100 protein-coding genes, 9 tRNA genes, 2 rRNA genes and 3 riboswitches (1 of these 114 only partly in view) are annotated in these 102500 nt (G+C 35.9%); of the genes, 27 read left to right on the top strand and 84 right to left on the bottom strand.

Annotated elements, in window-relative coordinates:
* Positions 1–158 precede the first annotated feature (158 nt).
* Positions 159–275: a cortex morphogenetic protein CmpA gene (gene cmpA, locus NST14_RS01435; protein ID WP_001143642.1), complete on the top strand. Its 117-nt coding sequence runs from the start codon at positions 159–161 to the stop codon at positions 273–275.
* Positions 276–332: 57 nt separating this feature from the next.
* Here the strand turns inward: cmpA and NST14_RS01430 are convergent, their stop codons facing one another.
* From NST14_RS01430 to acpS, 6 genes are all read right to left on the bottom strand, one after another.
* On the bottom strand, positions 333–2501 hold the full coding sequence (locus NST14_RS01430; protein ID WP_000426229.1) for a Tex family protein: 2169 nt from the start codon (positions 2499–2501) through the stop codon (positions 333–335).
* A gap of 67 nt (positions 2502–2568) precedes the next feature.
* Positions 2569–2919, bottom strand: coding sequence for a type II toxin-antitoxin system endoribonuclease NdoA (ndoA, locus tag NST14_RS01425; protein ID WP_000635963.1), 351 nt, complete (start codon positions 2917–2919; stop codon positions 2569–2571).
* Positions 2920–2923: 4 nt separating this feature from the next.
* Positions 2924–3211 (bottom strand): antitoxin EndoAI, encoded by a 288-nt coding sequence (locus NST14_RS01420; RefSeq protein WP_000004570.1) that lies wholly within the window; start codon positions 3209–3211, stop codon positions 2924–2926.
* A 309-nt stretch (positions 3212–3520) separates the two neighbouring features.
* On the bottom strand, positions 3521–4690 hold the full coding sequence (gene alr, locus NST14_RS01415) for an alanine racemase (protein ID WP_000390599.1): 1170 nt from the start codon (positions 4688–4690) through the stop codon (positions 3521–3523).
* A gap of 118 nt (positions 4691–4808) precedes the next feature.
* The gene (locus NST14_RS01410) at positions 4809–5759 is read right to left on the bottom strand and encodes a LolA family protein (RefSeq protein WP_025991724.1); all 951 of its coding nucleotides are present in this window, start codon (positions 5757–5759) and stop codon (positions 4809–4811) included.
* Between the two features lie 156 nt (positions 5760–5915).
* On the bottom strand, positions 5916–6275 hold the full coding sequence (acpS, locus tag NST14_RS01405; protein ID WP_000635038.1) for a holo-ACP synthase: 360 nt from the start codon (positions 6273–6275) through the stop codon (positions 5916–5918).
* A gap of 92 nt (positions 6276–6367) precedes the next feature.
* Here acpS and NST14_RS01400 point away from each other — a divergent pair, with 92 nt between their 5' ends.
* Positions 6368–6940 carry a rhomboid family intramembrane serine protease gene (locus tag NST14_RS01400; RefSeq protein WP_000906924.1) on the top strand — a complete coding sequence of 191 codons (573 nt, stop codon included), beginning with the start codon at positions 6368–6370 and terminating at the stop codon, positions 6938–6940.
* Here NST14_RS01400 and uvsE read toward each other — a convergent pair.
* From uvsE to NST14_RS01330, 14 genes are all read right to left on the bottom strand, one after another.
* On the bottom strand, positions 6933–7895 hold the full coding sequence (gene uvsE / locus NST14_RS01395; RefSeq protein ID WP_000961149.1) for a UV DNA damage repair endonuclease UvsE: 963 nt from the start codon (positions 7893–7895) through the stop codon (positions 6933–6935). The genes NST14_RS01400 and uvsE overlap by 8 nt on opposite strands.
* A 95-nt stretch (positions 7896–7990) precedes the next feature.
* Positions 7991–9568 (bottom strand): DEAD/DEAH box helicase, encoded by a 1578-nt coding sequence (locus NST14_RS01390; RefSeq protein WP_000206582.1) that lies wholly within the window; start codon positions 9566–9568, stop codon positions 7991–7993.
* A 305-nt stretch (positions 9569–9873) separates the two neighbouring features.
* Entirely contained in the window at positions 9874–11250 is a 1377-nt protein-coding gene (murF, locus tag NST14_RS01385) for a UDP-N-acetylmuramoyl-tripeptide--D-alanyl-D-alanine ligase (protein WP_000610683.1), read from the bottom strand.
* Positions 11251–11311: 61 nt separating this feature from the next.
* On the bottom strand, positions 11312–12397 hold the full coding sequence (locus NST14_RS01380) for a D-alanine--D-alanine ligase (RefSeq protein WP_000161445.1): 1086 nt from the start codon (positions 12395–12397) through the stop codon (positions 11312–11314).
* 382 nt (positions 12398–12779) lie between these two features.
* Entirely contained in the window at positions 12780–14051 is a 1272-nt protein-coding gene (locus NST14_RS01375; protein WP_000799737.1) for an MDR family MFS transporter, read from the bottom strand.
* A gap of 108 nt (positions 14052–14159) precedes the next feature.
* The gene (locus tag NST14_RS01370) at positions 14160–15575 is read right to left on the bottom strand and encodes an amino acid permease (RefSeq protein WP_000809368.1); all 1416 of its coding nucleotides are present in this window, start codon (positions 15573–15575) and stop codon (positions 14160–14162) included.
* Positions 15576–15805: 230 nt separating this feature from the next.
* The gene (locus NST14_RS01365) at positions 15806–16978 is read right to left on the bottom strand and encodes a homogentisate 1,2-dioxygenase (RefSeq protein WP_000499916.1); all 1173 of its coding nucleotides are present in this window, start codon (positions 16976–16978) and stop codon (positions 15806–15808) included.
* Entirely contained in the window at positions 16944–17900 is a 957-nt protein-coding gene (locus NST14_RS01360; RefSeq protein WP_000674031.1) for a fumarylacetoacetate hydrolase family protein, read from the bottom strand. Before NST14_RS01360 ends, NST14_RS01365 begins: the two co-directional genes overlap by 35 nt.
* 66 nt (positions 17901–17966) lie before the next feature.
* Entirely contained in the window at positions 17967–19085 is a 1119-nt protein-coding gene (gene hppD / locus NST14_RS01355; protein WP_000810913.1) for a 4-hydroxyphenylpyruvate dioxygenase, read from the bottom strand.
* A 309-nt stretch (positions 19086–19394) separates the two neighbouring features.
* Complete coding sequence (locus tag NST14_RS01350; RefSeq protein ID WP_001993573.1) at positions 19395–19514, bottom strand: DUF3948 family protein; 120 nt, start codon at positions 19512–19514, stop codon at positions 19395–19397.
* A gap of 33 nt (positions 19515–19547) precedes the next feature.
* Positions 19548–19655 (bottom strand): DUF3948 family protein, encoded by a 108-nt coding sequence (locus NST14_RS01345; RefSeq protein ID WP_000664237.1) that lies wholly within the window; start codon positions 19653–19655, stop codon positions 19548–19550.
* A gap of 39 nt (positions 19656–19694) precedes the next feature.
* Entirely contained in the window at positions 19695–19802 is a 108-nt protein-coding gene (locus tag NST14_RS01340) for a DUF3948 family protein (protein WP_048520051.1), read from the bottom strand.
* Between the two features lie 42 nt (positions 19803–19844).
* Positions 19845–19952: a DUF3948 family protein gene (locus tag NST14_RS01335; RefSeq protein WP_000664237.1), complete on the bottom strand. Its 108-nt coding sequence runs from the start codon at positions 19950–19952 to the stop codon at positions 19845–19847.
* 39 nt (positions 19953–19991) lie between these two features.
* Positions 19992–20099 (bottom strand): DUF3948 family protein, encoded by a 108-nt coding sequence (locus NST14_RS01330; protein ID WP_000664237.1) that lies wholly within the window; start codon positions 20097–20099, stop codon positions 19992–19994.
* A 450-nt stretch (positions 20100–20549) separates the two neighbouring features.
* Between NST14_RS01330 and NST14_RS01325 the strand changes: the two genes are divergently transcribed.
* Positions 20550–21422, top strand: a complete 873-nt coding sequence (locus NST14_RS01325) for a Cof-type HAD-IIB family hydrolase (RefSeq protein ID WP_000766404.1) — start codon at positions 20550–20552, stop codon at positions 21420–21422.
* Positions 21423–21459: 37 nt separating this feature from the next.
* On the opposite strand, the gene NST14_RS01320 is transcribed toward NST14_RS01325, so the two are convergent.
* The 6 genes from NST14_RS01320 to NST14_RS01295 form a co-directional block, all read right to left on the bottom strand.
* Positions 21460–22425 carry an ABC transporter ATP-binding protein gene (locus tag NST14_RS01320; protein ID WP_062822149.1) on the bottom strand — a complete coding sequence of 322 codons (966 nt, stop codon included), beginning with the start codon at positions 22423–22425 and terminating at the stop codon, positions 21460–21462.
* Positions 22422–23402, bottom strand: coding sequence for an ABC transporter ATP-binding protein (locus tag NST14_RS01315; protein WP_000030784.1), 981 nt, complete (start codon positions 23400–23402; stop codon positions 22422–22424). Before NST14_RS01315 ends, NST14_RS01320 begins: the two co-directional genes overlap by 4 nt.
* Positions 23403–23412: 10 nt before the next feature.
* The gene (gene opp4C / locus NST14_RS01310; protein WP_000447986.1) at positions 23413–24336 is read right to left on the bottom strand and encodes an oligopeptide ABC transporter permease; all 924 of its coding nucleotides are present in this window, start codon (positions 24334–24336) and stop codon (positions 23413–23415) included.
* 13 nt (positions 24337–24349) lie between these two features.
* Positions 24350–25306, bottom strand: coding sequence for an ABC transporter permease (locus tag NST14_RS01305; protein ID WP_061185329.1), 957 nt, complete (start codon positions 25304–25306; stop codon positions 24350–24352).
* 103 nt (positions 25307–25409) lie between these two features.
* Positions 25410–27137, bottom strand: coding sequence for an ABC transporter substrate-binding protein (locus NST14_RS01300; protein WP_061185328.1), 1728 nt, complete (start codon positions 27135–27137; stop codon positions 25410–25412).
* Positions 27138–27379: 242 nt separating this feature from the next.
* Entirely contained in the window at positions 27380–29080 is a 1701-nt protein-coding gene (locus NST14_RS01295) for an ABC transporter substrate-binding protein (RefSeq protein ID WP_229143438.1), read from the bottom strand.
* Between the two features lie 237 nt (positions 29081–29317).
* On the opposite strand from NST14_RS01295, the gene NST14_RS01290 reads away from it, so the two are divergent.
* Positions 29318–29515, top strand: a complete 198-nt coding sequence (locus NST14_RS01290; RefSeq protein ID WP_000369249.1) for a hypothetical protein — start codon at positions 29318–29320, stop codon at positions 29513–29515.
* An 11-nt stretch (positions 29516–29526) separates the two neighbouring features.
* Here the strand turns inward: NST14_RS01290 and NST14_RS01285 are convergent, their stop codons facing one another.
* The 7 genes from NST14_RS01285 to NST14_RS01255 form a co-directional block, all read right to left on the bottom strand.
* Positions 29527–30672 (bottom strand): ABC transporter permease, encoded by a 1146-nt coding sequence (locus tag NST14_RS01285; RefSeq protein WP_061185326.1) that lies wholly within the window; start codon positions 30670–30672, stop codon positions 29527–29529.
* Between the two features lie 12 nt (positions 30673–30684).
* Positions 30685–31881, bottom strand: coding sequence for an ABC transporter permease (locus NST14_RS01280; protein WP_229143436.1), 1197 nt, complete (start codon positions 31879–31881; stop codon positions 30685–30687).
* Between the two features lie 15 nt (positions 31882–31896).
* Positions 31897–32829, bottom strand: coding sequence for an ABC transporter ATP-binding protein (locus tag NST14_RS01275; RefSeq protein WP_000960160.1), 933 nt, complete (start codon positions 32827–32829; stop codon positions 31897–31899).
* 138 nt (positions 32830–32967) lie between these two features.
* A complete protein-coding gene (locus NST14_RS01270) occupies positions 32968–33624 on the bottom strand; it encodes a response regulator (protein ID WP_000619343.1) in 657 nt (218 codons plus the stop codon).
* Positions 33621–34814 (bottom strand): sensor histidine kinase, encoded by a 1194-nt coding sequence (locus tag NST14_RS01265; protein WP_061130865.1) that lies wholly within the window; start codon positions 34812–34814, stop codon positions 33621–33623. Before NST14_RS01265 ends, NST14_RS01270 begins: the two co-directional genes overlap by 4 nt.
* A 152-nt stretch (positions 34815–34966) precedes the next feature.
* Positions 34967–36847, bottom strand: coding sequence for a ribosomal protection-like ABC-F family protein (gene abc-f / locus NST14_RS01260; RefSeq protein ID WP_229143434.1), 1881 nt, complete (start codon positions 36845–36847; stop codon positions 34967–34969).
* Positions 36848–36971: 124 nt separating this feature from the next.
* The gene (locus NST14_RS01255; protein ID WP_000830642.1) at positions 36972–37106 is read right to left on the bottom strand and encodes an RAxF-45 family protein; all 135 of its coding nucleotides are present in this window, start codon (positions 37104–37106) and stop codon (positions 36972–36974) included.
* Positions 37107–37525: 419 nt separating this feature from the next.
* On the opposite strand from NST14_RS01255, the gene NST14_RS01250 reads away from it, so the two are divergent.
* Together NST14_RS01250 and NST14_RS01245 are read left to right on the top strand one after the other, a co-directional pair.
* Positions 37526–37654 (top strand): hypothetical protein, encoded by a 129-nt coding sequence (locus NST14_RS01250; RefSeq protein WP_025991723.1) that lies wholly within the window; start codon positions 37526–37528, stop codon positions 37652–37654.
* 134 nt (positions 37655–37788) lie between these two features.
* The gene (locus NST14_RS01245) at positions 37789–38583 is read left to right on the top strand and encodes a DUF4931 domain-containing protein (RefSeq protein ID WP_229143432.1); all 795 of its coding nucleotides are present in this window, start codon (positions 37789–37791) and stop codon (positions 38581–38583) included.
* 11 nt (positions 38584–38594) lie between these two features.
* Here the strand turns inward: NST14_RS01245 and NST14_RS01240 are convergent, their stop codons facing one another.
* Positions 38595–39128, bottom strand: a complete 534-nt coding sequence (locus NST14_RS01240; RefSeq protein WP_000713259.1) for a transglycosylase SLT domain-containing protein — start codon at positions 39126–39128, stop codon at positions 38595–38597.
* Between the two features lie 251 nt (positions 39129–39379).
* Between NST14_RS01240 and NST14_RS01235 the strand changes: the two genes are divergently transcribed.
* On the top strand, positions 39380–41029 hold the full coding sequence (locus NST14_RS01235) for a DUF2334 domain-containing protein (RefSeq protein ID WP_000759019.1): 1650 nt from the start codon (positions 39380–39382) through the stop codon (positions 41027–41029).
* A gap of 140 nt (positions 41030–41169) precedes the next feature.
* On the opposite strand, the gene NST14_RS01230 is transcribed toward NST14_RS01235, so the two are convergent.
* From NST14_RS01230 to NST14_RS01210, 5 genes are all read right to left on the bottom strand, one after another.
* Positions 41170–41934, bottom strand: a complete 765-nt coding sequence (locus tag NST14_RS01230; protein WP_033672009.1) for a TatD family hydrolase — start codon at positions 41932–41934, stop codon at positions 41170–41172.
* 744 nt (positions 41935–42678) lie between these two features.
* Positions 42679–43035 (bottom strand): YxeA family protein, encoded by a 357-nt coding sequence (locus tag NST14_RS01225; protein WP_000728419.1) that lies wholly within the window; start codon positions 43033–43035, stop codon positions 42679–42681.
* Positions 43036–43174: 139 nt separating this feature from the next.
* Positions 43175–44011, bottom strand: coding sequence for a YitT family protein (locus tag NST14_RS01220; RefSeq protein WP_000248051.1), 837 nt, complete (start codon positions 44009–44011; stop codon positions 43175–43177).
* 118 nt (positions 44012–44129) lie between these two features.
* Positions 44130–44459 carry a PH domain-containing protein gene (locus NST14_RS01215; protein ID WP_001004212.1) on the bottom strand — a complete coding sequence of 110 codons (330 nt, stop codon included), beginning with the start codon at positions 44457–44459 and terminating at the stop codon, positions 44130–44132.
* 148 nt (positions 44460–44607) lie between these two features.
* Complete coding sequence (locus tag NST14_RS01210) at positions 44608–45585, bottom strand: LacI family DNA-binding transcriptional regulator (RefSeq protein WP_001273908.1); 978 nt, start codon at positions 45583–45585, stop codon at positions 44608–44610.
* Between the two features lie 305 nt (positions 45586–45890).
* On the opposite strand from NST14_RS01210, the gene NST14_RS01205 reads away from it, so the two are divergent.
* On the top strand, positions 45891–45986 hold the full coding sequence (locus tag NST14_RS01205) for a DUF3948 family protein (protein WP_001060001.1): 96 nt from the start codon (positions 45891–45893) through the stop codon (positions 45984–45986).
* Between the two features lie 73 nt (positions 45987–46059).
* On the opposite strand, the gene NST14_RS01200 is transcribed toward NST14_RS01205, so the two are convergent.
* Entirely contained in the window at positions 46060–46665 is a 606-nt protein-coding gene (locus tag NST14_RS01200) for a lysophospholipid acyltransferase family protein (RefSeq protein ID WP_000277774.1), read from the bottom strand.
* Positions 46666–47002: 337 nt separating this feature from the next.
* Here NST14_RS01200 and NST14_RS01195 point away from each other — a divergent pair, with 337 nt between their 5' ends.
* Entirely contained in the window at positions 47003–47098 is a 96-nt protein-coding gene (locus NST14_RS01195; RefSeq protein WP_001060007.1) for a DUF3948 family protein, read from the top strand.
* Positions 47099–47158: 60 nt separating this feature from the next.
* On the opposite strand, the gene NST14_RS01190 is transcribed toward NST14_RS01195, so the two are convergent.
* Entirely contained in the window at positions 47159–47299 is a 141-nt protein-coding gene (locus NST14_RS01190) for a YrzO family protein (protein WP_000894066.1), read from the bottom strand.
* A gap of 21 nt (positions 47300–47320) precedes the next feature.
* A complete protein-coding gene (locus NST14_RS01185; protein ID WP_229143430.1) occupies positions 47321–48289 on the bottom strand; it encodes a DMT family transporter in 969 nt (322 codons plus the stop codon).
* Between the two features lie 127 nt (positions 48290–48416).
* Between NST14_RS01185 and NST14_RS01180 the strand changes: the two genes are divergently transcribed.
* Entirely contained in the window at positions 48417–49283 is an 867-nt protein-coding gene (locus tag NST14_RS01180; RefSeq protein WP_229143429.1) for a LysR family transcriptional regulator, read from the top strand.
* A gap of 255 nt (positions 49284–49538) precedes the next feature.
* Positions 49539–49640, top strand: a complete 102-nt coding sequence (locus tag NST14_RS01175) for a DUF3948 family protein (protein ID WP_001060016.1) — start codon at positions 49539–49541, stop codon at positions 49638–49640.
* Between the two features lie 65 nt (positions 49641–49705).
* Here the strand turns inward: NST14_RS01175 and NST14_RS01170 are convergent, their stop codons facing one another.
* On the bottom strand, positions 49706–50653 hold the full coding sequence (locus tag NST14_RS01170) for a helix-turn-helix transcriptional regulator (RefSeq protein ID WP_000712209.1): 948 nt from the start codon (positions 50651–50653) through the stop codon (positions 49706–49708).
* A gap of 133 nt (positions 50654–50786) precedes the next feature.
* On the opposite strand from NST14_RS01170, the gene modA reads away from it, so the two are divergent.
* The 3 genes from modA (at position 50787) to NST14_RS01155 (ending at position 53426) form a co-directional block, all read left to right on the top strand.
* A complete protein-coding gene (gene modA / locus NST14_RS01165; protein WP_001032220.1) occupies positions 50787–51593 on the top strand; it encodes a molybdate ABC transporter substrate-binding protein in 807 nt (268 codons plus the stop codon).
* A gap of 5 nt (positions 51594–51598) precedes the next feature.
* A complete protein-coding gene (gene modB, locus NST14_RS01160; protein ID WP_001996525.1) occupies positions 51599–52273 on the top strand; it encodes a molybdate ABC transporter permease subunit in 675 nt (224 codons plus the stop codon).
* Positions 52274–52574: 301 nt separating this feature from the next.
* Positions 52575–53426: a GRP family sugar transporter gene (locus tag NST14_RS01155; RefSeq protein WP_000353544.1), complete on the top strand. Its 852-nt coding sequence runs from the start codon at positions 52575–52577 to the stop codon at positions 53424–53426.
* A 91-nt stretch (positions 53427–53517) separates the two neighbouring features.
* Here NST14_RS01155 and pnuC read toward each other — a convergent pair whose 3' ends face one another.
* Entirely contained in the window at positions 53518–54144 is a 627-nt protein-coding gene (gene pnuC / locus NST14_RS01150; protein WP_229143427.1) for a nicotinamide riboside transporter PnuC, read from the bottom strand.
* A gap of 187 nt (positions 54145–54331) precedes the next feature.
* Here pnuC and proC point away from each other — a divergent pair, with 187 nt between their 5' ends.
* The 4 genes from proC to NST14_RS01130 all read left to right on the top strand — a co-directional run bounded on the left by proC (position 54332) and on the right by NST14_RS01130 (position 60029).
* The gene (gene proC / locus NST14_RS01145) at positions 54332–55135 is read left to right on the top strand and encodes a pyrroline-5-carboxylate reductase (protein WP_109631554.1); all 804 of its coding nucleotides are present in this window, start codon (positions 54332–54334) and stop codon (positions 55133–55135) included.
* A 1-nt stretch (position 55136) separates the two neighbouring features.
* Positions 55137–55970, top strand: coding sequence for an aldo/keto reductase (locus tag NST14_RS01140; protein WP_001054821.1), 834 nt, complete (start codon positions 55137–55139; stop codon positions 55968–55970).
* Between the two features lie 151 nt (positions 55971–56121).
* A riboswitch (SAM riboswitch) is annotated at positions 56122–56228 on the top strand.
* A 132-nt stretch (positions 56229–56360) separates the two neighbouring features.
* Positions 56361–58001 (top strand): peptide ABC transporter substrate-binding protein, encoded by a 1641-nt coding sequence (locus NST14_RS01135; protein ID WP_000726476.1) that lies wholly within the window; start codon positions 56361–56363, stop codon positions 57999–58001.
* Between the two features lie 387 nt (positions 58002–58388).
* Positions 58389–60029, top strand: a complete 1641-nt coding sequence (locus NST14_RS01130) for a peptide ABC transporter substrate-binding protein (RefSeq protein ID WP_229143426.1) — start codon at positions 58389–58391, stop codon at positions 60027–60029.
* Between the two features lie 44 nt (positions 60030–60073).
* Here NST14_RS01130 and NST14_RS01125 read toward each other — a convergent pair whose 3' ends face one another.
* From NST14_RS01125 to NST14_RS01115, 3 genes are read right to left on the bottom strand one after another with little or no spacing between them, the layout of a single operon-like run.
* Positions 60074–60385, bottom strand: a complete 312-nt coding sequence (locus NST14_RS01125) for a hypothetical protein (protein ID WP_050541400.1) — start codon at positions 60383–60385, stop codon at positions 60074–60076.
* A gap of 35 nt (positions 60386–60420) precedes the next feature.
* On the bottom strand, positions 60421–60612 hold the full coding sequence (locus tag NST14_RS01120) for a hypothetical protein (protein WP_000922550.1): 192 nt from the start codon (positions 60610–60612) through the stop codon (positions 60421–60423).
* Positions 60613–60628: 16 nt separating this feature from the next.
* On the bottom strand, positions 60629–61528 hold the full coding sequence (locus NST14_RS01115; protein WP_000544209.1) for a helix-turn-helix transcriptional regulator: 900 nt from the start codon (positions 61526–61528) through the stop codon (positions 60629–60631).
* Between the two features lie 173 nt (positions 61529–61701).
* On the opposite strand from NST14_RS01115, the gene NST14_RS01110 reads away from it, so the two are divergent.
* Positions 61702–62169: a YusW family protein gene (locus tag NST14_RS01110; protein WP_001259643.1), complete on the top strand. Its 468-nt coding sequence runs from the start codon at positions 61702–61704 to the stop codon at positions 62167–62169.
* Positions 62170–62198: 29 nt separating this feature from the next.
* Here NST14_RS01110 and NST14_RS01105 read toward each other — a convergent pair whose 3' ends face one another.
* From NST14_RS01105 to NST14_RS01085, 5 genes are read right to left on the bottom strand one after another with little or no spacing between them, the layout of a single operon-like run.
* Positions 62199–63788 (bottom strand): peptide ABC transporter substrate-binding protein, encoded by a 1590-nt coding sequence (locus NST14_RS01105; RefSeq protein WP_000714093.1) that lies wholly within the window; start codon positions 63786–63788, stop codon positions 62199–62201.
* A 13-nt stretch (positions 63789–63801) separates the two neighbouring features.
* A complete protein-coding gene (locus NST14_RS01100; RefSeq protein ID WP_000205670.1) occupies positions 63802–64575 on the bottom strand; it encodes an ABC transporter ATP-binding protein in 774 nt (257 codons plus the stop codon).
* Entirely contained in the window at positions 64572–65582 is a 1011-nt protein-coding gene (locus NST14_RS01095) for an ABC transporter ATP-binding protein (RefSeq protein WP_229143425.1), read from the bottom strand. The genes NST14_RS01100 and NST14_RS01095 overlap by 4 nt, the downstream gene beginning before the upstream one ends.
* On the bottom strand, positions 65539–66543 hold the full coding sequence (locus NST14_RS01090) for an ABC transporter permease (protein ID WP_000501549.1): 1005 nt from the start codon (positions 66541–66543) through the stop codon (positions 65539–65541). Before NST14_RS01090 ends, NST14_RS01095 begins: the two co-directional genes overlap by 44 nt.
* A gap of 17 nt (positions 66544–66560) precedes the next feature.
* Entirely contained in the window at positions 66561–67478 is a 918-nt protein-coding gene (locus NST14_RS01085; RefSeq protein WP_000289330.1) for an ABC transporter permease, read from the bottom strand.
* Positions 67479–67612: 134 nt separating this feature from the next.
* A riboswitch (SAM riboswitch) is annotated at positions 67613–67718 on the bottom strand.
* 172 nt (positions 67719–67890) lie between these two features.
* On the opposite strand from NST14_RS01085, the gene NST14_RS01080 reads away from it, so the two are divergent.
* Positions 67891–68106: a DUF3951 domain-containing protein gene (locus NST14_RS01080; RefSeq protein ID WP_000371390.1), complete on the top strand. Its 216-nt coding sequence runs from the start codon at positions 67891–67893 to the stop codon at positions 68104–68106.
* A 16-nt stretch (positions 68107–68122) separates the two neighbouring features.
* On the opposite strand, the gene NST14_RS01075 is transcribed toward NST14_RS01080, so the two are convergent.
* Entirely contained in the window at positions 68123–68626 is a 504-nt protein-coding gene (locus tag NST14_RS01075; RefSeq protein ID WP_000756528.1) for a hypothetical protein, read from the bottom strand.
* Positions 68627–68900: 274 nt separating this feature from the next.
* On the opposite strand from NST14_RS01075, the gene NST14_RS01070 reads away from it, so the two are divergent.
* Positions 68901–69347 (top strand): hypothetical protein, encoded by a 447-nt coding sequence (locus tag NST14_RS01070; protein ID WP_229143423.1) that lies wholly within the window; start codon positions 68901–68903, stop codon positions 69345–69347.
* Between the two features lie 33 nt (positions 69348–69380).
* Here NST14_RS01070 and NST14_RS01065 read toward each other — a convergent pair whose 3' ends face one another.
* The 5 genes from NST14_RS01065 to NST14_RS01045 form a co-directional block, all read right to left on the bottom strand.
* A complete protein-coding gene (locus NST14_RS01065) occupies positions 69381–70592 on the bottom strand; it encodes a multidrug effflux MFS transporter (RefSeq protein WP_116777230.1) in 1212 nt (403 codons plus the stop codon).
* 165 nt (positions 70593–70757) lie between these two features.
* Entirely contained in the window at positions 70758–72479 is a 1722-nt protein-coding gene (locus NST14_RS01060; RefSeq protein WP_000670260.1) for a DUF3981 domain-containing protein, read from the bottom strand.
* Between the two features lie 78 nt (positions 72480–72557).
* Complete coding sequence (locus NST14_RS01055; RefSeq protein ID WP_000222369.1) at positions 72558–73091, bottom strand: MFS transporter; 534 nt, start codon at positions 73089–73091, stop codon at positions 72558–72560.
* Positions 73088–74524: an FAD-binding oxidoreductase gene (locus NST14_RS01050; RefSeq protein ID WP_000715451.1), complete on the bottom strand. Its 1437-nt coding sequence runs from the start codon at positions 74522–74524 to the stop codon at positions 73088–73090. The genes NST14_RS01055 and NST14_RS01050 overlap by 4 nt, the downstream gene beginning before the upstream one ends.
* A 111-nt stretch (positions 74525–74635) precedes the next feature.
* Positions 74636–75400: a DUF6612 family protein gene (locus tag NST14_RS01045; protein ID WP_000720045.1), complete on the bottom strand. Its 765-nt coding sequence runs from the start codon at positions 75398–75400 to the stop codon at positions 74636–74638.
* Positions 75401–75546: 146 nt separating this feature from the next.
* On the opposite strand from NST14_RS01045, the gene NST14_RS01040 reads away from it, so the two are divergent.
* From NST14_RS01040 to NST14_RS01025, 4 genes are all read left to right on the top strand, one after another.
* The gene (locus tag NST14_RS01040; protein WP_000643888.1) at positions 75547–76455 is read left to right on the top strand and encodes an NAD(P)-dependent alcohol dehydrogenase; all 909 of its coding nucleotides are present in this window, start codon (positions 75547–75549) and stop codon (positions 76453–76455) included.
* Between the two features lie 81 nt (positions 76456–76536).
* A riboswitch (SAM riboswitch) is annotated at positions 76537–76651 on the top strand.
* Between the two features lie 86 nt (positions 76652–76737).
* Positions 76738–77550 (top strand): MetQ/NlpA family ABC transporter substrate-binding protein, encoded by an 813-nt coding sequence (locus NST14_RS01035; protein ID WP_000757003.1) that lies wholly within the window; start codon positions 76738–76740, stop codon positions 77548–77550.
* Positions 77551–77562: 12 nt separating this feature from the next.
* Entirely contained in the window at positions 77563–78603 is a 1041-nt protein-coding gene (locus tag NST14_RS01030) for a methionine ABC transporter ATP-binding protein (protein ID WP_000571351.1), read from the top strand.
* The gene (locus tag NST14_RS01025) at positions 78578–79246 is read left to right on the top strand and encodes a methionine ABC transporter permease (RefSeq protein ID WP_000428874.1); all 669 of its coding nucleotides are present in this window, start codon (positions 78578–78580) and stop codon (positions 79244–79246) included. Before NST14_RS01030 ends, NST14_RS01025 begins: the two co-directional genes overlap by 26 nt.
* A 37-nt stretch (positions 79247–79283) precedes the next feature.
* Here the strand turns inward: NST14_RS01025 and NST14_RS01020 are convergent, their stop codons facing one another.
* A complete protein-coding gene (locus NST14_RS01020; protein ID WP_002170348.1) occupies positions 79284–80060 on the bottom strand; it encodes an SDR family oxidoreductase in 777 nt (258 codons plus the stop codon).
* A 432-nt stretch (positions 80061–80492) separates the two neighbouring features.
* Here NST14_RS01020 and NST14_RS01015 point away from each other — a divergent pair, with 432 nt between their 5' ends.
* Together NST14_RS01015 and NST14_RS01010 are read left to right on the top strand one after the other, a co-directional pair.
* On the top strand, positions 80493–81794 hold the full coding sequence (locus NST14_RS01015) for a DUF5068 domain-containing protein (RefSeq protein WP_000038600.1): 1302 nt from the start codon (positions 80493–80495) through the stop codon (positions 81792–81794).
* 146 nt (positions 81795–81940) lie between these two features.
* Entirely contained in the window at positions 81941–82447 is a 507-nt protein-coding gene (locus tag NST14_RS01010; protein ID WP_000236351.1) for a DoxX family membrane protein, read from the top strand.
* A gap of 71 nt (positions 82448–82518) precedes the next feature.
* Here NST14_RS01010 and NST14_RS01005 read toward each other — a convergent pair whose 3' ends face one another.
* The 25 genes from NST14_RS01005 to NST14_RS00885 form a co-directional block, all read right to left on the bottom strand.
* Positions 82519–83085, bottom strand: coding sequence for a DUF4256 domain-containing protein (locus NST14_RS01005; protein WP_000126341.1), 567 nt, complete (start codon positions 83083–83085; stop codon positions 82519–82521).
* Positions 83086–83225: 140 nt separating this feature from the next.
* Positions 83226–85184 carry a S9 family peptidase gene (locus NST14_RS01000; protein WP_229143421.1) on the bottom strand — a complete coding sequence of 653 codons (1959 nt, stop codon included), beginning with the start codon at positions 85182–85184 and terminating at the stop codon, positions 83226–83228.
* Positions 85185–85497: 313 nt separating this feature from the next.
* The gene (gene gndA, locus NST14_RS00995; RefSeq protein ID WP_000413557.1) at positions 85498–86907 is read right to left on the bottom strand and encodes an NADP-dependent phosphogluconate dehydrogenase; all 1410 of its coding nucleotides are present in this window, start codon (positions 86905–86907) and stop codon (positions 85498–85500) included.
* A gap of 264 nt (positions 86908–87171) precedes the next feature.
* Positions 87172–88518: a gluconate permease GntP gene (gene gntP / locus NST14_RS00990; RefSeq protein WP_001131721.1), complete on the bottom strand. Its 1347-nt coding sequence runs from the start codon at positions 88516–88518 to the stop codon at positions 87172–87174.
* Between the two features lie 116 nt (positions 88519–88634).
* Complete coding sequence (gene gntK, locus NST14_RS00985) at positions 88635–90170, bottom strand: gluconokinase (RefSeq protein WP_000100545.1); 1536 nt, start codon at positions 90168–90170, stop codon at positions 88635–88637.
* Complete coding sequence (gntR, locus tag NST14_RS00980) at positions 90163–90894, bottom strand: gluconate operon transcriptional repressor GntR (protein ID WP_000167471.1); 732 nt, start codon at positions 90892–90894, stop codon at positions 90163–90165. The genes gntK and gntR overlap by 8 nt, the downstream gene beginning before the upstream one ends.
* Positions 90895–91301: 407 nt before the next feature.
* The gene (locus tag NST14_RS00975; protein WP_000029403.1) at positions 91302–92111 is read right to left on the bottom strand and encodes an alpha/beta fold hydrolase; all 810 of its coding nucleotides are present in this window, start codon (positions 92109–92111) and stop codon (positions 91302–91304) included.
* A 363-nt stretch (positions 92112–92474) separates the two neighbouring features.
* Complete coding sequence (gene glmS / locus NST14_RS00970; protein WP_000334168.1) at positions 92475–94277, bottom strand: glutamine--fructose-6-phosphate transaminase (isomerizing); 1803 nt, start codon at positions 94275–94277, stop codon at positions 92475–92477.
* A 12-nt stretch (positions 94278–94289) separates the two neighbouring features.
* Positions 94290–94475, bottom strand: a complete 186-nt coding sequence (locus tag NST14_RS00965; RefSeq protein WP_001208183.1) for a hypothetical protein — start codon at positions 94473–94475, stop codon at positions 94290–94292.
* Between the two features lie 286 nt (positions 94476–94761).
* Positions 94762–96108, bottom strand: coding sequence for a phosphoglucosamine mutase (glmM, locus tag NST14_RS00960; RefSeq protein ID WP_000521474.1), 1347 nt, complete (start codon positions 96106–96108; stop codon positions 94762–94764).
* Positions 96101–97588 (bottom strand): CdaR family protein, encoded by a 1488-nt coding sequence (locus NST14_RS00955; RefSeq protein ID WP_000359577.1) that lies wholly within the window; start codon positions 97586–97588, stop codon positions 96101–96103. The genes glmM and NST14_RS00955 overlap by 8 nt, the downstream gene beginning before the upstream one ends.
* Complete coding sequence (gene cdaA, locus NST14_RS00950) at positions 97581–98402, bottom strand: diadenylate cyclase CdaA (RefSeq protein ID WP_001115701.1); 822 nt, start codon at positions 98400–98402, stop codon at positions 97581–97583. Before cdaA ends, NST14_RS00955 begins: the two co-directional genes overlap by 8 nt.
* Before the next feature lie 248 nt (positions 98403–98650).
* Positions 98651–99544 carry an arginase gene (rocF, locus tag NST14_RS00945; protein ID WP_000711569.1) on the bottom strand — a complete coding sequence of 298 codons (894 nt, stop codon included), beginning with the start codon at positions 99542–99544 and terminating at the stop codon, positions 98651–98653.
* Between the two features lie 209 nt (positions 99545–99753).
* Entirely contained in the window at positions 99754–100899 is a 1146-nt protein-coding gene (locus tag NST14_RS00940) for a glycerate kinase (RefSeq protein ID WP_229143419.1), read from the bottom strand.
* A gap of 115 nt (positions 100900–101014) precedes the next feature.
* Positions 101015–101087: transfer RNA gene (locus NST14_RS00935), tRNA-Ala, on the bottom strand.
* Between the two features lie 10 nt (positions 101088–101097).
* Positions 101098–101169 (bottom strand) — tRNA-Gly (locus tag NST14_RS00930).
* A 5-nt stretch (positions 101170–101174) separates the two neighbouring features.
* Positions 101175–101250 (bottom strand) — tRNA-Lys (locus NST14_RS00925).
* 5 nt (positions 101251–101255) lie between these two features.
* Positions 101256–101330, bottom strand: a tRNA-Gln gene (locus tag NST14_RS00920).
* Positions 101331–101395: 65 nt separating this feature from the next.
* Positions 101396–101479, bottom strand: a tRNA-Tyr gene (locus NST14_RS00915).
* Positions 101480–101496: 17 nt separating this feature from the next.
* Positions 101497–101572, bottom strand: a tRNA-Val gene (locus NST14_RS00910).
* A gap of 5 nt (positions 101573–101577) precedes the next feature.
* Positions 101578–101652: transfer RNA gene (locus NST14_RS00905), tRNA-Glu, on the bottom strand.
* 24 nt (positions 101653–101676) lie between these two features.
* Positions 101677–101749: transfer RNA gene (locus tag NST14_RS00900), tRNA-Thr, on the bottom strand.
* Positions 101750–101753: 4 nt separating this feature from the next.
* Positions 101754–101828, bottom strand: a tRNA-Asn gene (locus tag NST14_RS00895).
* A 9-nt stretch (positions 101829–101837) separates the two neighbouring features.
* Positions 101838–101953: ribosomal RNA gene (rrf, locus tag NST14_RS00890) — 5S ribosomal RNA — on the bottom strand.
* Between the two features lie 87 nt (positions 101954–102040).
* A 23S ribosomal RNA gene (locus tag NST14_RS00885) occupies positions 102041–102500 on the bottom strand; it runs 2463 nt beyond the window's last position.

Raw genomic sequence — 102500 nt, 5'->3', positions numbered from 1 at the left:
TTCTCCTCTCTTATACATATATTAAATAGTACATATACCCATCCTCATTCAAGAAGCGTGGTTTCTAAAAACATAGCAAAAATAGAAATCCACTCACCAACCTCTCATCAATAGTACTTTACATTTATGAGAGTAGGATTAAACAAGGAGGGATTCCTATGCCTACATGGCTCAAAAAACAAATGCAACGCGCATATTTTGAAAAAAACCGGTATCAAATTAAATTACTAAATGAATGCTGGTTTTATTATAGCAAAATACATCAAAGTTCCTAATCCATTACACGTTTTATCCTATAAAAAAAGAGCAGTTTCATCTGCTCTCTTCTCTTACTATTCAATCGGCAACATAGATAATGCAACGCGACCTTTTTTCGTATCAATATCATCTACCCATACTTTGACGATTTGTCCGACAGATACAACATCTAACGGATGCTTCACGTATTGTTTGCTTAGTTTAGAAATATGTACTAAACCATCTTGTTTCACACCTACATCAACAAAAGCACCGAAATCAACAACGTTACGAACTGTTCCTTCCAGTTCCATACCACGTTTTAAATCTTCTAACTTCAAAATCCCTTTTTTCAGAAGCGGTTTAGGCAACTCATCCCTCATGTCTCGCTCTGGACTAATGAGTGCATCTATAATATCAACTAATGTTGGTTCTCCAACTCCCGTTTCTTGCGACAACTTAGAAATCTCTACTTCTTCTAAACTCTTTTGTAATTGCGGTTGCCCTACGTCATCTTTCGATAATCCTAGACTCTTCAATAACAATTCAACATTTTTATATTGTTCTGGATGAATACCTGTACGGTCTAACGGATTTGCCCCTTCTAATATACGTAAGAAACCTATACATTGTTCATATGTCTTCGCACCTAGACGTGGTATTTTCTTTAAGTCTGTTCGTTTTGTAAATTTCCCTTCTTCTTCACGCTTTGCTACAATATTTTTCGCAACAGTTTTTGATAAGCCTGAAACATATTGCAGCAACGCAACTGAAGCTGTATTTACATTCACACCGACCTGGTTAACTGCTGTCTCTACTACAAACGTTAATGATTCATTTAATCTTTTTTGAGACACATCATGTTGATATTGTCCAACCCCAACTGATTTAGGATCAATCTTTACAAGTTCAGCAAGTGGATCTTGCAGACGTCTACCGATAGAAACCGCACTTCTTTCTTCAACCTGTAAATCTGGGAATTCCTCGCGGGCTAAATCAGAAGCCGAATACACACTCGCACCAGCTTCGTTCACAATAATATAGAAGACTTCTCGTTTCACATTTTGTAATACATCAACTATAAATTCTTCCGATTCTCTAGAAGCTGTACCATTCCCAATCGCAATCATTTCAACTTGATATTTATCTATAATAGAAAGAACTTTCGCTTTTGCATCTTCATATTTACGCACTGGTGGATGCGGATAAATAACATCAATATATAGAACTTTCCCCGTATCGTCTACGATAGCTAATTTACAACCCGTTCTATATGCAGGGTCTACAGCTAACACAACCTTTCCTTTCATTGGAGGTTGTAATAACAAATTACGTAAGTTCTCAGAGAAAATATGTATTGCTTGTTCCTCAGCTGTTTCTGTTAATTCTTTTCGAATCTCCCTTTCAATAGAGGATTGAATTAATCGTTTATAACCATCCTCAATTGCTAACTTTACATACTGTGCACTTTTTGAATCGTTATCACGAATTACTTTCTTATATAAGAAAGTTACTATCTCATCTACTGGCGGAACAACAGAAACTCTCAATATATCTTCTTTCTCACCGCGATTCATCGCTAATACACGATGCGGCACGACTTTCTGCAACGGTTCTTCATAATCGTAATACATTTCATATATATTTTTTTCATCTTTCTCTTCATCTTTTACAGCCGAAGACATAACACCTTTTCTAAAAGTAACATTCCGAATCCAACTACGATATGCTGCTTCATCTGAAACGATTTCTGCAATAATGTCTTGAGCACCTTGTAATGCCTCTTCTGCAGATTGCACTTCTTTCTCGGCATTTATAAACTCCATTGCCTTCTGATTCGGATCTTCTTTTGTATATAACAATAACCATTCAGCTAATGGCTCTAGTCCTTTTTCTTTTGCAATCGTTGCTTTCGTTCTTCTCTTCTCTTTATATGGACGATATAAATCTTCTACTTCTTGCAACTTTGTAGCTTTCACAATTTGCTGACGTAATTCTCCTGTCAGTTTCCCCTTCTCATCAATAAGGCGAAGAACCTCTTCTTTTCTATCTTCAAGCTGCATTATATATTGCCATCTCTCTAAAATTGTACGAATTTGCACTTCATCTAAAGAGCCTGTCCATTCTTTTCGGTAACGAGCAATAAATGGAACTGTGTTACCTTCTTCTGTTAATTGAATAACATGACGAACTTGCTTTTCGGTAAAGCCTAATTCCTTCACTAACATTTTCATTAACGCTTGTCGATTATCTACCATTTCCATATACAACCGCAACCTCCTCTATAATAAAAAAAGTTGCCCTTCAAAGAGAGCAACTTAAACTGCCGATTTAAAAATCTATTAGTCCTAAACTAATTTGTAGCGCTTCATCTACACGAATCATCATCACTTCATCTAAGTGAGTGATTTTGTCCGTTAAGCGCTGCTTATCGATTGTTCGAATCTGCTCAAGTAAAATAACAGAATCTCTCTCAAAACCGTACTTTTTCGCATCAATTTCCACATGAGTGGGTAATTTCGCTTTTTGAATCTGTGCAGTAATAGCCGCTACAATCACCGTTGGACTAAAACGATTTCCGATGTCATTTTGAATGACAAGAACCGGACGAACGCCTCCTTGCTCAGAACCAACAACTGGGGAAAGGTCTGCAAAATACACGTCGCCGCGTTTTACAATCAAAATATTACCCCCCGCTAACTAAGCGTTCTACTGTATGAGCTGCTTCATACTCTGCTAAGAAAGCTTCAGATGCAATACCAAGATTAATTTTTCCCATTTCAATGTACCCACGTCGCATTGATTCATGTTGGTAGCGTTTCTTCGTCTTATGTTGACGCAATAACAGTTGTGTTGCCTGGCAAATTAGTTCATGGCGATTCTTATTCTCTTGTTTTCCAATTCCGTCCAATTCCGTTACCATTTGCTTTGGCAACCGAACCACGATTTCAGTAGTTACACTTGATTCGGACACAAAAATACACCTCCACCGTCAACTACACACCCAAATATATATATGACACCTATTGTAATAATACCATTGTATGGAGCCTGTTGCAAAGACTTCCTTATTCCCTGCTTATGTTTTCCAATTCACAAACAAAACATTCATATTCTTTTATTTTTTATCTCATTACAACAAGAAACGAAAAAGTTTCCGCGCTAAATTCACGTTACATTATGTTAAAAGTAAAGATAAGTAAAAAGCTTCTCGTCAAAAATGAACTTATTCTTAACCAATGAACAGTCCTCTCACATGACAAGAAGCACATCATACCACCTTCTATATATCGTTCAAATAATTGATTACTTCCACAACTTTACCATTCCGTATAAATATTCTCGGCACACGGAAACTGATCGTTGTAATAATTTCATAATTAATAGTCCCTGAATATTCCGCAACCTCTGTAGCGCTAATATATTCATCTCCTTGCCTTCCAATGAGTGTAACTTTCGTACCAAGAGGCACTTTACAAGGAAGGTGAATCATGAATTGATCCATCGTTACTCGCCCTACAATCGGTACCCTTTTACCATTTACAAGCACTTCAAATCCTTGCAATCTTCTAAGCCAGCCATCTGCATAGCCAATTGCAACGGTCGCAATCCATTCTTCCGTCTTCGTTCGATAAGTGACGTTATAACTAATTCCATCCCCTTTAATCACCTCTTTAATATGAGCAACTTTCGTATGCAATGATAGCGCTGGTTCTAATTTAAACGGTAAAAAAGGGCGTATTTCTACAGATGGAGATAACCCATACATCGCAATACCAATTCGTACTGCATTAAATGTAATCCCTTGAAAACGTAGCGTTGCAGCACTATTAGCTGTATGAACAAACTTAGGATCCACTCCGAATTCTTTCAACCAACTTAACTGCTCCAAAAATGTGTTATATTGCTTATCAAAGTAAGAAGTCTCCACCTCATCTGCCGTTGCAAAATGCGTATAAACTCCTTCCAATTCTAAGAATGGTGCACCTTCTAAGCTTTTTAAAAATCCTTTTAATTCTTTACGTTCACGTATTCCAATTCTCCCCATACCACTATCGAAATTAATATGGTATTTCATCGTAGACGAACCATCCCAAAGTTTGATTGCTTCATCTACCCATTCCTTTTGAAAAACAGTTAATGCTACATCATTTTCAGCAGCTACATTTATATCACGAGGAGGAGAAGGACCTAACACTAAAATCGGCGCAGTAATACCAGCTCTTCGAAGCACTAAAGCTTCATCTAAGAACGCAACTGCTAACCTTGTCGCCCCCGCTTCTAATGCTGTTTTAGCCACCGGTACATAATCGTGCCCATATGCATTCCCTTTAACAACGGCAAAAATTTCTACATCACTCGGGATAAATTCTTTAATATGTGTAACGTTGTTATAAATGGCATCTAAATCCACTTCCACCCAAGTGTCACGGTAAAATGGCGCTTCTTCCATAAACACACTTCCTTATACACGATATGCGAAGCTTATTCTTTTATATGCTTCTTTTATGAAATCCACCCTTCAAACTAAGAAAAGACGTGGTGCACATATATCACCACGTCTAAGAAGTTTACTTCACTTGCTTCTCTGTAACTGAACGAGCAACCATTAACAGCTCCTTCGGCTCTAAACCTTTAGACACGAGCATATATTCTACTCCGTTATGCGACCACGTTAAAGAGTCTTTCGTCAATGCTCCAATTGTAAAGCCAAGATCAACCAATTCCCCGCTCACACTTATCGCTGACGAAGCCTCTGCAACTTTTGCCTTTTCTTGTATTAAAGTAAAGGATTTCTTACTTCCAGTGTATGTGAGTATCGCACGCTTGCCACTGTCTGTCTTCAACTCTTTTTCATCTTTCAAAGTCATACCTTGCGGCGTATCACGCGGATACAAAATAGCAAATGGTTTGTCTTCTTTCGCTGTCGTTTGAACATCTACTTGCGCTCTAGACATATTTTGTTTCGTATCAAATGCACCTTTATCAAATTTCGCATCAAATTTCACTTTAGAGAAATCTACTTTCACAAGAACATTTTGATCATTATCCATTAACTTCACCGAAACTGGTGTTAAATCACTTTTCTTCAATGTAATCTCTTGTCTCGGCAACATGTTTTGATGCTGATAGTTTGTTTTTGTTTTAAAGATATAATACTTATCTGTTTTTTCAAAAGTAAGGTTTTTCTTATCCTGCAAAATATCCCTCACAAGGGATTCGTATAAATAAGCCTGGCTACTATTTTGCGGCCAATCACTTTGGAAACGGAAACTCTTATTAAGAGCTGGCGTTAATACAAATACTCCTTCTTCATTCCTTAAAATAATTTGGCTTTGATCTTTTTTCGCATTCTGCAAATTCACACGATAAAAAGAAGGTTCCTTATGCCATATTTCTACCTTATACTCCTGAGGCTCATTCCCTGTTTTAATAGATAGTTTCGCTTCAGCTTGATAGCTTTTCAACCCTTTTACTTTCGCTTCTAAATCTCTCACAACATCATCTTGTTTCTTTTCCATACAACCGGCCAACACAAAAACGGTTAATAAACCGACAAGAACTAAAAACAGACGCCTTTTCATCACTTCAGCCCCTTTGCCCCTATAAATGAATGGAAGATGTACCTTCCTTATCGCTACCACAAATATATGAGACAAAGATATAAAATATGCAGACTAGCGTGACGAGCTTTCTAAAACAACTTGAGCAACAGCAAATTCCTTACTATGACTAATTGATAAATGAACAATATGCTCTGTACTTGTAATAAGAATCGGCTTCCCTCTATCATCATTTCTTACTTCAACATCTAAAAAACTCACTTCTTTCCCAATACCAGTTCCTACCGCTTTTGAATACGCCTCTTTCGCTGCAAATCTTCCAGCTACAAACTCTGTAAGGCGGCTTCCCTTCAGCCCCTTAGCAACATTACGTTCACTTTCAGTTAAAATACGTTCCATAAATTTAAGCTTTCCATCTATCATTTTTTCAATTCGATTCAATTCAATAATATCGATTCCAATCCCTACAATCATTTCAAAATCCCCTTCTTCTATTTAGCTTTCTTTTTTCATATTGTAAGAATAACAGAGAATCTTTCTGATGCAAAAGGAGTGATACTCACAATATGCTAATACCATCCGCCCGCATTTCCTTACAACCAATCGTCATCGCTTTACTTCTCGTACAATTAATCATGATTATATTAGGCGATTTTTTCCTCTTTCCTATGGCAGCTTCTAATGAATATATCGCTAAAGGAGAATGGTGGCGTCTCATAACTTCCCTACTCGTACATGTAGACTTACCACATTTTCTTTCTAATAGTATTTGTTTATTCGTCCTTGGCTCTTCTATTGAAAAACAACTAGGCCACTTTTCTTTCATCATTATTTTTTTCCTTTCTGGCATTCTCGGAAATATTTTCTCTTATCTTATTATGCCCCATGAATATATTCATACCGGGGCATCTGGTGGTATCTTCGGATTGCTAGGTGCACAGTTATTTCTAATGTATAGCCGCTATCGTTCTTCCAATCCAAGAGACATCGCTATTTTTTCAATCATGATATGTATATTACTACTATTCACTTTCTTCAATCCCTCTGCCAACCCTATCAGCCATTTAACAGGATTGATCATTGGTGGTATTTGCACCCCTTTATTAATAAAAAAACTCGATGGTGCAGAGCTCATTTAATATAAAAGCTCGCACCATCGATAATTTCCACATCTGTTTGTTCACTTAAATCCCTCATGAGTTGAAATAAAGACTCATCCTTCATCTTCGCTTCAATCATACAATCAATTTGCGGAACACTTCCCTTTATCTTTTTTAAAAAAGATAAAAAAGTATCTACATCAATAAAGTCCGCATGTGCTCTCGGGTCTTTTCCCTCTCTAGGACTAGAAATGTGCATTTTCACTGGTAACAAAGACGATTCCCACGTATGTACGACACGCGCCCAATCTTCATGCCAATCTTCTCGATCATGATTCATCATATGGTGATGTAAATCAAATACAACGGGAATGTCCAATTTTTCTCCTAAATATAATGTGTCCTCGAGCGTAAAAGTTGTATCATCATTTTCTAACATAATCATTTCCTGAATACCTCTTGGGACATTAGACCAATTCTCTATAAAACGCTCTAATGCAAGCTCTTTATCTTTATATCCGCCACCAACATGCATTACACATCGTTGCTTATGTTCAATCCCCATACCTTTTAATAATTTTCTATGCATCTGTAACGTCTTTACAGATTGTTTAAAAATATTCTCCTCGGGTGAATTAAGTACAACAAAATGATCTGGATGAAAATCAATACGCATATTCATTCGAATAGCGTAATCACCTAGCACTTTTAAATTTTCTTTTAAAGGGCGAATATAATTCCAATCTAACAACTCCTCATGATTCGCTAAAGGAATCAGCTTGGAACTAAGTCGAAAGAACGATATGTCATGTCCTTTATTATGTTTTAATAATCGTAAACAGTTTTCCAAATTCGAATTAGCAATTCTTTCAAGTTTACGAATCGCCGCTTCCCGATCATCTATTTTTTGAAACTGCGCGTACGTCATCGTTTGAGATGGAGATGCATTTTTCAAATGTACACTCATCGCGACATAGCCAAGCCTTACAAGCATGCGGCACCTCATTTCTACATAAGTTATTATGTAGTATGTACAATTACAAAAATAAAAAAAGAGAATGCCGGCAAAGGGCATTCTCTTTTTCATTATTAAGCTTGTGGCTTACGGCTATGATGTTTTCTTTCGCCGCGTCCGTTTGAAGATCCTGGGCGTCCTTGACCTTCGCCACGACGACCACGGTTGCCGCCATCACGATTGCGATCACGGTTACCGTCACGATTACGACCATCGCGATTGCGGTCACGGTTACGACCATCGCCACCGCGTCCATCACGACTACGATTACGGTTACCATCACGGTATCCGCCTCCGTTACCGCCGCGTTTTTTAGAACCGCCACCTCTTGCAACAACTGGTGGTTCTGATGTTAAAGCGATTGGAGTTGTATCTGGCTCTTTTGTCATCATTTTTAAAGCAGCAGCTACTACTGTTACAGAGTCGTTCTCTTCTAACATTTCTTCCGCAATACGCTTGTAGTATGCTAAGTTTTCATTTTCAATTGTGTTTTGAAGTTTTTCAGCGATTAAACGTTGTTGACCTTCTAGTGCCTCGTCAAGTGTTGGTGCATCCATGCGGTCCATTTTACGTTTTGTTGTACGCTCGATATTTTTTAATTGTCCAGATTCACGTGGTGTTACAAATAGCATTGCAATACCTTTTTTACCTGCACGACCAGTACGGCCAATACGGTGAACGTATGATTCTGGATCTTGTGGAATATCGAAGTTGTATACGTGTGTTACACCCGAAATATCAAGACCACGTGCAGCAACGTCTGTTGCAACAAGAACTTCAATAGAACCTTCTTTGAACTTACGTAATACAGACATACGTTTCGCCTGAGTTAAATCACCATGGATACCTTCCGCAGCATAACCACGTAAATTTAATGCTTCTGATAATTCATCAACACGACGCTTTGTACGACCGAATACAATCGCAAGCTCTGGAGATTGAATGTCTAATAAGCGTGTCAATACATCAAACTTTTTCTTTTCTTGCACTTCTAAATAGAACTGCTGAATGTTTGGCATTGTTACTTCTTTTGCTTTTACTTTAATGTGTTGAGGCTCAGTCATGAAACGCTCAGCAATACGACGGATTGGATCCGGCATTGTCGCTGAGAATAGTAATGTTTGGTGTGTTTCTGGCACATCTGTTAAAATTGCTTCAATATCTTCAATGAAGCCCATGTTTAACATTTCATCCGCTTCGTCAAGAACAACTGTCTCTACGTTTTGTAAGCGAAGTGTTTTACGGTTAATATGATCTAAAATACGACCCGGCGTACCAACAATAATGTGTGGGTGTTTTTTTAGAGCACGAATTTGGCGGTTAATATCTTGACCACCGTAAATTGGTAAGATACGAACGCGTTTATGTTTACCAATTTTGTATAGCTCTTCTCCAACTTGAATTGCTAATTCACGCGTTGGCGCGATAACAATACCTTGAACCGATTCTTTATGTGTATCCACTTTATCTAATAGTGGTAATCCGAATGCTGCTGTTTTCCCTGTACCTGTTTGTGCTTGCCCAATAATATCCTTACCTTGCAATGCATGTGGAATTGTTTCAGCTTGAATTGGCGTAGCCTCTTCAAAGCCCATACTTTCAACAGATTGCAGTAAAGAATCACTTAATCCTAATTCTCGAAATGTTGTCAATGTTACTTCTCCTTTTCTATCCTATACTTATCATTTAAAAAAAGGCGTTTTCCGAATTTGCGGAAAAGCCCTTTTCCTGAATGCTCACGTATATAAACGGGCGTATATTCTTCACGAAAATACTTCTAAACGTTATTACACTTTATCAATTATAAGTTTTGTATGTGTAAAAAGCAAACCCAACTGTTACCTTATTTTCATATTAAGAGTTTTTTTCTTCACTTTTATTTTTTTATATTTACTGTAAGCGCTTATTATAAGTTTCTTCTTTTTTCGTTGCTATCATCCCTATTTATATACACCAATTATTTCAACATCGTAATTACTTCTTCCAATTTCATACCGCGAGATGCTTTGACTAATACAACATCTTTTGCATCGACTACTGCTTGCAACTCTTTTACTAACTCTTCTTTATTATCATAAGCCTTTACACGTTCGTTAGGGAAATTAATTTTCGCTCCTTCAGCAATTTGAGCTCCTAATTTACCATATGTGAACACATAGGAGATTTTTGCTGGATCGATTAATTTACCTACCTCATAATGAAACTGTACTTCTTGATCTCCAAGCTCTAACATATCGCCGAGAACAACAATTTTTTTAGAGAATCCATCTAAACCATTCATTAGGTGGAATGCTGCTTCCATAGCTGTTGGACTTGCATTATAAGCATCGTTGATAATTGTTAATCCACTATTTGTTTTTACAATTTCCATACGCATGCCTGTCATTTGAAGTGTTACTAAACCTTCTTTCATCTCTTCCCACGTTACACCAAAATGTTTCGCAATTGCCATAGAAGCAAGCGTATTATACACATTGTGTTTCCCTAATACCGGTAGATAGAATGAAATGTTTTCTTCTCTATTCATTTTAAAGTGTGTCCCAGTTGCTTGTAACGTTACAGTCGTTGGATAGTAATCATTTGCTCTAGCATCACCAAACGTAACTGTTTCAGCTATTAAATTCATCTCAGGAACACGATTCGTTAATAATGGCTCATCTCCGTTATATACGAACACTCCACCTTCTTGTAATCCTGTCACAATTTCTAATTTCGCTTCAGCAATTGCCTCGCGAGAGCCTAAGTCCATTAAATGCGCTTCACCAATGTTCGTAATGATAGCTGCATTTGGACGAGCTAACTTAGATAAGAATTCAATTTCCCCACGGCTTGACATTCCCATTTCTAATACAGCTACTTCTGTATTTTCTTCTAAGTTTAAAATAGTAAGAGGTAGCCCGATATGATTATTGAAGTTTCCTTCTGTTTTTTGAACTTTGAATTTAGTCGCAAGAAGACTTGTTACAATATCTTTTGTAGATGTTTTACCGTTACTACCTGTCACACCAATCACTTTAACATCCAATTGGTCGCGATAGTTTTTTGCTAACATTTGTAATGCTGATAGCGTGTCTTCTACAAAAATAACCGGAAGATTCTCAGGTGGATTTGCTACATCTTTCATCCATAATGTCGCCACAGCTCCATTTTCAACAGCTTTATCTACAAAAGCATGTCCATCGAAACGTTCACCTTGAATCGGAACATATAAGTTTCCTTTTTCGATTTTTCTCGTATCAATAGACACTCCTTGTATAGTAATTCCCTCATACTGCTCTGCTAATCCCGTACCATTTGTCATTTGTTCTACTTGTTTTAACGTTCGATTTATCATAAAAACACTCCTTACATAGAGGAAGCACTATTCCTTCGAATAGTGCCTCCTCCTTTTTTTGTTAGATTGTATATTTAATTTTTTGTTTTTCTTCGTGACGCTCCATTGCTAAACGAATTAGCTCTTCAATTAATTCCGGATACGGTAATCCAGTATGTTGCCATAGTAGAGGGAACATACTAAACGGCGTAAATCCTGGCATCGTATTCACTTCGTTAATGTATACTTCTCCATCTTTCGTTAAGAAGAAATCAGCTCGCGTTAAGCCAGCACCATCTAACGATTGGAATGCAACAATCGCATCTCGCTTAATAACATTAGACTCTTCTTCTGTCATTTCAGCTGGAATAATTAACGCTGTATCACCATCGATGTATTTCGACTTATAATCATAGAAGTCTTTTTTAGGTACGATTTCACCTACAACTGAACATTTCGGTTCATCATTACCTAGTACACCAACTTCTACTTCACGTCCAACGATATTTTCTTCCACAATAATTTTACGGTCAAATTGGAATGCCTCTTCAAATGCATTCTCAAGTTCTTCACGATTTTTACACTTATTAATCCCAACACTTGAACCAAGGTTTGCTGGTTTTACGAAGCAAGGATAACCCAATACTTCTTCTACTTTTTCATATGCTGTTTCACGATCTTTTTCCCATCCGCTACGAATGAATGATGCATATTTCGCTTGTTTTAATCCAGCTTCTGCGAAAATGTTTTTCATAACAACTTTATCCATACCAGCAGCAGATGCTAGAACACCATTTCCTACATAAGGAATATTCATTAATTCTAATAATCCTTGTACCGTTCCATCTTCACCATTTGGTCCATGTAGTAATGGGAAAATAACGTCGATAGCATTTTCCTCAGCATTTGCAGATGGAATGATTTCTGTGCTTAATGATAGCGGAGAAATCGCATTTTCTGCACCGCTCATTTTTAGAACTTCAACATCTGTTACTTCACCTTCAATACGCTCACCGCGTACCCATTGACCTTGTTCTGTAATATAAATTGGATGAATCTCGAATTTATCTTGATTTAATGCTTTAATAGCAGCAAGAGCCGTTTGTAGCGAAACTTGATGCTCAGCTGATTTTCCACCATATAATAAACCTAATTTAATTTTTGTCACTGAAATCACCCTAACCAATTGTTTTCATTTTTCTATTTTAGCACTTTTTATAAAAATAGGTAGTTCCTATTTGAAATAAAATGCAACTTCCACAAATAATTAAATGACACCACTTATTGGTTTTCTATACTTTTTCCACTTAACTTTCTTGATAAATATATAAAGTGAAACTTTAATCAGTGGGGGGCTTCATCCCCTACTGATTATTAGTTGAACCAATCGGACTTTTATGGGCAGCCCGACCCCCACCTAAATTCCTTGCTTTCGCTGAATTTTGAGGTGGGGGTCTTACTGCCCATTAAAGTGGGATAAAATTGCAATCCAACCTAGTTATGTACCTAAAATATGTAGAAATCCCCTTTTTGTGTATGTCATCTAATTATTAAGAAGATTGTTTGGTTAGTGTGCTTTTTTGCCTTTGTTCAACGAGACGGTCTAAAGAAATATATACAATACCTGCAACTACACAACCGACAGCTAAAATTGTAAATAAAAAGTGGCCAAGTAATCGGTCTAGTAAAAAACCTCCAAGAAGTGGGCCGAATGCACTTCCTGTAATCCACTGCAAACTTGCAGCTCCCATATAAGTCCCCCTCAAATGCTCAGGAGCCAAATTCGCTACAAACGTCATCTGTACAGGCGACATAATCATCTCACCTAACGTATATATGGCATATACAAACAGTAACGTTATTAAAATAATCGTAGCATTTGTATCAAGTCCTCCAAACCACTTCGGTAACCACCCTATAAAAAATAACCCAATCCCAAACAAACATGCACCATATAACATCGTCTTTCCAACAGGTTTATCTGTGACCCATTTTGAAATTTGAAATTGGAACAACACAACTAATAGTCCATTTAAAGCCATTAAATATGGATATGGATTGTTAGTTCCAAAAATACCTTTCATTTCATTGTCAAAGTGCAGTGGCAACATGCCTTCTGTTTGAGAAAATCCCATCGAAATAATGATACCTGCTAATAAATAAATCATGAGTGCCTTATCTCGCAATACAATTTTCCACACTGCTCCTGATTCTTTTTCTGTATCACCTTCTTTATTCGTACTCTTTGGCATTGTCTCTTGAATAAGGACGAATACAAGCAATGCATAAAATAACATCGTAGATGCGGCAATAATAAACACAAGGTTCTTCGATAACATAACTACTGAAGCCCCCATTATCGGACCAATTGCAGCACCTATATTGTGCCCCATTCGCAATAAACCATATGCTTCTGTTCTTTTTTCTGGCGCCGTTACATCCGCAACCATCGCTGATGCAGCTGGATGAAATAACGAATTACTTAATCCTAAAAAAACAGATAAAATCGCATATGGAATAAATCCTTCTATAAATAAAAAACCGAGCATGAATACTGCATTGCTCGCCATCGAAAATATCATAATCGGTTTTCTTCCATATATATCAGCAATTCTTCCCCCTATAATTGATCCAAAGCTGGCAGCAATTGGAGACAGTGCCATAATCACTCCGACCTGTAATAATGAATCTACCTTATCTTTTAAATATAATGCAAAAAAAGGCATCAACATCATCATTGCAATTCCATTTAACGTCTCACCAATAAACCGAATCCATACGTTACGGTCCATCTCCCTTAACTCACGCCACGTATTTTTCATTATTTCACCCCTTTTGTTCAACAATAATTATCTTATAACAAGTTCAGAAGAATGTAAATTTTCAAAATTAAAAATCCATTCTAACAGAATTAGAATGGATTTTTCTACTTATAAATTGGCTGCGTCGTCTTCTTCTTTACTATTATTTAAAGCACTATGTTTTCGGCTATATAAGAAGTAAACCGCAATACCGATAATCATCCATACACCAAAACTAATCCAAGCCGTCCCGGATAATTGAAGCATTAAGTATAAACAAAAAATTACCGTTAACGCTGGTAAAAATGGTACAAGCGGCGCCTTAAATGCTCTTGGTAAATCAGGATGCGTTCTTCTCATTACAATAACAGCTACAGCTACAAGTGCAAAGGCTGACAATGTCCCCATATTTACAAGATGCGCTAACACATTTAAATCTATTAATCCTGAAATAAGTGCTGCAATAATTCCCGTTGTCCACGTATTTAAAAACGGTGTTTTAAATTTCGGGTGAACTTTAGCAAGACGTTTCGGCAACAATCCATCTCTACTCATTGCATATGAAACTCGTACTTGCCCATACATCATAACTAACATTACTGTTGTGATTCCTGTAATTGCGCCTACTGAAATTACTCCCGCTAAACTATCTTGTCCAATAAATTGAAGTGCAAAAGCGACTGGATCTGATATATTCAACTGCCCGTATGGAACAATTCCTGTCAAAATAAGCGAAACGATAATATAAAGAGCCGTACAAATTAATAAAGATGCAATAATACCAATTGGTAAATCACGTTGTGGACGTTTCACTTCTTCTGCTGCCGTTGAAACTGCATCAAACCCTATAAATGCAAAGAACACTGTAGCAGCTCCAGCCATTACACCATCTAAGCCAAATGGCATAAAAGGCGTCCAGTTTTCAGGTTTCACATAATTAAAACCAGCAAAGATAAAAATAAGAACAACCGCTAGTTTAATAAATACCATAATATTATTTACACGTGCACTTTCACGAACACCTCTAGATAAAAGAACTGTCATCACTAAAATAATTAGAACTGCTGGCAAATCAATTATTCCACCCTTTCCTGTACCAGGGGCTGAGGAAAGAATGGTAGGAATATGAATTCCAAATCCCTTTAATAAAGATTGGAAGTACGCGGACCAACCATTTGCCACAGCAGAGGTTGCAAGTAAATACTCAAGCATTAAGTCCCATCCAATTAAAAATGCGAATACTTCTCCCATCGTCGCATATGTGTACGTGTACACACTGCCTGAGACAGGAACTGAAGAAGCAAATTCAGCATAACAAAATGCAGCAAAGGCACATGCTAACGCGGCTATCGCAAATGATAATATAATAGCTGGTCCAGAATGTTTCGCTGCTACCACGCCCGTTAGAACAAAAATACCCGTTCCAACAATTGCCCCGATTCCAAGCATCGTTAAATCTAGTGCGCCCAATGTTCTTGCTAACGTCTTTTGTTTACTCTCTTGCATTAACTTTGCAATAGGCTTCTTTTGAAAAATTTGCTTCATAGCATGCTCCTCCAAGTTTTAAATTTTCTGAAAATTTTTAATTCGCTTTTTCATTTTACTCATAGTACTTTTTCCAGTCAATACTTTTGTCGAAATAAGTAGAAACTCTTATGAATATGCACGATTTTTATCATTCTTTCTATATATCTTTCTATAACTTTTTTTGGTATTATTATACATGTCGATTCCACGAAAAAGGCATGCTCTGTTATTGAGCATGCCTTTTTTACTTATTTCACAGTATATGATCCCTCTTCAATCCAGCTATACATATATTTTTCATCTTCTGTTTCATGTGCTTGTTTTACAATACGAAGCGGACGGAATGTATCTATCATAACAGCTAATTCAAGCGTTTCTTTTTTCCCTATACTCGCCTCTGTTTTCCCAGGATGTGGCCCGTGAGGAATGCCGCTCGGATGAAGTGTAATAGACCCTTCCTCCACACCTTTTCGGCTCATAAAGTTACCTTCTACATAGTACAGTACTTCATCACTATTCACGTTACTATGATAATACGGTGCCGGAATAGATTCTGGATGATAGTCATATAAACGTGGTACGAAAGAACAAATAACAAAATTGTGACCCTCGAACGTTTGATGTACTGGAGGTGGCTGATGAATACGACCTGTGATTGGCTCAAAGTCCTCAACATTAAAGACCCACGGATATAAATAACCATCCCAACCAACAACGTCTAACGGATGATGTCCTAAAACATGTTTATGCATATATCCCCTCGACTTTGTCATTACGACAAATTCACCTTTTTCATCATACGTCTCTAATTTTTCAGGACCACGAATATCTCTCTCACAAAACGGGCTATGCTCTAACAATTGTCCATATTCATTACGATAGCGACGCGGTGTTGTAATTTGACTATTTGCCTCTACAACAAGAAACTTAGTCTCTCCTTCATCTGGAATAACACGATAGATCGTTCCAATTGGAATTGTTACATAATCGCCCTTTCGATAATGAATCGTTCCAAACATCGTTTCAATTTTTCCTGTTCCGTAATGGACAAACAACATTTCATCGCCATCACCATTACGGTAGAAATAGTCCATTTTTTCTGTTGGGCTCACTACTCCGATTAATAAATCCTCATTCCCAAGTATAAAGTTTCTTCCGCTTACTGCATCACCACTTTTTTTATTTTCTTTCGTGCGAAAGTGACGATGAGAAAGAGCAACATCTTCTTCATACTGCAACTGACAAGAATGAGATAATGCCGCATGCCCTACTTCCGTTGGCATATAATGATGATACAAAATAGATTGCGTACCAGAAAAACCTTTTGTTCCCATTACCTGTTCACGATAAAGTGATCCATCTTTTTTACGGAATTGTACATGTCGTTTATGAGGTAGCTCCCCCATGTGACGATAAAACATGCTCATCACCTGCTTCCTTTTCTTTTTTGACCGTATTACGTAATGTACCTAAACCAGTAATCGTAAGCTCTACCACATCACCATCTTGCAGCCACTCTTCTGTACCCAGTTCTAAAATACAACCTGTTCCTACTGTTCCAGAACCAATCACATCGCCTGGATATAACGTAACATCTTCCGAAGCACGTTCAATCATTTCAGCAAATGTATAGTAAATATCTCGAAAGTTCCCTTTTGATAATAGCTTTCCATTTACATGAGCAGTCATCTCTAACTCATAACGGTCACCATTACGATAAATATCTAGTTCCTCTTTCGTAACAAGGTACGCTCCTAATGAAGTTGCAAAATCTTTTCCTTTCGCTGGACCAAGTCCTACCTTCATTTCTGTTGCTTGTAAGTCCCTTGCACTCCAATCATTCATAATACAATAACCAAAAATGTATTCCTCTGCTTGCTCACGAGAAATATTTCTTCCTTCTTTCCCAATTACGCAAGCAATCTCTAACTCATAATCAAGTTTTTTAGATTTCTTCGGACTAATTACAACATCATCTGGACCAATTACAGCACGATGGTTCGTAAAATAAAAAACCGGGATATCGTACCATTCAGGTACAACATCTAACCCTCTTCGGCTACGTGCCGTTTTTACGTGCTGTTCAAATGCATAAAAATCCCTAATACTACTCGGATTAGGAATCGCTGCTGCTAATTGCACTTCCTCTAAAGAATATATGCCCTTTTCCGGATTATTAATATTACGCAACACTTCTACATACTCATCCGCTTTCTCTAAAAAGGCGAACATAGAAGAAGGTAATTTTCCACCACTAGCAAGATTCATATCGATTACTTTGTCACCTTCAAGCCATCCAGCTCGCATTTCTTTTGAAGGAAGACGAAATGTAACGAATTTCATCCTAATTCCTCCTTATGAAAATGAAATTTCCACCAGCAAAAGAATGATTGCTGGTGGATATAAATTTTATAAATTCCCGCGACGCTCTTGTTCTCTTTCAATTGATTCGAATAACGCTTTAAAGTTTCCTTCTCCAAATCCACGAGAACCTTTACGCTGAATGATTTCAATAAATAAAGTTGGACGATCTACAATTGGTTTCGTAAAGATTTGTAGTAAGTATCCTTCATCATCGCGATCTACTAAAATCTTTAATTCTTTCAACTTATCAATTTCCTCATCAATTTTTCCAACTCGTGCAGTTAATTCATCATAATAAGTATCTGGTGTATCTAAAAACTCCACACCATTTGCACGTAGCGCTTCTACTGTTTTAACAATGTCATTTGTTAGTAAAGCAAGATGCTGTACACCTGCTCCATTATAGAACTCTAGATATTCTTGAATTTGTGATTTTCTCTTTCCATCCGCTGGCTCGTTAATAGGGAACTTAATACGACTTCCATTTGTCATAACCTTCGACATTAATGCTGAATACTCTGTACTAATATCATCATCATCAAAATGGATCATTTGTTTAAAGCCCATAACGTTCTCGTAATAACTAACCCACTCTTCCATCTTTTCAACATTACCAACTACATGGTCTACAGCAATTAAACCTGACTCTTCAAATGGAATATCAAACTCAGCCTTTTGGAATCCTGGCATAAATGTCCCTTTATAATTTTTACGCTCTACAAGCGTATGAATTGTATCACCATACGTACCAATAACTGCTTTTTTCAATGTACCGTTCTCATCTGTTAACTCTACAGGCGGAGCAATTGCGACGGCACCACGTTTCACCGCTTCTGAGTATGCTTTATCAACATCGTCAACAAGTAATGCCACATCTTTCACGCCATCACCATGAGTCTTTACAAACTCTGCAATACGATTGTCACTACTTAAAGCCCCAGACACAACGAAACGCATATTTTTTTGCACAAGAACATAAGATACTTTTTCACGATTACCAGTTTCTAATCCAGAGTAAGCCACAATTTTGAATCCGAATGCTCTCGCAAGATAGTAACTTGATTGCTTTGCATTTCCTACGTAAAATTCCAAATGATCTACATCACGTACTGGAAAAAAGTCCTCCATTTGTGCAGCTAGCGTATCCATAGATTTTTGTTTCATAAAATCCTCATCCCCCTGTAAATAGATTAAATGGTTCATACTTAAAACCAACCGAAAACGCTTCCAACATCAATTGATAGAAATTAGTTAGCAAGCTAACAAATTCTGACCTTTAAAATTTTCTATCTTTTCTGTCAAATTCCTCTTTTTTTCTTACATATAAAATTCGACTTTTTTCTCTTTAAAATAAAGGGGGCTATTCATACTTGAAGGGATATATAGAAGAAAAATAAAAAAGACTCCAACATATTAATTACTTACTAATATGCTAGAGTCTTTATTTTTTTTGAATGATTGTATTTATATGTCTCATACTAATACTTTTGCAAGGAATAGAATAAATGATGTTAATACTACCGCTCCACCTAATGATCCTAATAAATCTGTTTTTGTTACTTGTAACACTTGCTCACCGTTCATATTCCTCATTCTCCTTTCATTTTGTATAATGTAAAACTTCTATTATACTAATACACTTGATAGAAATACGATTAATGCTGTTAATACTACCGCTCCACTTGCTGATCCTACGAAGTCACCTTTTGTTACTTGTAATACTTGCTCTTTCATTTTGCATTCTCCTCTCTTTTTCTTTTTACAAAACCTCTATTATACTAATACGCTTGATAAGAATACGATTAATGCTGTTAATACTACTGCTCCACTTGCTGATCCTACGAAGTCACCTTTTGTTACTTGTAATACTTGCTCTCTCATTTTGCATTCTCCCTTCTTTTTTCCTTTGTTACAAAACTTCTATTATACTAATACGCTTGATAGGAATACGATTAACGCTGTTAATACTACTGCTCCACTTGCTGATCCTACGAAGTCACCTTTTGTTACTTGTAATACTTGCTCTTTCATTTTGCATTCTCCTCTCTTTTTCTTTTTACAAAACTTCTATTATACTAATACGCTTGATAAGAATACGATTAATGCTGTTAATACTACTGCTCCACTTGCTGATCCTACGAAGTCACCTTTTGTTACTTGTAATACTTGCTCTTTCATATTATGTATCCTCCTTTTTAATAAGTTATCTATATGTAATTTCTAAGAAATGTTTATTTCATAGTTTTTATGTTGACGTTACATTAAATTTAATAACGTAACGTTTGTAACATTAATGTAACATAACTATTGTTACGTTGCAATATAATTACGTAAATTTTATTACACTTTTTTTACGTTTTTTTATAAACACCTTCAAAAACCTTGATTTAATGCATTTTCTACTAAATCCATATTTGTAACATTCATGTAATATTACAGTCATATAACGAAACATCCCTATACCTACCTCTACTTTTGTTACAAAGTAAGATAAATCTTTCATTAATAAAGTGGAATCTATCAAATTCTTACTGATAGTTCATGAGAGATAAAATACAATCTTTCCAAGATAAGTTTATATGTTTCCTTTATATAACTATGTATAATAAGAACAAAGAGGTGGTCATTTTGAAATTAATCGCATTAGATATGGATGGTACACTACTATCATCTAATCTTGAAATCTCCAAAGAGAACTTACAAGCTATCCAAACTGCAAAAGAGGCTGGTCATATTGTCATGATTTGTTCTGGCCGTGCAAAAGAGGATGCTTTGAAATTATTGGAAGAGTATAAACTATCTCTTCCAGTTGGAGCAAGCAATGGGGCAATTGTTTATGTGGATGGAGAAGTAATTAACTCGCGTTGTATACAAAACGACAAAGTGTACAAACTTGCAAAATTACTAGAATCTGAAGGCTTTCCTTATAAGCTATATACAAATAAAGGAGTTTATTCTCCATATACATGGCAAGATCAAGTTATGCAAGCGTTCGAAGAAAATAAGCATGCACTAGATGTTACGCTTGAGGAACTTGAAAGAATTACAGAAAAACAAAAGAAATCAAACTTAATTACTGATTTCCAAAAAATAGAAGATGTTGTAAATAATCCAGAATTAGAAATATCTAAATTCTTTATTTTGACATTTAACGCAGGGCATCGCGCACAGCTATTAAGTATGTTACAAGAAGATACTGATATTATGGTTACAGCATCTGCTCCTACTAATTTAGAAATTATGGACAAGAATGGACATAAAGGAAATGGACTGAAACAAATGGCAGCCCATTTTAATATACCAATTGAAGATACAGTTGCTATCGGTGACAATTTTAACGATGTACCCATGTTAGAAGCAGCTGGTTTATCAGTTGCAATGGGAAACGCTGAAGAAGATGTAAAAAAACTATGTGATGTTGTAACATTAACAAACAATGAACATGGTGTTGCTCATGCAATCGAACAATTTGTATTGAAACAAACTTCATCTAGTAAATAAAAAAAGGACTCTTTCTATTTGAAAGAGTCTTTTTCTTTTATACATGATGACAAGCAACAAAATGCTCCTCACCAACATTACGAAATTCAGGTACCGTTTGTTTACAAATATCTGTTGCAAACGGGCAACGTGTATGAAAACGACACCCCGAAGGTGGATTCGCTGGACTTGGAATGTCACCCTCTAGTATGATTCTCTCTCGCTTCACTGTTGGATCTGGTATTGGAACAGCGGATAACAATGCTTTCGTATACGGATGAAGTGGATTCGTAAATAACTCATCACGCGGCGCTGTTTCCACAATCGTTCCTAAATACATAATTCCAATCTTCGTACATAAGTGCTCTACTACGCTTAAATCATGTGAAATGAACAAATAAGATAATCCCTTTTTCTCCTGTAGCTCACTAAATAAATTAATGATCTGTGCTTGAATAGATACATCTAATGCTGCCACAGGTTCGTCAGCTACAATAAATTCTGGGTTTAATACCATAGCTCTTGCAATAACGATACGTTGGCGTTGTCCACCCGAAAATTCATGAGGGTACCGATCAATATGATATGGGGCTAAGCCACATAACTCTAATACTTCTTTCACTTTTTCACGAACATTTTCTTTCGTCGCTAATCCGTGAGCTAACATCGGTTCACCAAGCGCTTCCCCAATTCTCATTCTCGGATTTAATGAGCTAAATGGATCTTGGAAGACAAGTTGCATATTAGGACGATGTTTTCTCAATTCTTCCTTAGATAAAGAGTGAACATCTTGCCCTTTAAACTTCACTTCCCCTTCCGTTTTTTGGACGAGACGTAAAATTGTTTTTCCTATCGTTGTTTTTCCGCTTCCCGATTCACCAACGAGGCCGAATACTTCACCTTTATTAATAGTAAAACTTACTCCATCAACTGCTTTTACATGTCCAACCGTTCTACTAAATATGCCGCCTTTAATTGGAAAATATGTTTTTAAGTTTTTTACTTCTAATAATGGTTCACTCATTGTTTCGCACGCTCCTCATATAACCAGCAAGCAACTTTATGATTCTCATCATGTACATTCAAACTTGGCGCTTCTTCTTTACATATTTCCATACAATGCTCACAACGGCCGCTAAAGTAGCAAAACTCATCCAAACCAACTAAATTAGGAACTTGCCCTGGAATAGAATATAGTTTATCTATTCGTTTTCCCATCACTGGTTTTGATTTTAACAAACCTTTCGTATACGGGTGTTTCGGATTTTGGAATATTTCTAGTACCGGTGCTTCTTCAATAACTTTCCCGCCATACATAACGACAACATAATCAGCCATTTCCGCTACGACACCTAAGTCATGTGTAATTAATAAAATGGATGTTTTAAATTCCTTTTTTATTTGCCTTAATAAATCTAATATTTGAGCTTGAATCGTAACATCAAGAGCCGTTGTCGGTTCATCAGCAATTAATAACTTCGGATTACAACTAAGTGCAACAGCAATCATAATACGTTGTAACATACCACCGCTCAGTTCGTGTGGATAAGAATGGACGATTTCATCCGCGCGGGCTATACCGACTTTACGAATTAACTCAATTGCCTTCTTATATGCTTCATTTTTACTAAGTAATTCATGCTCCCTTAACGTCTCTACAATTTGTTCCCCTACAGTAAAGACTGGATTTAGCGATGTCATCGGTTCTTGGAAAATCATCGCAATATCATTCCCTCGTAAACTACGAAGCTCTTTCTCTTTCATTCCTAAAAGACTTTTTCCTTCATATAAAATATCTCCACCTACTACACTACCTGATTCAGCAATAAGTCCCATAATAGATAAAGCCGTTACACTTTTCCCGCAACCAGATTCACCTACAACACAAACAGTTTCACCTTCTCGAACAGAAAAACTAACATGATTCACAGCTTTTACTGTTCCTTCTTCTGTCTGAAAGTGTGTTTGTAAATCTTTTAGCTCTACTACTGCTTTACTCATATTCCCTCACCTACCGTCTCATCTTTGGATCTAACGCATCACGAAGTGCATCACCAAGTAAATTAATGGATACAACTGTTATAAAGATTGCAAAACCAGGCGGAATCCATAACCATGGGCGCTTTTGAAAATCAATTAATGAGTTCGCTGCACTAATCATATTCCCCCATGATGGTGTAGGTGGGACAACGCCGAGACCTAAGTAGCTTAGTGCGGACTCTCCTAAAATAGAACCTGCAACGCCTAATGTGGATACAACAATTAATATTGGTAAAACATTAGGAATTAAGTGATAGATAATTTTCCGGTAATCTTTTATCCCTAACACATCAGCAGCTTGCATAAACGCTTGCTCTCTAAGTGATAAAATTTGACCTCTTACAAGACGCGCAAGCCCCGGCCAACCTACTAAACTTAAAATAATCATAATGACATATAGACGATAATCAGATGGTACTTTCCACTCTGATAAAATCGCTCCCATTATAATAAGTAACGGTAATCCTGGCATCGACATTAAAATATCGGCAAGACGCATAATAATATTATCAACGATGCCGCGATAAAATCCTGCAATAGCCCCTAATACAGCTCCTAATATCACTGATAAAACCATAGAAGCCAGGCCAATCGTTAATGAGATTCGTCCTGCTTGCATAAGCCTCGTTAAAATATCTCTTCCCAATTGATCTGTACCGAGCCAATGAGAAAAACTAGGTGGTTTGTTAATTAACGTAACTTGTATTTTTCCTGATGCATACGGCGAAAAAAATGGTCCTATAAAACAAAATAAAAACATAAAAATTAATGCATACAATCCTACTAGTGCCATCTTATTTTTCTTTATTTTTTTAAGAGCTTGTCGCCACGGTGATGATTCATTTTTTCTTCTCTTTTTCTCCTTTTTTTCTGTAATCACTGTAATAGTTTCCATCCCATTCCCCTCCTTACTTCAACCGAATACGTGGATCAACAACTGCATATACAATGTCCGCTAAAAAGTTTGAAACAATTGTTAAACAAGAAAGAAACATCGTAAATGCCATTAATACTGTATAATCACGGAAATTAAGTGCCTCTAATTGAATGTTACCAATACCTGGCCAGTTAAAGATTTGTTCAATAATAATCGCTCCTGAAAATAAACCTGGTAATTCAAATGCTAATAAAGTAATCGCCGGTAAAATCGCATTTTTTAATGCATGCTTATAAATAACGGTCTTCTCTTTTAAACCTTTTGCTCGTGCGGTTCGTATGTAATCTTGCCTTACAACTTCTAACATACTAGTTCTAAAATAACGAGTTAATGAACCTACACCTAGAAGAGTCAAGATAAATACTGGTAAGATCATATGCTTTGCTACCTCTATTACATAAGCAAACCCTGTTGAATTACTACCAACATCAATCATCCCACCTATCGGTAATAACTTAAAATCAACTGCAAACACTTTAATTAAAAACAAACCGATAAAAAAAGAAGGAAACGACATTGCTGCAAAAACACCAATTGTTACAAGTTTATCGAATAAAGAATGTTGTTTCGTCGCCGAGAATACGCCAATAATAAGTGCAATTAGCCAAATGAAAAATAATGCAATAACTGCCACACTAAACGAATTCCAAATAAACTTATTTAATAGTGACGTTACAGGTTCTTGGTATTGAAGCGAAAAACCAAAGTCTCCTTGCAACGCATTACCTAACCAATGAAAATAGCGTTCGACAATTGGTTTATTCAATCCATACAATTCCCTAAGCTCAGCCGCCCTTTCCGGTGTAATCTTTGGATTTGAATCAATATAATCACCCGGAAGAAGCGCGAACAGGAAGAAGATAATAATTGATGTTCCAAACAGTGTAGGAATCATTTGTAGCAACCTGCGAACAATATATGTTTTCACCCTTTTTCTCTCCAATCTAATGCTTAAAATAGAAGAACATTTTTTCAAATCGGCACATTTCTAACCGAATGAAAAAATGTCTTCTACTTTCACATTCTTCTCGTTATTTTTCAAATGATAATACTGGTAAATTTGCGCTAATACTATTGTATTTCTCAGGATCAATTCCTTTTATATTCCCGTTATAACCAGTAATTGTTCTACGATAGTTTAATAAAATTACTGGTGGATCATCACTTAATTCTTTATAAAGTTCTTTATAGATTGGTTTACGTTTTTCAATATCTACAGTTTCAATACCTTTTTGAATTAACTCATCTACTTTTGCATTTTTATAACCAAGACTCTTCTCATTAGCACCTGATAAATATTCACCAACTGTTTCACTTGGATCACTTGTAATTGGTGTAGCAACAGAGGCTAAATCATAATCACCTTTATTAACTTTTGAAAGCATCGTATTAAAGTCCATAAATTCAGGATTAAACTCTACACCTATCTCTTTATAATTCTCTTTCGCAATCGGAATTAATAAATCACTATCTTTAGCCGAACTTGGGCCAAAATAAGAAAGCTTTAATTTTTGACCATCTTTTTCACGAATTCCATCCGAGCCAACTTTCCATCCTGCCTCATCTAATAACTTTTTCGCTTTTTCTTTGTCATACTCATATTTATTAACACCTTCTTCCGTATAAGCCCAAGAAGTCGGATGGATTGGTACATTGGCTACTGTACCGTATCCTTTTAACGCTGTATCAACATATTTTTTACGATCTAATCCGTAAATAAGTGCCTGGCGGACCTTCTTATCCTTTAAGTACGGCTTATTATTATTCATATAAATATAACTAAATGACGGTGCTGTTTCAATTTGGATATTTGCAAATTCTAAAGCCTTTGCCTGTTCAAGAACTTCGTCACCAGTACCTAAGCCAGTATGGTCTACTTCACCTGTTTGGAATAGTTGAAGTTTCGTATCGCCAGAAGTAATTTTATAAATGAAGTTTTGAATTTTTGGTTTACCCGCATAGTAATTTTCATTTGCTACAAAACGAACTTCTTGACCTGGGATATACTTTTCAAATTTATATGGACCCGCAGCTAGCGGTTTTCCATACAACTCTTTTAAATAATCCAAACTTGTATTTTGTTTGTAATCTTTTCCGTAATAAGCCTTTGATAGCACAGTACCACCTAAAACAAATATAGCTTGTGAATTAACTTTTTCAGTCGTAACCTTAATTGTTTGTGGATCAACAACTTGAATGCCTTCAATTGAAGTTGCTGTTCCTTCTTTATATGCCTTACCACCTTTAACCGCATATTGAGAGATGTCTACTTCACCCTCATACGCCTTATCATGTAAAAGCGTCAATGTGAACGCTACATCATCCGCTGTTAATGGTGATCCATCGCTAAATTTTAAATCTTTACGTAAATGGAATGTATATGTTAACTGATCAGAAGAAATGTCCCACTTCTCAGCTAATTCTGGAATTGGTTTCCCTTGTTTATCGGTTGATACAAGAGATGCAAAAATAACTGAAGTGACATTTCCATCCCAACCATTTTGTTGGAAATATGGTAAAAATACGCCGCCTGGTTTATTAATCCCAACTACTAACGTATCCTTTCGATTTTTCGCTTTATCTGGCACTTTCGTTTTATCTTTCGCAGCAATCTTTTCAATTTTTATATTTTTCAAATCTTGCTGTTTAACCGGTTCCGTAGAAGCAGTATCTTCCTGTCCCCCACAAGCAGATAACACAAGCGAACTACTCAGTAATACCGAAAATACACCAGCCCATTTTTTTGTCTTTTTCTTCATTGTCCCCACCCTAACTTTTTAATAGTGATACCCTTTGAACTTATTACCTTATGTATGCCTCCCACAGCAACATTTATAGCCAATCGGAAAAGTCGGTTTTAATCGTAAAAAAATAGATGTTTTTGAGGGGTAACAATCCTATTCCGACCTTTCCGGTAGACTTTATGGTTATTAGCTTATATCTTCCGTTATATTTTGTCAATTCTTTCTAAATAAATATTTTTAAAATTTTTCAAAAATTATTATTCTATCTTTAATTTAGGTAAACTTAACAAAATACCGTTATAGTTATCTTCTTGCAATCCTTGAATGCGCGCATGATGTGCAGACACAACTTTACTATTATTTAAGAAGATTACAGGTGGATCTTCACTTAACTCCTGGTACAACTTTTTATAAATTTCTTTTCGTTTTTCAATATCTAATGTTTCTAGTGCCTGCTTCGCTAATTCATCTACTTTCGGATTATGGTATCCATCATAGTTTCGTTTACTTGTCGAAACAAACTCCTCAATTGTTCCACTCGGATCATCAATCATTGGCGTAGATACCATTGCTAAATCATAATCACCTTTTATCACTTTTGAAATCATCGTATTAAAGTCCATATATTCTGGGTTAAACTCTACACCAAGCTTTTTATAATCCTCTTTCATCACCGGGATCATTACATCATTTATTTTACTTGCAGAAGAAGCAAAATAACTTACCTTCAATTTTTGGCCATCTTTTTCGCGAATTCCATCTGAACCAGCTTTCCATCCAGCCTCATCCAATAATTTCTTTGCTTTCTCTAAGTTATACTCATATTTATTAATCCCTTCTTCTGTATACGCCCAAGAAACTGGCGTAATCGGTACATTAACGAGTGAAGCATACCCTTGGAAATACGTATCAATAACTTTTTGACGCTCTAATCCGTAAATAAATGCTTGGCGGACACGCTTATCTTTAAAGTATGGTTTCTTATAATTCATTTTAATGTAACCATAAGAGCTTCCTGTATATACATTAATATTGGCAAAACCTAAATCCTTTAACTGTTCAATCGTCTCCGTGTTTGTCGTAAAACTATCATAATCTACTTCCCCGGCTTGAAATTGTTGTAGCTTTGTATCACCTTTTGAAATTTTATAAATAAAGTGCTCAATCTTCGGTTTTCCTTCAAAATAATTTTCATTAGCTACAAATCGAACCTCTTGACCAGGAATATATTTATCTAACTTATAAGCTCCTGCTCCCATCGGTTTTCCATACAACTCTTTTAAATACTCTAGGTGCCCTTGTTTATACTCTTTCCCGTAATAAGCTTTAGATATAACTTCTCCACCGATTAATGATAGTGTTTGAGCATTTACCTTTTCAGTCGTAATCGTAATTGTTTTCGGATCAATGACTTGAATTCCCTCAATAAAGGTTGCCTTTCCTTCTTTATACGCTTGCCCACCCTTTATTACTGTTTGACTTATATCAGTGGCACCACTATAAGTTGGATCGTGTAATAGCGTTAATGTAAATGCTACATCCTCTGCAGTTAATGGTGTACCATCACTAAACTTTAAATCATCTTTCAAATGGAACGTATATGTAAGTTGATCCTCTGAAACATCCCACTTCTTCGCTAAAATTGGAATTGGTTTCCCTTCCTTATCCAGTCCAACAAGAGGTGCAAAGATAGCTTGCGTTATATTACCATCCCATCCATTCTCCATAAAGTGCGGAAGGAATATCCCTCCAGGACTCGGCATTCCAACTACAAAAGTATCTTTTCTTTCTTTTGCTTTTACGGGACTTTTTAATTTGTCGCTTGCCTTAATAAATTCATCTCTTACTTTTGGTACGTTCCCGGCTTCGTTTGTACTCACTTCCTCTTGACCACATCCGGCTAGTAATACTGATACACTAAGAAATGTAGCAATTGCTCCTTTAAAAACATTTTTCATTGCACTCTCACCTTTACCTTCCTAATTTTTAACGATGTAGGAACATAGGACTCCTTTCTGCAACTATATTTATTATTCCTATAAAAATAGTATGAATTAATTTCAAGATTATTCCTTTCCTTTAAACATGTCAACCGTTCTCTTTTATTTCGTATTAAAAAATTAAAAATTCACTTCTATTCGTTCCGTATGAAACATAGAATACTAATAACCAATTACCAAAAAGGGGGCGAAAACATGGACAACCTATTCCAATACGTCCTTCACTACGTATTATTAACAATTATGATAGTTGGGGCGCTATTACTATTCCCGTTCTTCCCAAAGTTCGTCCTCTTTTTAGCTTTTTTTATTATGCTCGGGATCGCTATTATCATTTCAACAAAGGAAGATACCACACAAAAAGAAAACAGAGTTCAGCGTGTAAAGCTGTAACTCTGTTTTTTTCAGTCGTAACGTATTCTTGTTAAACTAATTATGAAAAAGACTCCTGCAAATAAAATGAGTATACCAATATATCCTCCTATATCAGCCAATGTACCTCCCCTTACAATTAACTCCGTAAAGCCACGCATCGCCCAAGTTTGCGGAACAAAATTTGCTGCTGTCTGCATCCATGCTGGTTCAATTTCAATTGGCCAATACAGGCCACCAATCATGCATGTTGAAATCACAACGATATTACCTAATGCAGACTGTTGTTCTGTTGTTTTCACGATACTTGCTAATAATAAGGCTAGACCAATGACAGCTAATAATAATACGGAAACGAGTATAATAACCCCTAACAAATTTCCCCACTGCACATTAAATAAGGAATTCGTTAATATCATTAGAACACCAAATTGAATCCATCCTATTAAGAAGAATGAAAGGATATATCCCGTTAGTATTTGAACTTTTGAAACTGGTGCTTCTAATAAACGAGACCAAACACCAAGTTGTCTAGCTTTCAAAATAGTCCCCGTCGCACTTAACATAACAATCATAACGAATAGAATTGAAAATCCCGCTGCTCGCCCTGTAACGTTATTTAACTTTTGATCATCATGTGAAATTGATTCTTTTTGAATCGAAGCAGGTTCTACTTTTGTATAGATTTCTTTATACATAGGTTCCCACGAAGCGTTACTTTTCTTCTCAAAATCTCTCGCTGCACTAACTTCTATCTCCATTTTTTTTAATGCACTTGCCAATACTTGCTCTACAGAAGTTCCACCAGTAAAATCAGCACTAGCTTGAAACTGAATATTTTCTACCCTTCCATCTAACATATTCTTTTGAAAGTCTTTCGGAATAAGAACTATGCCGGATGATTTTTTGTTTTCAATCTTCTGTTTGCCTTCCTTATACGTTACCTTCTCTATAGAAATTAAGTCACTTTTCTGTATGTCCTCGTAATACTTGCTAGATAATACAGAACCATCTTCATCTACTAAGCTAACATTTACTTTCTTATTCCCACTTCCACCTAAAAGTCCGCCGAAAATGAGTGTAAAAATAATAGGCATTCCAAACATAAGTATATAACTTTGTGGTTTTATTAAAATTTGTTTTAACTCTAGCCAACAAAGTGCCCAAACCTTCTTCATCATTTCTCCCTCCTATCTCGTACGTAAACGTAATGTCCCTATCATAACGGAGACAATTCCTGCACCACATAAACTAAAAATAACAGGGAGTAACACATCCCAAGATGTTCCCGACATAATATTTAAAAAGCTTGTAAGTGCCCATTTATTCGGAGCAACATTCGCAATGGTTTGAAGTGTATCAGGGAATACGTAAATTGGTAACATCGATCCTCCTAATATAGCGAGTATTTGAATACCGATTCCTCCCATTACATCTGCCGTTTTTTCCTCACGAATAAAAGCGGCAATTAACATAGATAAACCCGAAACACAAATTGCATAAGACATTCCCACCGCTACTATTTGAGATAAGTCTCCGCCCCATTCCACATGAAACATAAAGTGTGTAGCAACTATAAATATCCCAAATTGTATACAAGCAAATAATAATGTACCTAAAAACTTCCCGAATAAAATTGAAAATGAACTCGTCGGTGTACTGAACAAACGCGCCAACGTCTCAGTTCGTTGCTCTGTTACAACTGACTTTGCACCTACTGTTATGTTATATAGTAAAAACATGACTAACATCGCTGCGGCATAATATTGAATCGCTGCAACTGTTTTTTTACCTATCGTTCCTTTTTCAATGTTATCTGCACCCGAAGTTGCTACTGTTTGTAAATCTCCACTTACTTCTTTTGCAACTTGTTCCACATTACTATGCTGAGAATTTGCTAATTCCGTCACAACACTTTTAGTAGATACCGCAACTGTTTGAACACGCTCTGAAAAAGAGCGGACCATTGATTCAGCGATTTTCGCTTGTATATCTTTTGATGGGTCTATAAACACCTTTGGTTCTTTTAATTTTCCATCTTGTACTTGTTCGCTCCATTTATTCGGGATGACGATTCCCACATCGATTTTCTTTTCCTTTAACATATCTTCAAGCTCTTCCTGAGAATTAACTATCTTTACTTTCACATCATCTTTTAATTCTTTAGATTGCAATACGTCTTTTGGAAAGACATCTGCAAACCCATCATTTCCTACTTGATAATAGCCAATCACTGTTTTGGGTAGTCCACCATTATCAAATATATTACTTAACGCTGAACCTAAAATCGCTGTTAATAAAAGCGGCATAATTAACATCATCATAAATCCGCGCCGATCAATTAAACGTATTTTTAAATCTTTCCATGCAATAATAAAACTTTTCATCTCGCACTAACCTCCTTAATCACGAAGTGAACGTCCTGTTAATTGTAAAAAGAGTGCCTCTAAATTCGGTTCTTGCACTTCAAGCTTTAAAATTTGAGCGTTGTTCTCCACAACTACTGACACAACTGTACCAATGGACTCACCACCATTTAGCCCAATATCAATCGTACTATTATCTTCATCAAAAATAATTCGTTCAACAACAGAGAGTGCTTTCAACTTTTGTAGCAGTTCCGTACTATAACGATTTAATTGCAATCTCACTATAAACCCATCCGCCAGGCGATTACATAGTTCCCTTTTCGTTCCTAATGCAATTACCTTTCCATGATCAACAATTGCAATTCTTTCACATAAATACTCTACTTCTTCCATGTAATGACTCGTATAAATAACTGTCATCCCTTTTTCATTTAACTTTTTAACAGTCTCTAAAATATGGTTTCTCGATTGCGGATCAATCCCAACTGTCGGTTCATCCATAATTAACAACTCTGGCTCATGCATAAGTGCTGCACCAATATTAATACGCCTTTTCATTCCACCTGAAAATGTTTCAATTTTATCTTTTCCACGGTCCTGTAAACCGACGTAAGCTAATACTTCCTCCGCTCGTTCTTTTGCAATTTTCCCATTTAAACCGTACATTTTTCCCCAAAAAACCAAATTTTCCTTCGCTGAAAGTGTTGGATAGAGCGCAATGTCTTGTGGAACAATACCAATTTTCTTTTTCGCCTCTAATGGATATTCTTTTACTGATTTCCCACCAACTTTTATATCACCACTGTCGTATGAAATTAACCCGCAAATCATTGATATCGTCGTTGATTTTCCCGCACCATTTGGACCAAGTAATCCAAATGTTTCCCCTTTCTTCACCTCAAAAGAAACATTCTTTATAATTTCCTTCTTACCAAATGATTTCGTAATATGATCTATGACTAACATACTGATTCAGCCCCTTTGCATTCATCTACACTTTCATTGTAGAAAAATTTCTTCTTCTCTCCATCATCCTTGAGATAGAAATACAAAATAAAAAAGCAGCAAATTCTGCTGCTTTTTCACACTTATATATGCCAAAAGTCATGTGTACATCGTGATGCCATACCTTACTGCGTATATGGCTGCTTGCGTTCGATCTCTCAGTTCTAACTTACTAATTAAATTAGAAACATGATTCTTAACAGTTCCCTCTGTAATAAATAACTTTTCCGCAATCTCTTTATTATTTAACCCAAGTCCAATTTCCCTTAAAACATCTACTTCTCGCTCAGTTAATTGCGCTAATTGTTCTGGTGTGGTGCACTCTACTGCTACTTTTGTCTTTTTTAATTCTTTTATGATTTGCGCTGTTATATCCTGAGGAAGCACAGCCCCTCCACTATGCACCGTTAAAATTGCTTGAGCGATTGCATCTGTCTCCATGTCCTTCAATAAATAACCACTTGCTCCTTGCTCCAATGCTTCAAAGATAAGCTCACTATCACTAAAAGTCGTCAACATAAGTACCTTTATATGAGGGAACTGTTCTCTAACTAAACGTGTTCCTTCAACACCATTCATACGGGGCATCCGAATATCCATCAAAATAATTTCAGGATGTAACTCTTTCACCTTTTGTATCACTTCGTCTCCATCTGTAGCAGTTCCCACTACTTCAAGTTCCTGACGTAAATTTAATAACATCGCTAAACCATCACGAATGAGTGATTGATCATCAACAATCATAATCCGAATCATACAGTTCCCCCTATTAACCACGTTTTCTCCTGAAGTGGAAATTCAATCTGTAACCGAAAGCCTTTTTCTATCTCACTCTCAAATTGAATAGTTCCACCATGTTCCTCTACTCGTTCTCTCATATTAAGTAAACCAAAACCTGGGCTTACCTCGTTAACTCCCACGCCATTATCCAAAATACATAGTTTAACTTGTTTCGCCGAACAAGTTAAACTCACTTCACATAAGCTCGCCTTGCCATGCCGCTTTGCATTTGTTAAAGACTCTTGCATAACCCGGAGCAGTGTAGGTTGTAGTGACAGCGGAATCACAACCGGATCTCCTTGTAATTGAAACGATACTTGTACTTTCGTCGCTTTAGAATATCCATGTAACATTTCACGCATATTCTCTATTATGTTCCCTAGTTTACCTTCTTCTTTTAAGGCATGTACAGACGCTCTCACCTCTTGAAGTGATTTCCTGGCTAGCCCATGACATGTATGTAAAACCTCTTCCGTAGCGTCCGACTTTTGTTTCCACAAAGCCTCTGCCAGTTGTAATTGGACAAGTAAGGCTGTCATATTATGACCGACAGTATCATGAATTTCTCGGGCAATATCATTTCGCTCTCGAACGGCTGTCAATTCTTCTACCTCTTTGGCATATAGACGTAATTGTTCATGCGCTTCTTTTAGAGCTGTATGAGACAATGTCAATTCCTCATATTGTTCATCTACCATTTTCCGAGCAGCTGTAAGTTTTTTTATTAAGCTTCCAGCTAAAGCACTAAAAACGATGAACATAAAATTAATGGAATTACTCTCCAATTCTAAACTACCTGTATGTTGATACGCATGTAATATATTTATAAACCAACAAAGAAAGAAAAAAGTAATAAAAAAGTACGTCATGCTTCTACGAAACTCATGAATAAATAGCCCTACTGCATCAATTCCAAATATAATTAAATATAAACATGTCTCGGGAAATAAAAAACCTAATAAAGCTGTGACTATCCCATTTGCTAATAGTGTATAAAAACCAAGTTTTTTACCTCCATTCACTTTTACTAGCAAAATATGATTCACAATATAAATAAAAAGTGCTGTACCTACAAAAAATTGCAAATATGCTGTTTCACGTGAAACATGGTTTGCATAAACAAAACAAATCATGACGATTGTAATAATTCGCGCGTATCCTAACATAAAATTCTCCTCACATTTTAATAACCTAAAGTGCATCTCTTCATTATAATAACAAGAAAATTATACCAATTACTTCTCTTTCCTTACACACAAAAAAAAGCAAGCCCCCCTCAAAACATGAGAAAACAACTTGCTCTTTCATTCTAATCTCTTTACTCCATGATATTCTCTAAAGCATTATATAAATCCGCTCGTAACAACTCTTTCTTCGTTTTTTCTTCATACAACTGTTCAAGCATTTCAACATCAACTACTTGTTCCATCTTACACTCAAGCGTATATATCTCTTCTTCAACATGCATTAATTCGGTTTCAATCTCCTCAATATTCCTAACTTCTTTCTTTTTTACAGAGACTGTTTCATCACTTTTTCTTCCTTGGCGTTGCTGCTTTATTACTTGTGTCTCGAGCTTTTCCTCCCACTTTTGACGCGCCCATGCATAGTTCCCTGCAAACTCAAATAATTTACACTCATCAATCCAATACGTCTTTTCAAATAACTTATTTAAAAAATAACGATCATGTGAAACAGCTAAAATCGTCCCATTATATTGTTCAAGAGCTTCCTCTAAAACTTCCCTTGATTCAATGTCGAGATGATTTGTCGGCTCATCTAAAATTAAAAAATTGATATCTTGATACATAAGTTGTGCAAGTCTTAACCTCATTTTTTCTCCACCGCTCAGTTGCGTTACTTTCTTAAACACCGCTGGACCATAAAATAAAAATTTAGCTAATATATGTCTCGCTTCTCCCTCTGTTACAGCTACACATTCCCTGAAAGCCTCCAATACATTACTCTTCATATTTCCGTACGCATGCTGGGATAAATAACCGATTTTCACACTACTTCCAATTCGAATTTCTCCAGCGTCTGGTTCTATTTCTTCTAATAATAACTTTAATAGCGTTGTCTTTCCTGTACCATTACGACCAACGATAGCCGCACGCTCTTGAAAACGAACATGTAAATTTGCTTCGTTAAATAAAAGATGTTCAGCAAATCCTTTACTCACTTCTTTCATTACAACAACATCTTTCCCACTTCTCTCTTGCCCTTCAAACTGAAGTCCCATTTGTTTTCGTTCTAAAATAGGTTTTTTTAGTTTCTCCATACGTTCCAGTGCACGTTCCATACTTCTTGCTCTCTTATGCAATCCTTCATTCGGAGGATTCGCCTGATTTGCCCATTCACGTAATCGCTTAATTGCTTCTTTCATTTTCTTTATTTTCTTTTGCTGTTCTTGATAAGCCTGAAACTCCTGAAGTAACCTTTCTTCCTTCTCTTCAACAAACCGAGAATAGTTTGTATGATACACGTGAATCTCTCCATCTTCTAAATCAAAAATCTTCGTTACAACTTCATCAAGGAAATAACGATCATGTGAAATAACCACAACCGTTCCATTGTATTCTTTCAAAAATTGCTCTAGCCATTCTACTGCAAATAAGTCTAAATGATTGGTTGGTTCATCTAATAAAAGTAAATCTGGTTTCTGCAACAGCATGTATGCAAGGCTTACTTTTGTTTGCTCCCCACCACTTATCTCCACAAATGATCGTGGGAATAGTTCTGTCACCTGTAAACCATTTGCTACCTTCATAATGTTCGCTTCGATTTCATAACCACCAAGAAACGCAAACTTTTCTTGGATGATTCCGTATCTTTCCATTAATTTTTGTAAAACAGAAGATTCCTGTTCTTCCGCCATATCTTTTTCTAAAGTACGCATTTCTCTTTCTAATTCCTTTTCTATTTTAAAAGCGGAACTCAATACTTCATATACAGTCATACTCTCATCAAATTTCGGAATTTGTGCCACATGACCAATACGTGTACCTTTCTTCATATGAATGGCCCCTGCATCCAAACTTTCCATTCCAGTTAAAAGCTGAAAGATTGTTGTCTTCCCACTACCGTTACGACCAACTAATCCAACACGTTCACCATTCTTTATTTCAAGCGATATATTTTCAAATATGATGTTTCCACCAAAAGATTTCGTTACATTATTTACACTACAAATTGTCATTTTCCGTACTCCTTTCAATATAAAAAACCATAGGAAAGAAACATTCCCCATGGTTTTCGGCATAGAAAAAGGAAGCTAAATAGCTCCCTTTTCACACGTTTATTAAAAATGGGTGAAGAGATTTCTATCGTTCTATAGCTACTATGCAATTGTTAAAAAAGGACAGACGTATCCCGTTAACAACTACATCATGAAAAATCGCACGACAAAAATAGATAAAATCTAAAAATTTGGCACGTGCAGCTAAAGAACGTTTCATCTCATTCACCTCTTTCGTACGGAATTTAATACTTACTTCTTTATTATACTTTCCCATTTCATGTTTGAATAGTCATTTTTCTGAAAATAATGAAGATAGACTAAACATTTCAATAAGTGACATCAAATCTTACAAAACTGTTATGTTCACGTAATGGAAAGCGATAGTACGAAAAGATGCCTCCCTATACAATAAAGATGTAAACAAGAGAGACAACAAAAGGAGGAAACAATCATGATGAAAGAAATCGTAAAAGCAATCTTTGAGGTATTAGTGAACGGACAAGCAGTTGTAAAAGAACTAAATGAACTATAAAAAGGAGTGAAAGAATATGATGAACATGGTAAAAATGATTTTACACGCTCTAGTTGATGCAAAAGCAGTTAGCCAAGAATTAAACCAACAATAAAAAGGGGTATGTGAATATGAAGAAAGCCATTTTTGTAATCGCAAGTACAGCAATTGCCTTATACACAATAAAAAATAGAGAAAAGAAGTATAATAAAAACAATCTATATTATCCATACACATTATTAAAGAAAAAATAAAAGACAAGGTACCCTATCTTAATGAGGATATCTTGTCTTTTATTTTTTATATTCCCTTTAAAGGATTTTCTTCTCCTTATCCCGAATGTATTAAGCGGGATTTTTACACATATTTTAAAGGGGCATATATACAAATGGATACACACCAACTATACTTTTTAAATGATATTAGCAAACAAAAACCAGAAAGCATCCGGAATAGAAGCGCTGCATGTCCTTTTTGTGACAGAGAAAGTTTAACGGATATTTTAGCAATTGAGGGCTCAATTATTTGGCTAAAAAACAAATTTCCTACATTAAAAGATACATTTCAAACGGTGCTAATCGAAACAGATAATTGTGAAGACCATATTGCGACATATACAGAAGAACATATGAAATCGCTAATTCGTTTCTCCATTAAACATTGGTTAGATTTACAGAAGAATGAAGAATTCACATCTGTAATTTTATACAAAAATCATGGTCCATTCTCAGGTGGAAGTTTGCATCATGCACACATGCAGATTATTGGAATGAAATATGTAAACTACCTCGATAACGTAGAACACGACAACTTCCAAGGCGTAATTGTTCAAAAGAACGAACACATTGAACTCAATATCTCAGATCGTCCTATTATCGGTTTTACTGAATTTAATATCATTATCGAAGATATTGGATGCATAGATGAACTAGCAACTTATATTCAGCAAACTGTACGTTACATACTGACAGATTTCCATAAAGGATGTAGTAGTTATAACTTATTCTTCTATTACTTAAACGGAAAAATCATTTGTAAAGTTGTTCCTAGATTTGTCGTTTCACCGTTATATGTAGGATATAAAATACCGCAAGTTTCCACCAAACTAGAAGACGTAAAAATACAACTAGCAGCGTATTTCACAAAACAAAACGACGCGATTATCCACAAAAAAATAGAGTAGGTATCAAAAACCTACTCTTTAATTACACCTTTATTTCGATAGTACACATCTTCTAATCCGATGTTATACTTCATATTATTATCCGTCCACTCTGGCCCTAAATTCCCTGGCCATCCAGATGTATTTGCTATATATTTTAATAATGCAAAATCCGTCAAACCTTTTTGCACCCCGCGCTTATATCCTTTCATTAAATGCGGCATTGCAATTTGCGCATTTGTACGTGGATCTTTCAGCTCGTCATCCGTTAAATGATCCGGTGCAAGTCCACCACCGCGATGCAATTGAAACAATCCGAATGAAGTTCCGTTATCTCCAACACTTCTTGGATTTAATCGACTTTCATGTTCGGCAATTGTAAGAGGTATCCATTCTGGAAGATTGACTTTCTTTGCTTCCTCTATAATAATTTGTTTCATCTGTTTTGCTTCTTCTGAGTCAACATAGCTTGTCTCATTTACTAATTTGCCCATTCCTTCAGACTTTCCTTGGAAGTATAAGTACACCCCAAGAACAACTAAAAATCCTACAAAGAATTTCTTCACTACCTCTACCTCTTTCTCCGCTGAAATTTGTCCCCTTTCAGCCTTCTTCCCTTTACAATTACCCACATTCTATCATTCTCTTACTCTTTTATCATAGCAAATAACTATACATATTATCATCATGCTTTAGACCGATTTTGTGAAAAAACAGCTGGTAAATACGTGAAAAAATGTAACTTTCATAGACTGAAACATATTTTTTGTATATAATTGTAAACTGAATTCTAAATATAAACTAGGAGAATAATAATATGAAAAAATGGTTGCTACTCTTATTTAGTTTACTACTATTAATTCCTGTCCCTATTTCCGCACAAAAAAACGAAAATCCAAAAGTCCTTATTTTATACAGTTCGAGCGATGATCAAATTACAAGTGATACCCAAATACTTAATACACAAGTAGGACATTTTACTAATAACATAACAATAAAAAACATAAAACAGTTAGCTGAAATAACTGATAAATCTTCATATACACATGTTATTTACATAGGTGAAAAACAAGAAGAACTTCCCACTGAAACAAAAGAATTTCTAGAAAATTTCTCAGGACCACTACTCGTTTTAGGTCAAAATATAGAACAATTATCCAAACGTTTTTCATTTATTATACTTAAAAATGAAGATATAAACTCTGATACAATTGAATATCCAACACGTAAACTAAAGAATACATTAGAGGACGAACGATCCATTAAAAACCTTGATACAAATGGAACAATTCTTGCCAATGCTTTAAAAGGAAATACTACTTACCCATTAATTGTACAACAAAATAATTCTTATTATGTTGCAACTTCTAACCTCTTTGATTGGATATCTTATTATATTGGCGAAAGCCTATTTTCTTACTTTGAACAAAAGCCAACGAAAAATAAAGTGGAAGCTTATTTACGTCTTGAAGACGTTCATCCAGCCGCAGATATAAATCAATTAAAAGAAATTGCTGAATTATTAAAAGAGAAAAAGATGCCATACATGATCACTGTTATTCCTGTATATACGGATCCAGAAACAGGTAAAACACTACATTTAAAAGATAAACCCGAACTAGTCGATCTTTTACGCTCTATGCAAGATGATGGTGCAGCAATTATTATGCATGGTTATACTCACCAATTTTATGATAGTGAAACTGGTGAAGGTTTTGAATTTTGGGACGTAAAAACAGACCAACCAATTCGTCAACCGAAGCATGAAAAACCAAAAACAAAAGATGATTTCCCTAATATAGAGGCATATAATACATACGTAAAAAAAGGGGAAGAATTTGAAGAAAAATATACGACTGATCATATTGAAAAAGGCATTCAAGAACTTGTAGATGCCAAACTGTATCCGGTCGCATTTGAAGCACCTCATTACACGATGTCTCAAAAAGGATATGAAATATTATCAAGATACTTTTCAACTTATGTAGGACAACTACAGTTAAGTGACACAACTTGGAAATCTATGCACTCTCCGGCATACAGAAGTACACCATCATTTTTACATGGCATGAAATTAATGCCTGAAACAGTTGGATTTATCGAAGAAGATAAACCACACGCTATTGCTAAAATGAAAGCAAATGCTGTATCTGTTGCCAAATTATCCGATGGAGTTATTGGTGCATTCTATCATCCTTACTTAGGTGTAAAACCATTAAAAGAAGTACTAAAGGATCTAGAAAGTATTCCAAATATAGAATGGATTGATTTACAAAAAGAAACAAATGAAGTGAAAATGAAAGATATTCATATCACTACTAATAAAGACGGCATTCACGTTGAAAAACCAACAAGCGCAAGTGACATAATAGATTATATAAAACAATATGGATTCTTCCTTATACTCGGTTTCCTCGTCATTGTCTTTCTCTTATTATTAAGACGTGCGAAAAAATTAGAATCCTAATACAAAACCACCAAGCAAAATGCTTGGTGGTTTTTTTAACTTAAACCAAAACGTGGCATATTATTAATAACCCATTGATTATGTTCATAAATAAATTCAACTTCTATTTCTCTATAATAAGAAGGGCTAAAATAACAATTCTATCCTTTCAAATAAAATTGAATCGTATTTTCATATATCGTTTCTGCAACCTTATCAACAGCTACGTTTTTTATAACACTAATTTCCTTTAATACCTCTCGAATCATTCTCGGATGTGTCATAACACCCTCTTGAAATTCCCACGGTCCATCTGTTTCTACCATCATATATTCAAGAGGATAATACGAAACAATTTTTCTAATCTTCTCCTTATGTAAAACATCTGGCGTGATAGAAATGTAATAACCATTCCTCATCATCCGTTTCATTGTTGTTTCACTTCCTTTAAACCAATGAAAGTGTGCACGTGAAACTTTATATTTCTCCAGTAAATCACATACAATATCAGCGTCTTCATACACTGCATGTAATATAATTGGTAAATCATATTTACTAGCTAGTTCAACAAACCGTTGTAACACTGATATATACGAATTGATAGCAATGCGCTCATCTTCTTTTCTTAAATAATACGGTAAGCCAACTTCACCAATCGCAACTATATCATCTACATGCTCTTCAATTAATTTATAAATTTGCTCACATTCTTCTTTATGAATCGGTTGCTCCGGATGAAAACCTATTGCTGGATGTACAAAAGGATATAGTTTTGCTAAAGATAAAGTTTCTTTACATGATTGATAATTCATAGATACTGCAATAAGCCCATTTATCTCTTTACTATGCTCCACATCTTTAAGTAATTTACTTTTCTCTTCATCCTTATATTGGTCAACATGTATATGACTATCAATCCACTTCACCTTTATTCCCCCATAAAAAAACAAGAAAGGATCTCCTTTCTTGTTTTATCATCTATGTTATTTAACAATTAAGTTTGTTATGATATCAAATAATCCAATACATACTACGGCAACAGTAAAGTAGCTACAGAAATCTTTAATTGGAAACTTCACTACTTCTTCTTTACGCATCCCATTCTTCTCCCTTCTTACTATATCCCTAATTATTTTTATCTATTTGTATCTATTATGCAAAAAATATGACAAATTTACTATCGAATTAACTTACGTAAACCTTACAATGTTGTAAGGTTTATAAAAAAGGCCCCATCTACATACAGATGAGGGCTATTAAAAAGTAGTTGGTTTTTCATTCTTCATTACATTACAAACAGAAAGTAATATAGTGAGACTTTCTAATTACACTATATGAAATTCAATAGCTTTTAACTATCGAATTACATTACAGAAGACTTACATGTTTGTAAGCTAGGTGTAATGTAATTCGATAGTTTCCCTTATCAATATTTCGTACAATAAATTTAGAAAGTAAGCCAAATAAGAAGAACACTCACATAACCAAATTGCATTGTTAGTAGCCACTCTTCTTATACCTTTCACTCATGCTACTACAATGTACCCCCTTCCCCTTTATATAATAAAAAAAGCCTTAGTCCATATGGACTAAGGCTTTTTTTGTACACACAAAAATACCCCTACCTAGTATTTTTATTTTCGACAAAAAATAGGTGGGGGTATAATCCGCTATCTCATCGCTAAAAGTTTACTCTTTGCATTAATAGGAATATTTACAGCTTCAATTTCTTCAATCGACTCGCCGTAGCGTCCTTTTGCGTACACCTTTAATGTTTCATCTCTCTTTAACATATGCTTAACAGTCTTCTTTATTTTTTGTTCTCTTCCACGTTCGTCAAATGCAATAAATTCATATTCATACCACTCATCGCCAATATGCTGACCAATTGTATTCACAACCGTATAGTATTCTTTCGTCTTATAAAATGGATTATATTTATCGATAACCGGTCCAAGTTTCGTAGGTAGTAACATTATTACTATGACTATCATCGCTATTATAGTAGTGATCATTTTTTTCTTCATAATAAACATTCCTCCTCTGCAGGATATATATACATCCATTTTAAAAAGAAGGAATACAATCTACTATTGAATCTCATTACATTACACTTACATTTTTGTAAGAATTAAAAAAAGGTGAACGAATTTACTCGTTCACCTTTTAGCTCGCTTTAAAGCCCCCACCAAGTACATCACGTACATCATGGATAACGACGAAAGCATCGTCATCTACTCGACTAATAACTTGCTTTAACTTAACAAGCTCTTGTTTATTAATAACAACATATAAAACTTCTTTATTTTTACCAGTATATCCGCCGCGCCCTTCTAATACAGTAACGCCGCGTGTCATGTTTTTCGTAATAGCCTCACGTATTAACTCTGGTTGATTTGAAATAATTGTAACAGCCGTTTTTGTGTCCATTCCTTCTACAATGAAATCAATTACTTTCGCTCCGATGAATACTGCAACAAGTGTGTACATCGCTTTTTCTTGCCCTATTATAAATACGGAACCAGCAATTACAACGATATCAATAATAAGTACACCTTTACCGACGCTCCAACCTAAATATTGATTTGCTAACCGTGCTAAAATTGCCGATCCCCCTGATGTACCTCCAGCTTTGAACATACAGCCTAATCCGATACCGACAAATACACCAGCAAATAGTGCCGCTAATAACGTATCACTATTTACATGATACTCAATATGTTCCGTAACATATAAAAACAAAGATGTTTCTACAATCCCTAAAATTGTATAAACCATCGTTTTCTTATCAAAAAATTTATAACCAACAGCTAGTAAAATTGCATTTATAGCAAAGTTCACAACCCCTGGTGACCAATCAAATAAGTAGTACGTAACAACCGTTAAACCAATAATTCCACCTTCCGATAAACGGTTTGGAATTGCAAAGTAATTAATACCAATTGCGAATAATAATGAACCAATTGTAATTAGTGTTATTTCCTTTATACGTTGATTAACCATAGTTCATACCCTCCCCCCATTTGACATTGTATCACTATCTCCTAGAGGTTTAGAAGTTGTTTTTATTCCGCATTTTACCTCATAAAGACCAGGATATTATGTTTAAACAGAGGGGTGATTAATTATTCACATTTGCTCTAACTATACGGACAAATTGCTCCACATTCCCCTTCTGAATATACTTAGCTCGGATGGTTTCATGATTACAAATAAATTCGAAATACGGGCGAAAAACTATGCTATCTATATGCAAATATGAGTACTCTTTAAATGTTGAAGGATAGTATGGAAATTTTCCGTAAAACAGGAGACGTCTAGTAGTCGCAACAAAAATCCCATGTTGATAACATAACGTGAAATGATCCTTCTCAAAAACCCCCACCACAAAGGCTAAAACATTTTCGTCATTCCCTAAAAACTTTTTTATACTTAATAAAAGTTCATTCATGCATTTCCCTCCAAATACTATTTTTGAAAAGAATCCATGGATTGTTACAAACCGGTTTAACCCCTTTATAAAGTATGAAACGCGTTTCCTGTCAAAGGTATTTCAAAAAAATAATCCGTTATGCACTTATACACATAACGGATTAAAACTACACTGTAGATCGCTCCACAAGTTCATATGGAATTTCCACCTTTTCTTGTTTAGAACTTTCAGCATTTGTTTGCCGATAAAACATTTCAAAGGCTTTTTTACCTATTTCCTTTAAATTTTGATCAATAGTTGTAAGTTGTAACACTTGCGAAATAGGTTGGTTATCAAATCCAATAATCGCTAAGTCTTCAGGAACTTGAATACCTAATTTTTCAGCTTCCGTCATAACCCCAATTGCAACCTCATCTCCTGCTACTATTAATGCTTCAGGAAGATGCTGCATCTCCTTTAATTTATGAGCCACTCTCACACCATCTTCTAACGTAAAACATTCTGTGAAAATCCATTCTTCATTCACTTCTTCATCTATAGATTGCAATTGACGCTTATACACATCAAAACGCTTTTGACTACTCGGTCCTAGCTTTCTCCCCGTGCAATAACCAATTTTTTTATAACCTTTTTCAATAAGGTGATTCATTCCTAGCTGGAAAGCTGCCGAATGATTTGTATATACACTTGAGATATTTGAAATATCATTGTCTTCACAAGCAATGATTGTGCCGTATGAAGCATACGGTTCTATCATTTCCCAATCATTTGCACGTGAACAAATAATAAGGCCATCTAATTGTTTCGTTTTTAACATATGTAAACTTTTCATTTCTTCTTTTTTATTATAGTTTGTTTGGCAAAGTAGCACCTTGTAGTTATGAGTTAACGCTCCCTCCATCATTCCCCCTACCATTGCATCGAAGCTCGGGTGATTAATGTAAGGGAGAATTACACCAACAATATTCGTCTTTCCTTTTGATAAATGAACAGCATTTGCGTTTTGTGAGTAATTCAACTTCTCAACTATCTCTATAACCGCTTTCCTTTTTTCTTCACTTACATACGGATGATCATTCAATACTCTCGAAACAGTCGTAACTGAAACTCCCGCCATCTTTGCAATATCTTTAATATTAGCCATACATTCACCTCTACTTTTAAATTAATAAATTCCATGAACATATGTCAAACCTTCTCATCATTACACCTTCATTCATTTTTCTTACAAAAGTGTAATTTCCCTGTAAGCTAATTCGATAGTTACTCTCTGCTATTTTTCATACAATTAAGTCAGAAACAGGGCAACCATTATTCGAAAAGGAGCGGATTTATATGATGAACAAAATGAAATCAAACAATTTTTTAAATACAATGAGCATGGTATTTTCCGCTCTTATCGATGCAAAAGCTGTTGCTTCTACATTAAACAAGTAAGGAGAATATATTATGAATAACATCACTTTTAACAAATTAGATTTTTTAGGACTGGCTAGTGGCTCGATTCTTCTTACTGCTTTTATTTACGCCACTACGCTTGTATAAATTTTGTGTCCCCTTTCCCCTTTATTATAAATAGTAATAGAAAAGACGACCGTCTATGCCCGGTCGTCTTTTCTTACTTTTGATTTGATTCCAAAGCTTCCTTTAGCTCCTCAAACTTCTCATTTAATTGGTCTGTCATCATTTTCATAGCTGTTTTCCGATCTATTTGTTCTTCAGCATCAATTTGAATCGGATCTCCAAAAATCAATTGTGCCTTTTTCCCCTTTATTAATTCTTTTACACTTGATGGACCAACATAAGCTGCTGGTATTAATGGAACGTTAGAACGCATCGCAATTGTCACAGCACCAGCTTTTAACGAAACATCTTCTGTCGATCTCGTTCCACTTGGGAAAATCCCTACCACTTTTCCTTCTTTTAATAAGCGGGATGGAATTTTAAGTGTACTCGGTCCTGGATTTGCACGATCTACAGGGAATGCATTTACATTTTTAAAGAACCAATTTTTGAATTTCCCTTCAAATAATTCTTTTTTGGCCATGTAATGAATCTCTGTTGGGTACATCCCTGTAGCTAACATTAATACATCCATAAAACTTGTATGTGTACACGCAACAACATACGGGCCACCTTCTGGTAGCTTTTCTCTTCCTTGCACTTCTACTTTCCCAGCTGTTTTAAATATATATTTCAACAAAAATGTAATTGGTTTATACATTGGTTTCGTTCCTTTCTGAACATCCGAAGTATAGTCATTTTCTCACCTCAATTATAACACTAAGTTATAGGAGTTGGTAATAAAAATGAGTATTAATTGTTAAATTTCAATTCTTACAAAAGTGTAATTTTCTTGTAAGCTAATTCGATAGTTACTTCTTGCGATATTTCATACAATTAAGTCAGAAACAGGGCAACCATTATTCGAAAAGGAGCGGATCAATATGATGAACAAGCTGAAAACGAACAATCTTTTAAATACAATGGGCATGGTATTTTCCGCTCTTATCGATGCAAAAGCTGTTGCTTCTACATTAAATAAGTAAGGAGAATGCATCATGAATAACATTACTTTTAACAAATTAGATTTTTTAGGATTAGCTAGCGGCTCTCTTCTTCTTACTGCTTTTATTTACGCTGCTACGCTTGTATAACTTTGTGTCCCCTTTCCCCTTTATATAGAAAAAGACGACCGTCTATGCCCGGTCGTCTTTTTAAATGTTTCTTTCTTTTAACTCTTTTAAAAGCTCTATCATTTCAGCTTGTTGTTTTATCTTCTTACGACCATTTCGATTAATTGCTGCAAGCTCACAAGCAACTCCGACGGCAAAGAAAAACAATAAACTTTCTAACATGTAAAATCCTCCAATTGCCTATTAAACAGCTTGACGTAATTGCTCTTCTTCTAAAATTCTCTTGTTGATATTTTCTTCTTTCCTCTGACAAACATTATTACGAATAAGTGCAGCAATAACAAGTAAAGTCCCTACAATATCAAACATTGTTATTTGATATCCTTGCATCATCATAATAACTAAGGTTGTAATTGGTACAAAATTAATAAATAAAATCCCATTAATGGACGATAAAATTTTCACACCGTAATTCCAAGCTAGTAACGCTACTATCCCTGGTAATGTCATCATAAATAATAAATCGTATTTCACAATAAAAATCGTTCCCATACTCGGAACTGAAACATATCCAAACGCCGTTATAATTATCGTTATAATTCCTGTAACAGTCGTACCGAATACACACGTCAACGTAGAATAACGTAATGTCGACCAATCGCTACACGTTTGACCACTCATCGTATAAATAACCCAGCCCACAACTCCAACAAATATACATGCTAGCGAAAACATGTTATCTTTCAATGTTAAAAAGAAACTCATATCACCTTTTGTAATAACAAATACAGCCCCTATAAAAGCGATAATCATGCTCGTTATCATATATTTTTTCGGTTTTACATGCTTATATCCCCATAAAATACAAATAGAAATCATCGGCATAAGTGCTTCCATAATGGAAGCTACCATCACACCTGATTTTCCCATTAACATTTGACCTAAAAATACAAGTACATTATATACAGTAAACGCCATCGTTCCAAAAAAGACGAGTAACTTTCCTCTTCCCTCTAAACGAAATGCCCGTTTTCCTTCTTTCATTAACAACAATACAATCAGCATTATCGCCACCGCTCCATAGCGAATAAGCGAAAAATAAAATGGATCTATGTATTCTAACGCATGATCAGCAACTGGAAACATTGCTCCCCATGACATACTTGCAATTAAACACGCTAAAGCGCCTATTATCATTTGACCTTTTCTCACCGCAATCCCCCACTTCTTTCTATTTGCACAAAGAGAATTGTAAAAGAAAAAATATATCACGTAAAATGATTCAAAATGATGTTAACTATCATTTATAATGATAGTTAACATCAAGGAGGATCGTATTATGGAATTAAGAGATTTACAAATCTTCCAGAGCGTTGCTGACCAAGGTAGTGTAAGTAGCGCAGCAAAGGAATTAAATTACGTACAATCAAATGTAACAACGCGTATTAAACAACTGGAGAACGAGCTGAAAACACCGCTCTTTTATCGTCATAAACGAGGCATGACTTTAACAGCTGAAGGAAGAAAAATGCTCGTTTATGTTAATAAAATTTTGCAAGATGTTGAGGAGCTAAAACAAGTATTTTTAGATAGTGAAACACCCTCTGGCATATTAAAAATCGGTACTGTTGAAACAGTAAGTACATTACCTACCATTTTATCTTCTTACTATAAAAGCTATCCGAACGTCGATTTATCATTACAAGCAGGTCTAACAGAAGAATTAATTAGAGAAGTACTCGATCATCAACTAGATGGCGCTTTTATATCAGGGCCAATAAAACATCCCCTTATTGAACAATATGATGTTAGTACAGAGAAATTAATGCTTGTAACACAAAATAAAGCTTTTCATATAGAAGAATTTACAACAACGCCTTTACTCGTTTTTAACCAAGGATGTGGATACCGTTCCAAACTAGAACGATGGCTGAAAGATGAAGGTTTGCTACCAAAAAGAATTATGGAATTTAATATATTAGAGACTATATTAAACAGTGTTGCACTCGGCCTTGGAATTACGCTCGTACCACAGTCTGCTGTCCACCACCTTTCTAAAGCAGGGAAAGTACATTGTCATGCAATCCCTGAAAAATACGGCAGTATTTCAACGGTTTTCATACGCCGCAAGGATAGGTATATGACAAATTCAATGCGTAGCTTTTTAAAAACAATCGAAGAGCACCACCACATTAATATGCTTTAAAAGACATTCTTACACGAATGTCTTTTTTTCTTACAAAAGTGTAAGTCTTCCGTAAGCTAATTCGATAGTTGCAGGCGATCATATTTCCTATAATTAAGATATAAAGCAGGGCAACAACAATTCGAAAAGGAGCGGATACGCATGATGAACAAAATGAAATCAAACAAATTTTTAAATACAATGGGCATGGTGCTATCCGCACTTGTCGATGCAAAAGCTGTTGCAACTACATTAAACAAATAAGGAGAGATTATAATGAACAACATTACATTTAACAAATCAGACTTTATCGGACTTGCAAGTGGAGCGACTCTTCTTACAGCTTTCATTTACACACTTGCTAAAGGTCTTGTTTAACACTTTGTTTCCCCAAACCCCTTTATATATAGAAAAAGCTGCTCATCTTATAGACAAGCAGCTTTTTAGTTTGTTTCATATATAGTTTGACCTGTTTTCGTCATATCATATCCGCCAATCGCTTTTAGTTCATTATGAAATTCTTCCGATTGCAGAATGTCTTTTACAACTTCGATCAGCTTTTCATTTTCTTTATTCTTCAAAATCACTAAATCATACTGCTCTTTCATGATTGGAATAAAGTCTACATTTACAATTTGCGAAAACTTTTCTGATCCTACTCCCACATCAGCTTTCCCATTCGCGACTTGCGTGGCAACACCAAGATGATTCGACTCTTCCCATTCATATCCACTAATATTCTCTTTATTTAACTTTTGAATGCGCAATTGTTCATCAACTAACACCCTAATACCAGAACCTTTTTCTCGATTTACAAATCGTATAGATGAATGAGATAAATCAGCCCATGTTTTTATATTTTTTGGATTTCCCTTTTGCACATAAAACCCAACGTTCCTTGCTAATAAATTAATCATCGTACATGGTTGTCCTACTAAAATACGTTTTACGTAAGGAACATTATATGTACCCGTTTCGCCATCAAACAAATGCAAGCTAACGATACTTCCTTCTCCTTGATACATTTTTACTAGGCTCGTTAAACTACCTTGATATGCCCTTAATATATTTGAACTTGGCAGGCGATTTTCTATACGTTTTGCCAACATGTCTAACGTTAGTTCTTGTCCACTAATAATACATGTATTCGAGATACTATTACTGTCATTCTTTACAGAAGTAACTTGTACGTTACCTGTTTTCATTTGCTTAATATATTGTTCTAAATCTGCTGCATCAATGCGCATCTGTCTACCAATTCTATAAGAAGGCAGTTCTCCTTTTTTAATTAAATCGTATACAGTTAATTTTGATACTTTTAATCGCTTCGCTACTTCTTCCGTTGTGTAGGAATGATGATCCATAGACGATTCCTCACTTTCTTTCTTCATTGTAACAAAGAAAAGAATATTTCTCCTATATTTTAAAAATAACTACATCGTTCAAATTATATTCAATTATAACTAGTTATATTTAGTTATATTTAGTTATAATTAATTATGTCAAAACGAAAGGGGATTTTTTATGAATAAGTTTACATTACAATCCATCGGGGCACTTATCCTTTCTTTTCTTCTTATATTTAGTGTTGCATGTACAAGCGGAGAGAAGAAAGAGAAATCAACCGCTAAAGAAGGAAAAACAGTTGAACTTACTATATCAGCAGCTGCAAGCTTACAAGATGCGCTAAAAGAAATTGAAACAAAATATAAAGAAAAAGAACCTAATATTAAACTTTCTTTTAACTTCGGCGCTTCTGGTGCACTTCAACAACAAATCGAACAAGGTGCACCTGCTGATTTATTCTTCTCAGCAGCCGAAGATAAATTCCAAACTCTCGTTAAAAAAGGATTCATTAATGAACAAGAGGGGAAAAATCTCCTTGGAAATGAACTCGTTCTAGTCGTCCCAAAAGATAGTTCTCTTACAAAAATTCAAGATTTAAAAGATGAAAAAATAAAAAAAATCGCACTTGGTACACCTGAATCTGTACCTGCGGGAAAATACGCAAAAGCTTCTCTCACACATGAAAATCTTTGGAATGACATTCAAAATAAAGTCGTATTTACAAAAGATGTTCGCCAAGTGTTAACATATGTAGAAACAGGTAATGTTGATGCTGGTATTGTATACAAAACAGATGCTCTTATTTCAAACAAAGTAAAAATTGGTGAGACAGCAGCGGCTACTTCTCATGAGCCAATTCACTATCCTTTAGGTGTTATAAAAGAATCTAAACACAAGAAAGAGGCGACTTCATTTTATGAGTATTTGCAGTCAAAAGATGCACAATCTATCTTTAAAAAATACGGATTTACAGTCCTATCATAATTGCCATGAGCTTTGATACTATTTTATCACCAATCTTTCTATCTTTACGAGTAGCTGCATGTGCCACCATTATCGTTACCATTTTAGGAACGATAATCGGACGAGCGCTAGCACGCTCCTCATGGAGATATAAAGTAATATTAGAAACTATTTTCTTACTACCAATGGTACTTCCGCCAACTGTAATCGGCTTTTTTCTCATTATCATTTTTGGAAATAACAGTCCTATTGGAACGTGGATAGAATCAATATTTCAGCAATCTATTATGTTCACATCTACTGCTGCTATCATTGCTTCTACAGTTGTTGCATTTCCGCTTATGTACCAATCAGCAAAAACAGGATTTTCTATCGCGAATGTACAAATTGAAGAAAGTGCTCGTGACCTTGGTGCAAGTGAATATCAAGTTTTTCTACACGTCACACTTCCGCTTGCATTTCCTGCCTTACTAAGTGGAATGATTTTGAGCTTTGTTCGTGCGCTTGGTGAGTTTGGTGCTACGCTCATGTTTGCCGGAAACATTCCTGGTAAAACACAAACTATCCCAACTGCCATTTACATGGCGATTGATGCAAGTAATATGCAGCTCGCCTGGACACTAGTAGTTATCACTATTAGTATGTCCCTCCTATTTTTGCTATGTATTCAGCTTATTAATAAAAGAATTACTAACTCTTAAGGCAGCTCTTTTTGAAGCTGCTTTTTTATTTCTTAGGAAATAAAAATATACCACCGGGAAATAACTGAATTTTAAATTTTATTTAAATATACATTCTATTTGAATTTACTTTCTAAAATAGGCAATTTCCTGTTATTATATGGAGGTGTTTGAAAAAATGAAGAAATGAAAACGCATTTATATCGTGAATTCTTCATCCTGTTTTAGCGATCGGTAATCTTCTACTCTAGTAGTGGGGCATTACCGATCGTTAGAACGATATGTAATTATATTGGTATAGCAAAACGAAGGGAGTCTTGTAATGGACATTTTATTAGCGCTTCTTCCTGCAATTGCATGGGGAAACATCTTATTAGTAAGCGTAAAAATGGGCGGTGGTGCATATAGCCAAACGGTAGGTATGACAATCGGTGCTCTATTCTTCGCAACAATTATGTATGTATTTACTCAACCAGCTTTAACAATGACAATCTTGATTGTTGGTTTTATTTCAGGTTTATTCTGGGCTTTAGGACAAGTAAACCAATTAAAAACAGTTGAAAAACTAGGCGTTTCAACTACTGTAACAATTTCTACTGGTATGCAACTTGTTGCAACTTCTATCTTTGGGGTTATCGCTTTCCGTGAGTGGACTACTACTACAACGATCATTCTGGGAACGATTGCAATCCTATTAATCGTAGTTGGTGTTGTATTCACATCATTAGATGATAAAGAAAATGCTCAGCCACCAGGACAATTGAAAAAGGGACTTCTTACTTTAATTGTTTCTACTTTTGGCTATCTTGTATATGTAATTATTATTCGTTGGTATAACATCGATGGTTGGTCTGCTATTTTACCACAAGCAGTTGGTATGTTTGTTGGTGCGGTTGTACTGACATCTAAACATAAACCATTTAACAAATATGCAATCCGTAACGCTTTATCTGGTTTACTATGGGGAACTGGAAACTTATTCTTACTTCTTTCATTACCACGTGTCGGAGTAGCAACAAGCTTCCCATTATCTCAAACTGGAATCGTTATCTCAACATTTGGTGCGATTGTCTTCTTAGGCGAAAAGAAAACGAAACGTCAATTGATCTTTATTGCACTAGGTAGTGTTTTAATTATCGGCGGCGCTGTATTACTTGGTATGACAAAAGCATAAACTTATAATCTATTAGTAAACCCCTGAGGCACATATGCTTCAGAGGTTTTTTAATTCTAATTATTTTCTAGATATAATTATTTGTCTGTTTTTATCCCTTATAATTATCCTTCCACTCTAGCAAACCCGCTACACATATAAAGAGATTAATAACAGCTAATATTAGCATAATATATAACCCAGTGGAGATATAAATTGAAATACTAACTACATTATATAAAATCCATAAATGCCAGTTTTCTAGGATTTTTCGACTTAGCATAAATTGAGCTACTAATCCTAGTACAGCATTTAAAGCGTCTAAATATGGACTTGCTGATTCTAAGTAATGGACTTGATAATACCCCCAACCAATCCATGCAACTAAAATAAAGATTATATAAAAAATCCAACCTTGCAAATCTAAACGAACTGTTGCTTTTACCTCTTCCTCCCCACTACGTGCAATCCAATGATACCAACCATATACATTAAATATAAATTGAAAACCTGCCAATACTGCCATTGCATATAAACCTTGTGTAATAAAAATATACAGAAATACCGCAACGGTAATCATACCGAATAAAAAGTTGGATACTTTTTCTCTTGCTAATAGCCAAACATTAATAATTCCCATGACCGATGCAAAGATTTCAATATAGCTCGATTGAATATACAATCCAACCAATACACAAATAATACTAGTAATGAGTAAAAAGAGCGGACTTCTAATCATAAGCATCTCTCCCCAGATGTGTAATAAATTCCCTATCACCAGTATAAGGAATCACTCTTCCTTTCACCATTAATTTCCTACTTTTCATTATCTATTCCATCTACAATAAGCCTTTTCTTTTTACAAAATTCTCTTAAAAATGGTATCGTTTTTTATAACATATCTCCACTAGAAAGGAATAGAGGATATGCTAACTAAACATCGAATTCTATTTATTGGTGCTGGTCGTATGGCAGAAGCTATATTTTCCGGATTACTTAAAACAAGCAAAGAATACATCGAAGAGATTATCGTTTCTAACCGAAGTAACGTAGAAAAGCTAGATCAATTACGAGCGCGATATAATGTGTCTACTACAACAGATTGGAAGCAACATGTTACGTCTGTTGATACGATTGTTTTAGCAATGCCGCCTTCTGCACATGAAGAATTATTAGCAGAGTTATCTCCGTTACTATCGAATCAACTTGTCGTAACGGTAGCTGCCGGCATCGGCCCATCTTATTTAGAAGAAAGACTTCCTAAAGGAACGCCTGTTGCTTGGATTATGCCAAATACAGCTGCTGAAATTGGTAAGTCTATCTCCTTATACACGATGGGACAATTCGTAAACGAGACTGATCAAGAAACCCTGCAATTGCTTTTAGGGGGCATTGGTACTTCGCAACTTTGTACCGAGGAAGAAGTTCATCAACTTACTGCAGTTACTGGAAGTGCACCAGCCTTCCTTTATTACTTTGCTGAAAGTTTAATTGAAACAACAAAAAGTTATGGAGTCGATGAAGCAACCGCAAAACACCTTGTCATTCAAATGATTTCTGGCTCTGCTTCTATGCTTGAACAAACACAAGATCCAGCTAACCTCCGTGAACAAGTAACAACGCCAGGTGGTTCCACAGCTGAAGGTCTCAAAGCTTTATATGAATATAATTTTTCAGAGGCAATTCAAAAAGCAGTAGAAGCAACAAACAAAAAAGCTAGGGGGAAATAATATGAATTTAACAAGTTTAAAAGACTATACAACATTACATAACGGTGTAAAAATGCCTTGGTTCGGTTTAGGTGTTTTTAAAGTAGAAGATGGTTCAGAAGTAATTGAATCTGTAAAATCAGCAATTAAAAATGGTTACCGCAGCATTGATACTGCAGCAATCTATCAAAACGAAGAAGGCGTTGGCCAAGCAATCCGTGAATCAGGTGTTGCACGTGAAGAATTATTTATTACATCAAAAGTATGGAATAGCGATCAAGGGTATGAAACAACACTTCAAGCATTTGAAACTACATTAGAAAAATTAGGACTAGAGTATTTAGATTTATATTTAGTACATTGGCCTGTAAAAGGGAAATATACTGAATCATGGAAAGCGTTAGAAAAACTTTATAAAGACGGCCGTGTTCGTGCAATTGGCGTGAGTAATTTCCATATTCACCACTTACAAGACGTATTTGAAATTGCTGAAATTAAGCCAATGGTCAATCAAGTGGAATACCACCCACGTCTAGCACAAGAAGAGTTGCACGCTTTCTGTAAAGAACATAATATCCAGCTTGAAGCTTGGTCACCGTTAATGCAAGGACAACTACTAGATAATCCAACGTTGCAAGAAATTGCGACAAAATATAATAAATCAACTGCGCAAATTATTTTACGCTGGGATTTACAAAACGAAGTTGTAACAATTCCTAAATCAATTAAAGAACATCGTATTATTGAAAATGCAAACATCTTCGACTTTGAATTAAGTGCTGATGATATGAAAGCAATTCAAGCTTTAAATGAAGATCGTCGCGTTGGTCCAGATCCAGATAACTTTAACTTCTAGTAGAAAAACCACTGCCATATGCAGTGGTTTTTCGTTAAATAAAACTGAAAATTTAAACTATATTTCATTCAGTTGACACTTCATCATCCAAGGTGTAAGATTTTGAATTATCAAAGAAACACAAAAATTAATAAAGTTTATTCGTTTACTCATTGTATCAAGAGAGGTGGAGGGACTGGCCCTTTGAAACCTCGGCAGCAGGTTCATTTTTGAATACTGTGCCACTTCCTGCAAGTTTTATAGCTTGAAAGATAGAATGAGGGACTTCGTTTATATACGGGTGCATAACTTGTACGTAAAAATCCCTCTTTCTCAATACGAAAAGAGGGATTTTTTATTTTTCATTTCCCTCATCATCATCCAAACTTAATTATTTAGGAGGAAAACCAAATGAAAAAGAAGTTTGTACCCGGTATTGCATCAGTTGTAGGAGTAAGTATTTTATTAACTGGTTGCGGTAGTTATAAAAACGAAGCAAGCGGAGCAAATGCAAAAGACGAGGCACCTAGTAAACAGGTTTTAAACTTATCTTCACCTACTGAAATACGAACAATGGATACAGCTCGTGCTACAGATACTGATTCTGGTCAAGTAATGAGAAACGTATTTGAAGGTTTGTATAACCTTGGTGAAGGTAATAAACCTGTCCCTGGTGTTGCAAAATCTCATGAAGTAAGTGGCGATAAAACGAAATACACATTCCACCTGCGAGATTCAAAATGGTCAAACGGTACTCCTGTTACAGCGAAAGATTTTGTCTTCGCTTGGCAAAGAGCTGTCGATCCAGCAACAGCCTCTGAATATGCATTTCTATTCTTTGATATTAAAAATGCAACAAAAATTAACAACAAAGAACTTCCAGCCGACCAACTTGGTGTAAAAGCAGTTGATGACCATACGTTTGAGGTAGAATTAGAGCGTCCTGTTCCTTATTTTATTAGCTTAACAGCGTTCCCAACATTTCTACCAATTAACGAGGAATTCTTTAAAAAACAAGGTGATAAGTACGCTTTAGAAGACAATACAATCTTGTACAACGGCGCTTTTACACTAAGCGATTGGAAGCATGAACAAAGCTTTAAATTCAAGAAAAACCCTACCTATTGGGATAAAGATACTGTCAAACTAGAGGAAATCAATTTTAACGTCGTAAAAGAAAAATCAACAGAAGTAAACTTATTCGAATCAAAACAATTAGACCGTATAAAATTAACATCTGATTTCGTTGATAAATATAAAAAGGATGCAAACTTTAAAGAACGTCCGAACGTAGGCGTACAATTTTTACGTATGAATCAACAAAACAAAGTACTGCAAAACGTTTCTGCACGCCAAGCAATTGATCAAACAATTGATCGAAAATCCTTTGTAAATACGTTATTAAATGATGGCTCTACACCAACCTTTGGTCTCGTTCCAAAAAACTTTGCAAAAGGGCCTGATGGAAAGGACTTCCGTACTATAAATGGAGATTTAACTAAAGTTGATACAAAATCTGCACAAGAGTTATGGAAAAAGGCAAAACAAGAGCTTGGTTCTGAAAAGATTACATTAGAATTATTAACGAGTGATGCTGACCTTGATAAGAAAACAGGTGAGTTCTTAAAAGGACAACTAGAAAAGAATTTAGATGGATTAACAGTAAATGTGAAACCACAACCACGTAAACAACAAGTTTCACTTTTATTAAAAGGTGACTATGAAATCGGTATTGATGGCTGGAGCCCTGACTTTGCTGACCCAATTACATTCCTTGAATTGTTTACAACGAATAACCCTTACAACTTAGATCATTACTCTAATAAGGAATTCGATGAAACAATTGAAAAAGTGAAAACGACTTTAGCTGGTGATGAAAAAGCTCGCTGGGAAGCATTACTAGCATCTGAAAAAATATTATTTAAAGACTCTGTTATCGCTCCCCTTTACCAAAAAGGCGAATCTTATTTAGAACGTTCTTATGTGAAAGGAATTGTGCAAGTAGACTTTGCAGGTCAATTAAACTTCAAATGGGCACAAATTGAAAAATAAAAGGCAAGCTGAATCGATATTTTTCTATCTATAGTAATTATTTTATTAAAAAAATGTATTAAAAGCGGATTCTCAATAAGAGGAAATCCGCTTTTTTAATATATTATTTTAAAAAATTAATGCTCAACTTTTTATTATTGACATATAGTTCTCTCCAGTGTTAATATTCTAAATAATCAAAGAAACGAAATATTTCACCATCATAATATAACGTCTACTACGTCGAAGCATATAATGATAAATTATAGTTCAACATGTATATACATATAGAACACCTGATTACCTACATGTACATATTTATAATAGGTTTTCTCTTCTTCTATAGATACACTTCAAAACATGGACATTATGACGTTACGAAACAACACATTTAGGGAGGAACGAACAATGAAGAAAAAAGTTGTACCTGTTGTTGCATCTGTTTTAGGGGCAAGTCTATTACTAACTGCTTGCGGGGGAAATAAAGATAACGCAAGCGGAGCGAAAGCAAATGATAAAGCACCTGATAAACAAGCAATTAACTTATCATTTGCTTCAGAAATTCCAACAATGGATGTTGCAAAAGCAACGGATGGGGAATCCATGAACGTAATGCGTAATGTTTTTGAAGGGTTATATGCAATGGGAGAAGATAATAAACCGATTCCTGGTGTCGCTGAGTCGGTTGACGTTAGTCCCGATAAAACGAAATATACATTCCATCTGCGTGATTCAAAATGGTCAAACGGTACTCCTGTTACAGCAAAAGACTTTGTCTTCGCTTGGCAACGTGCCGTAACCCCTGATACAGCAGCTGAATATGCATTCTTATTCTTCGATATAAAGAATGCGAAACAAATAAACCAAAAACAATTGCCGATTGATCAACTAGGGGTCAAAGCTATTGATGACAAAACATTAGAAGTACAACTAGATCGTCCTGTTCCCTACTTCTTAAGTTTAACGACATTCTCAACATTCTTACCAATTAATGAAGAGTATTTAAAGTCTCAAGGCGATAAATACGGTTTAGAAACAAATCATTTAATTTACAACGGTGCCTTCACATTAGATAACTGGAAACACGAGCAAAGCTTCCAACTGAAGAAGAATCCTAACTATTGGGATGCTAAAACGGTGAAATTAGAAGAAATCAACTTCAATGTCGTTAAAGATAAGTCTACAGAAGTTAATTTATATGATTCAGGACAAATTGATCGCGTTGCTTTAACTGCGGAGTTTGTTGATAAATATAAGGGCGATCCAAACTTCAAAGAACGCGCTGAAGTTGGCATTCAATTTTTACGACTCAATCAAAAAAATGAAACATTAAAAAATCAACATGCACGCCTTGCTATTAACGGAGCAATGAATAAGAAAGCATACGTAGAAACAATTTTAAATAACGGCGCTGTTGCAGCTGAAGGAATGGTTCCTGCGAAATTTGCAAAAAGTCCTGATGGCAACGACTTCCGTAAAGAAAATGGAAATCTAGTGAAAGATGATGTGAAAACAGCGAAAGAAAACTGGAAAAAAGCGAAGCAAGAACTTGGTACTGACAAAGTAACAATTGAACTCTTAACAAGTGATAATGCTTTAGCTAAAAAGACTGGTGAATATTTAAAAGGTGAACTAGAAAAGAACTTAGATGGATTAACAGTAAATTTAAAACCACAACCACGTAAACAACAGTTAAAACTACTGTTAAGTGGTGACTATGAAATCGGTATTGATGGCTGGGGCCCTGACTTCGCTGATCCAATTACATTCTTAGATTTATTTACAACAGATAGTGCTTACAACTTCGATAAATACTCTAACAAAGAGTACGATGAGCTAATTCATAAAGTAAAAACAGATTTAGCTGGTGATGAAAAAGCTCGCTGGGAAGCAATGAAGCAAGCTGAAAAAATTCTATTACAAGACGGTGCTGTCGCTCCTTTATACCAACAAGGTCGTTCTTACTTACAACGCGGATTTATTAAAGGACTTGTAACAACTGACTTCGGTGGTGAGTTTAACTACAAGTGGACAGAAGTTGCAAAATAATAAGTGCTAATAAAAAGGTATCCCACCGAGGATACCTTTTTATTTTATGCTTCTTTAACTACAGAGCTTCTTCTTCCCTTTACCATTCCTTTTATAGCTAAAGTCATCACTGCTACTGATTGTGTAACCAATACAATAACTAATAATGAAATAATATTTCTCTCTAAACTAACTCCTCCAAATATTATTGTATAATAGCCATTCGCTGCATATGTTGCAGGAAATAATCCGCCGATTGTTTGATATGTTTTAGAAAGCATTTCATGTGGTACGATTACACCCGAACTTACAAGTTGTAGTGATAGCGAGATAATATTAAAAATCATACCTGCGTTTCCAAACACAGTTAGAAACATTTATGTTACTGAAAGAAATGCAAAGAAAACTATTGTCAATAATCCTCTTCCCCTTCTTTTTGCATTGAACTAAAACTCATCATAAATATAAACACAAACATCAAATATGTTCTCCACGTCAAAGAAGGTATATGCCCTGACCAAAGATAGCTAACTAAATAATTAATTCCCATAATACAAGACGATATTACTAAACTAATACTTATTAGTTTTACATATTTGAGCATATCTTTTCTCCTTTTTTTATTTTTCTAATTCTTCAAATTGTAGATTCACTGGTTCTTCTAAGAGTGTTTCATAAAAGTTCTCTGCCAAATCTGTTGTAGGAATTTTTTCATCTACTTCATCAAATCGAATACTATCTAGCCACACATAACCTTCTCCTGATAATAAAACACCAAATGCAATACCAAGCGCTCCTTCTTTTATATCTAATACAACTGAGTACGATTGCCAATTATTCGTATTTTTAATGGGACGATTTTGCATATTATCCATAGCAAGCGGTTCTGTCTCTTTTCCATCTACTCGCATCCACAATCCTGCCCAATCTCTTACATTTTCACTCTTAACAAATGCTGTAAAACGTAATCTCTTCCCTACATATTTATCTGCTCTGAACATTTGCATTAATGTTGAAAATCCTCCGTGCGTAACATTCTCTTTTGCTTTTATGTATGCAGATACTTTCCCTTGATGGACAACTTCATAATCTAAACCCATCTCATATTCAGCAGGATGACTTCCACTTAAGATCCATCCTTTCGGTATACCTTTTTGCATTGAAACACCCTCTCTTTCTATATAAAATGACTGGAAGTACTTTCGATATTTCTTTGGTGGCAATTGAAACATTCTTTTAAAAGCTCTCGTAAATGCCTCTTGTGAGGAAAAACCATATTGCATTGCAATATCAATAACTGCTCTTTCAGTCGATACTAAAGTCTGCGCAGCATGAGTTAACCTTCTCTTTCGAATATAATCCGTTACACTCATCCCAACATATCTTTGAAAGATACGATGAAAATGGTACATCGATACTGCACTGTAAGATGCCACTCTTTCTGTTGTAAGCTCCTCATGTAAGTGATTCTCTATATATTCAATTGATTTTTTTATTATCTCTTTATACTCTTCATGCATTTTAGTCCCTCCCTCACAACTTCAATTTACCATATACATACAAATCGTTTTTGATTTAAATTGCGGATTAGCCCTTATGACTACAGAATAATAATTTATTTTCAACACATACATAATTACATGTTTTTGGGAAAAACTTGTATAGAACGAATTTACATAAGGAGGAATTTATAATGAGAACTCTACTATCAGTTTTATTAGCTCTTATGCTAGTGCCTGCATTAACAGGATGTAAAGCTCCTGCAAAAGAAGATACAACTTCTAATAAAAAGACGACTGAAGAAGCAAAAAACGAGGCTCCTGCAGATTTAAAACTAAACTTCAATGAATTCGATTTAAAGGCAGACTACCAAGATACAAAGAAAGACTACGAAGCAGACTATAAAAATGTAGCAGCTGATAAGAAAATGGAAGCAAAAATTGAAGATCATAAAGCAGATGTAAAATTAACAGGAGACGAGGCTATCACAAAATTAAGCCCACTTCTACAAGAATTAAAATTTGATAAAGATACTGCTGACCAAGAAGTAATCGATCAAGTAGTGAACGTGTTCAAACTTGATAAAGACTATCAAAAATTTGATTTAGAAGTTGTCTTCTCTGATGGAACGAAAAAAGAATATAAAAGAGAAATAAAATAAAGAAGTAGGCAGTTGCCTACTTCTTTATTTTATTTTTTAGCATATCGTAAACTTGGTTGAGATCCTACGTAGTATTCTAATCCAGATACAGATGACTTTTGTAAATAAGAGTCTGTTGGGAATACAAGTGGGATTAAAGGATATTCTGTAAACATAATATCTTCTGCTTGATGTAATAAGTCAAAGCGTTTATTTTCATCTTGTTCTAATTTTGCTTGATTAATTAAATTATCAAAGTCTTTATTAAACCATTTCGCATAGTTATTTGGTCCATCACCTGCATAAATTTCTAATTGAGCAGCTGGATCTAATGTAGATCCTCCCCATCCCATATATGCGATTTGGAAGTCACTTTGTTTGTACATATCAATATAACTTTTCCACTCTTTACCTTCTATCTTTACGTCTACACCAAGATTTTTCTTAAACATTTCTTGAAGTGTTTCAGCTATTTTTTTCTTATCTGAATATTTCACCGTTACTTCTGGAAGTGTAGTCCATCCTTCTTCCTTCATTCCTTCTTCTAATAGATTCTTAGCTACCGCAGGATCATATTTAAAATAATCACCCTTCTCTTTACGGAAGTCACGACCACCTTCTGTTTTTGCTCCTTCTGGAACAAATCCATATGCTTCTTTTGCATTATTCTTTAATATTTTCTCTACGATAAACTTACGATCTACAGCTAATGCAAAGGCTTTACGAATTTTAGCATTTGTAAATGGTGGTTTCTCTGAATTAAATGAGTAAATATGAGTTGAGTAGTCTTGCATTTTTTTAAACTCTTTATTGTTTTGTTCTTTTTCAACTAAATCCGTTGGTATGTTAGATAATAAATCTAATTCTCCAGATTTATATAATTGGTACGCTGTTTTACCTTCAGGAATAATACGGAATTCGATTTCTTTTGATGCTACTTTTTTATCATGGAATTCTTTATTTTTTTCTAAAATAATCGCTTGATTATGTTTCCATTCTTTCAATGTGAAAGGACCATTTGTAATTAATTCTTTTGGATCTACTTTTAGTTTACCTTTTTCGTCAATAGATTTTTTATTAAGTGGAATATATAACGACTGGGCTAATGTTCGCTTAATAGATGTTACCGGATGTTCAAATTGTAGCTTTAAAGTTACATCATCTACTGCTTGAATTCCTACTGCATCTTCTGCACCTTTCCCCGTATTAAATGCTTCTCCACCTTTAATGAAATAGAGTTCAGTTGCATTCATAGAACCCGTTTTAGGATTTAATATTCTCTTCCAAGCAAATTCAAAATCTTTTGCTGTTAATGGAGAACCATCAGACCATTTCAATCCTTTTTTCAAATAGAATGTATACTCTTTTCCATCTGCCCCAGCTTCCTCTTTCTCTACTAAATCCTTTTCAAACTTCCCATCCGTTGTCTGTCTATACAAAGTTGCAAATAAGTGCTCAATTACATAATTAGAGTTATTATCTGTTGAAATCGCTGAATCTAACGTGTAAGGATCACTACCGAGATTCGTTACAAAACGGTCTCCTTTACTAGCACTTGCTTTTGAAGTATCTTTCTTACCGCAAGCGACAGAAGTAATTGCTAATACGGTCATAATGACAAATAATAAAAACTTCTTCATCTTCCATTCCCCTTTAACCTGAAATTTTTGGTGTAGATGCTAATAATGTTTTTGTATAAGAATGTTGTGGATTACGGAATACTTCATCCGTATTTCCAAATTCAACAAGTTCTCCTTTATATAAGACAGCCACTTTTTCACATAAATAGTGAACCATTGGCAAATCATGCGCGATAAATAAATATGTATAGCCTTGTTCCTTTTGAATTTTTTGCAACAGATGTACAACTTGAATTTGAAGTGAAACATCTAACGCTGAAATTGGTTCATCAAGAATCAATACTTCTGGCTCACATAATAAAGCTCTTGCAATAGCAATACGTTGACGTTGCCCTCCGCTAAATTCGTGCGGATAGCGATCGATATATCGTCTATCTAATCCCACACGTTCTAGCGCATCACCTGCTACTTTATCCTTTAATCCTTTATCACCTAAACCGAATGAAATATATCCTTCCGTTACGCTATCGCGTACTTTCCAGCGCGGATTTAATGCTGCTGTGGAATCTTGAAAAATAAACTGTACTTTCTGTAAGAAATCACGTTTATGAGCTGCCTTCAACTTGTGAACGACTTGATTGTTATATTCAATTTCACCAGACGTTGGGCTCTCAATCCCAGCTATGAGCTTACCAAGTGTTGTTTTTCCTGAACCACTTTCTCCAATAATGCCAAGCGTTGTGCCTTTCGGGATCGCAAGCGATATGTCTTTTAACGCTGCGATTTCTTTATTTTTACTTCCATACGTTTTCGTTACTTGCTTTACAGTAATTAAATCTGTCGTCATGAGGCATTCACCTTCTCTTTTGATTTCGCTTTATTATGCTCCAGAACATGTTGCCAGCAATGTGAACTATGCTCCTTGGAATATGTTGTTCTCTCTGGGAAACGATGAATACATTCTTTTATCGCTACTGGACAACGATTTACAAAAGGACAACCAAAGCTATTTAACGTCTCAATGGAAGGTGTCGTCCCTTCTATTGCACGTAATACTTTTTCGGAATCATCCATATTGGGAATTGCTTGTAATAAGCTTTTTGTGTATGGATGTTTAGGAGAACCTATCACTTCCTCTATCGTTCCTTTTTCAACAACACGTCCTCCATACATCACAACTACTCGATCCGCTACTTCACGTACAAGTGCTAAATCGTGCGTAATTAGTAAAATACTCGTATTTTGCTTTTCCTTTCTTTCCTTTAATAACTCCATAATTTGCTTTTGAATTGTTACATCTAATGCTGTCGTAGGTTCATCCGCAATAACGAGTTTTGGGTGGCAAGCAAATGCGATTGCTAAACAAATACGTTGCCTCATACCTCCGCTTAATTGATGTGGGTACTGTTCAAAGCGTTTCTCTGCTTCATGTATTCCTAAATCATTTAATAAGTTAATTGCAATTTCTTTTGCCTCTTTTTTCGATTTCTTTTCGTGCTGCAAAATCACTTCTGTAATTTGCCTTCCCACCTTCATCGTCGGATTTAAAGATGAAAGCGGATCTTGAAAGATAAAAGAAATATCTTTCCCACGAATTTGATTCCATTCTGATTCTTGTAACTTAGTTAATGCCTTTGATTCGAAAGATATATTTCCATCATCAATTTGAATTGATTCTTGATTTAAGCCGATAATAGCTTGTGCTGTAACACTTTTCCCTGAACCACTCTCTCCTACAAGTGCAACAATTTCACCTTCGTTAATAGAAAAGGAAACATGTTTCACAATTTCTTGCTTACTATTCTCTTTTTCAACGGCTAACGTTACGTTTTCTAAAGATAAAAGCTGTCCCATGTTTTTTCTCCTTTCGATTCCGTTTTACGATTTTTGGATCAATTGCATCTTGCAAACCATCACCAATTGCATTAAATGCGAACATAATAAGCGCAATCATCAGTGATGGGAAGAAAAGTTGCCACCATTCCCCACTTAATAATGTCCCAAGCGCATCATTCGTCATTGTCCCCCAGCTTGCCGCCGGTGATTGTACTCCCAGTCCGATGAAGCTTAAAAATGATTCTGAAAAAATAGCCGCTGGAATTGTAAATGATAAATTTACGATAATAATACCTGTTAAGTTCGGAATGATATGTCCATATATAATCTTCATATGAGATGTGCCTAATCGTTCCGCTGCAATAACAAATTCTCTTTGCTTTAAAGATAAGACTTGCGCCCTAACGAGACGTGCCATACCAATCCAACCTGTTAATGCAAGGGCGATAATAATTGTAAAAAGTCCTGGTTTCATAATGATTAGCAATAAAATTACAATTAATAAATATGGGATACCGTATAATATTTCAATCCCTCGTACAATCCACTCATCTATTAACGTTCCAAGGCGATTACGCCCTCTCACATATCCACTAAATCCTCCAATTAGTACACCAAGTCCTATATCAAGAACAGCTGCTACTAATCCAACTACTAACGAAATTTTCCCACCAGCCCAAGTACGCGCCCAAATATCTCTACCTAAATCATCTGTTCCAAACCAATGCTCACTACTAGGAGGTAGATTTGTCGCCTCTTTTACTTGTTCACTCGCAGTAAAAGTGGTTAAACTTTCACCGATAAGAGAAAAAATAATAATGAGTAACAATGTCACCGTTCCTAGAACTGCGATTGGATTCGATACAAACTTACGAAACACTTCTTTTTTTCTGCTAATTGCTTGCTGATCTTTATTTCTCGTTAATTCTTTTTTCTCTTCATTTGTCAATAACTGTTTATTAATTTCATAAGCACCCATTTAAATATCCTCCCTCCTTACGTAATAGAACGAATACGCGGATCAACAATACGATGAATAATGTCTGTAATGAAAATACAAAAAATTAATAATGCACTATAGAAAATCGTTGTCCCCATAATGACTGGATAATCTCGGTTAAAAATACTATCTACAAAATATTTTCCGAGACCAGGAATTGCAAAGATTTTTTCAATAATAAAAGTCCCCGTTAACAACCCAGCCATTAACGGCCCAACAAATGTAAGTACCGGAACAATTGCATTTCGAAGAGCATGTCTTATAATAATCTTCTTAATCGGTATACCTTTCGCTCTCGCTAACTTAATATAATCACTCTGCAAAACTTCAATCATATTAGAGCGAACAAATCTTGTAATCACTGCGATTGGTCCTAACGCTAATGCAAAGGATGGCAATACTGTATGTTCAAATGTACCCCAAGAGGCTACTGGTAAGAGCTCGAATTGAATAGCGAATATTTGTATAAATAGTGGTGCTAAAATAAAACTCGGAATAGAAATACCGAGGATGGCAAGTAAACTTACACCATAATCAATTACTTTCCCATGATAGAGAGCAGCAAATGTACCTGCAGCAATTCCGACTAGCAATGAAATAATAAGTGCTTGTAAACCAATAATTGCTGATGGACCAAAGCCAGTTGTTATGATTTCTGATACACCTTGCCCGGTTGATTGAACAGATTCACCAAAATCAAAATGAACTACGCCGTCTAAATAAGCAACATATTGATTCCATAACGGTTCATCAAGGTGATACTTCGCTCTCATATTTTGCACAACTTCCTCCGGAAAGATCTTTGCATCTGATGAAAATGGATCCCCCGGAATAATATGCATAATTAGAAATGTCACCGTCGTAATAACCCATAGTGTGAACACCATAACCGATAATTTTTTAATTACATACACTCCAATACCCCCTAAACACATATATTTACTTAGTTTTATGAACGTGCTTTTTCCATTACTCCCTTTCTCTTTTTAGAATACAAAAAGCCTTGATCTTAAAAAATAAGATCAAGGCTTAATAAACAAAGGCCTATCACTTATCTTTCAAGACTTGCTTGCTGGAATTAGCACGGTGTTCCTATTACAGAACCCGCTGCTGAGGTGTCATAGGGCCAGTCCCTCTACCTCTCTGGATAAGTAAATTGCTATTTTATTATTTGGTTCAAATTGTATATTTCGAATTATAATTCTGAAAAAATGAAAAGTCAATCAAATTGGATATATTTAGAAAAATCAGTTTTTAATAGTGTATTTATCTAAATTACAGTTTTTCGCCTATAATAAAAAAAACCGATATGAAAGGAGTTATATGATGGATCCCTTACTTCTAGCAACTATAGGATTACCATTAACAATCGTTATACTTGTTATCATTGGATTTTATAAACTTTTCATTAAAAAGAAAAGCATTACCTCTTTTTACACCCCCTTTGATAATATTACCGGGCAAACTATTTCCGAATTTCACGAAGAACAGAAGGTATTAGTATCCGAGGATGAAGACGGCGATGGTAAGAAGAAAAAATAACCTTGCACAGGCAAGGTTATTTTTTCGTTTCTGCTTGAAAACGTTTATAGTATGTCGATGCTGTTGCAAAATTAATTTCTATATCACGAATCAACGATGAATCTTCTTCTTTAGCTAACTTCTGTAATTTTTTCATTGCTTGTTCCGATTCATTCAAGAAACCGACATATACCTCATGTTCTTGCTCTTTCGACTTCGGAACACGAATTTCTTTTCGTATATGATCAATATCTTCTAACATGCTCGTCGTTACCTTTTGCACATCTTCTTTATATGTAGCAGTCGTTATTTCCTTACCGCCCTTTTCTTTTGCCACTTCAAATAACTGCAGTGCGTTATTAATTTCTTTATTCATTTTCAAATCGTATTTTTCATGTACTGCACGGTATTCTTTCATTTCTTCTGTTTGTTCTGTAGATTGCTCTACCTTTTCTTTCGGTTCTTTCGTATCCTTATTTCCATTACATCCTGCTAGAAGGATCATACTTCCCATTACAGCAATACCCAAAACCTTCTTCATCTCTTCTTCTCCTTTTATCTACAGCTACTACTCATTATAGTTTCTTTTATCTCCACTTGTTATTATACCGAGAACATCCTACTTTTTACACTTAAGACGACATCGTAATATATATACCAACATGTTTGTCACAGTATCGTCACTTTATACAAATAACTTTTGCACTGCTTTACTACAGCACCTTACAAAACTGTAAGCACACATAAAGAACAAACCATGCTAGACTTACATATGCATAACGCAAACATATGTAAGTTTTTAAGGAGAATCATCTATGTACAATACAATGCCTTTTATGGGAGAAGATATTCGTGTACTTATTCGCGAAAAATCACTTCATATCGAAAATACAGAGAGCCTTCGCCGCGTATTAAAAAAGAAGCATGCTCCATTTAAGTTAGCCCAATATTTAAAACAACAACATACAAATCAATTTCATACAGTGCTAAATATATCAGATAAATCATTAACAATCGAAATCATCGGTCATGTCTACATTGGAAACTTCGCAGATATCTTAAAAGAAATCCCACGTATACCGAAAATTGCTCCTATTATCGTTAAAAAAGCGTATAAAATTACCGACCATACCGATATTATCGACTGCGGGGAAAAAGAAGTTGATAGTAATCGCTGGGTGTGGGATAAACTTGCTATTTTATATGATACGATCATGAATAATATGCATGAGGTATTTGAAAGAAATGAAAAAAAGAACTGATTCAAATATTCCCTTTGAATCAGTTCTTTTTTGTTAAGCCTCTAAATTTTGTCTTGCTTGCAGTTCAAACTGCTTTTCACTTCTTCTAGCCATAAATAAATAGCATAGTACCGCACCAATTTCACAAAGAGCTATTACAACACCCATCGGTAATGCGGTATTACTTCCACCAATACCTACTAGCGGTGCAACAAGCGCTCCTGAAATGAACTGTAATAAGCCTAATAAAGCTGATGCTGTTCCTGCAGCTTGTTTTTGATTTCTCATCGCTAATGAGAACCCAGTTGTTGAGACAACCCCAACACTTGATACGACAAGGAATAACGAGCATAAAACACCAATTAACCCTATTCCTAATAAGATTGTTAGTAGTAAAGATAAACCACCAACAGCTGCAATAACAATACCAGAGACAAATAATGTCTTCTCATTCACTTTCCCTGCTAAACGACCCGTAACCTGACTCGCAATAATAATACCGATACCGTTGATTGCAAAGAATAAACTAAATTGCTGTGGTGATGCTCCGTATATGTTCTGCAACACAAATGGTGATCCCGAAATGTATGCAAACATTGCCGCCGTTACTAATCCTTGTGACAATGCATATCCCATAAACAAACGGTCCTTTAACAGTTTTCCGTACGTCGCTAACGTCCCTGACAAACCGCCTGTTTCTCTTTCTTCAGGAGGTAATGTTTCACGTAATACGAAAGTAGCTGATATTAACATAAATACACTTATTGCTCCGAGAACGATAAAGACACCGCGCCACGTTGTAAACTGTAATAATTGTCCCCCAATAATCGGTGCCAAAATAGGTGCTGCTCCGTTTACTAACATAAGCAGTGAGAAGAATTTCGTCATTTCAGAACCTGAATACATGTCACGTACCATTGCACGTGATATAACAATTCCGGCTGATCCTGAAGCTCCTTGTAGGAAGCGTAATAATACTAAAGTCCAAATAGATGGTGCAACAGCACAAAGTAAAGAAGAAGCAACATAAATAATAAGAGCAATAATAAGAGGTTTGCGTCTTCCGTAAATATCACTAATTGAGCCAACAAATAATTGTCCTACTGAAAGCCCAAGCAAACAAGCTGTTAATGTAAGCTGTGCTAGAGATGCACCTGTTTGCAAGTCATCCGTTAATTTCGGTAACGAAGGCAAATACATATCAATAGATAATGGTCCAATCGCCGTAAGTGTTCCTAATACAAGAATCATCCATAACCTGTTCATCTTTACAGGCTTATATATTTCCTGATTAACTTCATTCACTTTTTTCGTTCACCCTTTCCTATACATACTAAATCGTAACAATTATAGTTACAACATAAACATACGTCAAGTATAGCGCATTTTCCTGTTTAATTTTGTAAAAAAAGCGATAGAATCTCTATCGCTTTACTTGTTCAAATTACTATTTGTAAATTTAGATACGGAAGACATCGCCTCTCCTGTATCTAAATATGTGATTTGAATTGGATCTCCCACTTCTGTAAACATAGCATATGGGAACTTTTTCGCAGGTATCATAAACACTTTTTGTTCGTTCTCCAACAGTACATAAACAATTGTATTTTCACCTGATTTTTCTTTATATACACGTTGTACAACGCCTTCTTTTTGCGCCTCTTTTCCATTTGAAGTCGGTCTAAATGAATCTCCGCTTCCACTCAGCGCATTTTTATAATTCTCAAGCGCTTCTTTTTGCGTCGAACCTGTTGCAAATATTTTCGCATTAGAAGCATAGATAACCGTATGGGCACGCACTAACCCTCCATCATCAATAACAGGTACAATCCAAGAAGGTTTACCGTACACGTTATAAATAACCGGCATCGTTCCATGCCATTTCTCTCTCTTAAAGGAATTATCTACGACTTCCGAAGCAGCCGAACCATCCATAATTCCCTTTACTTCTTTTCCGTTATAGTAATACAACTTACCTGTACGCGCATCGATAAGTGAATAACCTAGTGCAGAATCTACTCCCTCTTTCGGAGAGGTGAAATCAGTAAAGTAATATAACGTTCCATCCTTACCGAAGATTGGTGTAACTCCTTCTTTCGTTCCCCACTCAGTCGGAATCTTCATGTCCGTTTGCGAGAATTTTGTATTCCAAAATCCGTGAATGTACTTACCGAAATACGTATTTAATGTAGATGCGGTCTCGTGATTTAATACACCATCAACAAATTTAGGTGCCTTTCCTTTATCGTATCTTTTCACTTCACCTGTTTGTGCGTCTACTACTACAACGCCCTCTACCTCAAATCCAGATCTTCCTGAAATAAATTCACCGTACGTCATTGTATAATACGGTTTCCCTTTATCATCCACTTCAAATTTAGGTTTTCCTTTAAAGATTAAATTTGGTTCTGCTTGCCTTACCACACGCTCTAAATTATTTCCGAAAAACATGCTTGGCACGTATTTCATTTTATAACCAAGGTGCAGCTTTGCTTCTGCATCAGGATTCGTACCTGACATCGTGACGTACCCTGGAATTGTCTCAGCTTTACGTGCTTTAAAAAATCCTGAAACTTCAATCGGTGCTACATATAAAGCCTCGCCATTTACCATTTGTGGCGTTAATTCTCCTAGCTCAAAATAAGCTACTTTCGGAATATCCCCAAATACTTTTTTCATCTTATTCTCCGCTGTCTTTGGCGGCACTGTAAATGGCTGATCATTTTCAGTAAATGGCTCTGAAATATCTTTCTCTACCTTTACAACAGAATCATATTTCTTTTGCGAGATTACTATATCGTGCAAATAACCAAAGTAGCCGTAACTTGCAAGTAAAACAAACATTAGAAGTCCTTTTAACGTGCCTTCTAATTTACCTATTTGATCTTGGGAAAATAAAACAAGCCCAATTAAAATCGCTACTGCAACAGAATAATGAGTAAGAATTGAATCTGCTCGATCATCAATTAGCCAAAAATATTCATAGATTGCAATACCTATCCAAAATAAAACTGGAATAACTAAAATAGATGATTTCTTACCCTTTACAACCTTCTCATCCCCTTTCTTATCCACCGCTCGAAGTTTACTACCGCTTCTTCTTGTCCATGGAATCAAAAACAAAGTGAGAATAGCTAAAATTAAAAATTTCATCAAAGGCAATGTCTCCTTTTCTTTTGTCTTCCCTTTTAGTATAACAAATAAAGGTTATTCAGGTAAAAATGGGAATTGTTATATTTTTTTACTACTTAATACAACTCCGCTCACTACATATAAGATAGATGCAATATAAAAAATCGTGCCGATCGTAAAGAAATCTACTAAATATCCTGTTGCAATAATTGCTACTGCTCCTCCAATCGATGTCCACACATGATATTTTCCAATCTCATAACCAGCATTTTCTTGTACAACTTTTCGTGCTAACGAAGTCTTCTCCGTATTACGCTGCACAGCCCCTAAAATACCCATTAAAATTTGAAGAATGTATACATGCCATACTTCTGTTGCAATAGGAAAACAAAGCATTAATATTGCCATAGACCAGGCGTATATAATTAGTAACTTTCTATCACCTACTCTATCAGATATTCTTCCAACTAACGGATATACTAGAGCTGAAGTTAAGGCAAATAAGCCATATGCCCAGCCAAACTGTGAGAAGCTATTTCCAACATTCCGAAGCAATAGAATGTAAAAGGGAAATACCATACTTCCTGCCATCATAATGATGCTTTGTGAAGCTACAAATCTTCTATATGTCATTTCGTATACTCCCTATAAAATAAATTCACAAATCTCTCTTTTGGATCCGCTTCTTTTTTCTTCTGAAGAAACTCTTCTATACGAGGATATGCTCTCTTTAACTGCTCTTTCGTTGGATAAGAATAATACGGTAAATAATAACTACCGTTATGCTTTAACGTAACATCAATCATCTTCTGAATAACATCCTCTGTTTTCTTTATCTCATTTTCAGAACGCCCTTGATTAATTAAAAGAACCAGTGCAAACATATCACCTTTCGCATAGGATAAAACTGCATTTTCATTCTTTTCCACGTAACGAATCGTAATATTGAGCAAATTAAACTCTTCTTCATTTAATACGTTACGTAAATCATCTATGTATTCCGTGAAAGAATCTATAGGCACAAAATATTCTTGTAACACCTCTGTCCTATTCGGATTTTCATATTCCATAAAGGCACTATCTGACCTCATAACATTATTTCGCGTCTCATACTTTCCATCTGTACGTTCGAAATAACTTCTTTGTATATCCCAAAACGTATTCTTTCCCCAATCACTATAGCGTGATAATCCAAGTAAAAATTTCGGCGCTGCTATAATAGTTTCTTCTTTTAGTTCACTATACTCTTCCCTCATATTTTGATTTTGTGCCAATGTATAATCTGTCACATACATTTCTCTTAAGAATGAATTTGGAGCAACAGAAATACGAGCTAAGTGCATACGAACATTAGCATCTTTTTTCACTTTTTCTTTGAAATAAGACGTGTATTCTTTATAATCTAGCATTTTCGTATGCGTTTCATATAATTCATCATTTGTTAACTTTAAAGTCACATCTAAAATGACACCAAATAACCCATAACCGCCAATGACGTAAGGAAATAAATCCGCATTCTCTTCTCTACTTACATTACGTACAGTGCCATCTGCCATTAGTAATCGAAATGATTCGACTGTATCAATCAATGCCTCATGACGAATATCACGACCATGTACATTTACACTTAATGAACCACCAACCGTAAAAATATTTTGAGATTGCATCACCTGAACAGCAAGACCATATGGATTTATTTTCTTCTGAATATCATTCCACGTGACACCACTTTGAACTGTAATGCGCTTCTTCTCTGGATCAAATTCTAATATTTTATTATACCCTTTCATATCAAGCATCGTACCATGTGGATAATACGTCTGCCCGCCCTGACTATGTTGCATACCAGCAATAGAAATCTTCTCTCCAGAAACATTCGCATCTTGCACTAATTTTATTAACGATTGCTCATCAGTAGCACTTTCAACACGTTTTATTTTTGTCGGAAGCAATTTACCTACATCACTCATAATAGGATGATCGAGTTGTTTTTTATATGTATGTACAGACGTTGCAAGCAACACTGTATATGCTACAATGACCACCGCTATCTTTCCTTTTTTCAAATGACACTCTCCTCTTCTACATCTTTTCCTCTTTATATTGTACCTATTTTCCTATGAAGAAAGAATACAAAAAAGAGGGACCTTATTTTAGGTCCCTCCTTATCAAAACTGTTACTTTGCTGCTGGCAATTGTATTGGGTCAAACTTTTCATACGACGTATATTTTGCGTTCGTAATAATGTGTGCTTTATCCTTGCCATTACTACTCATAATCATGTCTATCTTTGCTGATTCATATTTAAAATCTTTTGTAATGATATATTCTGCATCCACTTCTTCTATCTTCGCATTTTGTGCTTGTAACATTTTCTTCTGCGTTTCATCCATGCTAGTTAACATACTTTCTGTTTCTTGCCCTTTTAATGTAAATTTCAGTTTATATTTATCTCCGCTTTTCTCCAGCTTCATTTTATCTAAAACTACTTCCGGTACTTCTAATTTATCTATAATATCTTGAGTCGCTTTCATTCCACCAGCGTTTAATTGCTCCTCTGGTACGGTTATAACTTCTCCTGTATTAGGGTTTTTTACCTCACCAGCAACTTTACCATCCACAGTATACACTACAACATCTGTACCGGAAATATTCATTTCAGAACGAGAATTCTTTGTCTTTGGCTCTAATTGCATCTTAGCCTTTAATATATCCATCTCTGTTCCCTCAGCTTTTACCCCTACACCATATGTCATCGTTACATGTTCTTCATTTTTAAAAGCTTCATTCGTTTTCTTGAAAACATCTTTCGCCGTTAATTCCTTTTCTTTTTGAACGGATTCTTTTTTCGGCTCATCCGTCTTTGCTGTTTTCTCATTACTACATCCTACCCCTAGACTGATTGCAAGCACTAAACTTGAAATAAAAATAATTTTTTTCATAATTCCGCCCCCCTTTCCCAAAATAATATCATCTCTTTTCCTATGAAATCTATATAAATTTCAATCTATATTCGCTATATAGCGACATGTTTAATGAAGAGTTTAAATATGATGTAAATAACGACAACTCATTTCAGGAGGTCATTATGAAGGCGATCATTTGCACACAGTATGGACCACCTAACGTTCTTCAGCTTCAAAATATAGAGAAACCTATACCTAAAAAGAACGAAGTATTAGTCAAGATTCACGCAACGAGTGTAACGACTGGAGATTGTAGAATACGTGGGTTTAATAGCCCTCTCTTATTTTGGATTCCTATGCGAATCATATTAGGTTTTAGAAAACCGAGAAAGCCTATACTCGGTGTAGAGTTATCCGGCGAAATCGAAGAAATAGGAACAGATGTAACTCAATTTAAAAAAGGAGATCAAATTTTTGCATTAACAGAGCTTAATGTCGGTGGTTATGCAGAATATACATGTGTACATGAAAGTGGATTAGTAGCATTAAAACCTACCAATGTAACGTATGAGGAAGCAGCAGTTATTCCCTTTGGCGCAACTTCGGCACTACACTTCCTAAGAAAGGCCCGTATAAAAAGGGGGCAACAAGTACTAATATATGGCGCATCTGGATCAGTAGGAACAGCTGCCGTACAACTTGCTAAATATTTCGGCGCAACCGTTACAGCTGTTTGTAGTCATTCAAATTTTGAACTCGTGCAATCTTTAGGGGCTGACAAAGTAATCGATTATACGAAAGAAGATTTTACTAAGCAGGGGGAATACTATGATGTTATATTTGATGCAGTTGGAAAATATAAAAAATCCCTTTGTAAACAAGTATTAACACCTAATGGAATATATGTATCTGTTAATGGAATGATGGCAAAGGTAAGTAAAGAAGATATGTTTCTACTAAAAAAACTAACTGAAACAGAAAATTTAAAGCCTGTTATTGATAGAACTTACCGATTAGAAGAAATTGCTGAAGCTCATATATATGTAGAAAAAGGGCATAAAAAGGGGAACGTTTCGATTACCTTAAAATAAAATATATTCAGAAAATAACGTTGACAATTCTTTTTGTAAGATTTACTATTAGTACCATATTAAAAAAACTACATACACATACTCTTATCAAGAGTGGCGGAGGGACTGGCCCGATGATGCCCGGCAACCGAGCTTATAACGTATAAGCTAAGGTGCTAATTCCTGCAAAACGAGTTCTCGTTTTGGAAGATAAGAGAGGAATCTATTTTGTCTATTCGGCACCTCTCTTATTTTTGAGAGGTGCTTTTTATTTTGGAACGTATATTTAAGGGGGAATTATAGATGAAGAAAGTATTATTAAGCATTGTAAGTGGGGCTGTATTATTATTAAGCGCATGTAGCGGGAGTTCAGATAAAGAAGTAAAAGCGTTAGATGAGAAAAAGATTACTGTCGGTGTAACAGGAGGGCCACATGAACAAATTTTTGAAAAGGTAAAAGAAGTAGCAGCGAAAGACGGTCTCGAAATTGATATAAAAGTATTTAATGATTATGTAGCACCGAACGTATCCCTCGATGAAAAAAGCCTTGATGTAAATAGCTATCAAACAAAATCATATTTAGACGTATTTAAAGCTGAACGTAATATGAAATTAACTGAAGTATTTTCAACAGTAACATTCCCTATGGGCGTATATTCAAAAAGCTTAAAGGATGTAAAAGAATTAAAAGAGGGTGATGCAATTGCTGTACCAAATGATCCAACGAATGAACTTCGAGCTTTAAAACTATTTGAAAAAGCAGGGGTTTTAAAAGTGGATCCAAAAGCGACAGAAAAAGCGACTGCAAAAGATGTAATTGAAAATCCAAAAAATTTAAAGATCGTTGAATTAGAGGCATCTCAATTACCAACACAACTAAGTGAAGTGAAAGCAGCTGCCATTAATACAAACTTTGCATTAGGTGCAAAATTAAGCCCTGCGAAAGATTCTATCTTCCGCGAAGGAAAAGATTCACCATATGTAAACTGGGTCGTTGTTCGTACTGAAAATAAAGATGATGCTGTTGTAAATAAATTAAAGAAAGCTTATCAATCTAAAGAAGTAAAAGAATTTATCGATAAAAAATTTGATGGTTCTGTTTTACCGTCTTGGTAGGAGCTGACGATAATGATTGAATTAAAAAATGTATCCAAAGTATTTACAACAAAAAAGGGGAATGTGGAAGCTCTTAAGTCTACTTCCCTCCAAGTAAAAAAGGGCGAAGTATTTGGAATCATTGGATATAGCGGCGCTGGCAAAAGTACATTAATTCGCTGTGTAAATTTATTAGAAAAACCAACAACAGGAAATATTATTGTAAACGAGCAAGATTTAACAACACTGTCTACAAAAGAACTAGCAAAAGCGAGACAAAAAATCGGGATGATTTTTCAAGGGTTCAATTTACTTAAAACCGTTACCGTCTATGAAAATATCGCACTACCTTTACGCCTTGCTGGCATTCCAAAAGTAGAAATTGAAAAAAGGGTAGAAAAGTATTTACGTATTGTCGATCTCTTTAATCGAAAAGACGCCTATCCAAGTGAACTTTCTGGTGGCCAGAAACAACGTGTAGCCATCGCGCGTGCACTATCACATGAACCGGAAGTGTTATTAAGTGATGAAGCAACGAGCGCTTTAGATCCAGAAACAACTGATTCTATTCTTGACCTATTATTAAAGATTAATGAGGAAATCGGGATTACAATTTTATTAATTACACATGAAATGAATGTCATCCAGCGTATATGCGACCGAGTTGCTGTTATGGAACATGGAGCAGTAGTTGAAAGCGGGACTGTGAAAGATATTTTTACAAACCCACAACATGTAACAACGAAGAAATTTGTAAATAGCGCATTTGCAGCGAAAATTCCAGAAGAGGTACAAAAAGAACTTCAAACTACTGGTGAAATTGTAACTCTTTCTTTTATAGGAAATTCTTCAGGAGAACCAGCATTAGCTGTCGCTACAAAACGATTCCAAGTATATCCGAATATTTTATCCGGTAATATTACTCAATTAAAACATGAAGCATACGGGAAACTTATCATCCATATGCAAGGGGAACAAAATGAAATCAACCGTGCTTTATCATTTTTACAAGAACAGGGAATCATCGTAGAAGGAGGTAGAACAGACCATGGAAAACAAGTCCTTTTTGGATGAATGGGGTAAAGTTATATGGGAGGCGACCATACAAACTTTTCAAATGACATCTATTTCATTACTCATCTCGATCCTTATTGCACTGCCACTTGGTGTCACACTTGTTTTAACGAGACCTGGTGGACAGCGAGAAAACAAAATCATTTATCCAATTCTTAATACAATTATTAATATCATTCGCTCTCTTCCATTTATCATCCTATTATTCTTCATTCTACCTTTTACAAAATTTCTAATGGGAACATCCATTGGTGTACAAGGTGTTATCGTACCGCTTGTCGTCTTCACTGCTCCCTATATCGCAAGATTGATGGAGACCGCATTATTAGAAGTCGATCGTGGTGTGATTGAAGCTTACCAAGCGATGGGCGTTTCTACTATAAAAATTATTTGGCACGTCATGGTGAAAGAAGCTCGTCCCTCCCTTGTACTTGGATTAACAATTGCAACGATTGGCTTAATCGGCGCAACAGCAATGGCTGGTCTTGTAGGCGCTGGTGGGCTAGGGGATTTAGCATATCGATTCGGACATTTACGCTATGAACCTGAAGTAATGTATGCAACTGTCTTTATTTTAATTATCCTCGTTCAAGGATTACAGTCTTTAGGGAATGGTATTGCGCGAAGATTGAAGAAAGATTAAAAAAGAAGGTATCTCACCAGGGTGAGATACCTTCTTTTTACCTTTTGAATCCACCTTCTGAATGAATAACTTGTCCAGTAATCCATTCCGCTTCTTCACTTACTAAAAACTTAATAAGTCTTGCTGCATCCTTTGGTTCACCAATTCTACCAAATGGAAACATCGGTTTTAATCCTCGCTTTATCTCTTCAGTCATCCAGCCTGTATCAGTTGGACCTGGGTTAATTGCATTCACTGTTATTCCTAAATGAGCTACCTCGGCTGACAACGAACTAGTAAGAGCATCAATAGCCCCCTTCGTTGTTGCATACGCTAGTTCTCCAACCATAGGCCCTTGAAATTGTCCCGAAGTCATATTCACAATTCTACCACCAGATTTCTTATCAAACCCTCGGGCAAATTGACTACTTAATAATGTAGTCGCACGAATATTGACCATGTAGTGCTTATCTAATTCTTCAGCAGTCAAATTAGAGAAATCATTATTCGTAGAATACGCTGCATTATTAATTAATATATGAGGGTAGCCTAGTTGTTCAGTAACTTTATTTATAAGCTCTTTCGGTGCATCATTCTGAGTTAAATCTAACTCCATACTCGATACTTTCACACCGTTTTTTAGTAACTCTTCTTGTAATTGTATTTGTTCACTTTGATCAACGCCCCAAGGCATCTCTTTATCATACTCTGTCCAATACGTAAAAAATATATCGTATCCTGCTTCAGCTAATTCTTTACAAATTGCTGCGCCTATACCATCTAAACGACTTACGCCTGTAACAACTGCTACTTTATGTTTTAATTGATTCATCATATACTCCTCCAATTTAAAGGACGCATACTTTATATAAGAGATATGAATTTCCCTACACATTATCCTTACAAAAGGGATGTACAGGCCGAATATGCAGTCCTTGCATGATTTACAGATAGCTAAATAAACCCTCACTTACGAGAGAAAAATTTATCTATCTAGTTTCGAATCATTACAAGCTCATCCACATATTGAGTCCTTGTCTCCTTTCCATATACCTCTATTTCTATCTTAACAATATGATGTAATATTTTAAATGATAAAAAATAAAAACCAATATTCCATTCCAAACTTCTATCAAATTTATTATATTATAATATTTAAATAACGGAAATAATCAGAAAAAACACTGGTAAATATTGACTAGCCTTCTTATAATAAAATGTGGGGCTAATGTGAGAGTTTAGTTTTAAACAAATAGGGGGAAGAAACATGTCCAAAAAATTACTTTCTTTATTTTCTGCAGTAATCGTAGCAGCTTTTGTAATAACCGGCTGTGGTCAAAGCGATACGACAAATAAAGAACAAAAAGAAAATGCAACAAAAGAAAGCAAAACGGAAAAAACGGATACGACGAAAGAAAATAAACCTGAAGATAAAAAATCCGAAAACAAGAAAACTGAAGATAAAAAGACGGAAAATACCGCTACTAGCTCCAGCGATTATTCTAAACTTATTTCCTACATGGAAAAAGAAACAGGTGGTAAAACAAAAGTTCTTTTTGAAAATAAGGAACCACAAGTTTATAAAGCTGAAGATGTTTCAGTATCGATGAACAGCTATACATTAGTTGAATTAAATGGATTCCATACGGACTTTAACATTCCATTTAACCGTCAAACAGAGGGCGGAGTTATTCTTGTGAACTATAGCGTAAAAAATAGTTCAGCTAAAGATATTTATTATATGCCAGCATTGGACATGTCATTTACTGGTGCGCAGAAAGTATATAGTAACTATAAAGACTTAATTCCAAAAGAAGATCAGCTGCCAACTAAGCTTGCTCCAACGAATGATTACTTAGTAAAAGCAGGAGAAACCATTTCTGGTTATATCGCGTATCCATTCGGAAAAGATGATCTAGAAAAAATTTCAAGTCTCTCAACAGTCTCAGTCACAGTCCCAACTGCACAAGCTAATAAAGGAAAATTCGATGCTCCAATCGGAAGCCCTGGAAGCTTTTCATTAAGTTTAAATAAACAAGGTGCTGAAAAGGTTGCAACAGATAAAACTTTCTACCAAGATAAAGCTACAGCTAATAACATGGGCGATAAAAAAATGTTAAAAGAGAAATCAAGTATTAATAACAGCCAAGAATTAGGTGCTGTTCATGTTACATTAGACGGATACCAATTTACTCAATTCACACCAAATTCCGTCGAAGCACCACGCTTTGCAAATTTCAAAAATGGTATTGTTCTATTAACAGTGAAATTCAAGCTTGATAACAAAGATACTCAAGACGTTTCATTATCTCCTATAAGCTCTACATTAAGAGTGAATGATGGTACACAATATACAATTAATGAAGGTATGCTACTAAATTACGACTATAACGCTGCAGTCAAAACAGGAACATCTGGAGAGTTACTGCAAGTATTTATTTTAGATCAAGAGCAGTATGAAAAGATTTGGAAAGATAAAAGCTTTGAGATTGAGTTAGGACCTATGAGAAATAAAGAAGCTAAAGATATTTCACAAGGTAAAAAAGCTAAATTTACATTACCTAAATAAAGTAGAGAAGGCATATAACATATGATTGTTATATGCCTTCTTTATTTTCATCAAAAAACACTACTTTTGTTCACACTTTATCCATTGTGAATTTTTTCACAATGGATATATAATAAACTTGTAAATACAATATTGGAGGGATTTCAATGGTTATCAATTTTTTAAGAACTGATAAACGTGCTACTTTCATATTATTATTTTTACGACTTTACATAGGATATACATGGCTCGCTGCTGGAATCGGCAAAGTCTTTGGACAATCTTTTGACGCAAGTGGTTTTCTAAAGGGCGCTATTGCTCAAGCATCAGGTGACCACCCTGCCGTACAAAGTTGGTGGGCAGATTTCCTTCAATACTTTGTTCTTCCAAACGCAGACCTATTTAGCTTTTTAGTTCAATGGGGAGAAATTTTAGTAGGTCTAGGTTTAATTTTAGGCGGATTAACAAAAACAGCTGCATTTTTCGGAATCATAATGAATCTTTCATTTTTATTAAGCGGAACTGTTAGTGTAAATCCAAACCTGCTTATTTTGACTATGTTCATTTTAGTTGCAGGACAGAATGCTGGACGCATTGGATTAGATGGCTATGTTTTCCCAAAACTTTTCCGTAAAAACAACCACGGAACATATAAATTAAGTAAAACTGCGTAGTAACGGTTTACTCTTAAAATATAAATAAGAAAAAGAGCCTGCGTATAGGCTCTTTTTTATTTACTCCAAATTTAAACTCTTAACGAGCCACGAAAACCTCTGGCAGCATAATAAGAGTCTGCTCCATTGTGGTACACGAAAACATGTCCGAAGCGATAATCGCAAAATAGCGCACCACCGAGTTCTCGAATATCTGAAGGTGTTTGTACCCAGCTTGATGATTTCATATCAAAATCTCCAAGTTGTTGTAACTCTCGATATTGTTCTTCAGTTAATAGTTCAATACCCATAGCGGCTGCCACATCAATAGCGTTATTTTCTGGTTTATGCTTCTTTCTTGATTCTAACGCTTCAAGATCATAACAAAGGCTTCTACGACCTTTAGGACTCTCCTTTGAACAATCATAGAAAGTATACTCGTCCTTCTCTTTGTCATATCCAACAACATCCGGCTCACCGCCTGTTACTTCCATTTCATTAAGTGACCATAATTTTTCAGCATTAGCTTCTATCTTCGCTTCAACTTTAGCCCATTCAAGACCTTCATGGCGGTTCATGTTTTTCTCAAAACGAGCTTGTAATACTTTTATTAGTTCTTCACGTTGTTCTACAGATAACTCATTTTTATTCGCTGTCATATTCGTCCTCCGAATTACGTTTCTTTATACTCACTTAAATCTCTTCAATAATAGTTTACAACAAATTATATAATTTGTTGAATCTCTTTTTCAACAATCTGACCCGATTACCCAACGGAAAATCCCTGCGCGGATATCTATTATATAGTTCTAAAATCTTTCATACTTTCCCCAAGTATATAGTGTGAAAACCACATCAAGTTCTGCTTCATAATAGCTACATGAATTCCTGGCTGATCAGAACTATATGCCATTTCTTTAAATATAATTAGTTCTGTATCAACTTCCATATCTCTTAATCCTTCATATAACTCATATGCATTTGTAACTGGAATTCTTGCATCCTTTTCGCCATGTTGGATTAAGGTAGGTGTACAAGCTAATTTAATATACGTCATTGGTGATGTTTTCGTATATATATCTGGATCATTCCATGGAGTATTTCCTAAATGCATCCTAATGAAGTAAGGGATATCTGTATTTACGTAATGAGTACTCCAGTTCGTAATTCCGCCCCCAACTGAAATTGCCTTAAATCTGCTACTAAATGTAGCACAGAAAGCTGATATATATCCTCCGTTACTCCATCCCATAACTCCTACTCTATCTTTATCTACAATCCCTTTTTCAACTAGTTCATCCACTCCAGATATAACATCATCGTAATCAGCAAGTCCTTGTTTTCTGTAGTTCGCTTTTAAAAATTCATTGCCATAACCAGAACTTCCTCTATAGTTTGGCTCTAAAACGATAAAGCCTTTTTCAACAAACTGTTCAATCGGATATTTCTCATTGAAGCAGTCTGAAAATATCGGAAAAGATGCCCAAGCCGGACCTCCGTGAATTACTACTAATAAAGGATATTTTTTATTTGAGTCAAACTCTACTGGTCTTGATAAAACACCCTCTATTTTAAGACCATCACTACTTTGCCATGAGATGATTTCCCTGTTGCTTTTAAGCTTCCCTTCGAAAAAGCTATTTTCATTCGTTATTTTTTTATCGTCCAAATAGATTTCAAAGGTCTCATTTGTTATAGCTTTACTATAGGTTATATGATTTCCATCCTTTGTTATAGAAGCATCCATTATAAAACCATCTACGTTGTCACTTAATACTTCCATAGTGCCATCTTCAGCTAGTAATCCAATACGATAATTCGTTTTATCCTGCCATCTAATTAAAATCCCTTTAGCTGTCCACTGTAATGGCATAACCGTACTATCAAAGTTTGTTAAGGGCTGAAGTACCTCTCCAGTATTCATATCATATATCTCTAATGTACTCTCTTGTATATGGCTTCTATAATACTCCTTCTCTCTTATGCTTGCTGAGTAACATATTTTGTTGCCCTCAGGAGAAAAGCAAACGCTCCCGCCCAACAACCTATCTACATTCATCTTTTGTAGTTCCTCAGCTTCAACATCTAATATGTATAGATCACCATTCATATAATCGTTTAGGCTTGGTGTAGCCATACATACAACTTTTTTCCCATCATTTGAAATATCAAAGTCATGGATATAAAAATCCTTACCATCAGTTAATTGATAAACACCGTTAATCTCTCGTTCCTCTTTATCATTTTGTATCACTTTTTCTATTTCAACGTAGCATAAACAATTATTTTGATGTTCCTTACCTACATGTTGAAAATCTCCATATAGCTCCTTACGTTTCTTTATTTCCTCAAATTCTTTTGACTGTGTAATATAATAAAAACCTTTACCGGTAGGATTCCATTTGAATATACTGATTCCTTCTTCCTCATTAGTAATTTGCACCCCACCATAACCATCTAATGACTTAACAAAGATTTGATTTTTCCCATTACCAACAGGGCTAAGGTATGCAATATCCCTAGAATTTGGAGACCATAACGGGCATGTACTATCTATATCCCCATTTGTTAATGGATAACTCTGCCCTTTACCTTTTTCATATACCCATGCATGATTTCTATATGTATTGTCTTTCCAGTTAGCTGTCCTCTTAACAAATGCTACATTTTTGCCATCATCGCTTATATTGGTACTTGATAAGGTTGGTAATGAAATAATCTCTTCTATACTTAAATATGTTTTTTCACTCACTTTCATCAATATGCCCCCTTGTAATGTCCATAAATCTCTCGTCTTTTTTTGTCGTAATAAAGGAAATTGTTCACGAATACTTAAAATAGTAACGGAAAATTCAGATAAATAAAAGCGAATCCGATAAAGTAAAACTTTAATCTATAGAGTTCTATCCACTCAAATTAAAGATTATGTGGTTTTCATCTAAATGGGAAAAATAAACGCATTTTGATTCATACATTCGTTTAAAGTGAACTTCCATCAGTAAGAGTCTTATAGCCTACGAATTGTGGAATGAAAAATGGACTAAGAATTTAATCTTAGTCCATTTTTTATTTTATATCCATTTTGTATGGAATGTACCTTCTTTATCTACTCGTTTATACGTATGCGCTCCAAAATAATCGCGCTGCGCTTGCAACAAGTTTGCAGGTAGTTTGGCAGTACGATAGCTGTCATAATAAGAAATTGCTGCTGAAAATGCAGGTATCGGAATGCCCTGTTGTACCGCCATTGAGATAATTTGGCGTAATCCACCTTGATATGACTCTACAATTTCTTTAAAGTATGGATCAAGTAAAAGGTTCGGTAGGTCAGTGTTAGTCTCATAAGCCTCTTTAATGTTCTGTAAAAAGGCAGCACGGATAATACATCCGCCTCTCCAAAGCATAGAAATGCTGCCAAAATCAAGGTTCCAATCATATTCCTCAGAAGCTGCCTTCAATTGCGTGAATCCTTGTGCATAAGAACAAATTTTACTCATATATAAAGCTTGGCGCACCGCTTCAATTAATTCGGCTTTTTCAACTCCAATTGCCGTTTTATCTTTAGGTCCAGATAAAACTTTGCTTGCGTTCACACGCTCTTCTTTTAAAGCAGAAATGCAACGTGCAAATACAGATTCCGTGATAATAGGCAGAGAGATACCTAAATCAAGTGCGCTTTGACTTGTCCATTTCCCTGTACCCTTTTGTCCTGCAGTATCAAGAATAACATCCACCAATGGCTTACCAGTTTCTTCATCTTTCTTCTTGAAAATATCGGCTGTAATCTCAATTAGATAGCTGTTCAGTTCACCTTTATTCCATTCAGCAAATATTTCATGGAACTCTTCTGCAGTCAAATCTAGTGTTTGTTTCAAGAAGAAATATGCTTCACAAATTAATTGCATATCTCCATACTCAATACCATTATGAACCATCTTTACATAGTGTCCTGCCCCATTAGGTCCGATATAAGAACAGCAAGGCTCGTTATTCACTTTTGCAGAGATGTTTTCAAGCATATCCTTTACTTTTTCGTATGCATCCTTCTGTCCGCCTGGCATAATAGATGGTCCCTTCAATGCACCCTCTTCGCCGCCTGACACACCTGCCCCGATGAAATTGATTCCTTCTTCGGCAAGACGTTTGTTTCGGCGAATTGTATCGACAAAGTATGTATTACCACCGTCAATTAAAATATCGCCTTTATCGAGGTGAGGGACTAGAGAATCAATCGCTTTATCTGTAATTTCCCCCGCATTAACCATTAATAAAATCTTTCTAGGTGATTCGAGTGAGTTAACAAACTCTTCAACTATATGAGTACCAACTAAGTTTTTACCACGGTTTTCCTCAATGGTTTCATCAACTTTTTCCTTTGAAATATCATATAGGGCAACAGAATACCCTTTACTCTCAAAGTTAAGTGCGAGGCTTTTTCCCATAACGCCCACACCAACAACTCCAATTTGTAACTTTTCCATATTCTATCGTTCCTTTCCATGTATGTTACTCTGTATTATAGTATATATACCTAAAATAACATTTTAATCAAATAATCCAACTTTTTCATTTCAATAGGCTCTGCCAGTATTCGTGCAAAAGGTTAAAGGGACACGGCACATCACTATCAAGTTAAAAAATAAAGAGAAATTTTCATCCTTATTAATCAATCATGAAAAATAACTGGTTAATTATGAAAAATCACATTAAACAGCTTCCGTATCCCTTTTACTGTTTAGAAAGATCTATACAAATAAACTTAATAATAAAGTAAACCCTAATCCGGCTACAGAAACGATAGTCTCAAGTAAAGTCCATGTTGCAAATGTTTCTTTCATGCTTAAACCAAAGTACTCTTTGAACATCCAGAAACCAGCATCGTTCACGTGTGAAGCAATTAAACTACCAGCCCCTGTTGCAAGGACAACTAAAGCAAGGTTAACATCAGATTGGCCTAACATCGGAATCACTAAACCGACAGTTGTTAATGCAGCAACCGTAGCAGACCCCAATGAAATACGTAAGATGGCAGCGATAATCCATGCGAGCAAGATCGGTGATAATGAAGTTCCTTTGAATAATTCGGCTACATAGTTACCAACGCCGCCATCAATTAATACTTGTTTGAAAGCGCCGCCTCCACCAATAATTAAGAGCATCATCCCAATATTCGAGATCGCTGTTGTACAAGATTCCATCACGTTTTTGATTGGAATATTTCTTGCCAATCCCATTGTATAGATCGCAACTAGTAAGGATATCAACATGGCAGTATCTGCATTCCCAATAAACTCGATCGTTGCTAGTAAACTATTATCTTTGAATCCCATTGTTTTTTGCAACAAAGTAATAATTGTAGCGACTGCCATTAAAAGAACAGGCAGTAAAGCGGTAAAAACACTGATTCCAAAACCAGGAGTTTCTTCAAGTTTAAATACTTTCTGATCACCTAATGATTGTATATTACCGGTTTTTGTGAACGCCTCAGGTACTAGTTTTTTTGCAAGTTTAGTAAATACAGGTCCAGCTAACACAACCGTTGGAACCGCTATCATAAAACCATAAAGTAATACTTCACCGATGTTTGCATGCAATTCACCAGCGATAGCAGTTGGTCCTGGGTGTGGTGGTAAAAATCCGTGTGTTACAGATAAAGCAGCTGCCATCGAAATACCGAGATATAAGATAGAAACTTTTAATTCTCTTGAAATTGCAAATACAATCGGAATTAATAATACTAATCCTACTTCAAAAAATAATGCAATCCCGATAATAAATGAGGCAGTCACAACAGCCCATTGAATGTTCTTTTCACCAAATTTTTTCACAAGGGTCATGGCAATGCGTTGTGCACCCCCAGAATCTGAAAGCAACTTACCTAACATCGCACCAAGTCCAAAAACGAGTGCTAAGTGCCCAAGTGTTCCGCCTAATCCCGCTTCAATGGTTTTAAAAATCTTTTCTGGTGGCATTCCAAGTGCTAAAGCAACCCCGACTGATACAATGATTAATGAAATAAAGGTGTTTAATTTAAAGCGCATAATCAGTAAAAGTAATGCTAAAATCCCAATTGCTACAATGACTAATGGCATCGTAGTTCCCCCCTAATCTTAGCTGTATTTGTATTTATCCCGCTATTCGTGGGCAGTAAGGCCCCCACCTCGTGTTTTAGATAGAAGCGAGGCGTGGGGGATTACTGATGAAAATTTTACTTTATTAAATTTCTTTGATAATTTGCAATGCGTGTATAATCGTCTTCTAGTGCCCTTGATAGGTTAATAAATATAGGCAGTAATTGTCTGTATTCTTTTGTTGCTTCTTCTTTCGGTGTATGTTTGTAGGTACTACCAACCATTTCGGAAACGATTTCAAAAGAATCAATTTTTCCTGTGGCATAGAGACCTAATATACATGCGCCTAGACAAGAGCTTTCGTAGCTCTTTGGAACAACGACTTCAGATGCAAAAATATCGGACATCATCTGTCGCCAAACGTCAGACCTTGCGAAACCGCCTGTTGCTTGAATACGAGTTACAGGACCATCCATACATTCTGTTAATGCTAAAAATACAGTGTATAAATTATATATAACACCTTCTAAAGCTGCACGAATCATATGTTCCTTCTTATGTGACATCGTTAAACCGAAGAAGGAGCCACGTACATCTGGATTCCATAATGGTGCACGTTCCCCTGCGAGGTACGGATGGAATAATAATCCGTCTGCACCAGGTCTCACGCGTTCTGCTATTTTAGTTAATACATCGTATGGATCAATTCCTAGTCTTTTCGCAGTTTCTACTTCTGATGAAGCAAGTTCATCACGAATCCAGCGAAGGACCATCCCTCCATTGTTTACTGGTCCACCAATTACCCAATGCTTTTCTGTTAAGGCATAACAAAATATTCTTCCTTTTTTATCTGTTTGTGGTTTATCAATGATGGTCCGAATAGCACCACTTGTTCCAATTGTGACAGCAATCTCCCCTTTCCGAATTGCATTCACACCTAGATTAGAAAGCACCCCATCACTGGCACCAATGACAAACGATGTTTGGGAATCGATACCAATCTTTTGGGCTAAATCTGGATTGCAGTTGCTGAATATTTTGGTGGTTGGTACGAGTTTAGATAATTGAGCTGAGGTTATACCAGCAATTTTTAAAGCTTCCTCATCCCAATCTAGCGTTTTTAAGTTCATCATACCCATGCACGAGGCGATGGAATGATCAACAACATATTGATCAAAGAATTTTTTGAAGATATATTCTTTGATTCCAATATATTTTTTCGTTCTAATAGCAATTTCCGGATGGTCATTCACAATCCATGTAATTTTACTTAATGGTGACATTGGGTGAATAGGTGTTCCTGTTCGTCTATAAACTGTATGGCCATTCAGTTCATCTTTGATTTTATGTGCCCATGCTTCACTACGATTATCTGCCCAAGTGATACAAGGTGTCAGCGGCTGATCATTTTCATCCATGGCAATGACACTATGCATAGCACTGCTAAATGAAATAAACGATGGTTTTTTATCTGAATGCTGTTTCGTTATATTTGATATCGCTTGTAAAACAGCTTGGAAAATCTCTTCTGGATCTTGTTCCGCTGTGGATATATCCGGTGTGCGAAGTGGATAACCAATATTCTCGGTTTGAATGACTTCGCCTTTTTCAGTAAATAAAACTGCTTTCGTACTTGTTGTACCGATATCTATACCTAACATATAGCTACTCATGTCCTTGCTCAACTCCTTTAGATAACATTTGTTGTGACATCCAGAGGTCTTCGACTTTCCCTTGAACATCATCAAAGTTTTGATGTAAGGCCTTAATCATGAGGGCTCGATCTTTTGATTCGATTGCTTTTATATAAAGCTCATGATTTTTAATAATCCGTTCAAAATCTTCGTACTTTTCCTTGAAACGAGTACGCATTGATAAAAGGATTAAGCTTTCCATAACAGGCTTTAAATTATTCCAAATCATCAGGATGTAGGAATGCTCAATGGTTCGAATAATCGTTTCATGGAATAAGAGATCTTGATAAGAAAATTCATCAGAATCATGATACTTAATGGCGATTTTCATCATTTCCATTATTTTATTTAGTTCTCTTACTAAATCATTTGTGTCCATCTTTCCAAGTCGCTCAAAGATAAACGTTTCTATAAGTAAACGAACATCATATATTTCTTCAATTTCTTTCTCAGTTAAACCAATGACAACTGCGCCCATTCTTTCTAAGCGAATAATATTTTCAGAAGCTAGTAATTTTAATGCTTCACGAACGGGTGACCGACTTACAGAAAAATCGGCAGCTATTTTATTTTCTGACAGGATGGTACCGCTTTCAATCGCACCTGCAATAATGCGCATTCTCAATTCGCTCGCAACACGATCACCTGTAGAAGCTTTTGAAAGCCATTTTTCAGGATAAAGAAATTCCATTGATTTCGTCATAAATCCACCTCGTGTTAATCAAGTATACTTGTATACAAGTATTATAACTCGGATTTCTAATTATGCAAGCGCTTTTATTGTTCGCGTTGGTTCTATTAGAGGAAAGCCCATAATTATTAAGCTAACAAATCAAGTCACCCCAAAACTATTATTGTTGATAAAGAAGATTTAGGAAATGGAAAACTAAACAAGTGGTATGAAAGACAAATAATTATAGAATCTATGTAAAAAGAAGCAGCTACCTTTAAATGGAGAGGTAGCTGCTTTTTTAGTTGTTCATATTCTGCTGATGCTTTGAAATTAATTTAGACATATAGACAAAACCCTAAATTACGTATTGTCTTGTAACTCCATGAATATCTATTCGCGCTATTGTGTTTATACACTGCTCATTGATAGTTTCCCGATTAATTCTCAATAACATCATGTAACCTCTCAGCAAACTCTTTATGATGCACTGTGTTATAACCCACATGATGTCCTGGAAACTCTGCGAATTCTGTTCCGAGGTGTTCTGCTAAGTTGAATGCGCAATGATAAGGAAAAGTTTCTCTTGAAATACTTCCACCAGCTGGACGTACCTGTATCGATGCAGGTTTTAATAGGGACTTTAATGCATCGATATTTAAAGTATAGCTGAGAATTCCCGGGATTTCATACTCAGTGAAATACATCGAATTGCCAAGTAGTCGCTCTGTTAGCATATCCTTCGATGGTTCGGAATTACTATCATCAATATTTGACAATAACTTCATGACCTCACTTTGATGATTCCCTTTAAGGTCTTCCATGAAATTTATAGCCTGCTTCAACTCATTTTCAGATAAAAGTTGTAATAAAACCGGTTCGTGTGGAATTAGTAACTGTACCTGCTCAGGATGACGTATGCACAAATCAAGTCCGATAACAGCACCAGAACTACTTCCGAATACATAAGCCGGTTCTTTGGTCAGATTAGCTAGCAACCGATGAGCATCTTCGCTATGCGTGTGCACATGGTAATCCTCATTTTTATTGACGAGATTGCTACGGGAATGACCACGACGATCGTAAGTAACAACGGTATACCATTTAGCAAGATGGTCGGCGACATTATGGAACTTGTCGGCATCACCACCCCCACCATGAATCAAAAGAAGAATTGGACCCGAGCCACGCGCCTCATAATAGATGCTTGCTCCAATTACTTGCAATGTTCCGTTTTTTACTATACTCATTTGTACATTCTTCCTTTCTTTTGTCATCTCCCTTAACATTACATGATTGGTGAATGATATAAAATGCAGGAAATAACTAAGAAACAAATTCACCATAAGAAAAAGCAATGTGTAGCTTTAAAATAAAGTTTGATTAAAAATACTGTGTTAAACCGTATTCTATGATGAATAAAAAGAAACCATTTTGAAAAAGTCTAATCAAAATGGTTTCTTATCCAACAGGTTTATGTTTATGTTTTATAAAAAAGTTTGATCATAGCTTATTTACAATTCTTTGATTAAAGAGATAAAGCATCTCACCTTTTTTATAAACGTCTTAACTTTATTTCAAAACTACAATATATTTACTAACCTACTAATCTCCTACTCAACCGTAACAGACTTAGCTAAGTTACGTGGCTTATCAACGTCACACTCGCGGTGAAGTGCTGCGTAGTATGAGATAAGTTGTAATGGAATAACTGCTACTAGCGGTGCTAGTGCTTCGTGTACAGCTGGTAATACGAAGCTGTCACCTTCCATTTCTAAGCCCTTCATTGAGATGATACATGGGTTAGCTCCGCGTGCTACTACTTCTTTCACGTTACCACGAATTCCAAGGTTTACGTGTTCTTGTGTAGCAAGTGCGATAACTGGTGTACCGTTTTCGATTAAAGCGATTGTACCGTGTTTTAATTCTCCTCCAGCAAATCCTTCTGCTTGGATGTAAGAGATTTCTTTTAGCTTTAACGCTCCTTCTAATCCTACGTAGAAGTCTACGCTACGTCCGATGAAGAAACAGTTACGAGTTGTTGCTAAAAATTGTTTTGCTAATGCGTCCATTTCTTCTTTTTGATCACAAAGTTGTACCATTGCATTTGCTACAAGTCCTAGTTCGTGTGTTAAGTCAAAACCAAGAACTTCACCTTTTGCTTTAGCAATATCTGCAGCTAAAATTGAAAGTACTGCAAGCTGTGCTGTGTAAGCTTTCGTTGATGCAACGGCGATTTCTGGTCCCGCGTATAACGGAAGTGTATAATCCGCTTCACGAGAAAGTGTAGAACCAGGTACGTTTGTAATTGTTAATGCTTTATGACCCATTTCATTTGTTTGTACAAGTACTGCACGGCTATCAGCTGTTTCACCACTTTGTGAAATGTAAATGAAGAATGGTCTTTCTGTTAATAATGGCATGTTATAAGAGAATTCACTTGCTACATGCACTTCAACTGGCATTTTTGCAAACTTCTCGATAAATTGTTTTCCAACAAGACCTGCATGATAACTTGTTCCACATGCAATGATGTAAATACGATCGCTATCTAAAATCGCATTGCGGATGTCTTGATCTAATTCAATCTCGCCATTTTCATCTTGGTACTTTTGAATTATATTACGGATAACAAGTGGTTGCTCATCGATTTCTTTAAGCATGAAATGAGGGTATGTTCCTTTTTCAATATCACTTGCGTCTAATTCCGCTGTAAACGGTGCACGTTCAATCGTTTCACCTTGTAAGTTTTTAATTGTAATACTTTCTTTCGTTACAATTACAATTTCTTTATCCATTAATTCAATAAATTGATCTGTAACTTGTAACATCGCCATAGCGTCGCTCGCCACAACATTAAAGTTGTCACCAACACCTACTAATAGCGGGCTTTTGTTTTTAGCAACATAAATCATGTTTGGATTTTCAGCATCAAGTAATCCGATTGCATAAGAGCCATGTAAAAGAGATAGCGTATTACGGAACGCTTCTTCTACACTTAGTCCTGTGCTCACTTGTTGTTCCATAAGCTGTACGATAACCTCTGTATCCGTTTCACTTACGAACGTGACATCTTGTAAATATTCCTTCTTCACTAACTCATAGTTTTCAATTACACCGTTATGAACTAGTGTAAAACGCTTTGATGTACTTTGATGCGGATGCGCGTTTACTTTGCTCGGAACACCATGTGTAGCCCAGCGTGTGTGACCGATCCCCACGCTTGTTGCTACGTTCTCATCTACGATTTCGCGAAGTTTTGCAATACGGCCTTTTTCTTTGTATACAACAACACCGTTCTCTGCTTGTACTGCAATACCTGCTGAATCATATCCACGATATTCTAGCTTTTCTAAACCTTTTAATAAAATTTCCTTTGCATCTTGCTCTCCAATAAATCCTACGATTCCACACATGTTTAGTCGCCGTTACAAATGCTTACACTGCTCTGCGAACATGTAACGACATAGTCCGATACCATTTTTATTTATACTAAAAAACGGATTACATATTGCTAGCCCTGTAAGCTTGTAACGGCTTTCACCTTCCTCTCGATTGGGTTTAAGTCCGTATATACTTATACAGCTAGTTTGTATCCGTTCCTTTTCTCTCATCACACTTTCACCTTTGTCCACTAAGTCACCTTAATGATTTAAGTAAAAGCTTGCGGTTGTGATGAACAACCGGGAGCCATCCGCCGAAATCTCGATAAACCCCACCTCGTCAACTACACTACTTGTAGTTCTGGCGCTTCTATAATTTACAATATTTCCTTTGAGAAAAAGAACAAGACCATCTTATAACAAACATGGATAAACCGTCAATGAAAATTTTTTCACCATCTATAAAACATATGAAAAAGGAGCACTTATTGTGCTCCTTTTCAATACATTTATTAAATTATTCAGCGCCAACTTCCGCTTTCACAACTTCTACAATGCGATGTACATATGCATCACAAACTTCTTGTGTTGGTGCTTCTGCCATTACACGAATAAGTGGTTCTGTTCCAGATGGACGAACAAGAATGCGGCCATCACCATTCATTTCTTCCTCTACAACACGAATAATTTCTTTAATTTTTTCGTTTTCTAGTGCTAGTTTTTTATCTGTTACACGAACGTTTACTAGTAATTGCGGGAATTTTGTCATTTCTCCTGCAAGCTCAGATAATGGTTTTTTCGTCATTTTCATAATGTTTACAAGTTGAAGTGCACTTAACATTCCATCACCAGTTGTAATGTAATCAAGTAAGATAATATGGCCTGATTGTTCTCCACCTAAGTTGTAACCTCCGCGCTTCATTTCTTCCATTACGTATCGGTCACCAACTGCTGTTTTATCACTTGTAATACCGTTAGCTTCAAGTGCTTTGTAGAAACCTAAGTTACTCATAACTGTTGAAACAACTGTATTATGCTTTAGTTGACCAGTTTCTTTCATGTACTTTGCACAAATAAACATAATTTGATCGCCATCAACAATGTTTCCTTTTTCATCTACAGCGATTAAACGGTCACCATCACCATCGAAAGCAAGACCAATATCAGCACCTTTTTCTTTTACTAATTCAGCTAATACTTCTGGATGCGTAGAACCTACTCCATCGTTAATGTTCATACCGTTTGGTGAAGTTCCCATTGTTGAAATATCAGCTTCTAAATCAGCAAATAAGTACGGAGCTAAAGAAGACGTAGCACCATGCGCACAATCTAAAGCGATATGTAAACCTGAGAAATCTTCCTCTACAGTTTGTTTAATGTATTGTAAATACTTTTGTCCACCTTCAAAATAATCACTCACTTGCCCAAGGTTCGTACCTGTTGGACGTGGTAATTCATCCACTTCTTTGTCTAATAAAGCTTCAATTTCTGCTTCTTGCTCATCTGTTAATTTAAAACCGTCTGAACCGAAGAATTTAATTCCGTTATCTTGTACTGGATTATGAGATGCAGAAATCATAACACCAGCTTGTGCATCTAACGCTTTCGTTAAATAAGCAACACCTGGTGTAGAAATAACACCAAGACGCATTACTTCTGCTCCAGTTGATAATAGACCTGCTACTAAAGCTCCTTCTAACATATGTCCTGATATACGTGTATCACGGCCGATAATTACTTTTGGACGGTCTGTATCTTTTGTTAATACATAACCACCAAAACGTCCAATTTTGAACGCTAATTCAGGTGTTAACTCCTTATTCGCAACCCCGCGTACTCCATCTGTACCAAAATATTTACCCATTATGATTCGCTCCTTTTTCTGGCTCTTTTTGATTATCTACTGTTGGCTCTTGGCTAGTTTCTTTATCTTCATTTTGTTCCGATTCCTTCTCCTTTTCCTTTTCCTTTTCTGGATCAGGCTTAGGTTCAGGTTCAGGATTTTTTGGTTTTTCAGTTTGATTATCTTTATTATTATTTGAATTTGGTTGCTCACCGTTACCCTGTACTTCTTTATCGGGATTTTCTTTCTTCACAATTGTAACTTTAGCACTTTTTTGTTTTGGCTCTATTGAAATATTACCAGGGCCACTCACTTGAATAGCAACATCCTTCGTCCCAGGAGACACATTTTGTAGATTAATCACTGCTGTTATTTGAGCAGCTGTTATTTTATCTACTATACTTGTTTCTCCTGAAATATCAACGCTTATCTTCCCATCTTGCGGCGAAAGTAACTGGGCCGTAACGTCTTTAGAAAGTCCATTTTTTTGAATTGATATACCATCAATCGTTCTTGTTTTCGTTTGTTTTGTTTTTTGTACGCCTACTGAAACCTTTACTTGATTTGGCTTCGCACTTGTTACACCCTTTGGTAATAAAACAGAGGTATCGAATGTTGTAGACTCTGTCAATTGACTAAGATCTACTTCGACCCCCTCTATCGATTGTATATTATCCAATATATCTTTTGGACCTGCTATCGTTACTTCTCTCGGCTCAACGCTAATATTTGTAACGGCCAATCCTTCCGGTAAACTCCCCTTTTTCGCATATGTTATAGGAACAGTTTTTTCAGTATTATTGGCCGTAGCTTGCGTCGCCACATTCAACGTTACACTAATTTTAGATGGACTTGTTCTTACATTTAAACGTTTTCCTTCTTTATTGTATAATGTAACTTCGGCTGTTTTTGTAACAGTTTTATTAACACCTTTTAAATCAACATACGCCTTAGCAGATGAAATACTTTCAATTTCTTCTTTCGTCCCAACTACCTCAACCGTATCAGGTTTAATGTTTGATTTTTCGAGAGTAGCACCAGCTGGCATTTGATCCTCATTTGATAATTTCAAGTCTACATGAACATATTTTCTCGCTTTTTCATGAAGAGTAATTTTAATTGTTGATGGCTGAACTGTTCCTTTCACATCATCTGGAAGTCCATTCGTTTTCAAAGAAACTTCATACGTTCCTTTTTCGCTACCTCTCAAATCAACTGGTATATCAAATTGTTTTTTCGCTTTTGCCGTAGCAACTGCTGCTTTTGGACCCTCTAACTTCACCTTAACGCCCTCTGCCGGAATACCACTTACAATATATTTCTCTTCATCATACTTAACGTTAATAGCATAATTAGTTAATGTTTCTTTCGCATCATTTGCAAAAGGTAGTATCCCCGATGTCGTATTTTTTTCAGTTAAAGTCGCTGACATAAAAAGCATACACGCCAATAGTAATGAGATCCCCTTTAAAAACCAATGATTCTCCATTAACTTATCCATGACGCTTTCTCCTCCAATTCCATAAAGACGAAGAAGTCGTTTTTTCGTTCGCACTAAATTCAGATAACAACATATCTTTCAGTTGTTCTGTCTTCAAATCACGATGCAACTTACCATTTTTCGTTAAAGAAATTTGGCCTGTTTCTTCCGACACAACTACTGTAATACTATCAGTAACTTCACTAACTCCCATTGCAGCGCGATGCCTAGTTCCTAACTCTTTAGAAATAAATGGACTTTCCGATAACGGAAGATAGCAAGCTGCTGCTTTAATGGTACTTCCTTGCATAATTACTGCTCCATCGTGAAGAGGTGTGTTTGGAATGAAAATATTAATGAGTAATTCCGATGATACGTTTGCATTTAGCGGAATACCCGTTTCTACATAATCACCCATACCGGTCTCTTTTGACAAGGTAATTAATGCACCAATTCTACGTTTCCCCATATATTCCGTTGCTTTCGCTATCGCTGTTGCAACCATTTCAGGCTCATCATCCTCGTGAGTTCCAGTACGCGAAAATAAACTCCCGCGTCCTAGCTGCTCAAGCGCTCTTCGCAATTCTGGCTGGAAAATAATAATAACGGCTAAAAATCCCCACGTTAATACTTGTTCAGTTAGCCAATATAGCGTTCGCAATTCAAGAAAAATACTGATCATCCGAACGACAATAATAACTGTAATCCCTTTTAAAAGTTGAACAGCTTTCGTCCCTCGGATTATGAGAATTAGCTTATATATAATAAACCATACAACGGCAATATCTAATGCCGTACTAAGATATTTCAAAATGGTCGTATCTTCAAAAGGCATGCTAACCCTTCCTCCTACTTACGAGCAATTCTATCCATATATTGAAATATTGTTTTATGCTCTATCTGTATGTATTTCCAACAACTAGTTAATTATACCATACATGAAACAAACGACAATTACAAACAACCCCCTTTAGTCTAAATTGGTAAGATGTCAAACATTCTTATCGTACAGTATAATATAAATCATTATTATACGCCTATTTTCAAATAAAAAAAGCAACTTCTCAGTTGCTTTTCTTACATTTATTTTAGTTTTTCACCGAATAAAGAACCCATTAAAGCAACCGCTGTTGTTGCCGTTCTATTTCGCTCATCTAAAATCGTATTTACCTCAACAAACTCGGCAGATGTAACAATATCAGCTTCCGCTAACATCTCCATTGCTAAATGACTTTCACGATAAGATAAGCCACCAATTACAGGTGTTCCAACTCCTGGTGCATCGTGAGGATCAAGACCATCTAAATCTAATGATAAATGCACACCATCAGTATGAGATAAATACGCGATTGTTTCTTCCATAACAGCCGTCATACCCATACGATCAATCTCGTGCATTGAAAATACTTTAATACCTTCATTTCGAATAAAGTCTTTTTCTCCTTCATCTAATGCACGTGCACCGATAATTACGACATTCTCTTTTTTCACCTTTGGATATGCCCCGTATAAATCTACAAGCGTGGGATGTCCATACCCTAAACTTGCTGCAAGTGACATACCGTGAATATTTCCAGATGGTGAAGTTTCTTCTGTATTTAAATCACCATGTGCATCATACCAAATAACACCTAGGTTTTTATAATGTTTCGCAACACCAGCTAATGTACCAATAGCGATACTATGATCGCCACCTAATACAAGTGGAAAACGCCCTTCTTCTATAATATGATCCACCTTACTTGCTAATTCGTTACATACAGTTGCAACTTGTGTAAGGTTTCTTAAGCTTGTATTTACATCTACTTCTTTTTCTCTCTCTATACATATATCTCCCATATCTTTAACGTCATATCCAATTTCTTCAATTCTTTCAATTACACCTGCATAACGGATTGCGCTTGGTCCCATATCAACGCCACGACGCATCTGCCCTAAATCCATTGGAACTCCAATAACTGAGATTTCTTTTTTCATAGATAGTATCCCCCTTCTGTGCCTTCACTAAATATTTTAAATCTTTTATATAGTCTGACTCAACTCGACATTTTTCTGTATGGATATACAAATTATTCACTTATATTCGCTTCAAAATCCAAATGTTAAGACTATTCTATGTATAAAGTTAACTTAATGAAGCAACTACTATCATTATTATTAGATAATAATAAAAAACACTCCCGCATTTAGAAATGTTTTTCTGATGCTATTTTCCACACTGCTGCAATATTCTTTGCTGTCATTTCGATATTCTCTTCTGCTACTTTATATGCCTCCTCTAATGTCATCGGACTTGTTGTAATACTAAATACTGCATCAATTCCTTTTTCATGAACAGCCGAATAATTCAGAGATACCGATCCCCCAATAGCAATGACAGGAATATGAAAATGCTTTGCACGCTCCGCAACACCTACTGGGGCCTTTCCATATGCTGTTTGTTCATCTATTCTCCCTTCACCAGTTATAATTAAATCTGCACCTTCTATATGCTTATCAAAATTTGTATAATCTAATACAATTTCAATTCCTCTCCGCAAGCCTCCCTTTAGCACTGCAATAACAGCCGCTCCCATACCTCCTGCAGCTCCTGCACCGGGTATTTTAGATACGTCGCAAGATAGGTATTGTTTAAGGATATGCGCATAATGCTTTAAATTCTCATCCAGCTCTTTCATCATCTCTTCATCCGCACCCTTTTGTCGTCCAAATACGAAAGATGCTCCTTTTATTCCAACTAACGGATTATCTACATCACATGCTGCTTCTATCTTTATATGCTTTAAGCGTGAATCCATTTGTGAAAAATCAATAGAGACAATCGAATGTAACGTTCCACCAGATGGCTCTATTACTTCTCCTTTTCCATTTATGAACTTGACTCCTAAAGCTGACAACATACCCGCTCCTCCATCATTTGTAGCACTTCCCCCAAGTCCTAAAATGATATGCTCAGCTCCTTCGTCTAGCGCATGTAGTATAAGTTCTCCTGTTCCTTTCGTCGTCGTAATAAGTGGGTTTCGCTTTTTAGCCGGAACGTGTTGTAAGCCTGATGCTGCTGCCATTTCAATAAACGCTGTCTTTTTATCTTTAGACATACCGTAAAAGGCTTGTACGCTCTCTCTAAGCGGTCCTGTCACATGAAATGATATAATCCTCCCGCTTGTAGCATCAACAAGGGAATTGACCGTTCCTTCCCCTCCATCTCCAATTGGTATTTTTACGTACTCTGCTTTAGGAAAAATTGCTCCAAAACCTCTTTCAATAGCTTCACATACTTCTATAGCTGTTAAGCTTTCTTTATATGAATCAGATGCAATAACAACTTTCATAATTATCCCCATCCTTTATTTTCACGTTTTCTCTATTTTAAATGACAAGTATGAAAGTTGTCTTTTTAAACACAAAAAAAGCTTACATCATATGATGTAAGCTTTCTCTATTAGATGGAGCCTAGCGGGATCGAACCGCTGACCTCCTGCGTGCAAGGCAGGCGCTCTCCCAGCTGAGCTAAGGCCCCTTAGTAATTAAGCGGAAGACGGGATTCGAACCCGCGACCCCAACCTTGGCAAGGTTGTATTCTACCACTGAACTACTTCCGCGAAAATGGTGAGCCATGAAGGACTCGAACCTTCGACCCTCTGATTAAAAGTCAGATGCTCTACCAACTGAGCTAATGGCTCGTAAATGGCTGGGCTAGCTGGATTCGAACCAGCGCATGACGGAGTCAAAGTCCGTTGCCTTACCGCTTGGCTATAGCCCATTAATATTTACTAGTATGGTTATCTTTTCAAAAAAATAAACCCTCTCAGGTTATTTTAAAGAAAATGGTGGAGGGGGGCAGATTCGAACTGCCGAACCCGAAGGAGCGGATTTACAGTCCGCCGCGTTTAGCCACTTCGCTACCCCTCCGACATTTAAAATATATATGGTGGAGGATGACGGGATCGAACCGCCGACCCCCTGCTTGTAAGGCAGGTGCTCTCCCAGCTGAGCTAATCCTCCAAAAGTGGTGACCCGTACGGGATTCGAACCCGTGTTACCGCCGTGAAAGGGCGGTGTCTTAACCACTTGACCAACGGGCCAAAAAAGTTTTAAACCTATTCCCAAGCTTCCAACCGGGCTTGAACCGGTGACCTCTTCCTTACCATGGAAGTGCTCTACCAGCTGAGCTATGGAAGCATAATGGCTCCGCAGGTAGGACTCGAACCTACGACCGATCGGTTAACAGCCGATAGCTCTACCACTGAGCTACTGCGGAATAATATTAGCCTGGCAACGTCCTACTCTCACAGGGACAAGGTCCCAACTACCATCGGCGCTAGAGAGCTTAACTTCCGTGTTCGGTATGGGAACGGGTGTGACCTCTCTGCCATCATTACCAGACTTTTATCATTATAAACATTTCTTTCGAAATGTCAAGAGGAAAATTATATATTCCTTCAAAACTAGATAACATTTGCTACATATTATATGGTTAAGTCCTCGATCTATTAGTATTCGTCAGCTCCACATGTCACCATGCTTCCACCTCGAACCTATCAACCTGATCATCTTTCAGGGATCTTACTAGCTTACGCTATGGGAAATCTCATCTTGAGGGGGGCTTCATGCTTAGATGCTTTCAGCACTTATCCCTTCCGCACATAGCTACCCAGCTATGCCCTTGGCAGAACAACTGGTACACCAGCGGTGCGTCCATCCCGGTCCTCTCGTACTAAGGACAGCTCCTCTCAAATTTCCTACGCCCACGACGGATAGGGACCGAACTGTCTCACGACGTTCTGAACCCAGCTCGCGTACCGCTTTAATGGGCGAACAGCCCAACCCTTGGGACCGACTACAGCCCCAGGATGCGATGAGCCGACATCGAGGTGCCAAACCTCCCCGTCGATGTGGACTCTTGGGGGAGATAAGCCTGTTATCCCCGGGG

Source organism: Bacillus sp. FSL W8-0519 (genome assembly GCF_038005585.1).
GTDB classification, from domain to species: Bacteria; Bacillota; Bacilli; order Bacillales; family Bacillaceae_G; genus Bacillus_A; species Bacillus_A paranthracis.
Note: the sequence above shows the minus strand (reverse complement) of the source record. Positions and strands in the feature narration are given on the sequence as shown.

What these genes read in the sequence shown, in the direction of transcription:
- NST14_RS01270 (WP_000619343.1), bottom strand. Translation starts at nt 33,624, where the DNA reads ATGATTCGGATTATGATTGTTGATGATCAATCACTCATTCGTGATGGT.
- NST14_RS01210 (WP_001273908.1), bottom strand. Translation starts at nt 45,585, where the DNA reads ATGGCTAATATTAAAGATATTGCAAAGATGGCGGGAGTTTCAGTTACG.
- gntP (WP_001131721.1), bottom strand. Translation starts at nt 88,518, where the DNA reads ATGCCATTAGTCATTGTAGCAATTGGGATTTTAGCATTACTTTTACTG.
- NST14_RS01175 (WP_001060016.1), top strand. Translation starts at nt 49,539, where the DNA reads ATGAACAACATTACATTTAACAAATCAGACTTTATCGGACTTGCAAGT.
- murF (WP_000610683.1), bottom strand. Translation starts at nt 11,250, where the DNA reads ATGATAAATCGAACGTTAAAACAAGTAGAACAAATGACAAATGGTACG.
- NST14_RS01360 (WP_000674031.1), bottom strand. Translation starts at nt 17,900, where the DNA reads ATGAAATTCGTTACATTTCGTCTTCCTTCAAAAGAAATGCGAGCTGGA.
- NST14_RS01345 (WP_000664237.1), bottom strand. Translation starts at nt 19,655, where the DNA reads ATGAAAGAGCAAGTATTACAAGTAACAAAAGGTGACTTCGTAGGATCA.
- NST14_RS01245 (WP_229143432.1), top strand. Translation starts at nt 37,789, where the DNA reads ATGGATACACACCAACTATACTTTTTAAATGATATTAGCAAACAAAAA.
- NST14_RS01285 (WP_061185326.1), bottom strand. Translation starts at nt 30,672, where the DNA reads ATGAAGAAGGTTTGGGCACTTTGTTGGCTAGAGTTAAAACAAATTTTA.
- NST14_RS01000 (WP_229143421.1), bottom strand. Translation starts at nt 85,184, where the DNA reads ATGAAAGTGAGTGAAAAAACATATTTAAGTATAGAAGAGATTATTTCA.
- NST14_RS01040 (WP_000643888.1), top strand. Translation starts at nt 75,547, where the DNA reads ATGAAGGCGATCATTTGCACACAGTATGGACCACCTAACGTTCTTCAG.
- NST14_RS01120 (WP_000922550.1), bottom strand. Translation starts at nt 60,612, where the DNA reads ATGCTCAAATATGTAAAACTAATAAGTATTAGTTTAGTAATATCGTCT.
- NST14_RS01265 (WP_061130865.1), bottom strand. Translation starts at nt 34,814, where the DNA reads ATGTTAGGATACGCGCGAATTATTACAATCGTCATGATTTGTTTTGTT.
- NST14_RS00940 (WP_229143419.1), bottom strand. Translation starts at nt 100,899, where the DNA reads ATGAAAGTTGTTATTGCATCTGATTCATATAAAGAAAGCTTAACAGCT.
- NST14_RS01060 (WP_000670260.1), bottom strand. Translation starts at nt 72,479, where the DNA reads ATGAAATTTTTAATTTTAGCTATTCTCACTTTGTTTTTGATTCCATGG.
- NST14_RS01400 (WP_000906924.1), top strand. Translation starts at nt 6,368, where the DNA reads ATGCTAATACCATCCGCCCGCATTTCCTTACAACCAATCGTCATCGCT.
- NST14_RS01075 (WP_000756528.1), bottom strand. Translation starts at nt 68,626, where the DNA reads ATGAAGAAGGTTTTGGGTATTGCTGTAATGGGAAGTATGATCCTTCTA.
- NST14_RS01430 (WP_000426229.1), bottom strand. Translation starts at nt 2,501, where the DNA reads ATGGAAATGGTAGATAATCGACAAGCGTTAATGAAAATGTTAGTGAAG.
- NST14_RS01015 (WP_000038600.1), top strand. Translation starts at nt 80,493, where the DNA reads ATGTCCAAAAAATTACTTTCTTTATTTTCTGCAGTAATCGTAGCAGCT.
- modA (WP_001032220.1), top strand. Translation starts at nt 50,787, where the DNA reads ATGAATAAGTTTACATTACAATCCATCGGGGCACTTATCCTTTCTTTT.
- uvsE (WP_000961149.1), bottom strand. Translation starts at nt 7,895, where the DNA reads ATGCTTGTAAGGCTTGGCTATGTCGCGATGAGTGTACATTTGAAAAAT.
- NST14_RS01410 (WP_025991724.1), bottom strand. Translation starts at nt 5,759, where the DNA reads ATGGAAAAGAAACAAGATGATGTTGTGAGAGATTTAGAAGCGAAAGTA.
- NST14_RS01095 (WP_229143425.1), bottom strand. Translation starts at nt 65,582, where the DNA reads ATGGGACAGCTTTTATCTTTAGAAAACGTAACGTTAGCCGTTGAAAAA.
- hppD (WP_000810913.1), bottom strand. Translation starts at nt 19,085, where the DNA reads ATGAAACAAAAATCTATGGATACGCTAGCTGCACAAATGGAGGACTTT.
- NST14_RS01340 (WP_048520051.1), bottom strand. Translation starts at nt 19,802, where the DNA reads ATGAGAGAGCAAGTATTACAAGTAACAAAAGGTGACTTCGTAGGATCA.
- NST14_RS01275 (WP_000960160.1), bottom strand. Translation starts at nt 32,829, where the DNA reads ATGTTAGTCATAGATCATATTACGAAATCATTTGGTAAGAAGGAAATT.
- NST14_RS01335 (WP_000664237.1), bottom strand. Translation starts at nt 19,952, where the DNA reads ATGAAAGAGCAAGTATTACAAGTAACAAAAGGTGACTTCGTAGGATCA.
- NST14_RS01225 (WP_000728419.1), bottom strand. Translation starts at nt 43,035, where the DNA reads ATGAAGAAAAAAATGATCACTACTATAATAGCGATGATAGTCATAGTA.
- cmpA (WP_001143642.1), top strand. Translation starts at nt 159, where the DNA reads ATGCCTACATGGCTCAAAAAACAAATGCAACGCGCATATTTTGAAAAA.
- NST14_RS01200 (WP_000277774.1), bottom strand. Translation starts at nt 46,665, where the DNA reads ATGTATAAACCAATTACATTTTTGTTGAAATATATATTTAAAACAGCT.
- glmM (WP_000521474.1), bottom strand. Translation starts at nt 96,108, where the DNA reads ATGGGTAAATATTTTGGTACAGATGGAGTACGCGGGGTTGCGAATAAG.
- gntK (WP_000100545.1), bottom strand. Translation starts at nt 90,170, where the DNA reads ATGAGTAGCTATATGTTAGGTATAGATATCGGTACAACAAGTACGAAA.
- NST14_RS01195 (WP_001060007.1), top strand. Translation starts at nt 47,003, where the DNA reads ATGAATAACATTACTTTTAACAAATTAGATTTTTTAGGATTAGCTAGC.
- acpS (WP_000635038.1), bottom strand. Translation starts at nt 6,275, where the DNA reads ATGATTGTAGGGATTGGAATCGATATTATTGAATTGAATCGAATTGAA.
- abc-f (WP_229143434.1), bottom strand. Translation starts at nt 36,847, where the DNA reads ATGACAATTTGTAGTGTAAATAATGTAACGAAATCTTTTGGTGGAAAC.
- NST14_RS01220 (WP_000248051.1), bottom strand. Translation starts at nt 44,011, where the DNA reads ATGGTTAATCAACGTATAAAGGAAATAACACTAATTACAATTGGTTCA.
- NST14_RS01155 (WP_000353544.1), top strand. Translation starts at nt 52,575, where the DNA reads ATGGACATTTTATTAGCGCTTCTTCCTGCAATTGCATGGGGAAACATC.
- NST14_RS01205 (WP_001060001.1), top strand. Translation starts at nt 45,891, where the DNA reads ATGAATAACATCACTTTTAACAAATTAGATTTTTTAGGACTGGCTAGT.
- NST14_RS01190 (WP_000894066.1), bottom strand. Translation starts at nt 47,299, where the DNA reads ATGTTAGAAAGTTTATTGTTTTTCTTTGCCGTCGGAGTTGCTTGTGAG.
- NST14_RS01070 (WP_229143423.1), top strand. Translation starts at nt 68,901, where the DNA reads ATGTACAATACAATGCCTTTTATGGGAGAAGATATTCGTGTACTTATT.
- pnuC (WP_229143427.1), bottom strand. Translation starts at nt 54,144, where the DNA reads ATGATTAGAAGTCCGCTCTTTTTACTCATTACTAGTATTATTTGTGTA.
- NST14_RS01130 (WP_229143426.1), top strand. Translation starts at nt 58,389, where the DNA reads ATGAAGAAAAAAGTTGTACCTGTTGTTGCATCTGTTTTAGGGGCAAGT.
- NST14_RS01290 (WP_000369249.1), top strand. Translation starts at nt 29,318, where the DNA reads ATGGACAACCTATTCCAATACGTCCTTCACTACGTATTATTAACAATT.
- NST14_RS01030 (WP_000571351.1), top strand. Translation starts at nt 77,563, where the DNA reads ATGATTGAATTAAAAAATGTATCCAAAGTATTTACAACAAAAAAGGGG.
- cdaA (WP_001115701.1), bottom strand. Translation starts at nt 98,402, where the DNA reads ATGCCTTTTGAAGATACGACCATTTTGAAATATCTTAGTACGGCATTA.
- NST14_RS01375 (WP_000799737.1), bottom strand. Translation starts at nt 14,051, where the DNA reads ATGAAAAATACGTGGCGTGAGTTAAGGGAGATGGACCGTAACGTATGG.
- proC (WP_109631554.1), top strand. Translation starts at nt 54,332, where the DNA reads ATGCTAACTAAACATCGAATTCTATTTATTGGTGCTGGTCGTATGGCA.
- NST14_RS01105 (WP_000714093.1), bottom strand. Translation starts at nt 63,788, where the DNA reads ATGAAGAAGTTTTTATTATTTGTCATTATGACCGTATTAGCAATTACT.
- NST14_RS01235 (WP_000759019.1), top strand. Translation starts at nt 39,380, where the DNA reads ATGAAAAAATGGTTGCTACTCTTATTTAGTTTACTACTATTAATTCCT.
- NST14_RS01035 (WP_000757003.1), top strand. Translation starts at nt 76,738, where the DNA reads ATGAAGAAAGTATTATTAAGCATTGTAAGTGGGGCTGTATTATTATTA.
- gndA (WP_000413557.1), bottom strand. Translation starts at nt 86,907, where the DNA reads ATGGAAAAGTTACAAATTGGAGTTGTTGGTGTGGGCGTTATGGGAAAA.
- NST14_RS01370 (WP_000809368.1), bottom strand. Translation starts at nt 15,575, where the DNA reads ATGAAGCAAATTTTTCAAAAGAAGCCTATTGCAAAGTTAATGCAAGAG.
- NST14_RS01025 (WP_000428874.1), top strand. Translation starts at nt 78,578, where the DNA reads ATGGAAAACAAGTCCTTTTTGGATGAATGGGGTAAAGTTATATGGGAG.
- NST14_RS01135 (WP_000726476.1), top strand. Translation starts at nt 56,361, where the DNA reads ATGAAAAAGAAGTTTGTACCCGGTATTGCATCAGTTGTAGGAGTAAGT.
- NST14_RS01010 (WP_000236351.1), top strand. Translation starts at nt 81,941, where the DNA reads ATGGTTATCAATTTTTTAAGAACTGATAAACGTGCTACTTTCATATTA.
- NST14_RS00965 (WP_001208183.1), bottom strand. Translation starts at nt 94,475, where the DNA reads ATGAGAGAAAAGGAACGGATACAAACTAGCTGTATAAGTATATACGGA.
- opp4C (WP_000447986.1), bottom strand. Translation starts at nt 24,336, where the DNA reads ATGGAAACTATTACAGTGATTACAGAAAAAAAGGAGAAAAAGAGAAGA.
- NST14_RS00975 (WP_000029403.1), bottom strand. Translation starts at nt 92,111, where the DNA reads ATGAGTATAGTAAAAAACGGAACATTGCAAGTAATTGGAGCAAGCATC.
- NST14_RS01280 (WP_229143436.1), bottom strand. Translation starts at nt 31,881, where the DNA reads ATGAAAAGTTTTATTATTGCATGGAAAGATTTAAAAATACGTTTAATT.
- NST14_RS01125 (WP_050541400.1), bottom strand. Translation starts at nt 60,385, where the DNA reads ATGTTTCTAACTGTGTTTGGAAACGCAGGTATGATTTTTAATATTATC.
- NST14_RS01330 (WP_000664237.1), bottom strand. Translation starts at nt 20,099, where the DNA reads ATGAAAGAGCAAGTATTACAAGTAACAAAAGGTGACTTCGTAGGATCA.
- NST14_RS01065 (WP_116777230.1), bottom strand. Translation starts at nt 70,592, where the DNA reads ATGAACAGGTTATGGATGATTCTTGTATTAGGAACACTTACGGCGATT.
- NST14_RS01255 (WP_000830642.1), bottom strand. Translation starts at nt 37,106, where the DNA reads ATGAAACGTTCTTTAGCTGCACGTGCCAAATTTTTAGATTTTATCTAT.
- NST14_RS01090 (WP_000501549.1), bottom strand. Translation starts at nt 66,543, where the DNA reads ATGGGTGCTTATGAAATTAATAAACAGTTATTGACAAATGAAGAGAAA.
- NST14_RS01080 (WP_000371390.1), top strand. Translation starts at nt 67,891, where the DNA reads ATGGATCCCTTACTTCTAGCAACTATAGGATTACCATTAACAATCGTT.
- NST14_RS01045 (WP_000720045.1), bottom strand. Translation starts at nt 75,400, where the DNA reads ATGAAAAAAATTATTTTTATTTCAAGTTTAGTGCTTGCAATCAGTCTA.
- NST14_RS01110 (WP_001259643.1), top strand. Translation starts at nt 61,702, where the DNA reads ATGAGAACTCTACTATCAGTTTTATTAGCTCTTATGCTAGTGCCTGCA.
- gntR (WP_000167471.1), bottom strand. Translation starts at nt 90,894, where the DNA reads ATGACGAAATCAATGGAATTTCTTTATCCTGAAAAATGGCTTTCAAAA.
- rocF (WP_000711569.1), bottom strand. Translation starts at nt 99,544, where the DNA reads ATGAAAAAAGAAATCTCAGTTATTGGAGTTCCAATGGATTTAGGGCAG.
- NST14_RS01180 (WP_229143429.1), top strand. Translation starts at nt 48,417, where the DNA reads ATGGAATTAAGAGATTTACAAATCTTCCAGAGCGTTGCTGACCAAGGT.
- NST14_RS01300 (WP_061185328.1), bottom strand. Translation starts at nt 27,137, where the DNA reads ATGAAGAAAAAGACAAAAAAATGGGCTGGTGTATTTTCGGTATTACTG.
- NST14_RS01320 (WP_062822149.1), bottom strand. Translation starts at nt 22,425, where the DNA reads ATGAGTGAACCATTATTAGAAGTAAAAAACTTAAAAACATATTTTCCA.
- NST14_RS01295 (WP_229143438.1), bottom strand. Translation starts at nt 29,080, where the DNA reads ATGAAAAATGTTTTTAAAGGAGCAATTGCTACATTTCTTAGTGTATCA.
- NST14_RS01215 (WP_001004212.1), bottom strand. Translation starts at nt 44,459, where the DNA reads ATGAATGAACTTTTATTAAGTATAAAAAAGTTTTTAGGGAATGACGAA.
- NST14_RS01115 (WP_000544209.1), bottom strand. Translation starts at nt 61,528, where the DNA reads ATGCATGAAGAGTATAAAGAGATAATAAAAAAATCAATTGAATATATA.
- NST14_RS01055 (WP_000222369.1), bottom strand. Translation starts at nt 73,091, where the DNA reads ATGACATATAGAAGATTTGTAGCTTCACAAAGCATCATTATGATGGCA.
- NST14_RS00955 (WP_000359577.1), bottom strand. Translation starts at nt 97,588, where the DNA reads ATGGATAAGTTAATGGAGAATCATTGGTTTTTAAAGGGGATCTCATTA.
- NST14_RS01140 (WP_001054821.1), top strand. Translation starts at nt 55,137, where the DNA reads ATGAATTTAACAAGTTTAAAAGACTATACAACATTACATAACGGTGTA.
- NST14_RS01365 (WP_000499916.1), bottom strand. Translation starts at nt 16,978, where the DNA reads ATGTTTTATCGTCACATGGGGGAGCTACCTCATAAACGACATGTACAA.
- glmS (WP_000334168.1), bottom strand. Translation starts at nt 94,277, where the DNA reads ATGTGTGGAATCGTAGGATTTATTGGAGAGCAAGATGCAAAGGAAATT.
- NST14_RS01005 (WP_000126341.1), bottom strand. Translation starts at nt 83,085, where the DNA reads ATGACAGCGAATAAAAATGAGTTATCTGTAGAACAACGTGAAGAACTA.
- NST14_RS01020 (WP_002170348.1), bottom strand. Translation starts at nt 80,060, where the DNA reads ATGATGAATCAATTAAAACATAAAGTAGCAGTTGTTACAGGCGTAAGT.
- modB (WP_001996525.1), top strand. Translation starts at nt 51,599, where the DNA reads ATGAGCTTTGATACTATTTTATCACCAATCTTTCTATCTTTACGAGTA.
- alr (WP_000390599.1), bottom strand. Translation starts at nt 4,690, where the DNA reads ATGGAAGAAGCGCCATTTTACCGTGACACTTGGGTGGAAGTGGATTTA.
- NST14_RS01350 (WP_001993573.1), bottom strand. Translation starts at nt 19,514, where the DNA reads ATGAGGAATATGAACGGTGAGCAAGTGTTACAAGTAACAAAAACAGAT.
- NST14_RS01315 (WP_000030784.1), bottom strand. Translation starts at nt 23,402, where the DNA reads ATGAGTAAAGCAGTAGTAGAGCTAAAAGATTTACAAACACACTTTCAG.
- NST14_RS01100 (WP_000205670.1), bottom strand. Translation starts at nt 64,575, where the DNA reads ATGACGACAGATTTAATTACTGTAAAGCAAGTAACGAAAACGTATGGA.
- NST14_RS01170 (WP_000712209.1), bottom strand. Translation starts at nt 50,653, where the DNA reads ATGAAGAAAGAAAGTGAGGAATCGTCTATGGATCATCATTCCTACACA.